The organism is Aeromonas sp. DNRA1 (assembly GCF_963888745.1).
GTDB classification, from domain to species: domain Bacteria; phylum Pseudomonadota; class Gammaproteobacteria; order Enterobacterales; family Aeromonadaceae; genus Aeromonas; species Aeromonas hydrophila.
The window spans coordinates 514328-627414 of the sequence record NZ_CAWPKQ010000001.1; the positions used below are offsets into that span (position 1 = coordinate 514328).

Genomic DNA, 113087 nt, shown 5'->3' on the forward strand with positions numbered 1-113087 from the left:
GCCGGTGCCCGGCCAGAACATTCGCCGCCGCGGCGAAGACATCCGCGAGGGCGCCAGCGTGCTCGCTGCCGGTACTCGCCTCACCGCCCGGGAGATGCCGCTGCTGGCCTCCCTCGGCATTGCCAGCGTGTCGGTACGTCGGCCGCTAAAAGTGGCCATCTTCAGTACCGGTGACGAGCTCAAGCCGGTCGGCACTCCCCTCGCCCACGGCGACATCTACGATTCCAACCGCTACGGCGTGCGGGCCATGCTGGATCGCATGGGCTGCGACTGCCTCGACCTTGGCATCATCCCGGACGATCCGGCCCAACTGCGCGCCGCCTTTCTGAAGGCCGATCGCGAAGCCGACGCCCTCATCACCACCGGCGGCGTCTCGGTGGGGGAAGCGGACTTCACCAAACAGCTGCTGGAGGAGCTCGGCGAAATCGGCTTCTGGAAGCTGGCCATCAAGCCGGGCAAGCCGTTTGCCTTCGGTCGTCTGCCCCATGCCTGGTTCTTCGGCCTGCCGGGCAACCCGGTCTCCGCCATGGTCACCTTCGATCAGCTGGTGCAACCGGCGCTGGCCAAGCTGGCCGGCCAACGTTTCGAACGCCCGCTTCAACTGCAAGCCATTGCCACAGAGCCGCTCAAGAAGGCGCCGGGCCGGCTCGACTTCCAGCGCGGCATCCTGGCTCAGGGGCAAAACGGCCTGGAGGTGCGCAGCACCGGCTCGCAGGACTCCGCCGTGTTCAGCTCCCTGTCGCGGGCCAACTGCTACATCGTCCTTGAGCGCGAGCGGGGCCGCGTTGCGGCAGGCGAGACGGTCACCGTCGAACCATTCGGGGGATTGCTGCTGTGAGGGAGATCCTGAGCGATGCCGAGCTCTTGCGCTACAACCGCCAGATCATCCTCAAGTCCTTCGACTTCGAGGGGCAGGAGGCGCTCAAGCAGGCTCATGTGCTGGTGATCGGCGCCGGCGGCCTCGGCTGCGCCGCCAGCCAGTATCTGGCGGTGGCCGGGGTCGGCCAGCTCACCCTGGTCGATTTCGATCGGGTGGAGCTCTCCAACCTGCAGCGCCAGGTGCTGCACACCGATGAGCGCATCGGCCACTACAAGGTGGAATCCGCTGCCCAGTCCCTGCGTGCCCTCAACCCCTGGCTCAACGTGGAGACCCACGACGCCGTGGCCGACGAGGCGCTGCTCGATACCCTGTTGCCCCGCCACCAGCTGGTATTGGATTGCACCGACAACCTGGCCATTCGCAACCTGCTCAACCAAAAGGCCCGCCAGCATGGCGTGCCGCTGGTCAGCGGCGCCGCCATCCGGCTGGAGGGACAAGTCTGCAGCTTCACCTGGCAGGAGGGGGAACCCTGCTACGCCTGCCTCAGCGCCCTGTTTGGCGAGCAGGCGCTCACCTGCGTCGAGGCGGGGGTGCTGGCACCTGTGGTGGGACTGGTGGGCAGCCTGCAGGCGCTCGAAGCCATCAAACTCTTGGTAGGGATGGGCCGCAGTTACAGCGGCCGCCTGCTGATGATCGACGGCCTTGGCGGCACCTTTCGCGAAATGAAGCTGCCCAAGCGCCCCGACTGCCCGGTCTGCTCGCACGGGTGAACCACCCCAGCGAGCCTTTACGCCAACAAAAAGCCGACCCTTGGGTCGGCTTTTTTATCTACCTCTGCTGCCTGCTCCCCTCAATGGGTTGAGAGGATCCGCTGCAACAGATGATTGAAGCCGGAGGGATCTTCCGCCGGCCAGGCGTGGTGGCCGTTGGGGGTGTGGATGGTGGCATTGGGCAGGGAGGCGAACTGCTCTACCCGCTTGGCGAGCGGCAGATAGTCGTGGCTGGTGGAGATGATGGCCACCGGCTGCCAGATGTTGCCGAGCCGGGCGCGCACCGACCAACCGGGCAGCGCCTCCAGCAGCGCCTTGTAGGTTTTCTTCTTGTTGCGCACGAAACGCAGCCGGAAGGTATGACGCACCTGGGCAAGGTCGGGGCCGGGAAAGAGCTCGCGGCCGAGCCACCAGGCGAGCGGCCGCAGGCCGAACCAGCGCAGCCACTTGAGGCGCTGGGCAAAGCGCTCCTGCTCTTTTGGCGTCTCCAGCAAAAATTCGCTAAAGCCGTTGACCAGCACCAGCCCTTGTACCTTGTGCGGCAGTTGCAGCGCCAGCTCCAGCGCCACCATGGCCCCGAGCGACAACCCTACCACCCAGGCGGGCTCAGGCTGTTCATCTAGCCAGTTCACCACGTCTGCCGCCAGGGTCGCCACGTCGAACGGCCCCTCCTGCATGCTCTGGCCGTGACCGCGCAGATCCAGCGCCACCACCCGGTAGTGCTCGGAAAAGCGTTCGATCTGCGCCTGCCAGTCGAGGCTGGAGGAACCCAGCCCGTGCAGCAGCAACAACAAGGGGCCCTCCCCCGCGCTGCGCAGGGCAAGACCGTTGGATTTCATCACCTGATTGCGGCGCATCAGTTCATTGCCTCTCGACTCATCCGCTGAACCATCCTGATTTTCTGCCTCTTCTACAATCCGCTCAACCTTCGCTGACCAGGCTCACCGCCTTGATGTAGGCGTAGATCTGCTGGTTCGGGGCAAGCGCCAGCCGTCTGGCGGAGCGGCTGGTGATCCGGGCCAGCAGTATCTGCTGACCCAGCGCCAACTGCAACAGGGTCTGGCCGGGGCGCACTTCGCGTTCGGCCAGCAGTCGGGTGGTGAGGCAGTTGGAGAGGCTGGAGTGTTCGATGGGGGCGGTGGCAATCACCACGTCTCGCCCGGCCACCTTGATCTGCAAGGGGCCACCATCGTCCGGCACCTGGGTCATGGTGACCCGCAACAGCTGCTCGCCGAGCAGCAGGGTTGCCATCTGCTCCTCTTCATCGTAGTGAGAGAGGGTCGCCGTCAGCATCACCCCGGCGTCGTCGCGACTGGCAAGCGAAAGGTCGGTACGGGCGAAGATCTCGCTCGGCCGATCTTGCGCCTCCACCCGGCCATCCGCCAGCAGCACCAGCTGATCGCAGAGCAGGCTCACCTCCTCCATGGCGTGGCTGACGAAGATCATCGGGATGCCGCTCTCCTGCTGCAAGCCCTTGAGCACGTGGGCCTGATGGATTCGGCTCCGTCTGTCCAGCGCGGAAAAAGGTTCATCCAGCAGCAGCAAATCCGGTTCGGCCAACAGAGCCCGGGCCAGTGCCACCCGCTGGCGCTGGCCGCCGGAGAGGCCGTGAGCCGGCTGGGGCAGCAGTTCGGCAAAGCCGAGCCGCGTTGCCAGCGTCTCGGGCTGCCAACGCCCTCGCCCCTTGCGGGCCGCCAGTTGCAGGTTGCCAAGAACGCTCAGATGGGGGAAGAGGCGCGAATCCTGAAACACCAACCCGATGCGGCGCGCCTCGGGCAGCAGATCGCTCAGCGCCCTGCCCTGCCAGTTCAGCTTGTCGCCCGGCGCCCTGTCCAGCCCGGCGATGATGCGCAGCAGGCTGCTCTTGCCGCAACCGGAGGGGCCGAACAGACCGAGGATGCCCCCAAGCTCCAGTGCCAGTTCACAGTCGAGGGTAAAGGCGCCAAACGCCCGCCTCGCCTTGAGTTGCAACGGTTGCGCCTTGCGGGTGTCGCTCATCCGAACAGCCTCCGTTGCCGGCGCTGCAGCACGCCATACACCAGCACCAGCATCACCAGCGAGAAGCCCATCAGGCCGCCCGCCAGAATATGGGCATTCTGGTAATCCATCGCCTCCACATGATCAAACAGGGCGATGGAGAGTACCTGGGTCTCGCCGGGGATGTTGCCGCCAATCATCAACACCACCCCGAACTCCCCCAGGGTGTGGGCAAAGCCGAGCGCCGCCGCCATCACGAAGCTGGGCAGGGTCATCGGCAAGATGATGTGAAAGAAGCGCTCAACCGGGCCGAAGCCCAGAGTGGCGGCGGCCTCCAGCTCCTTGTTGCCCATGTTGACGAAGGCGGAGGTGAGCGGCTGCACCACGAAGGGAAGCGAGTAGAGGATGGAGGCGAGCAGCAGACCGGTAAAACTGAAGGCGAGCGGCGCCCCGAAGGTGTCGCGCCACCAGGCCCCCAGCCCATAGGAGGGGGAGAAGGCCAGCAACAGATAGAAACCGAGCACCGTTGGCGGCAGCACCAGTGGCAGGGCCACCAGGGCCTCCACCACGGGTCTGAGCCGGTGCTGGCTGCGCGACAACCACCAGGCCAGCGGCGGCGAGAGCAGCAACAGGATGATGGTGGTGCTGGCTGCCAGCTTCAGGGTAAGCCAGACCGCCAGCAGATCCCCTTCACTCATCGCCTTCCTCCCGGGTAGATGCCGACAACCATAGAAAGCGTTCCTTCATCGCACTGGCGGGCCGACCCGAAGGCCAGCCAACCGTTAGCAGATCGGCCATGCCATCACTGCGGCAGTGCATAGCCCGCAGCCTTGATCTGTGCCTGACCGGGCCCCTTGAGCCAGGCAACCAGCGCCTCGACCACGGCCCCTTTCTTCAATACCAGCCCCTGCTGTTCGATGGGGGGGTAGAGGTCAGCCGGTACGGCCCAGGCTTCGCCGGTCTTGCCCGCTTCCACCAGGTTTGCCCAAGCGACGAAGCCCAGCTCGGCGTTGCCGGTGTCGACGAACTGCCAGGTCTGGCCGATATTGGTGCCGGTCAGCAGACGGTACTGCTTGGGATCGATCTTGAGATGGTCGAGGGTCGCCATGGCGGCGGTGCCGTAGGGTGCGGTTTTCGGGTTGGCGATGGCAAGGTTGCCCTTCCAGCTGCGCAGGGTTGCCTCGTCAGGCGCCGGCCCCCCCTTCTGCCATAGGCCCAGCTGGCCGATGGCGTAGGTGAAACGCTCGCTCCCCTTGCCTTCCTGCTCCAGCTTCTGCGGGGTTTTCACGTCGGCGGAGAGGAAGAGATCGAACGGGGCGCCGTGGCTGATCTGGGTGTAGAGCACCCCGGTCGCGGCGGAGGAGATGGCCAGGGTGTGGCCGGTCTTGGCGGTGAACTCCTTGCCGATGCGCTCTATGGTGCCCTTGAAGTTGGCGGCCACGGCCACCTTGACCTCGTCGGCCTGTACGGCACCTGCCTGCAGCGCACTAGCGCAGACCCCTGCAATGACAACGGATAACAGCGGTTTCATTCCTTTACCTCCTGAATGGGGACGCTTTTATCGGTCCCCGTAGGAGGAGGCGGCCCCGAAAACAGGGGCCGCGGCTCCCGATGAGCCAGCCCCTTGAACAGATCAAGCTTGCCAGCGGGCGGCGGCAGTGTTGTCGCTCTCCTTGGCCTCGACCCAGCGTTCTACCCCTTCGGCGGTCAGCTCTTTTTTCCAGAATGGCGCCCGGGTTTTCAAGAAATCCATGATGAAGTGGCAAGCCTCGAAGGCCGCCTCGCGGTGGGCACTGCTCACCACCACCAGCACAATCTGATCGCCGAGCAGCAGCTCGCCGATGCGGTGGATCAGGGTGCACTCCTGCAGGGGCCAGCGGCTGCGGGCCTCGGCCACTATGTCCGTCAGCGCCTTCTCGGTCATGCCGGGGTAGTGCTCGAGGGCCAGCCCCTTCACATGCTCCCCCTGATTGAAGTCGCGCACCTTGCCGACAAAGCTGACCACGGCGCCGGTGTCCTGCCGGGCGGCGAGGCGGGCATATTCGTCGGCCAGCGAGAAGTCATCCCGCTGCACCAGAATGCGATCGGTCATGGTTGCGTTGCTCATCCTTAACCTCCGGTCACCGGAGGGAAGAAGGCGACCTCATCGCCATCATGGAGAGGCGTATCCAGCGGCACCAGGGTCTGGTTGACCGCAACCAAGAGCTTGCCTGCTTCCAGCGCCAGCGCCCACTTGTCGCCGCGCTCGCTTAAGGTGCTCCGCAGCTGCTCGGCAGTGGCGTACTCACAAGGCAGGCTCAGCTCGTCGCAGGCCACCAGCTCTCTTACTTGCGCAAAAAAGAGTACCTTGATCATGCTTGTTCTCCTTCAGTCACACCCAGCTGAAAATGGCCGGACTTGCCGCCCTTTTTCTCCACCAGCCGCACCTGTTCGATCACCATGTCCTTTTGCACCGCCTTGCACATGTCGTAGATGGTCAGCGCTGCCACCGAGGCGGCGGTCAATGCCTCCATCTCGACCCCGGTCTTGCCAGCCAGCTTGCAGAGGGTGCGAATGTGGACCCTATTTTGCTCCGCCTGGGGTTCTATCTCTACCTCCACCCGGGTAAGGGCCAGTGGATGGCAGAGGGGAATGAGATCCGAGGTCTTCTTGGCCGCCATGATGCCGGCGATGCGGGCGGTGGCGAACACGTCCCCCTTGTGGTGCTGACCGCTCAGGATCAGGGCCAGGGTCGCGGGGGCCATGGTGACAAACGCCTCGGCGCGAGCCTCGCGCTCGGTCACCTGCTTGTCGGTCACATCCACCATGTGGGCTTCGCCGCTCTGGTTGAGATGGGTCAGGTGGGGCTGAGTCTGCTTGGGTTCAGTCGGGTTCATCAAAGGCCCTCAAAGATGGGAGACAAAGTTGCACGGCTTGGTGCGGGCATCGAGCTGGTCTTGAACAAGCTTCTCCCAACCCAGCTGGCAGGCACCGGGGGAGCCCGGCAGACAGCAGATCAGGGTGCGATTGGCCAGCCCGGCCAGCGCGCGGCTCTGCATGGCGGAGCCCTTGATTTCGGCAAAGGAGAGCTGGCGGAACAGTTCACCAAAGCCCTGCACGGTGCGCTCGAACAGCACGCCGACCGCCTCGGGCACCCGGTTTTGTTCGTTGAAGCCGGTGCCGCCGTTGATGAGCACCACCTGTACCCCCTCATCGGCAATCCAGTCGCTCACCTGAGCGCGAATGCGAAACAGATTGTCGGGGCAGAGCGCCCGGTCGGCCAGCACGTGGCCGGCATCGGTAAGGGCAGAAACCAGATAGTCGCCCGCGCTGTCATCGGCGGCGGTACGGCTGTCGGAGACCGTCAGCACGGCGATCTTGAGGGGAATGAATGCGTTGTTTTTCTGTCCCATGGGCAGCTCCTGATGGCAAAGGACCGTGAGCAAAGAGAAGAAAAGTGGCCAGGATCCCGGCTGGCAGCGCTCGATTGCGAGGAGAGGCTCATGTCCGTCAGGACCAAACCTTGACCAGTCGGTCACGCGCTGCGACTCACGGCGGGCCGATTCTACCAAAACTCGCGCCAGAGGGGGGATTAAAAGGGCGCACGGCGGCGCTTTTGCCCTGACCGGGCGGAATATGAACAGGCCGGGCGAACCCGGCCTGCATCAGGTGGGCTTAGAAGCCCTTCACGCCCGTCATGTCGGGCAGCTGGTGAGCAATACCCTTGTGACAGTCGATACAGGTGCTCTCGCCGCTGGCAAGACTGGTGGAGTGCATCTGGGCACCCCGTTTGCCTTGCAGGGAGAAGTCCATGTACTCGAAGTTATGGCAGTTGCGACACTCCCTCGAATCCGTGTCCTTCATCCGCTTCCACTCCCGCTCTGCCATCTCGCGCCGGTGCGACTCGAACTTCTCGCGGGTGTCCACCTTGCCGGTCAGCATGCCCCACAGCTCCTTGGAGGCCTGCACTTTGCGGATGATCTTGTAGGTCCACTCGTGCGGCACGTGGCAGTCCGGGCAGCTGGCGCGCACGCCGGAACGGTTGGCGTAGTGGATGGTGTCGCGGTACTCCACGAACACGTTGTCCTTCATCTCGTGGCAACCGGTACAGAACTTCTCGGTGTTGGAGGCTTCCATGGCGGTGTTGAAACCGCCCCAGAAGATGACCCCGCCGAAGAATCCCATCAACAGCAGCACCCAGAGGGCAGCCTTCGAGGGAGACTTGAAGGTGGTCCACAGACGCTGCACAAAACCGGGTAATTTCATCTATGGGCTCCTCAGTTCAGCGCTTCAACTGGTTTAAACGTATTCTCCACCAGCGGCTTGGCATCCGCTTGCGGCACGTGGCACTGCAGGCAGAAGTAGCGACGCGGCGAGACCTCGCCCAGGGTCATGCCGTCACGGGTCTCGAAGTGAGTCGGGCTGATCTTGGGGGCCTTCATGGCGCTGGCGTTCTTGAAGCTGTGACAGGCCAGGCACTTGTTGACCTTGTTGTCCACTTCATAGTTGCGGGTGTCGTGGGGGATCAGCGGGGGCTGATGCATGTACTGGCGATCGTAGAGGTCACCATCCTTGCGAAAGTTCTTCATGGGAGCCGCATCAGCATCCGTCACCAGATCCGTGCTCCCCCGCTCCGATTTGATGCCCCCCGTGCTGTTGGTGATCTCGGGGACTGCCGCCATCAAGGAACCTGCCATCAGACAGGCCAGCATTGCTCCAATCAGCTTCTTCATTATGTGTTCTCCGACGTTTTCTCTGCCTTGACGGCAAAACCTACAGTGATTTCAAAAACTTGCTCCGCGCAGACATCGATGCAACGGCCGCAGTTGGTACACTCCTGAGCCACAATCAAGGGCCCGTGACCACGCTTGGCACCGTGAACGGGGCCGCGCAGGATGGGACGTTCCGGGCAGACCGCATAACAATCCATGCAGTTGCTGCACCGCTCGCGCCCCTTGGCAGAAATCTTGATGAACCCGACCCGGTTGACCAGGGCATAGAAGGCCCCCACCGGACAGAGATGGCCGCACCAGCCCCGCTCCACCACAAAGAGGTCGAACAGGAACAGCACCGCCAGCAAGGCCCAGCCCGCCCCCATGCCAAACAGCAGGCCGCGCAGGGTGAGCGACACCGGATTGACCAGCTCCCACACCAGTACACCAGCGATGGCCGGTGCCACCAGCACCATGACCAGCAGCCAGTAGCGGGTGGTGCGGCTGAACTGACCGTTGCCCTTGAGGCCCAGTCGCCCCCTGAGCCAGGCCGCGGCATCGGTGACCAGGTTGACCGGACAGACCCAGGAGCAGAACACCCGTCCCCCGACCAGCCAGTAACCCAGCAGCACGATGACGGCCCCCAGCCAGAGGATGGGGATGGGCCAATGGCCCGCCGCCAACGACTGCAGCAGGGTCAGCGGATCCGTGAGCGGCACCGTCTCCAGCAACAGCGAGCTGGAGAGATTGCCCTTGAGGATCCAGATGCCCGCCAGCGGCCCCAGCAGGAACAGCGTCAGCACACCGAACTGGCAGAGCCGGCGCAGCAGCAAGAAGCGGTGTGACCGCCACCAGCCCAGCCTGGCCGTGGCCTCGGCTCCCGGATAACGACTCATAGCCCCTCCGGTTTGCGGGTCGGCAGAGTGAGCCTGTCGCCGATGAGCGATTTGCCCGCCTTCGCCTTCTCTTCCCAGCCGAGCCGGTAGTGGTGGCCAATCTCTCCCTTGGCGAGCTGGCGAGGCACCACCTTGATGGCCGCCTCCTCCAGCACGCAGGCATGCTCGCACTTGCCACAACCGGTGCAGACATCGCTGTGCACCGTGGGCAGGAACATGGCGTGCTTGCCGGTGCGCTGGTTGTGCTGCAGCTCCAGGGTGATCGCCTTGTCGATGAGCGGGCAGACCCGGTAGCAGACGTCGCAGCGCAGCCCCAGGTAGTTGAGGCAGGTCTCGTGATCGATGAGCACCGCCACCCCCATCCGCGCCTGATCGATGTCGGTCATGGCCTGATCCAGCGCCCCGCTAGGGCAGGCCACCACGCAGGGGATGTCGTCACACATCTCGCACGGGACGGCGCGCGCCTTGAAGTAGGGGGTGCCGGTGGTCACGGGTTCAAACAGCCGGGCGAGCTTGAGAGTGTCGTAGGGGCATGCCTCGACGCAAAGCCCGCAGCGCACGCAGGCGCCGAGAAACTCGGCCTCGTCGAGGGCAGCCGGCGGGCGCAGCGCCTGGGCAGGCACGGCTTGTGCCTGCTGGCGGGCCACGCCACCGAGCCCCACGCCAAGCAGGCCCACACCGCAGGCCCCCTTGGCCATGTCGGCCAGAAACTGGCGCCGACTACGACTCATCTCGCGCTCCCCCGCCTTATGCCTTGACGACCTTGACGGCGCACTTCTTGTAATCCGTCTCTTTGGAGAGCGGATCGGTGGCGTCCAGGGTCAGCTTGTTGACCAACTGGCTCGCATCGAAGAAGGGCATGAACACCAGTCCCTTGGGCGGACGGTTGCGGCCGCGGGTCTCGACCCGGGTCTTCACCTCGCCTCGGCGGGAGGAGACGATCACCTCTTCACCACGGCGCACACCACGGGCCTTGGCATCTTCCGGATGCATGAACAGCACCGCATCCGGGAAGGCGCGATAGAGCTCGGGGACCCGGCGGGTCATGGTGCCGGTGTGCCAGTGCTCCAGCACGCGACCGGTGGAGAGCCACATGTCGTACTCTTTGTCCGGTGCCTCGGCGGCCGGCTCATAGGGCAGCGCGAAGATCACCGCCTTGCCATCCGGCTTGCCGTAGAAACGCACCCCTTCGCCCGCTTTCACATAAGGGTCGAACCCTTCGCGGTAACGCCACAGGGTCTCCTTGCCGTCCACCACCGGCCAGCGCAGGCCGCGGGCTTCGTGATACTGATCAAACGGCGCCAGATCGTGGCCATGGCCGCGACCGAAGGTGGCGTACTCTTCGAACAGACCCTTCTGGACATAGAAACCAAAGTGCTCGGCCTCGTCGTTCAGGGCCCCCTTGCTCTGCTCTTTCGGGAACTGGTTGACCTGGCCGTTGGCATAGAGCACGTCGAACAGGGTCTTGCCCTTCACTTCCGGCATCTTGGCGATCAGTTCCGCCGGCCACACCTCTTCCACCTTGAAGCGCTTGGAGAACTCCATCAGCTGCCACAGGTCGGACTTGGCCCCTTCCGGCGGCTTGACCTGCTGGTGCCAGAACTGGGTACGGCGCTCGGCGTTGCCGTAGGCCCCCTCTTTCTCCACCCACATGGCGGTCGGCAGGATGAGGTCGGCCGCCTGGGCGGTCACGGTCGGATAAGGGTCGGACACCACGATGAAGTTGGCCGGGTTGCGATAACCGGGCAGCCCCTCTTCGTTCATGTTCGGGCCGGCTTGCATGTTGTTGTTGCACATCACCCAGTAGGCGTTGAGCTTGCCGTCTTTGAGCATGCGGTTTTGCAGCACGGCGTGGTAGCCCACCTGCTCCGGGATGGTGCCTTCCGGCAGCTTCCAGATCTTCTCGGCGATGGCGCGGTGCTTGGGTTCGGTTACCACCATGTCGGCCGGCAAACGGTGAGCGAAGGTACCCACTTCACGGGCGGTACCGCAGGCGGAGGGCTGACCGGTCAGGGAGAACGGACCCGAGCCCGGGGTGGAGATCTTGCCGGTCAACAGGTGGATGTTGTAGCAGAGGTTGTTGGCCCAGACACCGCGGGTATGCTGGTTGAAGCCCATGGTCCAGTAAGAGACCACCTTCTTGCTCGGATCGGCATAGAGCTGGGCCAGCTTCTCGAGCTTGTCCTTCGGCACGCCGGAGAGCTTGGAGACGGACTCCAGATCGTAATCCGCCACGAACTTGGCGAAGTCGTCGAAGCTCATCGGGGTGGAGTCGCCGCTGTCCGGGTTCTTGGCCTTCTGCTGCAGCGGGTTGGTGGGACGCAGGCCGTAGCCGATGTCGGTCACCCCTTTGCGGAACTGGGTGTGCTTGTTGACGAACTCCCAGTTCACCTTGTCGTTCTGGATGATGTAGTTGGCGATGTAGTTGAGGATCGCCAAATCGGTCTGCGGGGTGAACACCATGCCGTTGTCCGCCAGCTCGAAGCTGCGGTGCTCGAAGGTAGAGAGCACGTGCACCTGCACATCCTGGTGAGACAGACGGCGATCGGAGATGCGCGACCAGAGGATGGGGTGCATCTCGGCCATGTTGGAGCCCCACAGCACGAAGGCGTCGGCCTGCTCGATGTCGTCGTAGCAGCCCATGGGTTCATCCATGCCGAAGGTACGCATGAAGCCCACGACCGCGGAAGCCATGCAGTGACGGGCATTGGGATCCAGGTTGTTGGTACGCAGACCCGCCTTCATCAGCTTGGCGGCGGCATAGCCTTCCCATACGGTCCACTGGCCGGAGCCGAACATGCCGACGGCGGTCGGTCCCTTCTCTTTGAGAGTGGCCTTGAACTTCTCGGCCATGATGTCGAAGGCCTGATCCCAGCTGATGGGTGCGAAGTTGCCGTTCTTGTCGAACTTGCCGTCCGTCATGCGCAGCATGGGCTGGGTCAGCCTGTCCTGGCCGTACATGATCTTGGACAGGAAGTAACCCTTGATGCAGTTAAGACCGCGGTTGACCGGTGCATCGGGATCGCCTTGGGTCGCCACGACGCGCCCATTCTGGGAACCCACCAGCACGGAACAGCCGGTACCGCAGAAACGGCACGGTGCCTTGTCCCAGGTGATGGCGGTCTTATCGGTACTGGTGATCAGATTGGCCGCCAGCGTGGGGGCACTGACACCAGCAACGGCAGCGGCTGCCGCCACCGCGTTGGCCTTCATAAAGTCGCGTCGACTCAGCTTCATGGCATATCCTCACATTGCTTATCGCGTAAGTTGTCGAGTGTATCGAACTGGTTTTGGCTCAGGGCGGCGAACTCGTACCCCGGCATCGCTTTATCTTTGCATCCATGGCGGCCATTACGATGAGTCACGCAGGCTCGGCCTCATGGCGCTACTCCTTGCACTGGGCCTCGAGCTCATCAAACTGGTGGTAAATCAGGGCGGCGGACAATACACCCGGCATCGCATTGATGGCGTCGATGGCCGCCATGATGGGACGCTGGCTCGGACCTTCCAGAGTCACCACCAACTTGCCCTCATCACTGACGGCATGGATCTCGGCCCCCTCGAGGGTCGCGATCTCGTCTGCGAGCTGGTGACGCAAGGAAGGCTGGGTCAGCACCACCAGGCTCGATACATGGAACTCTTGTTTCATTGTGACTCCTGCTTCACACAGATCCTGCTTCATCTGGACTCCTCGCCAGCGGGTGCCCCCACCCGGATGCTGCCCACCGGGCAATCCATCACGCAGGCACCGCAACCGGTGCAGGCTGCCGCATCAATGCTGGGGGTCGGCACCCGGCCCAGCACGGGGGAGAAACGAATCGCCCTGGGTTCGCAGCTGTCCTGGCAGCGCTGGCAGAATACCTGGCCATGGGCCAGACAGTTGGCTTCAATATGGGCGATGTATTGCCAGGGGGCCTCCGTGGTCGGGCGAAATATCGGCACTTTGCAAGCGGCGACACATTCCCCGCAAAAAGTGCACTCGCCGCGCAGAAAATCCACGCTCGGAAAACCACCATCACCCTTGATCAGGATCTGCTCCGGGCAAGCCGTGAGGCAGTCACCACAGCGGGTGCAATCGGCGGCAAAATCGGGCCAGGCGACGGACCAGGGCAGTTGCACCCGAGGCTCATTCGATGTCAGACGACCCCGAAACAGACTGCGACGCGACAGGTTGACCCCATCCGGCATAACGGCTCCTTGCTGCTGGTAGTGGCGCACGAGTGAGTCCCATGACAGGTATTTTCAATACCTATTATAAGAGTGGGTGTATATTGCGGCCCTGACAAGTTCAGGGATATACCACCAGGGAGATAATCAGGGGGGATTCTTGCGCTGGATCAAACCCTTGGCGCAATAAAGAACAATGGGGGCAAGGCAAAATACCCCCATTTGAGGATTGCTTATTAATCGATGGCTATTTTTGTCGGCTGCCGTGGATCAGCCGCCGATGGAGGCCAGATGCGGGGTCATGCCGGCATTGCCTTCGTGCAGTCGATGGGTCGCCGCCTTGCCGGCAAGGGCGCTGCGGATCCGCTGCTGCAATTCATCCTGCTGGCCATCGGCCGTCAACAGATCCCGCAGCTCCACTCCATGGTCGCCGAACAGACAGAGGTGCAGCTTGCCGAGGGAAGAGACCCGCAGCCGGTTGCAACCGGCACAGAAATCCTTGCTGTAGGGCATGATGAGCCCTACCCCGCCCATCGACTCCGGGTGCATGAACACCTGGGCGGGGCCATCGTCGGCACCGCGCAGCTGCTGCAGCCAACCGGCATCGAGCAGACGCTGCTTGATGAGCGCCCCGCTGGCGTGATGATCCCGAAACAGGGTGTCCATCTCGCCGGTCTGCATCAGCTCGATGAAGCGCAGTTCGATGGGCTTGTGCCGGATCCAGGCCAAAAACGCATCCAGCTGATGATCGTTGAGTCCCTTGAGCAGCACGGCATTGATCTTGACCGACTTGAAGCCGGCGGCCAGCGCCGCTTCGATGCCATCCATCACCTCCGCCAGCTTGTTCTCACCGGTGATCTGATGAAACTGGCGCGGATCTAGGCTGTCGACGCTGACATTGAGGGCAGTCAAACCCGCATCGAACCACTCCCTGGCCCGCTCTTTCAAACGATAACCATTGGTGGTCATGGCCACCTTCTCGATGCCGGGGGTATTGGCCACCGTCTCTATGATGGCGGTGAAGTCCCGGCGCAGGGAGGGCTCCCCGCCGGTCAGGCGCACCTTGCGGGTGCCCATGGCGGCAAACCCGGAGACGACGCGGCCGATCTCTTCCAGAGAGAGAAAGGGCTGACGCCCCGCCTTGTCACCGGCCGGTGGCCGATAGCCATCCGGCAAACAGTAGGTACAGCGAAAATTGCACACATCGGTGATCGACAGGCGCAAATAGTAGAAACGACGGGAAAAACCATCTTGCAGTGGGGACATAAACACCTTTCCAAATACGGGAGGCCAGGGCATTTCTTTCCTGACCCTTACAGCTCGAACATCGGCTGACGGCGGTTTCCCCCTATCATGAGGACTTAGGCAAAACCGCTCGGAGTTCATCTAGTTTTTCGATGCTAGCACAAGTTGGAGTACACTCCCATGCTACTTTGTGGGGTTATTGTCTGAAGTGAAGGAAGAGAGCCGGCATGGGAAAGTGGTTCAAGGTACATTCTGTCAGCAGCGCCATCGGGCGCTCCATGGTGCTCATCCTGTTCATGGCAAGCCTGATCGCCGTGGTGGCCATGGTGACCCTGTTTTATTCGGTGCCCGATGCCAAGGCAATCAACCTCTCCGGTTCCCTGCGGATGCAGGCCTACCGGATGGCCTACGAGATTGAACAGGGCCAGCAGGTGCTGAGCCGGCTCGATCAGTTCGAGCATACCCTGCATGCCGCCGAGCTGCAGGAGACCCAGCGCTGGATCACCCCCGCCTCCCTGCGCCGCACCTATGGCGAGGTGCTGCAACAGTGGCAGGTGATGCGCGAGCACATCGAGAACGCCACCCCGCAGCGCTACACCGACAACACCGAGCAGTTCGTCGCGGCCATCGACGACTTCGTCAACCAGATGCAGTACCACGTGGAATTCAAGGTGCGCATGCTGGCCCTGGCCGAAGGGCTAGGGCTGCTCTCCATCATCACCATTGCCTGGTTCACGGTGCGCTTTACCCGCCAGCAGGTGGTGGCTCCGCTCAACCAGCTGGTCTATTGCGCCCGCCAGATCCAGCGCCAGGAGTTCGACCTGACCCTGCCCCCCCACTGCGAAAACGAGCTGGGGGAGCTGTCGGGGGCTTTCGTCACCATGGCCGACGAACTCGGCAAGCTCTACCGGGAGCTAGAGAGCAAGGTCGAAGAGAAGACCGCCAAGCTGCAGCAGGCCAACGACACCCTCTCTTTCCTCTACAGTACCGCCCAGAAGCTGCACGCGGCGCCGCTGAGCCGGCGTACCCTGCTCAAGCTGCTGGAGCGGGCGGCAGCCCACCAGCACATCGACTACATCCGGCTGACCCGCTTCGAGCACAATGCCATGCCGGACTACATCACCGGCCGCAAGGGCTGGCCCGGCGATCTGGATGCCGTGGTCAGCTTCTATCTGCAGATGGACGAGCAGGAGTATGGCCGGCTCGACGTCATCAGCAGCCACCCCATCGACGAGCGGCTGATGAAGAACTTCTCCATGCTGCTGGCCCAGGTGCTGCACAAGGATCAGACCCTGCTGCAACAGCAGCGCCTGCTGCTGATGGAAGAGCGGGCCGTCATCGCCCGCGAGCTGCACGACTCGCTGGCCCAGGCCCTCTCCTATCTCAAAATCCAGTCCACCCTGCTCAAGCGCTCCTTCGCCAAGGGGGATACGGTCAAAGCCGAAGCCGCCATGCAGCAGATCGACGAGGGGCTTGGCAGCGCCTATACCCAGTTGCGCGAGCTGCTCGGCACCTTCCGTCTCAGCATTGGCGACGCCAATCTCGGTGAAGCCATCAAGGTGATGCTGGAGCAGCTCAAGCCGCAAACCCAGGCCGACATCAGGCTCCATTACGGTCTGGCCGATACCGATCTCGAAGCCGGTCAGCACATCCACATCTTGCAGCTGATCCGTGAGGCAGTGCTCAATGCCATCAAACATGCCAGTGCGCAAGTGATTGATGTTAGCTGTGAGACCCTCGCCGATGGTAACATCCAGGTTCAGATTTCAGATGATGGTGTCGGAATAGGGATCGCAAGCTCGGCGGTCAACCACTATGGCCTGAGCATCATGAACGAGCGAGCCAGCAAGCTGCATGGTCTGCTGACCATCAGCGAAAGGCCGCCCAGAGGCACCTGCGTACATCTGACCTTTCCCACCAGCCTAACAAGAGATGCCTGATGGACGAGATGAAATATAGTGTTCTGGTCGTGGATGACCATCCCCTGATGCGCAAAGGGATTGTGCAGCTGCTGGCCCTGGAGGAGAACATCGAAGTCGTCGGTGAAGCTTCCAACGGTACCGATGCCGTCGCCATGGCCAAGGAGTCCGAACCGGATCTGATCCTGCTCGACCTCAACATGAAAGGCCTCTCCGGTCTGGACACCCTCAAGGCACTGCGCACCGAGGAAGTGACCTCCCGGGTGGTGATCCTGACCGTTTCCGACGCCCGTCAGGACGTGGTGGCGCTGCTCAAGGCCGGCGCCGACGGCTACCTGCTCAAGGATACCGAGCCAGACATGCTGCTGGCCCAGCTGGCGGACGTGATGACCGGCAAACAGATCCTGAGCGAGCCGCTGCGTCCCTACCTCGAGAACATCTACGAACTGGATCACCTGCAGCAGAAGCTGGAGAGCTTAACGCGTCGCGAAATGCAAATCCTGCGCGAAATTGCAAAGGGTCTCTCCAACAAACAGGTCGCCTCCGTGCTCCATATTTCCGAAGGCACGGTCAAGGTACACGTCAAGAGCCTGCTCAAGAAGCTCGAGGCGCAAAGCCGCGTGGAAGCTGCTGTCATGTACCTGGAGCAGCGCAACTAAACGCCCTCCCATCCAGCAAAAAGCCACCTTCCGGTGGCTTTTTTCATTCTCTGGCACAGTCGCTGCATTGTCCTATTCAGCAACTACTCAATGGAGGATGGAACATGAAACTTCAACCCTTGGCACTGTTCCCCTTGCCTTCCCACATACTGCCTGGTGGCAAGCTTCCTCTGCGTTTGTTTGAACCGCGCCACCTGCAGATGCTCAAGGAGTCATTCATCAATGACCAGGGCTTCGGCATCGTGATGGAAGAGGCGACAACGACTGGCAAGTCCGGGCGGATCCTGCCGGTCGGCACCCGGGTCAAAGTCACCGACTTTTACACCCTGAATGACGGCCTGCTCGGCGTCACCGTACTCGGCATGGAACGTTTCTGTATCCACGAGATGGAAACGGACGAGCTGGGTCTGCGCCGTGCCAGAGTCGAAGCCCTGCCCAACTGGCCGAGCACCCATTCAGACTTCAGCGACAAACCGCTGGTGACCCGGCTGCGGGAAGTATTTGAACAGTATCCGGAACTGGATGAACTTTATCCGGACAAGCAGTTTGACGATGCGGCCTGGCTCTGCCAACGCTGGCTCGAAATCCTGCCGATGCCGATCTATGAAAAGCAGATGTTGATTGCGAAACAAAATAGCGAAGCGGCCCGTCAATTCTTGCGCCGACTGATCGCACAGTGAGTCAGAAGTGTATTGCAAAATGCGAATATTCCGATAATGAAAACAAGGTTTTCGCATTTTGCAAATAAAGCGCCCAATAAAAATCAATAACCGCGCTGCAAGCCGCATAAACTGGTTCTGAAAAGTTGGCACGACTTTTTCATATAGAATCGTACAACCCGATTTATCCCGTGCTCTCTTCAGTATTTGCTGAAGAATTGGTCAACCACCCAGGTTGACCATTTTTTTTAGCTGCGATCCGGCGCTGCGGGCCGAAAATGGCGTTGCAGGCACTCCCGCAGCCGCATCAGACTTATCGGTTTGGCCAGAAAGTCATCCATCCCCTGGGCCAGGCAACGAGCCCTGTCTTCGGCCATGGCGTTGGCCGTCAGCGCCACGATAGGCACGCTACAACCCAGTTCTCGCAGACGCCGGGTCGCCTCCAGTCCATCCATCTGCGGCATCCGCATGTCCATCAGGATGAGATCCGGCCGTTGCTCCGCCACCTGGGCCAGCGCCTCCAGCCCGTTGGCCGCGACTCTGACCCGGCTCACCAGCTTTTGCAGCATGAGCGATACCACCAGCTGATTGACCGGACTGTCTTCCACCACCAGCACATCCAGATCCTGAATGGGCTGCTGATCCGGCTCGGGCCGGCTGCTGCATTCGCATGGCAGCGCCATGCCCGGTAAATCGAACCAGAAGCAGCTCCCCTCACCGGGGGCACTGCGCAGCTGAATGCTGCCGCCCATCAACTCCACCAGCCGCTTGCTGATGGCCAGCCCCAGCCCGGTGCCCGAGAAGCGGCGGGTGGCCGAACTGTCGACCTGAGAGAAGGGTTCGAACAGCAGCGCCTGATCCTCGGCCGAGATACCGATCCCGCTGTCGGTCACCGAGACCCTCAACTGCTGCTCATGCCAGCTCAGTTGCAGCAATACGCTGCCACGACTGGTGAACTTCACCGCATTGCCGAGCAGGTTGCTGATCACCTGGGAGAGGCGCACCGGGTCCCCCTGCAGCTGGGCGGGTACGGCGTCATCCACCCGCCAACGCAGCTCGATACCCTTGCTGCCCGCCTGCGCCAGCAGCGGCTCGATGAGAGACTGACAAAGCTGGGCCGGCTGCAACGTTTCGCAGTGAAACTCCAGGGTATGGGATTCAATCTTCGAGAAATCGAGCACGTCGTCGATGATGGTCTGCAAGAGACGCGCGGCATGGGTGGCATGGCCCAGCAGCGTCTGTTGCTGGGGTTCGAGCTGGGCGTGTTGCAGCAGATCCAGCATGCCCAGCACCGCGTTCATGGGAGAGCGGATCTCGTGGGTCATCATGGCCAGAAACTGCGACTTGGCACGGTTGGCCGCTTCCGCTTCGTCCCGCGCCCTGGCCAGCTCCTGCTCACGGCGGATCTGGTTGCCCACATCCCGTGCCGTACCGCGATAACCGATGAAGACGCCGGCCGAATCGAAACAGGGCTCGGCGTTGATCTCCATCCAGCGCGGCCCATTGGCCAGGCTGACCTGTGCCCGCACCGCCCGCACCGGCAGGTGCAGACCGATGAGCCGGCGATACTTGCCCCATTCGGGGTCGCGCCTGTCATGAGCGTAATCGTAGAGGCTCTGGCCGGGTTGATGCACCAGCATATCCCCCTGCTGGCCGGGGGCCGATACATAGCTCAGCCGGTGCTCGGTATCCGTCTCCCAGAACCAGTCGGACGCCATGCCGGCAAAGCTGCGAAAACGCTGTTCGCCCGCTTGCAGGGCCAGCGTTTTCAGCTCGACCTGTTCTTGCAGACGGGCTCGATAGGCGATGTTGACCAGCGCCTGGGAGATAAGCGGACGGCAGCGCTGCATGGCCGCCTTGCTCTTGAGATCGAAGGTCCCCATCACGGCGTGACGGCAGATGAGCACGCCGGAAAAACCGGGAGCGCGCAAGCCCGTCATCATGACGCTGGCCCAGCCCGCCACATCGGCCAGCGGCGCCAGTTCCGGCAACTGGGTCGGATCATAGATGACCAGGGTCTCCCCCTCGATGGCACGAGAGAAGAGCGGGGTCAGCTGCCAGCTGCGCCCCACTTCGCCATCCTGGGTGCTGAGGTGGGTGATGCCGCCCTCTCCCTCCCAGGCCACCACATCCGCGTGTTCGAAGCCGATGAAGGGCTTGAGCACCTGAATGAGGCTGTCCAGCACCTGCTCCAGCGTCTGGGCATCGGCCAGCGTCGCGACCCCGCACAACAGGGTTTGCGACTCCTGGCGGTATTTGGCCTCGCGTTCCCGGCAACGCACCAGCTCCACTAGGGTGGTCTGCAGTTTGTCGCCGAGGGCTTCCAGTTCCGTGTTACCTATCATCTTGTTTCCAGCGCAATGTCAGCTGTCGAGGAAGATCACGCTCGAGACCATCAGGTTGCCGTGCGCCAGCTCACCATGGGGCAGGCGGCCCTGCTCGCCGAAGGTGAACGGGGTGATGAAGGGGATGTCCCCCAGCCGGGTATGAAATTGATCGACAAATTGGCATAAGCTATCACCAAGAGCCAAGCGACAACCAGCACAAAAAATCACAAGGGCGCCAAACGGCTGCATCTCGGTAGCCATGCCGTACTCGGGTTCGATGCGGGTTGCATTCAGACTGCGTTGCAGCAAGCCTTCCTGACTGCTGTACATCAGCAGCAACCGCTCCCCGACCTGAGTATCGGTAAAGAGGCGCAATCCGCCACCTTCTGTCACGGCCTCCGGGTGGGAGAGCTTGTAATAGGGCATGTCATCCAGGGTGCCAACCTGTCTGGCCAGCGGCGACAGGGTGGTCTCCCGCAGGATGGGACCCACCGGCCAGGGGGTTGTCCGTCCGCTCCAGCGAGCATAGACCTCAGCTGCCGGCTCATGATCGATGGTGAGGATCTCCCGTCCCGACAGGGCCGTGATGGTGCCGCGATATTCGGTGGGGACATAGCCGGAGTGAAACTGGAACGCCAGCTGGCAATCGGGATAGAGCACGGCCAGCGCGACGCCTTCGCGGGTACTGCCCTCATCCCAGCACAGCTGCCAGTCACCGCTGACGCTGTTGTCGGCAGCGGAGCCCCCGACGACCGGGACCGTCGTGCCCAGCTCGGCTTCGATGCTCTCCAGCATCGCCTCCTCCTGGCCCGGGCTTGCATGCAGCAAGATGAGTTGGGGCAGCTCGCCGGGGCGCCCCCCATCGGCGATGGCACTGCGCAGCAGCTGGCGCACATCCACTGCATCCCCCGCCTGGCCCGCCACGCCGTAGGCCCCCTTCTCGTCGTAAATGGCCGCCACTGCCAGACCGATCCCCTGGCGGGCATGATGGCCGGTCTGGGTCATGACCCCGCCACAGGAGCTGCAACCGATCATCCGAGACGACGGGAACTGCTGTTTGAAGTGATGGCGCAGTTCCTCGGCATCGTGAGCCTGAGTAAAATAGACCAGTAACAGCGAAGGGGAATGAGGTGATTGAGCGAGCAGCCGCTCACAGACCTGCCGGGCAGCCAGCAGGGAGGTCTCTTCAAGAGAGTGAGCCGTCAGGAAGTTCAACACCATCTCCTAGTTGTTCATGATGCTGGGGGTAAGCAAAAATCATACCTTAATCAAACAATTATCCCGTCTTATCGATTAGAATCACGCTCAATTGAACCCAACCACAGGAAAACGGCATGTGGCAGAAGAACATCAATGATTTTGACCGGGTCGTCGCCATCGGTGGCGGCCACGGCATGGGCCGCGTGCTCTCTTCACTCTCGTTTCTGGGATCGCGCCTGACCGGCATCGTCACCACCACCGATGATGGCGGCTCTACCGGACGGTTGCGCAAAAGCCAGGAGTGTATCGCCTGGGGGGATCTGCGCAACTGCCTTAATCAACTGGTGACCGATCCCAGTATCGGCAGCCTGTTGTTCGAATATCGGTTCGCCGGTCGCGGCGAGCTGGCGGGCCACAACCTCGGCAATCTGATGCTGCTGGCGCTCGACAACCTCTGCGTGCGCCCTCTTGATGCTATCAAGCTCATCAGCGACATGCTGAAAATAGAGTCACAATTGTTACCCATGTCTGAATTTCCCACCGACCTGTGCGCCCACACGGCCTGTGGCAACCAGATCCTGGGGGAAGTCTCCATCGATCAGCTCGACACCCCGCCGCTCTCCCTCAGCCTGAGCCCGGAGGTACCGGCCACCCGCGAGGCGGTGCAGGCATTGGCGCAAGCCGACATGATCATCCTCGGCCCCGGCAGCTTTCTTACCTCCATCATGCCGCCCCTGCTGCTGGCTGAGGTGGCCCAGGCCATCAACGAGAGCGATGCCATGCTGGTGTTCATCTGCAATCTGGTCGCCGAAAACGGCCCTGCCAGCCAGCTCAGCCTGCACAACCAATGGCGCTGGCTGGAATCACGGGTCGGAGCGGGTCGGGTTGATGCCATTCTGGCCCCCGCGGGGGAATATCCGGCAGAGCTGGCTGGCCGATTGATCCTGGCCGAGCTGGGTGAGGCCGCCCTCCCCCATCGGCACGATCGCCTGAAATTGAAGCTTGCACTGGACAGGGTTATCCAGCAACTGGTCAATCAACGCTAAAGGGCGGGTAGAGGATGGCAAGTCCGGCGCCGATGCGCCGGCTGCAGGGACTCAGTGATAGTTGGCGAGGTGGGAGAGCACCTGGGGCAGGGATTGCTCCAGCTCGGTCAGCAGACGGGCGACTTGCTCGCCATCTTCATGTTTGCAGGCTTGTTCCAGCGCCATCACCTGCTGGTAGCTGAGCTGGGCACCATAGCTGCCACAGGAGGACTTCATGCTGTGAGCAAGCCGGGCCAATGCGGGCCAGTCCTGCTGTTCATAGAGCGGGCGCAGCTGGGCAAGCTGTTCCCCCACCTCTTCGATGAAGACCGAGATCACCACCGGCATCATCTCCTGGCCAATATCTTCCGCCAGCTGTCGCAACACCTTCTGATCCAGCCACTCCATTCCGTCATCCTCCTGATGGTATTCAAACAGACCATACTATAGATGCCCGGCACGGCTCAGTCACGCTTCATCGCCGTCAGAAGATCGCTCTCAAACGGGACGTGAATGAGAAAAGCGTGATCAGGATCGCCTAACCAGACAATAGATGGTTGAATTGCAACATAAATGTTGCCATTAAATTAACAATTGAATAACAATGGCAGCCGTGAGAATGATGCGACTCAGCAACACCTCTCTCATCCCTTTTGCCTGTATGGCTGCTGCGAAGAACCAGGGTAGGATTCTACCCTGGTATTTTTTTATCTCTGGATCAGCCGAGGATCACAGCTGATTGGCACCAACCCGCTCGCCCAGTCGAAACAGACTGAACTCGCCCGGCGCCATTTTTACCCAGCTTTCATTACCAGTCAGCGGTCGGGTCGCAATCAGGGTCACCACATCGTCCGGTGTCGTCTCGCTCTGAAAGTCGATGGCGACATCTTCATCCAGCAGACGGGCCTCCCCGAACGGAGCTCGCCGGGTCAACCAGTAGAGGTTGTTGCTGCAGTAGGCCATCACGAATTCCCCATCCGACAGCAACATGTTGAATACCCCCAGGCCGCACAGCTCGTCGCACAGGGTCGCCAGGTAGCGAAACATGGCGGGGAAGTTGGCAGGGCGTCGGGGATATTTCTGTTCCAGCCGATCGAGCAGCCAGCAGAAGGCATGTTCGCTGTCGGTGTCGCCCACCGGTCGATGGCGGCCAGTGGCCAACCCTTTGTAACCCGTCAACTGGCCATTGTGGGCAAAGGTCCAGTAACGACCCCACAGCTCGCGGGTAAAGGGGTGGGTATTCTCCAGCGAGACGCAGCCGCGGTTGGCCTGCCGAATATGGCTGACCACGGCGCGGCTCTTGATGGGCAGCGCCTGCACCAGCCTGGCAATCGGCGACTGGGCGCTGGGCTCGGGATCCTTGAAGGTACGAAAGCCTTTCCCTTCGTAAAAAGTGATGCCCCAGCCATCCTTGTGAGGCCCGGTCTTGCCGCCGCGCAGCATCAGGCCGGTGAAGCTGAAGCAGATATCGGTCGGCACATTGGCACTCATGCCGAGCAGTTCGCACATAGGCTGCGGGCTCCTTGCTTACTTGACCATCTCATTGCCAATCGGCCGGCTCAGCCTGCGCTGACACCGGCCGCTTGCGCAAGATCCCGCCGGGATACGGCCAGACAAGGCACGACTATCCCGGCTCGAGACCCCTGCCTTACTTGGCCATCTCTTTTTCAACCAGCTGGATCAGGATGTGGATCACCTTGATGTGCACTTCCTGAATACGGTCGGCGTAACCAAAGTGCGGCACCCGGATCTCGACATCGGCCAGGCCGGCCATCTTGCCGCCGTCCTTGCCGGTCAGCGCAATCACCTTCATGCCTTTGGCATGGGCAGCCTCGATGGCTTTCAGGATATTGCCGGAGTTGCCGCTGGTGGAGATGCCGAGCAGCACGTCACCGCGACGGCCGACTGCCTCTACGTAGCGAGAGAAGACATAGTCATAGCCAAAGTCGTTGGACACACAGGAGAGGTGGCTGGGATCGGAGATGGCGATACCGGCATAACCGGGGCGGTTCTCGCGATAACGGCCGGTCAGCTCTTCGGCAAAGTGCATGGCGTCGCAGTGGGAGCCACCGTTGCCACAGGAGAGTACCTTGCCTTCCTGCTTGAAGGAGTCAGCGAGCAGCTTGGCGGCCGCTTCGATGTCCTTGAGATTTTGCTCATCTGCCAGGAACGCCTGGAGCACGCTGGCAGCTTCGGTCAATTCATTGCGGATCAGTTCTTGGTACATGATGTCTCTTCCAAAATATGGGCCGCGCCATTGTCGCACAAGCCAATCCCGGAGTCGCCCCCTGCCCGTCAAGAGCCCTCTGCAGGACGTTATGCCGATCACAGAGCCAAGGTAACAAGCTTGTAAACAGCTTGATAAGTTTGTGCGTATCAATTACAACAGGGACCATATCCAACAGGTCAGACCTCTGGATCAGTTCAACCATATTCACCCAACTTCGGCAACTCATGCAAGGAGCGAAAAATGACGACGACCCTCACTCTACTCGGAGTGATCCTGGTGATCGGCGCCATGGCTTATCGCCGGGCGTCTCTGTTCACCTCCACGCTTGCCACGGCGGCAGCCCTGATTGTCGGCACCCTCTATGGCCACGTTCCCCTGCTGGTCTGGGCGCTGTTTGCCGTGATCGCCATCCCCCTGAACCTGGTGGATTTTCGTCGCAACCAGCTGACCAAACCGCTGTTCAAACTCTACAAATCCATCATGCCGGAGATGTCCCGCACCGAAAAAGAGGCCATTGAAGCGGGCACCACCTGGTGGGAAGCAGACCTGTTTGCCGGCAACCCGAACTGGAAGAAGCTGCACGCCATTCCGGTCAGTACGCTGTCTGCCGAAGAGCAGGCGTTTATGGACGGTCCGGTTGAAGAAGTGTGCCGCATGGTCAACGACTGGGAAGTGACCCACGAGCGAGCCGACCTCTCTCCCGAAGTGTGGCAATACCTGAAGGACCACAAGTTCTTCGCCATGATCATCAAGAAGAAATATGGCGGGCTGGAATTCTCCGCCTATGCCCAATCCTGCGTGCTGCAAAAGTTGTGCGGCGCCAGCGCCGTCCTGGCCTCCACCGTCGGCGTACCCAACTCGCTGGGCCCGGGTGAGCTGCTGCAACACTATGGCACCGACGAGCAGAAGGATTACTACCTGCCCCGTCTGGCGGTAGGCAAGGAGATCCCCTGCTTCGCCCTCACCAGTCCGGAAGCGGGTTCCGACGCCGGCTCCATCCCCGACTTCGGCATCATCGCCAAGGGGGAATGGGAAGGGGAAGAGGTGCTCGGCATGCGCCTCACCTGGAACAAGCGCTACATCACCCTGGCCCCTATCGCAACCGTGCTGGGTCTGGCCTTCAAACTGCGCGACCCGGATCACCTGCTGGGTGACGAAGAAGAGCTCGGCATCACCTGCGCCCTCATTCCGACCCACATCAAGGGAGTCGAGATCGGTCGCCGCCACTTCCCGCTCAACGTACCGTTCCAGAACGGCCCGACCCGCGGCAAGGACGTGTTCGTCCCGCTCGACTTCATCATCGGCGGCCCGGCCATGGCCGGTCAGGGCTGGCGCATGCTGGTGGAGTGCCTCTCGGTCGGGCGCGGCATCACCCTGCCCTCCAACAGCACCGGCGGTGTCAAGATGCTGGCCTTGGCGACCGGCGCCTACAGCCGGATCCGTCGCCAGTTCAAGCTGCCCATCGGCAAGATGGAAGGGATTGAAGAGCCGCTGGCCCGTCTCGGTGGCAACGCCTACATCATGGGGGCCGCCGCCAACCTGACCGTGACCGGCATCGACCTGGGCGAGAAACCCTCGGTCATCTCCGCCATCGTCAAATACCACCTCACCGACCGCGCCCAGAAGTGCATCATCGATGCCATGGACATCCACGGCGGCAAGGCGATCTGCATGGGCCCCAACAACTATCTGGCCCGCGGCTATCAGGGTGCCCCCATCGCCGTCACGGTGGAAGGGGCCAACATCCTGACCCGCAGCATGATCATCTACGGTCAGGGCGCCATCCGCTGCCACCCATACGTGCTGCCGGAGATGCTGGCCGCCAGCCATCCGGATCAGGAACAGGCCCTCAAGGACTTCGACAAGGCGATGTTCAGCCACGTCGGCTTTGCCATCAGCAATCTGGTGCGCAGCTTCTGGTTAGGGTTAACCGGTGCTCGCTTTGCCACCGCGCCGTTCAAGGATCAGACCAAGGGCTACTACCAGCAGCTCTCCCGCCTCTCTGCCAACCTGGCCTTCCTGTCAGACATGGCGATGGGCACCCTGGGTGGCGAGCTCAAGCGCAAGGAGCGGGTCTCCGCCCGTCTTGGCGACGTGCTGAGCCAGCTCTATCTGGCCTCCAGCGCCCTCAAGCGCTATCAGGATGAGGGGCGTCAGCACGCCGACCTGCCGCTGCTGCACTGGGCGCTGCAAGATGCCCTGTTCAAGGCGCAGGAAGCCATCGACGAGTTGCTGCGCAACTTCCCGAATCGCTGGATTGGCTTGGCCCTGCGCGTCATCGTGCTGCCGCTGGGTCGCGACCTGAAACGCCCGAGCGACAAGCTGGACAGCCAGGTCGCCCGCCTGTTGCAGACCCCGAGCGAAACCCGCAGCCGTCTGGCCCAGGGGCAGTATCTCACCCGCGAAGAGGGCAACCCCTTCGGCCTACTGGAGCAGGCGCTGGACGACGTACTCTCTGCCGAACCGCTGTTTGAGAAAGTATGCAAGGCTGACGGCATCAAGCGTCCGTTTATGCAACTGGACAAGGTGGCAGAGATCGGCCTGGCGCAGGGAGTACTCAACCAGACCGAAGCGGACCTGCTGCGCCGCGCCGAAGAGAGTCGCCTGCGCACCATCAACGTCGATGATTTTGATCCCATCGACCTGGTTGCCAACAAGGCGCTGTTCGAGCCATCGGCCTATCACAGAGCCGCCTGACAGACACGCTAATAGTCAAACGCCTCCCATGTGGAGGCGTTTTTTATGGGGCTGGAGCAGGATGACGACAAAGAGATTTCACAGATCAAATTTTATTTCTCAATAAGTTTCCTATCCTTAGTGAAGCAGTTAATGTAAGCACAGGATCCCAAACAGGATTGCATGATGGATGACCAAATCCTGATTATTGACGATGACGATCTGCCCCTTCTCGATGACCAGCAGGCTGGATGGAAGGTGATGATTGTGGACGATGAACCCGAGGTTCATCGCATCACCAAGATCACCCTGAGCAAATTTGAATTCGATAACAGACCCATTGAATTTTTGCATGCTTATTCAGCCGCACAGGCCAGAGAGTTGCTCGCCAAGACCCCGGACGTAGCACTGCTGCTGCTGGACGTAGTCATGGAGGTCGATCACGCCGGCCTCGATGTGGTCAAATTCGTGCGCGAGGATCTGCAAAACAAGATGGTGCGCATCGTGCTGCGCACCGGCCAACCCGGTCAGGCCCCGGAAGATGACGTGGTCACCAACTACGACATCAATGACTACAAGGACAAGACCGAGCTCACCTCCCAGAAGCTGCGCACCCTGCTGCGGGCCAGCCTGCGTTCATACCGCGACATCCGTACGCTGGAGAGCAATCGCCAGGGGCTGGAGAAAGTCATCGAGGCCTCCAAGGGGATCTTCGAGAAACGGGCGCTGCGCCAGTTTGTCGAAGGCGCTCAGGAACAGCTCGGGGCCCTGCTCAGTCTGGAAGAGTCGCAAATCTACGACGTGAAGCAGTTCGCCTACGAAGTGCGGGATCAAATTCTGGAGCCCCTGCTGCCGGGCCACCCGTCACTGCGACTGGCGGACGCTCCCTCCATTCTGCGCCAGGCCATGGCCAATCGTGCCAACGTCTATGATGGCAACCAGATGGTGCTCTACTGCCAGAACCCCCGTCATCACCTGCTGTTTCATATCGAAACCACTCGCCAGCTCAGCCAGATGGACATGGGGCTGCTCAGCCTGTTTACCGAAAACATCATAGTGGCGCTGGAAAACATCAGGCTCAACGAGGTCATCGCCGACAACCAGCGCGAGATCATCTATCGGATCGGCGAACTGGTGGAGACCCGCTCCAAGGAGTCCGGCCTGCACGTGAAACGGGTCGCCCTCTACACCGAGCTGTTCTGCCAGCTGCTCGGCATGAGCGAGGAGCAGAGCGAACTCATCAAGCGCGCCTCCCCGCTGCACGACATCGGCAAGGTGGGCATCCCGGATGCCATCCTCCACAAACCGGGCAAGTTGACCCCCGAGGAGTGGGAGATCATGAAAACCCACGCCCAGCTGGGGCAAGACATGCTCTCCGGCAGCGATTTGGCGCTGTTCCAGATTGGCGCGACCATCGCAGGTAACCACCATGAAAAGTGGAATGGCAGCGGCTATCCCCGTGGCCTCAAGGGTGATGCCATTCCGTTGGAAGGGCGGGTGGTGGCGCTGGCCGACGTGTTTGATGCGCTCGGCTCGGATCGCTGCTACAAGAAAGCCTGGCCGCTGGACAAGGTACTGGCACTGATCCAAGAGGAGAAAGGTCAGCACTTCGATCCCCAGTTAGTAGAACTAATGCTGGCCAACCTCGACAAGTTCCTCGAGATCCGCGATCAACACAAGGACATCTACGTCGGGGAACATTGATGCTGAAGGGTTACTGCTAGCCCGCTTCCCCATAAATAACAAAGCCGCCTCGATGGGCGGCTTTTTAATGCGGTTACCCGGTTATTGTTCGGGCAGATTCAGATCCAGTTTGGCTTCCGGCTTGGCGCTTTCGTTCTCGGCCTTCTGCGCCGCCATCGCTTTTTTCAGTGCTCGCCGCTTTTGCAGCAAGATGAAACCGACACCGCCCAGCAAGACCAGCAGGATGCCGACCCCACCCAGCAACCAGATCAGCCAGCCGCTGCTCTGTTCTTCCTCGAATTTTACCTGATTGGGCACTGCAGCCGAGGTTTCAGAAGCAGCAGAGGCCGCCGATGGCTCAACCGCCAGCACCGGGAAGATATTGAACGATTTCACCGGCAGCGTGACTTGGATCTCGCGGCCCAGCCGGGTGGTGCCAAACAGGGTGGCAGTCACCTCATACTGGCCAACCTCCTTGATGGCGGAGAGATCCACTTCCACCCGGGGTTCGGTCGCCACCGCATTGAACGCCATGCTGGCTCCCACCGTGTTGGTCGCCTTGCCCTCAATGACCACGGAGGCCGGATCCAGCTCATCGGCATCGATCAGGAAGGAGAGTTTGGCGCCAAACTCCTGCGAGGGAAGCGCCAAGGTATAGCTGACCGGCAACGGGTAGATCAGCACATCCTGGTAGCGAGCGCGGGAGAACACCTGATTGCCCGTGCTGTACATGGCCCGGTATTTTCCCGCAGCCACATCCAGCACCGCCTCGGCGGTCATGATGCCGTCACCCGGCACCTCGTCGAGCCCCTTGCCATCGTCACGATAGTGGCCGAGCACTTCGTCAACGATGGGCTCACCCTCCTGCTTGGCGTCGTTGAAACGCTGCAATCGCACCGTCATGCCAAGGTCGGTCAGGTAATAACCCGCCTTGGGTGGTGCATCGTCGATCAGCAGCCAAGACTTGAGCTTGACCCTTTCCCCCTGATAGAGCTGGGTCGGCAGTTGATCGGTTTCCAGCCTGATGTTCGACAGCAGGCGCACCCGGTTATCCGGGTCCACCTCGCCGATGGCCTGCCAGGGGCCCGGCATAGGATCACGGATGGTGATGAGATCCTGATCCTTGAGCGCCAGCCAGCCCACATCGGGGGGCGTCACCTTGCCCACATAGAGCTTGCTGCCGTCCGGACGCACCAAGATCACCGACGGGGTGCCCGGCTTGCGCGTCACGATGAAGGTGATCTCTTTCACGCCGTAATCGATGCGAAAGCGATTGTCGAGCAGGGGAATGTCGGAGGGGGCAAACACCTCGTTGGCCGAGGCCGTCAGCGAGGCCAATAACAGCAGGCCACTCCATAGCTTGCTCATTGCCGCCACAGGCAGGCTCCTCCCTTTTTCTGCACCAGATCCAGCCGCGCCTCGTGCACCGCCTCAATCTCGGCGCTGGCACGGATCACCTTGAGCGGTGGGCGATTGCTCTCCAGCCGGCGGATGCTGGTGTCCTGGTTACTCTCATTCTCACTGCTCTCGGTAGCCAGATTCAACTTGGTCTGGCCACCCGTCATCAGCAGGTAGACGTCCGCCAGGATCTCCGCATCGAGCAAAGCCCCGTGCAGGGTACGGTGCGAGTTGTCGATGCCGTAGCGATCGCACAGCACATCGAGGTTGTTGCGCTTGCCCGGGAACAGGTCCCGCGCCATCGCCAAGGTATCCGTGATGCCGCAGATGTCGGCAGTCTTGAAATTGAGGCCGAGCTTGCCGAACTCATAGTCCATGAAGCTCACGTCAAACGGCGCGTTGTGGGCAATCAGCTCGGCACCGCGGATGAACTCGATGAACTCGTCGGCGATCTGGCTGAACGACGGCTTGTCACGCAGGAACTCGTCGGTGATGCCGTGCACCTGGATGGCCTCGGGGTCCACCAGCCGATCCGGCTTGATGTAGACGTGGAAGTGGTTACCGGTCAGCTTGCGGTTGATCACCTCCACACAGCCGATCTCGATGATGCGGTGTCCCAGATAGACGGGGCCACCGGCGGTGTTCATACCTGTGGTTTCAGTATCCAGAATGATCTGGCGATTCAGTTGGGGTGTGTTCATGATCCAATCTATGTCAAACTTCGGCTTTACCCGCTAGTTTACCCCAAGACTCATGCTAAAAAAGATCGATTTGTATACGGATGGTTCCTGTCTCGGCAACCCGGGCCCTGGCGGCTATGGTGCCGTCATGGTCTATGGCAAGCACCGCAAGGAGCTCGCCGCCGGTTTTCGCCTCACCACCAACAACCGGATGGAGCTGATGGCCGCCATCATGGGGCTGCGCACCCTGAACGAGCCCTGTCAGGTCAGACTCACCACCGACAGCCAGTATGTGCGCCAGGGGATCACCCAGTGGATCATCGGCTGGAAGAAGAAAGGATGGGTGACTGCCAGCCGTCAACCGGTCAAGAACGTCGATCTCTGGCAGGCGCTTGATGCGGAAGTGGCGCGCCATCAAATCGAATGGCTCTGGGTCAAGGGGCACTCCGGTCACCCGGAAAACGAACGCTGTGACGAGCTGGCCCGCGAGGCCGCCAGCGGCAAGCAGCTGGCTGAGGATACCGGCTACCAGCCCTGATCCAAGGCTGCCTCACCCGTCAGGGCCGCTCGCCAGCCAAGACGCCCGAGACTGGCTACCAACCCTGACGCGCCATGCCCGGCGTCGCTATCGACTCGGGCAAGCGCCAGCGGCGGCGCACCGGCGTCAGCGGAAAGCGCCGCTTGCGCGCCGCTATCACGTAGACGGACGCAAACGGCCTGCAATAATCTCGCCCCACACTCTCCCGCCACCAGCCTATTCGGCTTTGCTTGCCCATGAACGAGTAACCAAAGCGCTCGTCAAACATCACTTCACACCCGAGCAGCTGCAGCCAGTCGGTGACCCGCGCCGGAGTGAACATGCGGGCCGACCAGGGCAGATGTTGACGCAGGAAAGGCAGGCAGTGGCCGATGCCGACCAGGCTGAGCGGATTGTAGCCGCTGACGATGAGCCAGCCATCGTCGGTCAGTACTCGCTCCGCCTCGCGCAGCACCTGGTGGGGGTCTGGCGAAAAGTCGAGACAGTGGGCCAGCAGGCAGGCATCCACGCTGCCGGTGCGCACCGGCAGGGCCAGTGGATCGCCCTTGAGATCCAGCAATCTGCCACTGGGGGCAACCCCTATCTGGTGGCGAATGGAAGAGCAGCCGCAGGAGAGTTCGGCGCTCAGCGCCCCGACTTTAAGCAGGTGATAACCAAACAGATGTGGACACCAGCTGTCGAGCCGTTCCTGGATCTCGGCCGCTACCCAGTCCCCCATGGGCAGTGCCGACCAGCAGGTCGGGATCTCGATTTGTTGTTCGGTACGTGCCACCTGCATAATAGGGCTCAACTTGGGGTTCGAACGCCATCCAGTTATATAAGATACCCTCCATAAAGAGAAGCAGACTCATGTATCCAGTGATCACAGTTCCTGCCTTTAACGACAACTACATCTGGTTGATCCGACACGAAAATCACTGCCTGGTCGTCGACCCGGGCGATGCCGAACCCGTGCTGGAGCGACTGGCCGCACTGGAGCTGCAGCTCGACGCAATTCTGCTGACCCATCACCACCACGATCATGTGGGAGGCGTCACCGCCCTGCTCGGCCACTTCCCCCATGCCAGACTCTATGGTCCCAAACTTGACCCCATGCCCGCTCATCACGGCCAGTGGCTCGATGACGGGGATCAGATCAACTGGCACGGTCTGAGTCTCGAGGTGATCCATGTGCCCGGCCATACCCATGGCCACATCGCCTATTACGGCCACGGCATGCTGTTTTGTGGCGATACCCTCTTCAGTGCCGGTTGCGGCCGCCTGTTCGAAGGTACCCCGGCCCAGATGCACACCTCACTGCAACGACTCGCCGCCCTGCCCGACGACACCCTCATTTATTGTGCCCATGAGTACACCCTCTCCAACCTGCGCTTCGCCTACGCGGTCGAGCCGGACAACCAGGCGATCCAGCAGCGGATCGGGCTGATCAGCAAGCTGCGCCAGCAGGGTCTGCCGAGTCTGCCATCACGGCTGGGGGATGAGCGGGAGTTCAACGTTTTTCTGCGATGCGAACAGGATTCCGTGAAATTTTCTGCTGAGAAACACGCCTTAAAATGCTTGGAAAATCCAGAGGATACCTTCACCGTGCTGCGATCCTGGAAGGACGTTTTTTGAACAAACCTTGATCAGGGGGCCATTGCCCCTTATGATGCGAGCTGTTTTTCCTAAAGATGACCTGAGCGAGATGAAGGTACGAACGGCCTTATTGGCGGCGCTGTTTCTCAGCGGCTGCCAAAACCTGAGCCATCAGGATGACCGGGCGCTAACGGCAATCGAGCCGATCAAGTCCCCCCAAGTCAACAAAAAAGCGTATAAAAAACATTCGGCGCGCTTCCTGTTCGGAGACGAACAGATCGACGAACTGGATGACACCGATAACCTGTGGGTGCGTATCAGCGATGATATGCAGTTTGATCCGCAGGAGAACGACCGTGTCCGTCAGCAGCGTGATTGGTTGTTGCGCAATGATAAGCATCTGGCGACCATTGCCAGCCGGGCTGAGCCCTACCTGTATCTGATGGTAGAGGAAATCGAACGGCGTGAGCTGCCAATGGAGCTTATTACCATCCCCATGATCGAGAGCATGTTCGATCCCCACGCCCGTTCCCGCAGCAATGCGGTGGGTCTGTGGCAGTTCGTTCCTGCGACCGGCAAGAACTTCGGCCTGCGCCACGACAACTGGTACGACGGCCGCCGCGATGTACTGGCCTCCACCAACGCCGCGCTGGATTATCTGGAATACCTGAACCGTTTCTTCGACGGCGACTGGCTGCAGACGCTGGCGGCTTACAATGCCGGTGAAGGACGGGTGCGCAACGCCATCACCCGCAATCAGAAGGCAGGCCGACCGACCGACTACTGGTCACTCGATCTGCCCCGCGAAACCCGGATGTATGTGCCCAAAATCCTGGCCATGGCCGACATGATCCGCAATGCGGACAAGTACAATGTCACCTTGCCGGTACTGGCCAACAAGCCTCAGCTGCGGGTGGTCAACACCGGCGGCCAGATCGATCTGAACGTAGCAGCCCAGCTGGCAGGCCTGCGTCCGGCTCAGCTGAAAGAGGTCAATCCGGCCCTGACGCGCTGGTCGACCTCACCCAAGGGGCCCTATCGCCTGCTGGTACCGGTCGAGTATGCCGATACCCTGGAGCTGGCCCTGGCCGATCTGCCCCAGAGCGAGCGCATCCGCACCCGCTCCTATCAGGTCACCAGCGGCGACACCCTCTCTCGCATCGCCCAGAATCACGGGGTGAGCGTGCAGCAGCTCAAGCTGGCCAACAACCTGAGTGGCAACCACCTGCGCCGTGGCCAGACCCTGATGATCCCGACCGGCGGCAGCAAGCCGGTGGTCAGTCAGAGCGCCCAGAGCAAGCCACAGCAGCTCGCCAGCCGCAGTGCCGGCAAGATCCAGTACAAGGTACGTGCCGGTGACAATCTGTGGAGCATCAGCCAGGCACACGGGGTAACCCATGACGAGCTGGCCAAGTGGAACGGTCTCAACGCCAAGTCGGCCTTGAAGCCGGGCATGAAGCTGGTGGTCTGGCCCAAGCAGGGCAAGAGCAGCAACAAGTCCATGGTCTATCAGGTGCGCCGCGGCGATTCCCTTTCCTCCATCGCAGCCCGTTTTCAGGTTGCCGTGATGGATGTGATGCGCTGGAATCAGCTGGGCAAGAGCGATTACCTCAAGCCGGGTCAGGAGTTGACCCTGTTCGTGAAGAACAACAGCTGATCGTTCATCACTTCATAAAAAAATACCCCGCCAAAAGCGGGGTATTTTTTATCTGGAACAGGCCACCCTGGCGGCCAGTACGGATTCAGGGGGTGATGGCCTGAGCCGCGAAACGGGCCATGATGGGGTTGTGATCCGACGCATCGGTCGCCGGGCTGCTCACTTCCACCAGGTCCAGGTTGCGGTAGTAGAGGTGATCGAGCGGTCGGCCGAACGCGGTCCGGCGCAGATCCGGCACCGGGATCGCCTCCTGCAGCCCCAGTTCGCCCACCAGCTTGTTCAGCCAGAATTCGCGCTTGTCGCTCCAGGTGTTGAAATCCCCGGCCAGAATGACCGGGCCCTGATGGCGATGGATGAGGGCGGTCAGATCGTTGAGCTGCTCGCGAAAGGTCGCCATCCCCAGCTCGAAATTCACCGCATGCAGGTTCACCACCAGCACGCCGTCAGGATCCCCCTGCAAGGGGTAGAGGCTGACCAGACCGGATTTGGGGATGCGCAGCAGCGGTTCGGGTGAGCGCACGCCGCACACGAACGCCTGTGGCGTCTTGGCCACCGTCATCACGCCGAAGGAGACGCCGCCCTGGGTAAAGGCTTGCAATTGCTGCCACTGGAAATCACCGGCCTTCAGCCATTCCAGCATGTCGGGGCGGGTCGCCGACTCCTGCAGCAGTACCAGATCCTGGGATTTGGCATACTCGTCCAGCCCCTCGCGCCAGTTTTTACGCTGACCCTTGTAGAGATTCCAGACGGTAATGCCGAACTCGCGTGGCAAGGCGGTGGAGGCCAGCGCCACCAGCGGCGGCTTCTGGCAGTTGGCGCCGGGAATGATGCCCTGCGCCGTGACCAGGTGATCCTGATCCGGCACCTCGAAACAGCCGACCAGTCCCAACGTCAGCAGCGACGTACCCAGAATGCGATAACTATTTTTCATTGGCTAACAACCACCTGCCTCTGCATTGTGTCCTGACCATCACAAATGTCATCGCTGCCGACTAGGCTGATAGCTTGTGTCCGGCCCGGCTCATCCAGAAGGAATTCAACGATGGCGAGACAGCACCAGTACCGCGTGACATTTTATGATCAACAAGGAAATTGTCATCAAGTGGAGCTTTCCACCGTCTATCAGATCAGACGGGATCCCCAGTGCGATCTCTGCCTGTTCGACACCCAGCAGTGCGTCGGCTCGGAAGAGATGCTGGAACGCATGATACGGCAAAAAACCGGGTTTGAGCAGGAAATATCCATCATCAACGCCCGGCTTATCTGAGCCGGATCAGACTGGTACCGGACGGGATTTTCCCTGTTCGTCGATGGCGACATAGGTGAAGATCCCTTCGGTCACGCAGTAGCGCTGGGCCTCGTTTTCACGCAGCACCGGCTTGACCCACACCTCCAGCTTCAGCCGCATGGAGCTGCGACCTATCTTCAGGCAGCGCCCGTAGCAACACACCACGTCGCCCACCTTGACCGGGCTGTGAAAGGTCATGCCCTCGACGGATACGGTACAAATACGTCCTTTTGCCAGCTCCTTGGCCATGATGCCCCCACCTATATCCATCTGGGACATGATCCAGCCCCCGAAGATATCGCCATTGGGGTTGGTATCGGCTGGCATTGCCAGGGTTCTCAGCAACAGTTCCCCATCGGGGTGACGTTTTGTATCTACCATCTTTACCGCTCTCTCTATATGGATGGCGGCATGATAGGGGGCGAGCCCCCCCTTGGCAAACCTCAATTGCCCGCCGCGCCACACCATTGGAGCCGCCTGTGCCTCACCACCATGCATACGCATAACACTAGGCGGGATGCTCAGTGACCCCGAGCCGCCAGCTCGGCAAACCAGTGCGCCGGATCGGGCCAGCGATAGACAAAGCCGAGCTGCTCGCAGATGCGCAGCCCCTCGACGGGGGCAAAATGGCCCGCCGGCTCGATGAAGACCGGGGCCGGCAGGCCCAGCTGGCGCGCGGCAAAGGGGTAAAACTGCTCCCGACGCGGGTGCACCGGCGCACTCAGGTTGTAGGCATCCCCATCCTTTCCCTGCGCCAGCAGCAGCTGACAGGCGGCCACCGCGTCATCCAGATGCACCAGGTTCACCGCCTGGCCGCCCCCTTCCAGGGTCTTGCCCGCCAGGAAGCGGCCGGGATGACGCTGTGGCCCGTACAGCCCGGCCGGACGCAGCACCATGGCACAGGGAATGCCGGCCCCCATCGCCGCCTGCTCGGCGGCCAGCATCCGCATCCCGCGCTCGTGGGCAGGCATGGGGTGTTCATCCTCCCCCTGCCCCGGCGCCCAAACCGAGGTGGCACTCACGAACAGCAGCCGCTGCACGCCGGCAGCCTGCGCCAGCTCGGCCACCCGCCCGATGGCGGCCGGGTAATCCTCGACCTTGCTCGGCGGCACGCAGATCACCAGCTCGCGGCAGCGAAACGGCAGGGCGGTCAGCCCGGTGCCCAGTTGCAGTGGCCAGGCCTGCAGTCCCTCTGCCGTCAGCTGCGCGGCTTTTTCGACCGATCTGACCGTCACCGCCACCTCGCGGCCCTCGGCCTGAAGTGTCCGGGCCAACGGCAACCCCAGCCAGCCAGCGCCCACAATCCCCGTCTGGTATTCACTCTCTGTTGTCATGACAAAATCCTGGCAAAAAAAAACGGCCATCCATGATGACCGTCGAAAGTAACGAAGGAAATAGCTGGATTAACCAGTTACCTCCCACAGCGGGAAAATCGGGAGCGCAGGCTCCTAATTCGTGGGGCCTATGCTAGTGGCAGGCAGTCCAAAAAGCTTTGAAGCGGATCACAGTTGAAAAGGATTTCTGAAAACGCTTTCAATTTTTCCGCAAAACAGGAGAGCGACATTGACCCATTCAGGGCCAATGTCGCTCACTCAGGCGACGGATTCCCGTCTGACCAGCTCGGCCTCGAACTTGAGCTCCAGCCCCTCGGCCGGCTTGTGATCCAGCAGGCTCAGCGCCAGCTCGGCAGCCCGGCCGCCCATCTCCTCGATGGGGTAGCGCACCGTGGTGAGCTTGGGATAGATGTAGCGGGCATAGGGAATGTCATCGAAACCCACCACCGAGATCTGCTGCGGGATCTTGTATCCCCGCTCCAGCAGGCAAGAGATGGCACCCGCCACCATGGCGTCGTTGAAGCCGAGTACGGCGGTAAACTCAACCCCCCGATCCAGCAGTTCGCCCATCGCCACATAACCGCCGTTCTCGTCGGCAAAGGCACGGCCGATGAGGGCGGGATCGATCGCGATGCCGGCCCGCTGCAGGGCGTGATGATAGCCTGCCATCCGCTGCTGGCCATCGACGAACTCTTCATCGTCCGAAGTTACGAAGGCAATCTTGCGATGGCCCGCATCCAGCAGGTGCTGGCAGGCGGTGGTGATGCCGGCCTGGTTGTCCAGCCAGACGCAGCGATCTTCGGCGCCTGGCACCTGGCGGTTGATGAAGACCACCGGGGTGCTGCCCGCCACCAACTCGCTCAGCTCCTCGTCGGGCAGCGCCTTGCTGTGCAGGATCAGCGCATCACACTGGCGCTGCAGCAACGCCTGGATGGCGTGGCGCTCGCGCACCTCGTCGTGGTTGCCGGACATGACGATGGTGAACTTGTCTGCCTTGTCCACCACGCTCTCGATGCCGCGCATCATCTGGGCGAAGAAGGGGCCACCACACAGATCCCCCACCAGCACACCGATGCAGTTGGAGCGCTTGCTGACCAGCGCCTGGGCAAAGCTGTTGGGACGAAAATTGAGTTCCTTCATGGCCGCCATGACGGCCTCACGCTTTTCTGGTGCCACCTGCGCCGTGTTGTTGATGACTCGCGACACAGTTGAAATGGACACATTAGCCAACCGGGAAACGTCTTTAATCGTTGCCACTATCAATTCCTTTGTTGGGGGAGCCTGTCTGTGTTGAACGGGCGATTATAACGAACCTGCCAGACCAAGAGATGGCGCCCGATCACCTGGCAGGTTTCCTTTTGTAACAAAACCTTATGGGATAATAACCATTTTGGGGAGGGAATGGGAATCCGGCTGCCGCCAGGGCGGCAGCCGTCTCAATAAGCGTGACTCAGCTCGCGCTCGGACATGAAGCGCAGCGGCTGCTGCAGCTTGTGCTGATAGATGAGATCGAACGACAGCACGTTCTGCACATAGTTGCGTGTCTCCTTGTAGGGGATGCTCTCGACCCAGACATCCATCGGCTTGTCCGCACTCTGATCGCGCCAGCGTTTGACCCGGCCGGGGCCGGCATTGTAGGCCGCCGCTGCCAGGATCCGGTTGCCGTCGTACACATCCAGCAGCCGCTTGAGATAGGCGCTGCCAAGGCGGATGTTCATGGCGGGATCAAACAGCTGCTGCTCGTTGCGATAGGGCACCCCCAGCTTGCTGGCCGTCTCCTTGGCGGTGGTCGGCATCAGCTGCATCAGCCCCCTCGCCCCGACCGGCGATTGTGCCAGCGGGTAGAGCGCGCTCTCCTGACGGGAAATGGCGTAGAGCAGGCTGGTGTTCATGGTTCGCTCCTGCGCCATCTGGGAGAAGGTGTGCTTGAGCGGCAGCGGGAAGCGCAAATCGAGGGCATCCCAGGCCTCGGCCCGGATGCTGGCCAGAATGGCCAGTTCATGCCAGCCCTGGTTGAGGGCGATGTGGCCGAACTCGAGGCGCTGGGCCACCGGATTGCGATCCATGTTGTGGATCCACTCCGCCCGCGCCGCCGTTATCTCGTTCATGTCGAGCAACTCGCGCACCCGCAGCAGGAAGGGCCAGCGGCTGCTGGCGGTGCGCCAGTCCGGCACCTTCTTCGCCACGCTCTGATTCTTCATCCGATAGGGCACGCCACTGCGCTGCGCCGCCATGAAGCCGTAGAAGCCACGCAGATTGGCGGTTTCCAGATAGAGATCCCGCGCCGGTTTCTGCTGGCCCTGTACCTCCAGCGAGCGCGCCAGCCAGTAGCGCCAGCGATCCTCCTTCTGCAGACCCATGGGCATGCGCTTGACCCAGCCGGAGAGTCCTTTCCAGTCCTGCTCCCAGATAGCCAGCCGGGCCCGCAGCTCCAGCAGATCCGGGTCGGCCTGGCGCACCACAGTAGCATCCAGCCAGTTGCGCTGGGCGGTTGAGCGATCCAGCAGCAGCCGTCTGGCCACCGCCCGTTCCACCGGCTTGAGCTCGGCGGCGCTCAGCGCGAAACGCGAGCGCAGATAGCCGAGCTGCCCCAGCACCGCTTCCGGCTGCTGGTTGGCATAGCGGGCCAGCCCCAGCAGCAGCAATTTTTTGGAGGGCGCGGCGGTAGTGAAATAGGCCGTGTTCATCGCCTTGGCGGGCTGTTCGAACAGGGTAATCATCTGATCCCCGTACGCCTTCATGCCGCTGCCAAGCTGGGCACCGAGGTGGCGGATGAGGTTCGGGTTCTCCGCCTCAAAGGCCAAAGTCATGCGGGTCCAGATCTTCTCCTGGGTACGCAAGCCGGCCTGCTGCCAGAGCTGGAACAGGGGATCGCAGGCATCGGGGCGAGACAGGCCACTCAGCCAGAGCTTGCCCGCCTCCTGCAGTGCCTGGCTCTGCTGGCCGGTGTAGTAGCGCGCCTGATAGTGCATGCAGAGCAGATCAGTGGAGTTCGGCTTGGCCGGATAGAAGCGCAGGAACTGGGACCACTGCTGGCTTTGGGCCAGATAGGTGAGGTAGCTGCGCTCCAGCCGGTTGGATTGGGGGGTGTCGCCGTGCTCGCGGATGAAGCGGGTCACGTCGTCATACTCCGCCGCCCCGGGCCGAAAGGCCAACTGGTAGTAATCGAGATAGGGCAGCAGCGGATAATGGGTCAAACGGGCGCGAATTTGCTGAAAACGGGCCTGATCGTCGGCCCGCACCGCGTCATAAGCCTGGCGATAGAGAGATTGTTCCAGAGTCTGCGCCGCAACCTGCGTCAGCAGCCCCGGCACGCACAGCGCCGATAAAATGATTCCCTGCACGGCTTTCACGAGAGACGTCTCCATTGAGAGGCAATGCCACCGCCCGTTGGCGGTGGTGTCATATTCCCTCATTCTACCCGTTAACCCGAGGGGCTACAGCTCGCCGGCGAGACTATTTTTACCCCCGGCCAGCGGGCTTTCACTGCGGGCAAGGCGCTGCACGTAGCGCTCCAGATAGGGCACCGGTAGCGGCTTGGAAGCCAGGTAGCCCTGGTAGAAGTGGCAGCCCTGGGCCTGCAGAAACTCCAGCTGCTGACGCGACTCCACCCCTTCTGCCGTTACGTTGAAGCCCATGTGGCGCGCCATGGCGATCACCGCCTCGACGATGGCCATGTTGTCGCCATCGCGCGGGATGTCCTGGATGAAGGAGCGGTCGATCTTGAGCTCGTCCGCCGGCAACCGCTTGAGGTAGCTCAGGGAGGAGTAACCGGCGCCGAAGTCATCGATGGCAAAGCTGATGCCGAGCGCCTTGAGCTCGCTCATCTTGCTGATGGTGTCTTCCGCGTGCCCCAGCACCACGGACTCGGTGATCTCCAGATTCAGACTGGCGGGATCCATGCCGGTAGAGGCCAGCACGTCGTGGATCCGGTCGACGAAATCGGTGGCGTGAAACTGCTTGGCACTGACGTTCACCGACAGCTGCGGGATGTGAATGCCGTTCTCCTCCCAGCGCACGTACTGGGCACAGGCCTCGTACAACACCCAGTTGCCGATGTCGACGATAAGGTCCGTCTCCTCGGCGATGGGGATGAACTCGGCGGGCGACACCAGGGCCCGGCCGGGCGGCTGCCAGCGGATCAGCGCCTCGACGCCGATGATGTCCCCCCCCTCCACCATGTGCTGGGGCTGGTAGTAGAGGGTCAGCTCCTGCTGGTTAAGGGCGCTGCGCAACTCGTTGTGAATGAGCAGCCTGCGATCTGCCTGCAACTGCATCGAGGCATCGAAGAAGCGCCGGGTCTTGCGACCGGCCGACTTGGCCTGATACATGGCGGTGTCCGCCTGCTTGAGCAGATCGTCCACCCCTTGCTCCCGACCGGGGAAGAGGGTGATGCCGACGCTGGCGCCGATGTGCAGCACCTGGCCCGCATGGTTGTAGGGGGCCGCAATCTCGCTGATGAGCCGCTCGGCAATGAGGTCGGCCTGCATTTCAGCCTGGGGGGGGCTCGCCGAGAGCGAGGGCAGCAGCAGCACGAACTCGTCGCCGCCGAGCCGCGCCAGACAATCCCCCTGCCGTACCAGCCGCTTGAGCCGGCTGGCGACCTCCTTGAGCAGCCAGTCACCGGTAGCGTGGCCGAGGGAGTCGTTGATGGTCTTGAAGTGATCCAGATCGATGAACAGCAGGGCACCGATCAGATAGTCGCGGCTTGCCTCGTCAAAGGCGTGGGCCAGGGTTTCGTGCAGCTGGCGGCGATTGGGCAGGCCGGTCAGCTCGTCGTAATAGGCAAGATCCTGGATGCGGCGCTCGGCCTCCTTGCGCTCGGAGATATCCTCGAAGCAGATGACGAAGTGGCTGATCCCCCCCCTGTCATCCTGCACCGGGGTGACTATCTCCCACTGCGGATAGGGGTAGCCGTCCGCGTGCAGCCGTTGGGTCTCCCCCTGCCAGCGGCTCAGGGTGCCGAGCTCGTAGCCAAGCCCCCCCAACCCGCACCAGAGATCGTTGCCCAGATGCAGCCCGATCACCCGTTGACTGTCAAAGCCGGTGATCTGGCTGAAGGCGTGGTTGACCCGCAAAATCTTGAAATCGGGGTCGGTGATGATGATCCCTTCATGAGTTTCAAACGCCACAGCCGACAGGCGCAGCTGGGCATCGCTCTGCAACCGCTCCAGCTCCGCCACCATCCGCATGGAGAAGGTGGTCAGCACCGAACCCAGATTGGGGATCGCACTCTGATCGGAGAAAAGCAGCGCCAGGTGGCCCAGGATCTGGCCGTTGCGATCACACAGCGGCAGGCCGTAGTAACCCTGCCCCCCTTTGAAACCGGCACAGGAGGGCAGATCGTTCGCCAGGGGAATGACGCAGGTCTCCCCCGCCAGATAGACCTGCTGGCAAGGCATGCCGTCGAGTTCGTACTCCTTGAGGTCGATGCCGTGGCAGGCCAGCACCTTGAGCCGTCCGCTGCCGGTGCGCTCCGCCAGCCAGACCGCGTCCGCCACCAGGATGTGGGCGAGCTGATTGACCAGGGTATTGAAGAAATCGAGCCCGGTCCGGGCAGAGAGCGCCTGCGCCAGCTGAGTCAACAAGGGGTCTTGCAGCAGCGGCAGTTGCTGGGAGAGGTCGGCAGGCAGCTGGGTGCTGCGGGTGGTGTCGAGTGGCGCAATCCAGCCGCAGCACATCTGCTGGGCCGGCACGTACTGGCCGCTCCAGAGCACGTGGCGCACCTCGCCCCCCTCCTCGCAGAGGTGACCGATGAACTGGGCCGGTTGCTGTGAGTGGTAAAGTCTGGCGAGAAAGTCGGCAAAGCCGGCCTCGTCATCTGCCGCCAATTGCCCGAACCAGGGGTGAGGCCCCTCTCCTTGCCAGAGCTGGTAGGAGGCATGATCGGACAGACTCCACTGGGCGTGTTGCCGATCATAAAACCACATCATCTGAGTGGCCTGCTGTTTCATGTACTACTCCAACACCACAACAACCACGTTCAAGTCCCTGACGACTTGGCAGCGCCCACATTCACAGCGCGCACGTCGGCAAGGGCGGTGCGGGGAGAAAGTGCAAAAGATGCGAGACTAAGCGGTGAAAACCGGACATGAGGTCGACATGCGGCGCTGCCACGAAGGGACAGAAACGATCCAAGTTTCTCCATACTGCCTGCCAGTTTCGTGGAGCTCAAGCGCTTTTTGGTGCAGAACGGGAAAAGATCACAATTTATTCCTCCCCTCGGAAGCAAGGCCACACTTCGTGACGAAGATCACATTTTAATGTTCAGCCATGAGTAATCTGAAGGTGAAGACACAAGCAAGACGACCCGAAGGGGGCCAATATGAAAATCGAAATTACCAGCAAAATCATCGACATCACCCCGGCTATCCGCGAGCGCATTGAATCCCGTTTTGACAAGCTCGAGCGTCTTCAGGTGCCTCTTATCACACCCCATGTGATTGTCTCCAAAGAGCGTCTGATGTTCATCGTTGAAGCCACTGCTGGCATCCCCAACGGCAAGCTGTTTGCCCAGGCAGAACATGAGGACTTGTACGCCGCCATCACCGAACTGGGGCAAAAGCTGGAGCGCCAGATCAACCGCCATACCGAGAAACCCATCGCCCGTCGCGCCGCAGCGGTTGGCAAGGAAGTGCCGCAAGAGGATGAAGCCGACGCCTAAACTGCGCCACGGCACAGCCAACAACGACAAAGGCGGGATCTCCCCGCCTTTTTGCTGCCCGAATACCGGCGTTTGTCGCCTTCAGCAACCACTGAGCCAGTGCAGCCTGGCATCCACCCCCGCCTTGAGCGTATCGAGGATCGGCAGCATCAGCAGGGGATCGTCGCGTCTGGGCTGATCCGCCAGCTTGCCCTGCCAGCGCTCCCGTCCAAGCGGCGACAGGTTGTCATAAACGGCGGGCTCCAGCGCCGGCGGGGTGCCAAGCAGCGGCGGTGAGCGCAGCGCCAGCCAGAGCCGCACATCCACCATGGAGCCCCCCTGTTGCAGCCGCTCGTTGACCTGAGCGGCCTCTTCGTCATTTGCACTGCCCTGCAGGGGCGTGGCAGGCGGCAGCTCAAAGCGGCTGCGCCAGACCCGGCTCTCTGCCTTTGCTGGCTGCCTGGGATCGAACCAGGGCTGCTCTTCCACCGCATCGGTCAGCAGGGCCAGATGCAGGCGAAAGTCAGCCCTGTCTCCGTGCTGGAGATCCTGGTTGAGACGTTGCCCCAGCTGGGCCTCGTCCACCAGCCACTGCTCACGAATGGCGCTGGGTAGCATGAGATAACTCTTGGAAACGGTGGTTTCATCCTTTATCGGCCGCAAATACGATCCTTTAAGCAGGAAAAATCCCGCCAAGGGGTTCACAACCCCGGCAGATCTGTTAGTATGCGCCTCGCACTTGTGGAGGGGTTCCCGAGTGGCCAAAGGGATCAGACTGTAAATCTGACGGCTCTGCCTTCGAAGGTTCGAATCCTTCTCCCTCCACCATTTCAAGTGCAATCACGGCAGCTACCGTGGATAAAAATTGGCAATACCCCGTGGAGGGGTTCCCGAGCGGCCAAAGGGATCAGACTGTAAATCTGACGGCTCTGCCTTCGAAGGTTCGAATCCTTCTCCCTCCACCATCATTCAAGAAAACCCGGCCTCGCGCCGGGTTTTCGCTTTTCAGCCCCCCTATGTTCAGCAGCATAAATATCGCCAATAAAAACGGGAGGCTTGTGCCTCCCGTTTTTGTCTCTTCCCGCCCGCTACAGGGTGAAGCGATAGAAGATATCCACCGCCTGGGCCACCCCGCTCATGGCCTGCAGGTAGAGCCTGGGCATCAGCTCGTAGCGCAGCTTGAACTCCGCGATGGGGCTGAACACCCCGACCCCGTACTGGAACTGCAGCCCCGGCAGCAGGTAGGCCGACAGGGTCACCTGGGTGTTGTCGCCACTGCCGGCGGTGTCGAGGGCCACGTCGCTCATGCCGAGGGATTCTCCCAGACTGGAGACCACCCCGTTGGCCTGGCTGACCGCGCCCGCCACCAGCAGGCCGTTGAAGCCGCCATCCTCGCCACTGGTCTGCAGCCCCTTGCCGCGCAGCAGATAGGAGAGCTGCTCGGACTGGGCCAGCTGCGGCTCCGAGTAGACGGTGATCTTGGGCTTGCTGGCCGGCCCGGTCACCCGCACCCCCACCGTCACCTTGTCTTCGATGGTGTCGGGATCCCGATACGCCTCTATGTTGAGGAACGGCTGATCGAGGGGGCCGGAGAAGAGGATTCGGCCATCCTTGATGATGAGGTTCTGACCATAGGCCTTGAAGCGCCCGTCGTTGAGCACCAGCTGACCGTTGCCCGCCAGCGGTCGCGAGGGATCCTGGCGGATGTTGATGCCACCCCCCACCTTGGTCTTGAGCCCCATCGCCTCCAGCCGCACGTCGTCACCCAGCCGGATGGCCAGCTTGATCGCCATCGGCAGCGGCGCCGCCTTGGGCACCGGCGGCAGATCGTCGTAGACCACGGTCACGTCGTCCGACACAGCCACCGCGCTCTCCGGCAGGCTCTTGACCAGGATCCGCGCCCAGGGGATGTCCACCTGACCGGTGATCCGGGTCTCCTCCCCCAGCGAGATGGCGATGTCCGGGGAGACCCGCACCCGGCCCATGCCTGGATACTGGGCTTCCAGCTCCTTGCCCTGGATGGTGAGGCTGCCGGTGACCGGCAGCTGTGCCCAGCTCAGCCAGCCCCCCAGTGCCAACGGCCCTTTGCCCACCAGCATGGTGCCATCGAGCTCGGCCCGGTTGCCTTCAATCTTGAGGCGAGTCACCAACTTGGAGAGGGTCACCATGTCGGAGTGCGTTTGCACTTCCCCATCCAGCAGGTTGAGCTGGCCAAACAGCAGCGGCGAAGCCAGGGTTCCGTCGAAACGGGCATCGGCCGAGATGACCCCCTGCAGCGAGCGCACCTCGGGGATGAGCGGGGCGAAGGTGGTCAGCTTGAGGTCGTCAAACTTGAGCTGGCCGGAAAGATTGCCGCGACCGGACGGATCCCGGATATAGAGCTTGGTGTCGATGTTGCCGATCTGCTCTGAGGCAAAGTCGAGCCGGATCGCCGCCTGCTGGCGCTCGAAGTCCACCCCGAGCTCGAGGCGTTGGTAGTCGGTCTTGAGCTCGTCGGCCACGAAGGTACCCGGTGTGGTGCGCACGGTGGCATGCAGGGTCGGCTGATTGCCGCGCCAGCTGGCCCGTCCGTCGGCGGAGAGCACAGCCTGCCAGCGGAAGTTGTCCGGCAGCCAGGGCCGCAGGCGCTTGAGGTCAAACTGGTTGAGGGCAAACTCCAGGCTGCCCTGCTGGGCCGACACCTGGCTGCCCTTGACGCAGAGGCTGGCCCCCTGGGAGCCAAGGCAGAGATCCCCCATGGTCAGCCGCTGACGCGGCAGATCGAGGTCGAGGGCCCAAGGCGCGTTCAGCTCCCAGCGCCGCAGCGGCGTCTTCAACTTGAGCTCGCTGAGGGCGCCGCGCCAGCGATCCCCGCGCAGACCGCCGCTCAGCTTGAGGTTGGCTGCCACCGGATCGCCCTTCATGGTGAGCGACAGGGCGTGCTGGTTGAGATCGCCGCTCAGGTTGAGCGCCAGCTGGCTGAGGCTGGTCGCCCCCTGCACCAGGCTGGCCACCGTCAGTGCCACTTCCCCTGCCGGCTTGTCACCGACCAGGGCATTGCCCTTGATGGCGATCCCCTTCAGATCGGTGCCGGCATAATAGAGGCGGCTGGCCGCCAGCTCTGTGATGACACGCGGCGCTTGCTGATTGCCGGTCAGGCGCACCTGCCCCTTGATGTCCCCCTTGAGGCCGGGGTAGAGCCCGGCCAAGTTGGGGGCGTTGAGATCCGCATCCAGCTTCCACGCCTGCTGGCTCAGGCTGCCCCTGGCCTGCAGCTGGTTGGGGCCGCTTTGCAGCGCCAGCGCCGGGATGGTCCACTCCAGCTTGTCGTTGCCGCTCGCGCTGCCCTTGATGGCCAGCGGATACTGGTTGAGCTTGCCGTCCACTTTCAGCTCGGGCAGTTGCAGTTGCCAGTGGCCCGCCTCATCGAGCTCGAAACGGCTGGCAATCTTGCCCGCCAGCGCCCCCTTGAGCTCGGGCACCAGCTCGGCCGGGTTGATCCCCTTGAATTCCGTGGTGCCCTGCCAGCGCCCCCCCTTGTCCCAGGCGAGCTTGCCGTCCAGCTTGAGCTCCCCCTTGAGGACATTGAGCAGCAGGTTGATCTGGTTCAGCTGCGTCAGATCCCCCTTGCCCGTCAGCGCCAGCTTGAAGGGGGGCACATCCGTGCCCTTGCCGGCAGTATTCAAGGCAAACTGGTAGCCAGAGAGCTTGCCCTTGGCACTCAAACTGCCCTTATCCAGCCGGTAGCTGGGCTCATCTTTGGCAGGCTTGTGCAGCGGCCAACCCAGGCTCTTCCACTCCAGCCCCGCATCAAAGGGCAAGTCGGGGTCGAGGGCAGCCAGAGAGCCCTTGAGGTTGGCGGCCACCGGCCCCTTGGCCTGCAGCGCCAATGCCAGCTTGCCCACCGAACCGCCGAGGGTCAGGCTTGCCTGTTGCCCCTGCAGTTCGCCATCCAGCAGCCCCTTGCGGGCCTTGGCATCCAGGGTCAGGGCGAGCGGGTAATCGTCTTTGAGCTGGATCTTGCCCTTGAGCACCAGATCCGCCATGGCGTGGCGCAGGGAAAGCTCGCGCAGCGCGATGTCGCTGCCCTCGGCACTGGCCGACAGCAGCAGCTTGTCGAGCCCTTCAATCAATTCACCTTGCTGATAGCGAAACGCCGTGACCTGCAATCCTTCCAGCTGGATGGGGAACGGCAGCCGGATGGCGGGCAGCTCGATGGGGGCCGCCTTGGTTGCCTGCTGCGCCTTGCTCTCATCCGCCGGCTTCGCCTTGGCGGTGACAGGCGACTTGGCCACAGCCTTGTCTTGGGAGGTTGCCTTGGGGTTGGCCGGGTTGGCAGCCTCGGTGGCCTGCGTCTCGGCCAGGGTCACCTTGAGGCCATCCAGCACGGGCCCCTGCACGATCAGTCCCTTGCGGCTGAGGGTGGCGCCGATGTCGAGGGACTTGAGGCTCACCCCCACCCCGGGCACAGTCACATCGAGATCCGCGACCTGAAGGCTGTCGACCTGAATTTTCAGGGGCAATGGGTGCCAGACGAAGGGCTCTGACGGCTCTTCCGGGGTCGGCTCGGAGTCGGCCACCTTGACCACCGGGTGGGTGACGTTAAGGGATTTGATCCAGAGCTTGCCCTGCAGCAGCTTGCCCAGATCCCAGTCCAGCACGGCGCGATCCACCGTGACGTCCACCAGCTCGTCCTGCCAGCCGACCCCTTCCAGGGTCCAGCCATAGCCGAGCTGGCCTGCAACCAGCTCCCCCTTGAGGGAAGGCAGGGCAGCCCTGGCCTGCTGCCACAGCCACTTGTTGCCCTGATGGGTGAAGCCCAGCAGGCTGACGCCGATGAGCAGCAGGAAGATGAGCCCCATCAGCCAGAGAAAAATACGTTTTACCCAGATCACAGTGCAGACCCCCGCGAAAGATGCAGCCGCAGCGGCCGGTCAAGAAAACAGTAGAGAAGAGGTGTGGAGCGCGGCCGGATCATAGTTCAGGCCCCAGCGCGAAGTGGAGTCGCAGCGGCTTCTCCTCCTCGGAAATGCCCACCGCCAGATCGAGCCTGACCTGACCGATAGGGGTCACCCAGCGCACGCCGACCCCGGTGCCTATCTTCCAGGCCTCGCTGTAGTCGACCGTGGCGGTACCGCTGTCCACGAACAGGGCACCCAGCCACTTGTCGCTGAAGCGGTAGTTGTATTCGGCACTGGCGACGCTCACATAGCGGCCCCCCAGCAGCTTGCCGTCGCTGCCGCGCGGCGAGATGGTCTCGTAGCCGTAGCCGCGCACCGTCTGGTCACCACCGGTGAAGAAGCGCAGCGAAGGCGGCACCAGCGAGAAGCTGTCCCCTATGATGGCCCCCTGTTCGGCCCGCAGCAGGAAGCGGTGATCCTCCCCCAGGGTGCGCAGCCACTTGCTGCGCCCCCACACCCGCACGAAGCTGATGTCGGAGCCCCAGTAGGGGTCGGAAAACTCCAGGGTGAGCTGCTGGCGATCGCCCCAGTCGGGTACCAGACCGCCGCGCACCCGCAGCCGCGACCAGGAGACACCGGGGATCAGCAGCAAGCTGTTGCCCTCGTCGGCGCCCTGGGTATAGATCTCGTTCTCCAGCCGGATGAACACGTCCCGGTCCCAACTCTCCGGCCGCCGCTTCCAGCGGTGCACGCTGAGGGTGGTCAGGTCGGAGCGGGTATCGTTATTGTCCTTGTACTGATAACCGGCCTGCAGCGAGTAGTAATCCCGCAGCGGGTTGCCCACCGGGATCTGGTAGTCGAAGCTGAGCTCAGCCTCGGGCTGGGAGACCTTAGCGGTGGCGTTGAGCCGGTGGCCGTAGCGGTTGACCCAGGGCTTCTCCCAGGTGGCGCTCATGCGCGGCCCCACGTCGGTGGCATAGCCGATACCCGTTTCAATCTCGTGATCCACCCGGTTGGAAAGAGTCACCTGCACCGGCACCCGGTTGCCCTCGGCCTGGCTGATGAGCGGCTTGATGTCTACCTGCTTGAACAGCTTGGTAGAGGAGACATCCTGCGACATCTCTGCCAGCCGGATCGCCAGATAGGGGTCGCCGCTCTTGATGTTGATGAGCGGACGGATGAGGCGCAGTGCCTCCGGCGTGGCGTCATAGTGGATCTCGCCGAAGTGGTAGCGCGGGCCGGAGCGAAACAGGATGTAGATCTCGGCGGTGCCCTGATCCGGGAACACCTTGACCTGGCTCTTGCTGATCTTGGCGTCGAAGTAGCCGCGCGCCAGCCCCAGACTGCCTAGATCCGCCTTGATGGATTCGTATTTGCCGTGGTTGAGGGGATCCCCCTCTTTCAGGGGCAGCTTGTCCAACAGCTCGCTGTAGAGCTCGTCGCTGCTGGCATCCCCTTCCAGCAGGATGTCGAGACGGGAGATGATGACCGGCTTGCCCGGCTCCACCTCGATGATCACTTTGGCGGGCGCCTTCTTGTCACGGCTCAGGGTGATCTTGGGCTGGTAGTAGCCATAGACCTGCAGCGCCTTTTGCACGCTCTCGGTGATCTTGGCGCGGGCCGGACGGTACTGGCGCTCCTGATAGACCGGCAGGGCATTGAGGTAGGCCTCGACGTTGTCCTTGTTCTCCCCCTTCAGTCCCTTGATCTGATAGGTGAGTTTGGCCGCCATGGCAGGCGTGACGAACAGCAGCAGACAGAGGCTCAGTCCCAGCGCGCGAAGCCCACGACGAAAGGCCCGTGCGGGCGGTGAGATCCCTGCAGGCAGGGGCGGATTGCATCCTGTCAAACGTCAATTTCCCCGAAGAACATGATTAAAATAATGCGATATTCAGAACGAATATGAGGCTCACTCGATCGCAAACGCGCCTCATCCTAGCATATCCCCGGCCCAACATCAGAGCGGGGTAACACCGAATTTCGCCATATTATTGAAGCCTTTGCCCACACAGGCCGCGCATTTTTCACACTTTCCCCCGCTGACTTATGCCACTGCGGGCCAAAAAGGGCAATCCATGACCAGCACGACCATGCCAGATGGTCCCTGCCGGCCCATCCGGCCCGGTATCGCGCCACCCCTTGTTTGTCGATGGCCGCGACATCAACTGTCGGCAACTGCTCAAGATAACGGCAATCGCCCCTCTCGCCGGGCCCGCCAGCTGCATCCTGGCTGCCATTGGGCCGCCCGCCTTGCACCAAGCCAGCAGAGGTAGTGCATTTTATCTTGCAGGATCAAGCAGTTGCCATCACGCAATCAAAGCCTCGTTCAACCCAATCGATTTATCCCGCTGCCCCCCCTGCTCACTTCTCGTCCACACTGGGCTTATTGCACCAAGGCTCGCATCCCACCAGAGGAGACACCGTATGCACGCACGCAGCGAACAGATGGCGGACTACATCGCCGACCGACTCGAATTCATCACCTTTCTCGCCTGTTGCAGCGCCCTGCTGGCCCTGCTGACCGGCATGAACGGCCAGCAGGCGCTCGCCTTCACCGCGCTGAATCTGCCGTTCGGGCTCGCCATCCTGCTGGGCATGGCCATGCTGGCACCGCTGCCGACCCACTGGCGCCTGCCGGGCATCACCTTGTTGCTGGCGGGCAGCGCCCTGGCGACCCTGCAACTGGGGGGCAACTGGCTCAATCCGCTGGCCATCTGGAGCCTGCACGCCCTGCTCGGGCTGGAGATCCTCTGGCAGGCACGGCCCAAAACCCGGCTTGCTGCCCGTGTCCGCAGCTGAATTTGCCATGACGGCTGACGCGCGGCAGGAATTGGAGTACTCTTTGCGCCCCCGATTTGCCCACCGCCGAGGAGCGTCCCGATGAGAAAAGCCTGTGCCCAGCACATCCTGGTCAAGACCGAGAAAGAGTGTCTGGAGATCAAGGAGAAGATTGCCAAGGGAGCCGACTTCGGCCAGATGGCCAAGCGCTTCTCCACCTGCGCCTCCAGCAAGCGCTTCGGCGATCTGGGGGAGTTTTCGAAGGGCGACATGGTCAAGGCGTTTGACGATGCCGTGTTCAAGGGCGAGCTGCTGACCGTGCTCGGCCCGGTGCGCACCAAGTTTGGCTTCCACCTCATCAAGGTGCTCTACCGCAACTGAGTTCAGGGCCCGGTTCAGGGTTCTGGGTTCAACTCCACCGGCCAGCCGCCGCAGCGGCGGGCATAGAAGCCGAAACGCCAGGGGTGGCGCGCCGCCCAGTCCTCCATCTCCGGCGCCGGGGTGAACCGGCTCTGCGGCCAGAGCGCAACTCGGCTCGGCCGCCCGTGCAGCGCCTGCCAGCGCGTCAGGCTCACCTGGGCCAAGCGCCACTGATAGTCATCTTTAGGCAGCAGGGCCGGCGCAAATGCCAGCCCCCGGTTGCAATACTGGCCGTCGCCATCGCGTCCATCCACCAGTTGCCAGAACACGTTGAGCAGATCGCCGTACCCCACTTTGACCGGGTCATAGTCGATGCGCACCGCCTGGCGTCGCGGCGGCACTTCCCGCCAGCTCGACCCCGTCGCCGCCAGCTGGCTGACGTAGCCCGGCTCCACCCGGCTGACCCCGGGCAGGGTCTCGTAGACGGCCTCGGCGCGCCACATGTCCCCCGCCGCCAGCACGGCGCTGTCCGCCCACAACGGAACACTTGGGAAAAGCAGCAGGATTGAGATAAATTTACTAACGTTATCAGTCAATTAAGTTTATCCTTCTGGGCACTTCTTCATCATAACCAGGGGATCACCGTTATGCCCAGTTATTTGTGGTGGCCACTGCTGGCCTGGTTGCTGCCGCTCGCCGGCGCCCTCGGCAGCCGTGTTCACCTCTGGCCCTGGTGGCTGGGATTCGCCCTCTGCCTGCTCGGGGCCCTCGTCTCCCTCGTCTTGCTGGCTCGCCTGCCCTGGTGCCGCAACCGCTGCGCCAATGGCTGGGGCGCCGCGCCACTGCTGTTGCCCCTCGCCTTCGTGGTGCAGGCGCTGCGCACTCCGCTGGTCAACGATGTGAGCACGGATCCCAACAACCCGCCCCAGCTGCACTGGGCCAGCGAACTCAGAACGGCGCAGGATCTGCCGATTAATCCGGCCCCCTTGAAAGCAATTGACGGCAAGCCCGGTCCTCTCTTTACCAGCGCCTCCCCGGTCGAGGTGATCACCGAGGCCCACGCCCTGATGGAGCAGCTCGGCTGGCAGGTGCGGCCAAGCCCGGATGGCCTCGAGGCGGTGGTCACCACCGGCTGGTTCGGTTTTCAGGATGACGTGGCGCTGCGGGTCTTTGCCGGCCCCAAGGAGACCCGCATCGACATGCGCTCCGCCTCCCGTCAGGGACAAAGTGACTTGGGCATCAACCGGGCCCGCATAGAGGAGTTTCTGATCCGCCTCAACGAGCGGCTGGGTCAGGCCTACAAACCCAACTTGAAGCAATAAGAAGGTCATCCATGCGCGTCGAGGTCAAGCCCGATCGGGAATATGCCTGGTTCATCCGCCCCTTTTTCTGGCTGCAACAGCGCAACTACGGCCAGGTGCTAATTCCGGGCAAGTGCTGGGGCCGCTCGCCGCGCCTGTTTGCCGCCGTCGCCACCCTCTATGGCGTTATCAACCGCAAGCGCTCCCCCATCGACCCCGTGCTGCGCTCCCTGGTGACGGTGCGGGTCTCCCAGCTCAACTGGTGCCGCTTTTGCGTCGACATCAACGCCATGACCCTCATCAAGCGGGCGGGCTCCAGCGAGAAGGTGGAGGCACTCGCCAACTGGCGCGAAAGCCCCTTGTTCGATGAGAGGGAGAAAGCGGTGCTCGACTACACAGAAGCGATGACCGGGCTGGATGGGGTCAGCGATGAGCAGGCCGCCCGCCTCAAGCCCTGGTTCGACGACGACGCCATGGTGGAGCTCACCGGCCTCATCGCCTTCCAGAACATGTCGGCCAAGTTCAACGCCGCCCTCGATATCGCCCCGCAGGGCTTCTGCCAACTGCCGGTGCAGCCCGAACGGCCAGCCCAGCCAGATAGCAAGGACGCCTGATGAGAGGCTCCCGCCTGCTGCTGGTGCTGGTAATGGGCTGCCTCATCGGCGCCTTTTTCGCCTTCGACCTTGGCCACTACCTGAGCCTGCCCCAGCTGCAGGCCCGTCAGGCCGAGCTGGCCGCTCTGGTCGATCGCCATTTCGTCAGCGCCGCCCTGCTGTTCGTCGCCGTCTACGTGGTGAGCACAGCCCTCTCCCTGCCCGGTGCCAGCCTGCTCACCCTTGCCGGCAGCGCCGTGTTCGGCGTCGCCTGGGGGCTGCTGCTGGTCTCCTTTGCCAGCAGCATTGGCGCGACCCTGGCCTTTCTCAGTGCCCGCTTTCTGCTGCGCGACTGGGTCGAGCGGCGCTTTGGCGACAAACTGGCCAGCTTGCAGGCCGGCATGAAGAAGGAAGGGGCGCTTTATCTGCTGAGCCTGCGCCTCATCCCCATCTTCCCCTTCTTTCTGGTCAACCTGCTGATGGGGCTCACTCCCATCAGAGTCAGCACCTACTACTGGGTGAGCCAGCTTGGCATGCTGCCCGGCACCTTCGTCTACGTGCTGGCGGGCAGCGAGCTCGCCAACCTCACCAGCACCGGCAATATCCTCTCCCCCGGCCTGATGGTGGCGCTGACCCTGCTCGGGCTGATGCCGATGCTGCTCAAGGGCCTGCAGCGGCGCCTCGCCCTGCATCGGCTGCACGCCCCCTACCGCAAGCCAAAACACTATGACTACAACCTGCTGGTGATTGGCGCCGGGGCCGGCGGCCTCGTGACCAGCTATATCGCCGCGGCGGTGAAGGCCAAGGTGGCGCTCATCGAGAAGCACAAGATGGGGGGCGATTGCCTCAACAGCGGCTGCGTCCCCTCCAAGGCGCTGATCCGAAGCGCCCGCTTTGCCGCCGAGCAGCGCCGGGCCAGTGAACTGGGCTTTGCCCCAAGCCAGGCCAGCGCCGATTTCGCCGCCGTGATGGAGCGGGTCGTCCGCGTCATCAAAGAGGTCGAACCCCACGACTCGGTAGCACGCTATCAGGGGCTGGGGGTGGAGTGCATCCAAGGGGAGGCAAGGCTGGTCTCCCCCTGGGAGGTGGAGGTGAACGGTCAGCGCCTTGCCAGCCGCCATATCGTGCTCGCCACCGGCGCCCGGCCGCTGGTGCCCACGCTGCCGGGCCTTGAGCAGGTGCCTTGGCTCACCTCCGACACCCTCTGGCAACTGCGCACCGCGCCGCGCCAGCTGCTGGTGCTGGGCGGCGGCCCCATCGGCTGCGAGCTGGCCCAGAGTTTCGCCCTGCTCGGGGTGCCAGTTACCTTGGTGGAGCTCTCGGATCAACTGCTGCCCCGCGAAGAGCGAGAGGTGGCCGAGCTGCTGGCGGAACAGCTGGCCCGCGATGGCGTGCGGGTGCTCACCGGCTGGCGCGCCGAGCGAGCCGACTATCTGCCTGCGGCTGCGGGGGATCTCCCCATCCAGCTGCAACTGCGCCGGGGCGACGAGACGCAAATAGTTGAAGGCGATCAGCTGCTGCTGGCGCTGGGCCGGGTCGCCAACGTCAGCGGCTTCGGGCTCGAAGCGCTGGGAGTGGAGCTGACGCCACGCGGCACGGTGGCGGTCGATGGTTTCCTCGCCACCAACTTCCCCAGCATTCTGGCGGTGGGGGACGTCGCGGGCCCTTACCAGCTCACCCATGCCGCCGCCCATCAGGGCTGGTATGCCGCAATCAATGCCCTGTTCAGCCCGTTCAAGCGCTTTCGGGCCGACTATCGGGTCATGCCGGCGGCCATCTACACCACCCCCGAAATCGCCCGGGTCGGCCTCAATCAGAAAGAGGCCAGGGCGCAGGGCATCCCCTTCGAGCTGACCCGCTTCGAGCTGGCCGAGCTGGACAGAGCCATCGCCGACGGCGAGCGTCAGGGCTTTATCGAGGTGCTCACCGTACCCGGCAAGGATCAGATCCTGGGTGCCACCCTGGTGGGCACTCACGCCGGCGAGCGGATCGCCGAGTTCGTGCTCGCCATGCGCCACCGACTGGGGCTTGGCAAGATCCTCGCCACCATCCACTCCTACCCCACCCTGATGGAGGGGAACAAGTATCTGGCGGGCGAGTGGCGACGGGCCCGTCAGCCCGCCACCCTGCTGGCGCTGCTGACCCGTTATCACCGCTGGCGCCGCGGCGCCTGACCCAACTCCAGGTAACCCAGATGCGACACTCATTGCCCTTATTCAAACAGCTGTTGCGCGCCCTGCCCCTGCTGGCAGGCAGCCTCCTCTTCACCCAGGCCAACGCCGCCGACAGCCCGCAGTGGCAGCAGACCCTCGAGGAGGCCAAGGGGCAGACCGTCTACTTCAACGCCTGGGGCGGCAGCCCGGAGATCAACGCCTATCTGGTGTGGGCCGGCCAGGAGCTGGCGCGCGAATACCAGGTCAAACTGGTGCAGGTGAAGGTGGACGACATCGCCCAGAGCGTCAGCCAACTGCTGGCCAACAAGCAGGCGGGCAAGCGCAGTGGCGGCCCCATCGACCTGCTCTGGGTCAACGGCGAGAACTTCAAGGCGCTCAAGGAGCAGGGGCTGCTCGGCGCCCCCTTTACCCGGGAGCTGCCCAACATGGCGCTGGTCGATGGCAGCCTGCCGGTGAGTGAGGACTTCACCGTGCCGGTGGAGGGGCTGGAAGCCCCCTGGGGTATCGGCCAGCTCAACCTGATGGTCAACGGCGAAGAGGTCAAACAGCTGCCCACCTCGGCGGCGGCCCTGCTTGCCTGGACCAAAGCCCACCCCGGCCGCTTCACCTACCCCAAACCGCCCCAGTTTCACGGCTCCAGCTTCCTCAAGCAGATCTTGCTGGAGCTGACGCCGGACCCCGCCCCTCTCTATCGGGAGGCGACCGATGCGGAATTCATCCGGGTCACAGCCCCACTCTGGGCCTGGCTCGATGAGCTGCACCCGGCACTCTGGCGCAAGGGCAAGCTGTTTCCGGCCAGCGCCGCCGAAACCCGCCAGCTGCTCGATGATGGCGAGCTGGCGATGGCCATCAGCTTCAACCCGCAGGAGGCGCAGAGCGCCGCCCAGATTGGTGCCCTGCCCCCCAGCGTCGAGGCGGTCGCCATGGCAAAGGGGTCGCTCACCAACAGCCACTTCCTCGCCATCCCCTTCAACGCCAACGCCCGCGCGGGGGCCAAGGTAGTCGCCAACTTCCTGCTAAGCCCTGCCGCTCAGGCGCGCAAGGCCGACCCGGCGTACTGGGGTGATCCCAGCGTGCTGCGCAGCGATGCCCTGCCGGCCCCCGCCAAGGGACAACCGGCTCTGCGCTTCAAGGCCGTGGCAGAGCCCCACCCCAGCTGGCAGCTCAGGCTCGAAGCCGCCTGGGCCGAGCGCTACGGCCACTGATGAGCCGGTTTGGCTACGCTCCCCTCGGTTGGCGCCCCCTGTTCACCGCAGGGTGTGCTCTGGTTTTTGGCCTTCCATTGCTGGCGGGGGGGTGGCTGCTGCTGGCTGAGGGGCTGACCCGACCCCATCTGCAATTGCTGCTGGCCCAACCGGGCCTGTGGCACTCGGCGCTGCTGAGTCTGTGGATTGGCGCTGCCTCGACCCTGACCAGCCTGCTGCTGACCGCCCTGCTGCTGGCCCACAGTGACAGCCGGGCCTTCGGCTGGCTGCGTCGGTTGCTCTCGCCCTTGCTGGCGCTGCCCCATGTCGCATTTGCCATCGGCTTTGCCTTTCTGCTCGCCCCCTCCGGCTGGTTGCTGCGCCTGCTCTCGCCGACCCTCACCGGATTTGAACTGCCTCCCGACTGGCAGACCCTGCGCGATCCCGCCGGGCTTGGGCTCATTCTCGCCTTGACCCTCAAGGAGACCCCCTTCCTGCTGCTGATGGCACTCGGTGCGCAAGACCCCGCCAGGGTGGCACGCCAGCAGTGGCTGGGGGCGAGTCTGGGTTTCAGTGCCCCACAGATCTGGTGGCGCCTGCTGCTGCCTGCGCTCTGGCCTGCCTTGCGCCTGCCCCTCTACGCGGTGGCCGCCTACGGGGTAGCCGTAGTGGATCTGGCCCAGTTGCTCGGGCCCGATGCCCCCGCCCCGCTGGCCGTTCGCCTGTGGCTCTGGTATCAGGACCCGGATATTCTCTGGCGCGGTGCCACTGCCAGCGGCGCTCTGCTGCTGCTCGCCATCACGGCTCTGCTGCTGGCCCTGTTGCGGTTGCTGGAGCTGGCTCATCGAGCTCTTGGCAAACCCGGCTGGCTCGATGGCAGACGCTCAAAACCAAGCGCTCTTGGCCACACCCTTGCCACCGGCAGCGTGGCGGCCCTGATCGCCATCAATCTGGCGGTGCTGGGGGCGTTGCTGCTCTGGTCGCTGGCCCGGCGCTGGCCCTTTCCCGCCCTCTGGCCGAGCCAGTGGAGCGGCCGTTATTGGTTCGACCTGTTGCCGACCCTGTCGCCGCTGCTGGCCAGCAGCATACTGCTGGCGCTGGCAAGCGGGGCGATAGGGCTGGCGATGGCGGTGCTGAGTCTGGAGGCACAGGCGGGCCGTCGCCCCTGGCCGCTCTGGCTCATCTGCCTGCCGCTGCTGCTGCCGCAGGCCAGCCTACTGTTCGGCATCCGTCTCGGGGTGGACTGGTTCAGTCTCGGATGGGGGGGCGATGGCATTGGCTGGAGCTGGGTGCTCTGGAGCCAACTGCTGTTTGTCTCTCCCTATGTCTATCTCTGCCTGCACGGCCCCTATCGCCTGTTTGACCCGCGGATCACCCAAAGCGCCCTGCTGCTGGGGGCAACGCCGTGGCGAGCCTGGTGGCAGGTGAAAGCGCCGCTGCTGGCGCGCCCGCTGCTGTTTGCCTTTGCGGTGGGGGCTGCGGTAAGCCTCTCCCAATACCTGCCGACCCTGCTGTTTGGCGCAGGCCGGGTGGTCACCATCACCACCGAGGCGGTGGCCATCGGCAGCGGCCTCAATCGGCGGCTGGCGGGCCTCTACGGCCTGCTGCAACTGCTGCTGCCGCTCGTTATCTATCTGCTGGCGCTCAGGCTGCCAGCGCAACTCAATCCGGCGCTCAAGGGGGGCAGCTCACGATGAACTCTCATGATGGAAACAGCCATATGCTGAGCACCACGCCTCTTCGCCTCTATCTGGAGGAAAACCGGCTGCTTTCGCTGCCAACCCTGCAGGTGGCCCCCGGGGAGGTGTTGACCCTGATGGGGCCCAGCGGCTGTGGCAAGAGCTCGCTGTTGGCGGCGCTGGCGGGGGTACTGCCAGCAAGCGGCCCGATCCGGCTGGAGGGGGAAGTGACCCTTGGCGAGCGCCGTCTCACCCAGCTGCCGCCCCAGGCGCGGCGTATCGGCATGCTGTTTCAGGATGATCTGCTGTTCGATCACCTGACGGTGGCCGAGAACCTGATGTTCGGCATGCCGGCCAGCGTGAAGGGGCACCGGGCGCGGCGGGAAAAGGCGGTGGCTACGCTGGCGCAGGTGGATCTGACAAGTCAGGCAGACAAACTGCCGGGAGCGCTCTCCGGCGGCCAGAAGGCTCGCGTCAGCCTGTTGCGGGCCCTGTTGGCCGAACCCGAGGCATTGTTGTTGGACGAACCCTTCTCCCGCCTCGACAAGCCGCTGCGGGCCGCCTTTCGCGAACTGGTGTTCGCCCAGATCAAGGCGCTGGCCATCCCCGCCATTCTGGTGACCCACGACGAAGAGGACGCGCCGGGCACCATACTTCAGATCACCGAATCCCGTTTTTGACCGAGGAGTTCACCTTGTTTGACCGCCACCTGATCCCCGTTATCCGCAGCCCCCTCACCCGGCTCGCCAAACCGCTCTGCCGCGCCGGGGTCAGCGCCAACCAGATAAGCCTCACCGGCTTTGCCATCGGCATGCTGGCGCTGCCGCTGCTGGCCTTTGGCTGCTATCAGTGGGCGCTCGCGGCGATCCTATTCAACCGGCTGCTGGACGGGCTCGACGGCGCCGTGGCGCGGGAAACCGGCATCACCGACTGCGGCGGCTTTCTCGACATCACACTCGACTTCATCTTCTACGCCGCCGTGGTGCTGGGCTTTGCCCTCGCCGCCCCCGCCAATGCGCTGCCCGCCGCCACCCTGCTGTTTGCCTTCATGGGCACCGGCTCGAGCTTTCTGGCGTTTGCCATCATGGCGGGCAAGCGGGGCATCGACAATCCGGTCTACCACCACAAGTCTCTCTACTATCTGGGCGGTCTCACCGAGGGGAGCGAGACCATCGCCCTGTTCGTGCTGATGTGCCTGTGGCCCGCAGCCTTCGCCCCGCTCGCCTACGGCTTTGCCCTGCTCTGCGCCATCACCACCCTGACCCGGCTCTGGAGCGGTTACCACACCCTGCGTTGAGGCGGGACGGCGTAAGGGGCCCGCTACGGAACACTTGCGCATGGACGACAATGTTTTACCATGGCGACACTCTTTTTCAGGCTCATGAGAACCTTATGCGTCGCCTTGTCTCCGTGCTCACCCTCTCCCTGTTTCCCATGCTCTATGGCTGCAGCAGCACGCCGGCTGCCAAGCCCGTGGTCAAGCCCCAGCCCAACAGCGCCTTCATCAACCAGACGCCGCCGAGCAAACCCTTCTACGGGCAGGTGAGCCAGCCGGGTGTCAGCAAGGGAGACTTCGCCAATCGCGCCAACGTGGACAACTTCGTGCAGCGGATGGTGCAAAAGCACGGTTTCGACGGCGCCGAGCTGCACCGGGTGCTGGCCCAGGCCGAGCGCTATGACTGGATTATCCGCCTGATGGATGCCCAGGCCCCCACCACCACGCCGCCCACCGGCCCGACCGGCGCCTGGAATCGCTACCGCGCCAAGTTCATCACCCCGGACAACGTACAGAACGGCGTCAGCTTCTGGCGTGAGTACGAGAACGAGCTCAACCGTGCCCAGCAGGTGTATGGGGTGCCGCCGGAGATCATCGTCGGCATCATAGGTGTGGAGACCCGCTGGGGCCGGGTGATGGGCAAGACCCGCATCCTGGATGCGCTGGCGACCCTGGCGTTCGACTACCCGCGCCGGGCCGAGTTCTTCACCAGCGAGCTGGAATCCTTCCTGGTGATGACCCGCGACGAGGGGATGGATCCCACCGAACCCAAGGGCTCCTACGCCGGCGCCATGGGTTACGGCCAGTTCATGCCCTCCAGCTTCCAGCGCTACGCGGTGGACTTCAACGGCAACGGCCACACCAACCTGTGGGATCCGGTGGATGCCATCGGCAGCGTCGCCAACTACTTCAAGGCTCATGGCTGGGAGAAGGGGCAACCGGTGGCGGTGCGCGGTCAGGGCCAGCTGCCCGGCTATGAGCACGGCTTCCAGACCCGCTACCCGGTCGCTTCCCTGCGCCGCGCAGGGCTGACCCCCACCAGCACCCTTGGCAACCACAGCGAGGCGAGCCTGCTGCGCCTGGATGTGGGCACCGGCTATCAGTACTGGTACGGCCTGCCCAACTTCTACACCATCACCCGCTACAACCACAGCACCCACTACGCCATGGCGGTGTGGCAGCTGGGGCTAGCGGTCAAGGATGCCCGCGGCGGTTACTGATCCAAAACTTGGCAACACCAAAAACGGGCCCGCGGGCCCGTTTTTTATTCGTTTTCCAGCAGCCAGCGTTTGAGCAGGGCGGCCAGCTGCTCCTGCTCGGCCGGGGTCAATGGGGCCAGCAGGCGCCGCTCGTTGGCCACGTGCCGCTCCACCGCCCGGTCAACCATTTCGCGGCCCGCGTCGGTCAGACAGACCAGCAGGCTACGTCGATCGCTCGGGGCCGCCTGGCGTTCGACCAAGCCCCGCTCTGCCAGTTTGTCGAGGCGGGCGGTCATGGCCCCCGAGCTCAACATGGCGGATTGATAGAGCACGGTCGGGGTGAGCGGTTCGCCGGCCCGGCGCAGGGTCGCCAGAATGTCGAAGTCGCTGCCGAGCAGGCCGCACTCCTTGAGCTCCTCGCTCACCTCCCGTCCGGCGATCGCCGCCATCCGCGCCACCCGCCCCAGCACGCCCATGGGAGAGCAGTCGAGATCCGGTCGCTGCCGGGCCCATTGGGCCAGCAGCAGGTCTACATGATCTGATTCCATCTTCGGCCACTTATCTTTTTATCGAGATACTTGATGGTAAACCAATTTGAGGCTAATTTATCTTCACTTAAAGATACTTTATAAAGAGACAAATTGATGCCCATGCTGATCGCCCTGCTGGCCCCCCTGCTCTGGGGCAGCACCTATGCCGTCGTCAGCCTCTATCTGACCGACTACTCCCCCTACTGGGTGGCGGTGTGGCGGGCATTGCCGGCCGGATTGCTCCTGTTGCTGGTACGCCCGCGTCTGCCGCCCCTGCCTTGGGGCAAGCAGTGCCTGCTGGCGTTTTGCAACATCGCTGCGTTTTTTGCTCTGCTGTTCGTGGCCGCCTTCCGGCTGCCCGGGGCCGTGGCGGGCACCCTGGGTGCCACCCTGCCGCTGGTCCTGATGTTGCTGGCCTGGTTGCAAGATGGCGTCAGGCCGTCCCTGAAATGGCTGCTGCTGGGCCTGATGGGGCTGGGCGGAGTCTTGTTGCTGCTCAACCCTTCCGCCAATCTGGACCCTGTCGGCGTCACCTGCGCCCTGCTAGCCACCCTGCTCATCGGCCAGTCCAGCCGCTGGATGCAGCGCTGGCCGGTCAGCGATCTGCTGGCGCTGACCGCCTGGCAACTGCTGCTAGGCGGCCTGATGCTGATCCCGCTCGCCTGGTGGCTGGCCGGTCCCATGCCGTTGCCTCAGCCGGCAAGCGTTCCCGGCCTGCTCTGGCTGATCCTGCTCAACACGGCGCTGGCCTACTGGGCCTGGCTGTGGGGGCTCAAGCGCCACGGCCCGGAGGTGATGGGCATGCTGGCCCTCACCAACCCCATGGTGGCGGTCTCCTGCGGCGTGCTGATGGTGGGGGAAACGCTGGATGCTCGCCAATGGCTCGGCATCGGGGTGATCCTGCTCTCTCTGTTCCTGATGAAGCTGCCGGCCCGCCCCTTCTTCAAGCGCTGGCAGGCCCGCCGGGCAAGCACCGACCAATGCAGCAAGCCGTGAGCACAAACCATCCAGCTCAAGCGAAATAAAAAAGAGGAGCCATCAAGGCTCCTCTTTCACATTCCGCGGGTGCTTGAGTCGAACTCAGACCCCGGCTTTGGCCAGGGCGGCGGAGACGATCTGCTGGGCTTCCTGCTGAATGAGGTCCAGGTGCGCCTCGCCCTTGAAGCTCTCCATGTAGATCTTGTAGATGGACTCGGTGCCGGAGGGGCGCGCCGCGAACCAGCCGTTCTCGGTCACCACCTTGAGGCCGCCGATGGCGGCATCGTTGCCCGGTGCCTTGGTCAGCTTGGCGACGATGGGCTCGCCGGCCAGGGTAGAGGCTTCCACCAGCGCCGGATCCAGCTTGGAGAGCACCGCTTTCTGGGCGCTGTTGGCCGGGGCATCGATGCGACGATAGCTGGAACGACCAAACTTGGCTTCCAGTGCATCGTAGTGGGCCTGCGGATCCTTGCCGGTCACCGCCAGAATTTCCGCTGCCAGCAGCGCCAGGATGAAGCCATCCTTGTCGGTGGTCCAGACGGTGCCGTCTTTGCGCAGGAAGGAGGCGCCCGCGCTCTCCTCGCCGCCAAAGCCGAACTCGCCGCTGTAGAGGCCATCCACAAACCACTTGAAGCCGACCGGCACCTCTTTGAGGGTGCGGCCAATCTCGCCGGCAACCCGGTCGATCATGGAAGAGGAGACCAACGTCTTGCCGACCGCAGCCTCTTTGGACCAGCCGGTACGATGGGTAAACAGATACTGGATCGCCACCGCCAGATAGTGGTTCGGGTTCATCAGGCCCGACTTGGTGACGATGCCGTGACGGTCGTAGTCAGGGTCGTTGCCAAGGGCGATGTCGAACTTGTCCTTGAGGGCAATCAGGCTGGCCATGGCAAACGGGCTGGAGCAGTCCATCCGGATCTTGCCGTCTTTATCCAGGGTCATGAAGGAGAAGGTCGGGTCGACCTTGTAGTTCACCACCTCGATGTTCAGACCATAGGTCTTGGCGATGACGTCCCAGTAGGCAACGCCGGAGCCGCCCAGCGGATCGACACCGATCTTGATGCCGGCCTGCTTGATGGCCTCCATGTCCAGCACGTTCTTCAGGTCATCCACATAGGGAGTGACATAATCGTGCAGGGCCACGAACGGGCTCTTGAGGGCCTCGGCGAACGGCATCCGCTTCACGCCGGCAAGGTTCGCCTCAAGGATGGCGTTGGCACGATCTTCCACCCACTTGGTAATCTCCCCTTCGGCGGGACCGCCGTGGGGCGGGTTGTATTTGAAGCCACCGTCTTCCGGCGGGTTGTGGGACGGGGTGATCACCACGCCGTCCGCCAGGGCCGCCGGTTTGCCCGCGTTGTGGCGCAGGATGGCGTGGGAGATGACCGGGGTCGGGGTGAAGCCAAGACCGGCCTGAATGCGGGTCTCGACGCCGTTGGCCGCCAGCACTTCCACCGCGCTGGCAAAGGCGGATTCAGACAGGGCGTGGGTATCCATGCCGACAAACAGCGGGCCCGTGATGCCGGCCTGCTGGCGATACTCCACCAGCGCCTGGGTCACCGCCAGGATGTGGGATTCGGTGAAGGCGTTGTGCAGGGCGCTGCCGCGGTGACCGGAGGTGCCGAAGGCAACCCGCTGCTCGGGGCGGCTCATGTCGGGCTTGTTGAGGTAGTAGGCGCTGACCAGACGGGGGATGTTGGTCAGGTCGCTCAAACGGGCCGGCTGACCGGCGTGGGAATGCTGTGCCATGGCGTTGTCCTTGCTTGATGGCGGCCTTGCCCGGCAAGGCCTGAGTCTGATGAAGCGTTAAATTGCGCCGCACACCCGGGCGATCACCTCATCGCCATACCCCATGCTGGTCATCAGCTGGGCCACCATGTTCTGCTTGCGGCTGGTGTTGGTATTGGTGATCACCCAGAACGGGGTTTGTGGCACCGGCTTGGGCTTGGTGGTGCTGCCGCTGGCGCGCAGAGCATCGGGATCCCGCGAGAAATAGACGCGCTTGCGCCCCTTGATTTCGGTGGCCTGGGTAAACCCGACCGGGTCATCCCGGTAGAGGGTACTGAGCACCTGCATGAAGCGGTTGATGGACTTCTCTTCTTTTTGCAGCTCGCCGGAGTCGAGCAGCGCCTCCAGCCCCATGGCATCGGCCACGGCGTGCGGCTGGGCCGTCGTCACCGGCTCGGCAACCGGCGCAGCCTGGTTGGCGGGCTGTTCCAGCAGGCGGCGCAGGATATCGGAGGCACTCTCGCCGATGTGCCGGGTCTGGCTGGCGATATAGAAGTAGAGATCGTCATCAAGCTCGATGGTTTTCATAGGGATGCGCTGGACTCGTCGAAATTCGGATGCGGCGATTATACATAGGCAAACCCGGCAGCCCAAGCAAGGGGCGGACAGATGTGCATGAATCTCATCGAGAATACGGCATAATAGCGGGCCAAGTGTGTGATCCGTCGCACTGATAGCCGATCTGGCAGACTTTTTTTAGAAAAAAAACCACACTTTTTTGCTCCGCAATGAGTGAAATCCTTTTCTTTCCAGTGTGTTAAATAACAACGAGCAACACACTCACGACCGACAAGGTGTCATTTTGCAACAAAACCCATTATTGAACTTCAAGGAGCAGGGCCAGGGCCAGCCCGTCGTGCTGATCCACGGGCTGTTTGGCAGCCTCGACAACCTCGGCCTGCTGGCGCGCCCGCTGAGCGAACAATACCGGGTCATCAGCGTCGATCTGCGCAACCACGGCGCCTCCTTTCACTCCGATGAAATGAGCTACCCGGCCCAGGCCGCCGATCTGCTCGCTCTGCTGGATCGACTCGAGCTTGAGCAGGTGGCCATCGTGGGTCACTCCATGGGGGGAAAGGTGGGCATGCAGCTGGCGAAGCTCGCGCCAACACGCGTTGCCAAGCTGGTGGTAGCCGATATCGCGCCGGTCGCCTACCCCCACGCCCGCCACCAGAATGTGTTCGCCGGCCTCAACGCCACCCTCAAACTCGCTCCGCAAAGCCGCAGCGAGGCGGAAGCCATCCTGGCGCAGCACATCGAGATCGCCGGCGTGCGCCAGTTCCTGCTCAAGTCGTTTGCCAAAACCGGGCACGGCTGGGGCTGGCGTTTCAACGTCCCGGCCCTTGAGCACAACTACGCCAACATCATGGGCTGGCCCGATGCACAGAGCCGTTTCGAGGGGCCTGCACTGTTCATCAAGGGGGGGGATTCCGACTACATGCAGCCCGAGCATACCGAGACGGTGATGGCGCAATTTCCCGCCGCCAAGGCCCGGGTCATCGCCGGCACCGGTCACTGGCTGCACGCGGAAAAGCCGGTTTTGTTCAACAAACTGGTTGTGGATTTCCTGTCGACAGGCGGTTAACAGTTTCAAATCCTTTGTGATATAGTGCGCCCGTCATAAGGAGTGTGCGCAATCCATGCTAAGTGAACATATCGACCTGATTGAGAGTCTGGGCCTGAAGTTATTCTTTGTGGCCATTTTCGTATTGATTGGCCTGGCCATTCAGGACGTGCTCAAACGCGGCAACGTGCCCCGTTTCGGCCGACTCATCGTCTGGTTGGTACTCTTCCTGGGTTGTGCAGGTTTTGTCGCCAAGGGGCTGATCGAACTGGGCTGGGAAGGCTCAGGCATCGGCTAACTTATTTTCATCTGTGATGTATGGCCAAACAGCAAACTGATCGAACAACACTGGATCTGTTCGCAAATGAGAAGCGCCCCGGCAGGCCAAAGACCAACCCACTCCCCCGCGAGACCCAGCTCAAGATCAACAAGCGCAACCAGCTCAAGCGCGATCGGGAGAACGGTTTGAAGCGGGTAGAGTTAAAGGTGGAGGCCGAGTTGCTGGAACGCCTGAACCAACTTGCGTTACAACAGAACGTCAGCCGAGCCGAGCTGATCCAATCTATCCTGAAGCAACAGATTGAGTCTGCACATGCTGCAGGCATCACAATCTGACCGTTAAGCATTAACACCAGATACGGGTAACTAAACACTATGGCTAGTGTAGGTCTGTTTTTCGGCAGCGATACCGGTAATACCGAAGCTGTCGCCAAGATGATCCAGAAAGAACTGGGCAAACAACTGATTGAAGTCCGTGACATTGCCAAGAGCAGCAAGGCCGACATCGACAGCTTCGATCTGCTGATGTTCGGTATCCCGACTTGGTACTATGGCGAAGCCCAGGCCGACTGGGACGACTTCTTCCCCGAGCTGGAAGAGATCGACTTCACCAACAAGCTGGTCGCTATCTTCGGATGCGGCGATCAGGAAGACTATGCCGAGTACTTCCTCGATGCCATGGGCACCCTGCGTGACATCGTCGAAGCCAAAGGCGCCATCGTCATCGGCAACTGGCCAACCGCCGGCTACGAATTCGAAGCCTCCAAGGCACTGGTGGACGACAAGCACTTCGTGGGTCTGGGCATCGACGAAGATCGCCAGCCGGAGCTGACCGCCGAGCGCGTCAAGGGCTGGTGCAAGCAGCTGCACGAAGAGATGTGCCTGGCCGAGCTGGAGTGATCCAGGCTCGCCAGCCTCTCTGACAACAAGGGCCCCGCGGGGCCCTTGTTGTTTTCTGGCTCATGCTCTCTCGCCACTCCTGTGCTCCGGTTTGGCCCGCACATAGAGGGTGCGCTTGACCTGGGCCACCAGCTCGCCGCTCTGATCCTGCACCGTCACCTCGAACTCGGGGAAGTGCTTGTCTCCCCCGTCGGTCGCCGCCACGATGGCAGCCAGCTTGCCGTCGGTCAGGTTGAATTCGGCCACCAGCTTGCCCTTGCCTGGCTTGATGTAGTTGATGCTGCCGGCCTTGTCCCAGACGTAATAACGGTTCTTGAAATAGCCCATCAGCATCAGCGGATAGATGGGATCGGTCATCGCAAACATGCTGCCGCCAAACTGGGTACGGTTGGCGTTCTTGTTCCACCAGCGGGACTTGAGGGTGACCCGGCAGAAGCGGAAATCATCGCTCAATGTCTCTATCTTGATGCCGGCGCCCCAGAAGGGGGGCCAGGCGTTGAGGGCACGGCGCACCCAGGCCGCATTGTCAAAAAGCCAATCCATGGATCTCATCCGACCAGACAGTGAAGAAGGTTACATTTTATCAACATTCACCAAACGAGCAAGCCGTCACGAGAATCTGGCCAATTCCACCGGATGGCGCCATCTGCGCTAAAGCCCTTGAATTACTGGGTTTATTTTTAGGTGAGCTACGACCTATAATGACAGGCCAAGCGAGTTCGTGGTTGCCATTCCAGCGGCAGTCAATCAGAATAACCACACCTTCGAGAATGCGAATAAATAGAATATGGCAGACAACAACCAAGCGTTAAAAAAGGCCGGGCTCAAGATCACCTTGCCCCGTGTCAAAATCCTGGAAATCCTGCAACAGCCGGACTGCCAGCACACCAGTGCGGAAGATCTGTACAAACGACTGATCGACCAGGGTGAAGAGATTGGTCTCGCTACCGTTTATCGCGTTCTCAACCAGTTTGATGATGCCGGTATAGTTACCCGTCACCACTTCGAAGGGGGCAAATCGGTGTTCGAACTGGCCACCCAGGAACACCACGACCACCTGGTCTGCCTCGACTGCGGCAAGGTGATCGAGTTCTCCGACGAGGTGATCGAGCAGCGCCAGCGCGATATCGCCCAGCAGCACAACATCCGGCTGACCAATCACAGCCTCTATCTGTACGGCCACTGCGCCGCCGGCGAGTGCAAGCACGAAGATTGACCCGCCAGACAGAGACAATAAAAAGCCAGCATCACGCTGGCTTTTTTGTGTCCGTCGTTTAGAAGCCGTTTACGCTCTTGCTCCGAGGTCGTGATCAAGGTTCATCTGCTGCTCGGACCCCTCACGTCTCTCTATACGCGCCGGTTCCTGTGCGGCTTCACCTTGCTGGCATCTCGCCACAGATCGTAAGCAAGCTCCCAGATCAAGAAAGGGCAGGGTCTCCCCTGCCCTCTTCTGTTATCAGGCCTCGGCCTTGCCCCACACGTCGCGCAGGGCCACGGTGCGGTTGAACACCAGATGCTCCGGACTGGAGAGCTTGTTGTCGGCGCAGAAGTAACCTTCACGCTCGAACTGGTAAGCCTGCTCCGGCTTGGCGTTCTTGAGCGAAGCCTCGACACGGGCACCCTCGATGATCACCAGGGAGTCCGGATTCAGGGCCGCTTCGAAGTCCTCTTCGGCGCCCGGGTTCGGCACCTTGAACAGACGGTCGTAGAGGCGCACTTCGGCTGGCAGGGAGTGAGTGGCGCTGACCCAGTGGATCACCCCTTTCACCTTGCGACCATCGGCCGGATCCTTGCCCAGGGTCTCGGGATCGTAAGAGCAGTAGATGCAGGTGACCTTGCCATCGGCATCCTTCTCGACCCGCTCGGCCTTGATGACGTAGGCATTGCGCAGGCGCACTTCCTTGCCCAGCACCAGTCGCTTGAACTGCTTGTTGGCTTCTTCTTTGAAATCCGCTTCATCGATGAAGATCTCGCGGGTGAAGGGAAGCGTACGGGTGCCCATCTCAGCGTTGTTCGGGTGGGCCGGGGCAGTCAGCACTTCGTCGGCGGCCAGATTCTCGATGACCACCTTGACCGGGTGCAGCACGGCCATGGCACGCGGCGCATTCTCGTTGAGATCTTCGCGGATACAGGCTTCCAGCATGCTCATCTCGACGATGTTGTCCTGCTTGGTCACGCCGATGCGCTTGCAGAACTCGCGGATGGAGGCCGGGGTGTAGCCACGTCGACGCAGACCGGAGACGGTCAGCATGCGCGGATCGTCCCAACCGTCCACGTGCTTCTCGGTCACCAGCAGGTTCAGCTTGCGCTTGGACATGACGGTGTATTCGAGGTTAAGCCGGGAGAACTCGTACTGACGGGGATGGCAATCGATGGTGATGTTGTCCAGCACCCAGTCGTACAGACGACGGTTGTCCTGGAACTCCAGCGTACAGATGGAGTGGGTGATCCCTTCCAGGGCGTCCGAGATGCAGTGAGTGAAGTCATACATCGGGTAGATGCACCACTTGTCACCGGTCTGGTGGTGGTGGGCAAACTTGATGCGATAGATGACGGGATCGCGCATCACCATGAAGGGGGATGCCATGTCGATCTTGGCGCGCAGGCAGGCGGAGCCTTCGGCAAACTCGCCGTTCTTCATCTTCTCGAACAGGGCCAGGTTCTCGGCCACCGAACGATCGCGGAACGGGCTGTTCTTGCCCGGCGCGGTCAGGGTGCCACGGTATTCGCGCATCTGCTCGGCAGAGAGCTCGTCCACGTAGGCCAAGCCCTTCTCGATGAGCTCGATGGCATAGCCGTGCAGCTTGTCGAAATAGTCGGAGGAGTAGCAGATCTCGCCGTTCCACTGGAAGCCGAGCCACTGTACGTCCTGCTTGATGGACTCAACGTACTCGATATCTTCCTTCACCGGGTTGGTGTCGTCGAAGCGCAGGTTGCACTGGCCCTGGTAGTCGCGGGCGATGCCGAAGTTCAGGCAGATGGACTTGGCGTGACCGATATGGAGATAACCGTTCGGCTCGGGCGGAAAACGGGTATGCACGCTGCTGTGCTTACCGCTGGCCAGATCTTCATCAATGATCTGACGAATAAAGTTAGTTGGGCTGTTCGCCTGACTCATGGCTCACCTCAAAAATGCGTCACTGGCGGAAGTTGTGCCGGCTGGCACCCTCATACCCCCGCCGTCAAGCCGGATATGATCCCTCATTACGCGCCCTGTCTCAACCTGAATTTGCCCGTTTCGGGGTACTGGCGCCGCAAAACGCCCTGCACTGGTGGCCGGTTTGACTGACTGGCGAAAAAAAAGACCCCGCGCGAGGCGGGGTTCAAGGTGATGAAAAACAAAAACAGACAATACACACACAACAAAGGCTCACACGCACAGTCAACCTTTCCCAAGCCCGATGGTCATCGCCCTTGGGAAAGGCGGGTCTTGCGACCCACCTTGCGTTATGGATTGAGAGCTATCAGTTCAGCTCGGTGACGCGGCTGGTACGCTTGCCATCGAAGCTGGTGGTACGCAGGTAGACCTTGCCATCCACGGTCGGCTTGGCGGCAGCGTCGTAGGCGCTCCAGCTCTTGCCATCCAGGCTGTACTGGATGGGCAGACCCGGCAGGTCCACGTTCGCTTCCAGCACACCGTTCACTACCTTGGCGCCCGGTACGGAGAGGCGGTATTCCACCCCGGCCTGGTCCAGTTTCGGCAGCACGCGCTGACCCAGCACGTTGGCGAACTGGTTCCACTCCTTGTTCAGGGTGGCCTTGTTGACATACTTGGTCTCGCCGGAGAACTCGCGACCTTTCACATAGTTCAGCTCGAAGCCGCCCTTGTGCCAGGCACGCTCAGCCATGGAGAAGATACGCGGGTAAACCATGTACTCGTACTGAGCGTCGGTACGCACGGTTTCACTCCACTGCTGACCGGAGATCCCTTTGAACTTGACCGGATCCTGGTCACCCTTGGCCACGAAGGCGTTGCCGTCGCGGTCAACCGAGGTCTCGGCGTTCTGCGGCAGGTTTTCCGGGGCGAAAGCGAACACCTTGCGGGTGTCATTGAAACGGGTTGCCCAGTAGTAGCCACGCTCAGCCGGGTGTACCTCGTTCGGGAAATCGAAGTAGAGGTAATCCGGGTTGGAGAGCACCACTTCATAACCCTTGTGCGCCCACTTCATCGCTTCATTGAAGCCACCCCAGTAGAGGGTTTCCCAGAAGTTGACACGGGTGTTGTCGGTGGCGAAGTCCTTGGCACTGTTGGCGTATTTCAGACCATCTTCCCAGGCCTGCAGGGTGGAGAAGCCGTGGCCCTTGACCATCTCGCCCACTTCCTTGGCGAAGTAAACCGGCAGCTCGGCTACGTCCTTGATCTTGCCATCGTCGATCATCTTCTGGCACATCGGGGACTTGCCGAACGGCTTGTCCTGCTTGCTGGAATCGACGTTGCCTTTCCATGCCACCAGCTCTTCTTTCTTGGTGACAGCCGGATCCTGATAACCACCGCCCTGCATGATGTTCTTCGCCTCGTCACCACCGTAGTGCCATGCGGTCAGCGGCTGGCCGGCGGCCTGGTGCATCTGGGCAACTTCATCCATCACCTTGGCCACGAAGGTGGCAGCGCCCGGCTGGCAAGGGTTGATGAAGGACATCTTGTCGTAGAACTGCACCGAGGTGACGTTGGAGGTATCGGCCGGGTCGGTCAGACGGAACTGGTTGGCTTCGGTCTCTTTACCTTCAGCCATCAGACGCTTGTAACGCGCTTCCATGGAGACCACGGCAGCACGGGCGTGGGCCGGCATGTTGATCTCCGGGATCACGGTCACACCGCGGGCCTTGGCATAGCGTACCAGGTCGATGTAGTCGGCCTTGCTGTAGAAACCGGAACCCTGGTTGTCGCTGGTCGGGCCGGAGCCCAGCTGCGGCATCAGGCACTTGGTTTCGGACTCGTCGTGGCAACGCTGGCTGCCGACGTCGGTCAGCTCTGGCAGGCCCGGGATCTCCAGACGCCAGCCTTCATCGTTGGTCAGCCCCAGATGCAGCACGTTGAGCTTCATGGCGGACATCTGGTCAACCAGCTTCTTCAGAGTCTCGGGGCTTCTGAAGTGACGGGCCACGTCGGTCTGCATGCCACGGTATTCAAAGCGCGGCGCATCCTCGACGTGCATCTGGCTGACCAGCTTGTCGTTGACCCCCAAGAGGGAAATCAGGGACTGGGCCCCCCAGAACGCGCCTTCGATGTCATGACCCTGAACTACTGTGCCTTTCTGGCCGATGGTCATGTCGTAGCCTTCGGCCTGCTTGAGCTTGCTGCCGAGCTTGATGGTCACTGGGTAGCCGGTGTCGGAGAGGGTAACACCCAGCTTGGTCAGTTGAGCCTTCAGGGCCTCGGCGCGATCGCTCGGCAGATCCAGGGCATTGAGCTTGATGGTGGAGAAGTCGACCTGCGGGCCGGCCTTGACCACCTGCTTCATCGGGGTCGGCAGGATCTGGTTGTCGACCTTGCCAGCCGGCAGCAGGGTGCTGGTCTGGTTGGCCGCGAAACGGGTTTCGCTATTCATCAGGATGTTCTTGTCATCCTTGGTACGCTTCCAGCCATCGGCCGGCATCGGCTTCTCGTAGGTGCTGGCATCGTCGATGTTGCTCATGCTGGCCAGTACTTTCGGCTCGGCACCTTCGCTGGCGACATACCAGTTCGGCATGATATCAGATTCGAACAGTACCCAGTACTCCACCACCAGCGGCACTTCGACCGTGGCATCCTTGGCAAAGCCCTGGAACTTCTCGGTTGGCGTCAAACGATAAAGGTCACCGGTCAGGTGGGTGATGGTGAACTGGTCGTTGTCCACCCGCTGGATACGACGGATGGAGGAGACATAGATGCTCCAGTCTTTGGAGGTGACGTCAGCACCGGTATTGGTCAGGTGCAGCTTGGCAACGCCGCAGCTCGCCCACTCGGAGCCCAGCGCCTGGCAGTCGAGGCCGGCACCGGCACCGTCGTTGGTGACGACTTCGTACTTGACGACGAGGTTGCTGGCGAGGGAATCGACCACGGCTTGCTTGGCGGCATCGGCTGCCTGTACCTGGCTGACGAAAACGGTAGACATGGCAATGGCTAACAGAGAATGTTTCAAGTTCATAACTGCTGCTCTCATTTGAAGTAAAGGTTGGATTTTCTTGGCTTTTTTTATATGGGGCCCCGAGGCGGGGCCCTTAGTTATGTCAACAATGGACTTAGACTTGAGGCGAGCTTGGCGCCCGATTAACGCAGGGCCTTCATCTCACCGGCGATGATTTCGGCCAATGGGCCCAGAATCACCTGCAGGTTCTGCTCACCGAGCTTGACCACACCGGCCGCGCCCAGGGCTTTGAGCTTGCGCTCGTCAACGATGCTGCGGTCTTTCAGGGTCAGACGCAGACGGGTGATGCAGGCATCGATGGTCACCAGGTTCTCCTGACCGCCCAGCACTTCCAGATACTGGCGTGCCAGTTCGGTACGGTCGGTGGTCTGAGCCTGTGCCGGTACCGCTTCGTCATCTTCACGACCCGGGGTTTTCAGGTTGAACTTGACGATGACAGCGCGGAACACAACATAGTAGAGACCGAAGAACACCAGGCCTTGTACCAGCAGCATGTACCAGTGGGTCGCCAGCGGGTTGCGGCTGGAGAGCACCATATCCACCAGACCGGCACTGAAGCCGAAGCCGGCAATCCACTGCATGGAGGCAGCGATGAACACGGACAGACCGGTCAGCAGGGCGTGGATGACGTACAGCACCGGCGCCACGAACATGAAGGAGAACTCGAGCGGCTCGGTCACCCCGGTGAAGAAGGCGGCAAAGGCGGCTGCGATCATGATGGACGCAACTTTCTCTTTGTTCTCTTTCTTGGCGGAGTGGTAGATGGCCAGCGCGGCACCCGGCAGACCGAACATCATGATCGGGAAGAAGCCAGCCTGATACATGCCGGTCACACCCACGATGCCCTTGCCGGCGTCGATGGAGGATTGGCCGCCCAGGAAGTTCGGGATGTCGTTGATGCCGGCCACGTCAAACCAGAACACGGAGTTCAGGGCGTGGTGCAGACCGACAGGGATCAGCAGGCGGTTGAAGAAGGCGTAGATACCGGCGCCGGTGGAGCCCAGGCTGACAATGGATTCACCAAAGCTCACCAGACCGCCGTAAATGACCGGCCAGACGGCCATCAGGATGAAGGAGACGACGATCATCACCACGGAGGTTACGATCGGCACCAGACGGCGGCCAGAGAAGAAGGCCAGCGCCTTGTGCAGTTCCACGCTGCTGAAGCGGTTGTAGAGCTCAGCGGCGATGACACCACACAGGATACCGACGAATTGGTTGCTGATCTTGGCAAAGGCAGCCGGAACCTGATCGGCCGGGATACCCTTGATCTGGGCAACGGCGCCCGGGCTCAGCAGCGTGGTCACCACCAGGAAACCGACCAGACCGGCCAGTGCGGCAGAACCGTCTTTGTCTTTGGACATACCATAGGCAACACCGACAGCGAACAGCACGGGCATGCTGTCGATGATGGCTGCGCCGGCCTTGATCAGGAACGCGGCGACAGGACTGCCACCACCCCAACCATTCGGGTCAATCCAGTAGCCAATCCCCATCAGGATCGCGGCGGCAGGCAATACCGCTACCGGCACCATCAGGGCACGGCCGATCTTTTGCAAATAACCGAGAATGTTCACGGTTCCTCTCCTTAGTTAATGTTTTTCTAGAAATTAAGTGCTTATCACGTTTGACGCATAAGCCATCAAGGCTTGATTGGCAGTCTAGGGCTTTTATTTCGCTGCGCAAATTAATAAACCTGTAATCGTGATCATTATCACCCAAACGAGATAAAGGTGGCGGATAGATGTGGCTTAGTTCGCAATCTTTATTTACGCTATAAAACAACTTGAATCCGTCCCAGTCTATTTGCCGCCGACATCCCGGCAGCAACCCGTACAGAGGTATCTATAATGCGCCTGATCCCGTTGAAATCTGCCAGCCAAGTGGGCCTGTGGTCTGCCCGTTACATCGTTGACCGTATCAATGGGTTCAAACCCACTGCCGAGCGCCCCTTCGTACTGGGCCTGCCCACTGGCGGCACCCCGCTCAACACTTACAAGCGCCTGATTGAACTGCATAAAGCCGGTGAAGTGAGCTTCCAGAACGTGGTCACCTTCAACATGGACGAGTACGTCGGCCTGCCGGAAGACCACCCGGAGAGCTACCACAGCTTCATGCACAACAACTTCTTCAGCCATATCGACATTCGCCCCGAGAACATCAACATCCTCAACGGCAACGCGCCGGATCTGGTGGCCGAGTGCAAGCGCTACGAAGACAAAATCAAGTCCTACGGCAAGATCCACCTGTTCATGGGCGGTGTCGGCAACGACGGCCACATCGCGTTCAACGAACCGGCTTCATCCCTCTCCTCCCGCACCCGGGTCAAGACCCTGACCGAAGACACCCGCATCGCCAACTCCCGCTTCTTTGGTGGCGACATGGAGCAGGTGCCCAAGCTGGCGCTGACCGTGGGGGTCGGCACCTTGATGGATGCCGAGGAGATCATGATCCTGGTGACCGGTCACGGCAAGGCCCAGGCCCTGCAAGCCGCGGTGGAAGGCAGCGTCAACCACATGTGGACCATCTCCACCCTGCAACTGCATCCGAAGGGAATGATGGTGTGTGACGAGCCCTCCACCATGGAGCTCAAGGTCAAGACCGTGCGTTACTTCCAGCAGCTCGAAGCCGCCAACATCGGCCGTCTGTAAGGAGTCACCATGTACGCATTGACCAACTGCACCCTCTACACCGGCAGCTGCGTGCTGACCGGTTACGGGGTGGTCATCGAGGGCGACAAGATTGTCGCCATCTCCCGCCTGGCCGAACTGCCGGCCGGTATCGAACGCATTGATCTCAAGGGTGCCAACCTGAGCGCCGGTTTTATCGACGTGCAGCTCAACGGCTGTGGCGGCGTCATGTTCAACGGCCACATCACCACCGAGACCCTGGCGACCATGCAGGCCGCCAACCTCAAATCCGGTACCACCAGCTTCCTGCCGACCCTGATCACCAGTCCGGATGCAGACATGAAGCAGGCCGTCGCCGTCACCCGCGACTACATGGCGGCGCACCCCAACGAGGTACTGGGCGTCCATCTGGAAGGCCCCTACACCAACCTCAAGCGCAAGGGGATCCACCCGGCCGAGCAGATCCGCCAGCCCGCCGACGAGATGATCGACTTCTTCTGCGCCAACGCGGATGCCATCGCCAAGATCACCCTGGCGCCGGAGCGCAACAAGCCGGAGCACATCCGCCGGCTGGTGGAGGCCGGCATTCTGGTCTCCGCGGGCCATACCGCCGCCAACTATGACCAGGCGATGGCCGGGTTCGACAACGGCATCCGCTTTGCCACCCATCTCTACAACGCCATGACTCCGACCGTAAACGGTCGCGAGCCGGGCGTGGTCGGTGCCATCTACGATCGCAAGGATGTCTACGCCGGCGTCATCGTCGACGGTCATCACGTGCACTGGGCCAACGTGCGCCTTGCACACAAGATGCTGGGAGAGCGACTGGTGCTGGTCACCGACGCGACCGCTCCGGCAGGGGCACCGGAAGGCTTTGAGAAGTTTGATTTTTGTGGCGCAACCGTCTATTTCCGCGATGGTCAGTGCGTCGACGAGAATGGTACACTCGGCGGCTCTGCCCTCACCATGATTGAGGGGGTGGAGAATCTGGTCAAACAGGTCGGATTACCGCTCGATGAAGCACTGAGAATGGCCACCCTTTACCCTGCTCGCGCCATTGGATGGGACTCACGTCTCGGTAGTATCCAGGTCGGAAAAATAGCCAACCTGACTGTCTTTGATCAGGCCTTCACGGTCTGCGGGACCGTGGTTAACGGACACTACACAACACAGTGACACTATGACTGGCGGACAAATAGCAAACGTAGATCTTATCAAGCAGGTCAACAGTGCAGCCGTGTATCGGCTCATCGACCTGCAGGGGCCCATCTCGCGGGTCAAAATTGCCGAGTTGAGTCAGCTGGCCCCGGCCAGCGTGACCAAGATAACCCGGCAACTGATCGAGCATGGCCTGATCAAGGAGACCTCGCCGCAAGCCTCCACCGGCGGACGGCGCGCCATCTCCCTGACCACCATCAAGCATCGCTTTCAGTTTGTGTCCGCCAAGCTCGGCCGCGGCTACCTGCAGCTCGCCCTGTATGACCTCGACGGCAAGGAGCTCGATCAGCACATCACCCAGGTGACCGAGATCGAGCAACAACCGGTGGTCGACATGCTGCTGCGGGAGATCGGTGCCTTCATCGACTCCCAGCAGGATCGCAGCCGCAACCTCATCAGCATCGCGCTGACCATGCCGGGCCTGGTCAATCCAGAATCGGGCATGGTCATCTACACCCCCAAGTACCAGATCCGCAATCTGGCGCTGGCCAAGCTGTTGGAAAACCACTTCAACCTGCCCTGCTACGTGGGCAACGATACCCGCTCGCTGGCACTGGCCGAACACTTCTTCGGCGAGTCCCGCGACTGCATGGACTCCATCCTGGTGAGCGTGCACCAGGGGGCAGGCTCGGGCATCATCACCAAGGGCAAGGTGTTCCTCGGCCAGAACCGCAATGTCGGCGAGATCGGCCACATCCAGGTCGAACCGCTCGGCAAGCGCTGCCACTGCGGCAACTTCGGCTGCCTGGAGACCATCGCCTCCAACGAGGCCATCGTCGACAAGGTGAAGGAGCTCATCAGCCGCGGCCACCTGAGCTCGCTGCAGGAGAAGCACATCACCATCCAGGAGGTGTGCAAGGCGGCCATGGCCGGTGACGAGCTGGCCCGCAGCGTGATTGAGAACGTGGGTGAGCATCTGGGACGGGCGGTGGCCATCACGGTCAACCTGTTCAACCCGCAGAAGGTGCTGATCGCGGGCGAAATCACCGCTGCCGAAGAGATCCTGTTCCCGGCCATCCGCCGCTGCGTGGAGCACCAATCGCTGCCAAGCTTCCATCGCGGCCTGCCCATCGTGAAGGCGCGCTTCCAGAATCAGCCCACCGTCGGTGGTTTCGCGCTGGTGAAGCGGGCCCTGCTGGAAGGGGATCTGCTCCAGATCATCATGGAGCAGAAGTAAGGCCGAGGCCTTGCGAAATGAGAAACGGCAGCCACTGGCTGCCGTTTTTTATTGATAGATTCTTCGAGCGTAGGTTCGATTAGCCGCGTAGCGGCGTAATCGGACGCGGTGACTCACCCCGCCCGGCACGGTTTGAACAGATCCAGCGCCCCGTCATACACCCGGGTCTGCACATCCATGATGCCGAGCATGGAGTGGAACAAGTTGTCGTGGGAGAAACGCTTGCTGACCGCCTCCTGCTGCAGACAGGTCATATCCAGCTGGCGATCGGCCTGCAACTGGGGAGAGAACCAGGTCATCAGCGGCACCCGGGTCTGATCGTCCGGGGCGAACTTGTAGGGGGTGCCGTGCAGGTAGAGCCCCATGGCACCCAGAGATTCGCCGTGATCCGACAGATAGACCAGCCCCACGTTGTAATCCTGCTCCAGCGTCTTGAGCTTGTCGATGAGACGGGCCACCACCTTGTCGGTGTAACGGATGGTGTTGTCATAGGTGTTGACCAGCTCTTCATTGGTGCAGTTTTCGATGTCGCTGCGCGGGCAATCCGGCATGAAAGTCCGTTCACTGGCGGGATAACGGCGATAGTAGGTCGGGCCGTGGCTGCCCATCAGGTGGAAGGCCACCAGCTTGTTGCCCTTCATCTGCGCGATCTGCCGATCCAGCCCCTCCAGCATCACCTCGTCGTAGCAGGAACCCTTCTGGCAGTACTGGGGAAAATCCTTGGCCTCGATCTCGATGGTGGGCACGTTCTTGCACACCCCCTTGCAGCCGCCGTCGTTCTCCTTCCAGAGCACGGAGACGCCGGCATGCTGCAACACATCCAGCATGCCGTCGCGGGACTGGGCCAGGGTGTCGTCATAGCCGCGCCGCGTCAGGTTGGAGAACATGCAGGGCACCGAGACCGCGGTGGCGGTGCCACAGGAGCGCACGTTGCGAAACGAGACCATGCCAGATTCCCGCGCGGTGAAGCTGTTGGTGGTCTTGCCGTAACCATTGAGGGAGTAGTTCTGGCTGCGCGCCGTCTCCCCCACCACCAGAAACATCAGAGTCGGCTTGCCGCCCTGCCCCACCACCCTGGCATCGGTGCCCAGCTGCTGATACGGGATCGGGGTGGCAAACAGGATGTCGGTGGCGTAGCGATAGAGGCCGTGCACATAGTTGGCGGGCACTATCTCCTTGCCGAGGGACTTGTTGTTGCGCCCGACCGAGGCGTAATCCTGGTAATAGAGCGCCGCCACCCCCACCAGAAACAGCAGCGACAGGGCGATGGAGCCGAGCCGCAGGCCCAGCCCCTTATACCAGGGACGGGGATACTCTATCTTCACCCACAGCAGGGCCAGCGCCGGCAGCAGGCCAGTCAGCACGAACCAGAACAGGATGGAGGCATTGAAGTAGGAGGTCGCCTCCCCGCTGTTGGTCTCGACGATGTTCTGCACCATGCTCACGTCGAAGATGACGCCGTATTTCAGCATGGCGTAACTGACCACGGATCCCATCAGGATCAGCAGCACGAAGAAGGGCTTGAGCAGATAGCGAAAGGTAAAAGGCAGGAACACCGCATTGAGCGCGGCCAGCAGCACGAAGGGGATCGAGAGGGCAAAGCCCGTCTTGACGTGTTCCAGCTTGGTGAGAATGGTGTAAAAGTGCAGGAAAATGGGCCAGTTGAATACCAGTGCAAACAACAGCACCAGCAACAGATTCACCTTCATCACACCCAGGGTGATGCGCATAACGATACTCCGACAAACCAGGCAGGACAGGGGCCACACAGGGCACCTCTTGTTGCAGTCTCGCTTGCCGATCCCTCCTCCCGAGGTGATGGCGGCAAGGGGCAGCGAGGCCCGGACACGGCAGGCAGCTTAAAAAGCCAAACTTAAGGGAAAATTAAGGCGGGCAATGCCATGGCCGGCACGGCCTTCAGGCGTCAGGCCATCACAAGAAAAACGGCAGCCGAGGCTGCCGTTTTAGCGGGGGCGAACAGAGCATCGCCACCTGGGTGTTCACGAACCGAGTTACAGGGTCGCGGCAACTTCGTCGGAGATGGAGCCGTTGTGGTACACCTCCTGCACGTCGTCCAGATCTTCCAGCATGTCGATGAGGCGCATCAGCTTGGGCGCGGTCTCGGCATCCAGCTCGGCTTCGGTGGACGGGATCATGGTCACTTCGGCGCTCTGGGGCTTGAAGCCGGCGGCTTCCAGACCATCGAGCACGGTGCCGAAATCGTTCGGGGTGGTATACACCTCGATGGAGCCATCCTCTTCGGTCACCACGTCGTCGGCACCGGCTTCCAGGGCGGCATCCATCAGGGCATCTTCATCCACGCCAACGAAAGTCAGCAGACCTTTCTTGCTGAACAGATAGGCAACAGAGCCATCGGTGCCCAGGTTGCCGCCGCATTTGCTGAAGGCGTGACGCACTTCGGCTACGGTACGGTTGCGGTTGTCGGTCAGGCACTCCACCATGACGGCAGAGCCGGCCGGGCCGTAACCTTCGTACACGATGGTCTCGAGCTGCTCGCCATCGCCACCGCCGGCGCCACGCTGGATGGCACGGTTGATGGTGTCGCGGGTCATGTTGTTGGTCAGGGCGGCCGTTACCGCAGCACGCAGACGCGGGTTGTTGGCAGGATCAGCATCACCCAGACGCGCGGAGGTAGTGATTTCGCGGATCAGCTTGGTGAAGATCTTGCCGCGCTTGGCGTCTTGCGCCGCCTTGCGGTGTTTGATGTTGGCCCATTTACTGTGACCTGCCATAGGGACTCTCCGTTATTTTTGAATTTCAGTAACACTGGTCATGACTAATGCAAGGGAAAGGCCGCATTGCTGCGGCCTTTACTGCCGGTAACGGCTTATTCATCACCCTTGACGGTGGTCGCAATCGCCAGCTCGCCCAGTTGGGCGGCGTTGGCAAAGCTGGGGGCGTCCGTCATCAGACAGGCGGCCGCCGTGGTTTTCGGGAAGGCAATCACGTCCCGGATGTTTTCAGTACCGGTCAGCAGCATGCTCAGACGGTCCAGGCCGAAGGCCAGGCCGGCGTGCGGCGGGGTACCGTACTTCAGGGCATCCAGCAGGAAGCCAAACTTCAGGCGCTGTTCGGCCGGGGTAATACCCAGGATGTCGAACACGGTGGCCTGCATCTCGCTGTTGTGGATACGGACAGAACCGCCACCCACTTCGTAGCCGTTGATCACCATGTCGTAGGCGTTGGCGTAAGCGCCTACCGGGTTGGCTTTCAGCTGCTCCGGGGTCAGGCCGCTCGGCGCGGTGAACGGGTGGTGCATGGCAGCCAGACCACCTTCGCCATCCTCTTCGAACATCGGGAAGTCGATGACCCACAGCGGCTTCCAGCTGTTCTCCAGCAGACCCAGATCGCGGCCCACTTTCAGGCGCAGGGCGCCCATGGCATCGCACACCACCTTCTTGGAGTCGGCACCGAAGAAGATGATGTCGCCGTCAGCTGCACCGGTGCGGGCCAGGATCTCGCGCACGATGGCGTCGGAGAGGAACTTGGCCACCGGGGACTGTACCCCTTCGATGCCGTTGGCGGCTTCGTTGACCTTCATCCAGGCCAGGCCCTTGGCACCGTAGATGCCGACAAACTTGGTGTACTCGTCGATCTGCTTGCGAGAGAGCTCGGCGCCGCCCGGTACTTTCAGGGCTGCCACGCGGCCTTTCGGATCGTTGGCGGGGCCGGCGAACACGGCGAACTCGACCGCGGTCAAGAGGTCTGCCACATCGACCAGCTCCATCGGCAGACGCAGGTCCGGCTTGTCGGAGCCGTAGCGACGCATGGCTTCGTCGAAGGTCATGATCGGGAAGTCGCCCAGATCCACGTTCAGGATGTGCAGCCACAGTTTGCGGATCATCTCTTCCATGATTTCACGCACCTGGGGTGCGGTCATGAAGGAGGTCTCCACGTCGATCTGGGTGAATTCCGGCTGGCGATCGGCACGCAGGTCTTCGTCGCGGAAGCACTTGACGATCTGGTAGTAGCGATCGAACCCGGACATCATCAGCAGTTGCTTGAACAGCTGCGGGGATTGCGGCAGGGCGTAGAACTTGCCCTTGTGCACGCGGCTCGGCACCAGATAGTCACGGGCCCCTTCCGGGGTGGCCTTGGTCAGCATCGGGGTCTCGATGTCGAGGAAGCCGTGCTCGTCCATGAAGCGGCGTACGAAGGCACTGGCCTTGGCGCGGGTCTTCAGGTACTTGGCCATCTCGGGGCGACGCAGGTCCAGATAGCGATACTTGAGGCTCACCTCTTCGCTGTTGACCTGGTTGAAGTCCAGCGGCAGCGGCTCGGCACGGTTGATGATGGTCAGCTCGTGGGCAAACACCTCGATGGCACCGGTGGCCATGTCGCTGTTGCGCTGGGACTCTGGACGGGTGCGCACCACGCCGGAGACCTGAATGCAGAATTCGCCGCGTAGTTCGGAGGCCAGGGCAAAGGCGTCCGGTTTGTCCGGATCGAAGAACACCTGCACGATCCCTTCCCGGTCGCGCATGTCGATAAAGATGAGGCCGCCCAGATCGCGACGACGATGGACCCAACCGCACAATGTAATGGTCTGCCCTGCATGGGCCTCATTGACCTGTCCGCAATAGATAGAGCGCATGGACTTCTTCCTTCGAATTTGTAGAGAGACGGTTAACCTGGGTCGCCGGGCACGACTGGCAAGCACCGTCTGTCTCACAGCTGGCCAGATCCTGTTCTTGCCCGGTTTGAAATCTGTCTCGTACCGTCCGACCGCCGGGATCGGACACCTGCCGCCGATATCGGCTCGACCAGAGGCGGCTGGCAAGCGGCCGGGGTGTCGGGCGGAGGGCATCGGCAAGCGATTGTTGTTTGGCCGCATCATGGCCGCTGCCGTCGTCACAATATGCGTACAGCGGCGTGAGTCACAACAAATTGGCAAACAAAAGGGCTGGCATTATAGAGGAAAACCCCCATTTGGGTAAAATGGCCAGCAGCCTCCTTTGCCCTGTTTTTTACATCCCGGGGCAAAAAAGGGGGGTAAAACGAGATAAACCCGCAGACAGGATCCCTCATGAGCCTCTTTTTGGGCCTGCCACAATGGTCGCACCCGGCCTGGCCAGGTCACTTGCTGGGCGTGGGCGCCAAGCCCGCCGAGCACCTCGCCCACTATGCCCGGGTATTCAACACGGTGGAAGGCAATACCACCTTCTACGCCTCGCCGACCCCCGACACGGTCCGGCGCTGGGCCGATGCGGTGCCCGCCCACTTTCGTTTCAGCTTCAAGTTTCCGCAAACCATCAGCCACCAGAGCGATCTGGTGAGCGCCGACAAGCAAGTGAGCGACTTCATCCGCCTGCTGGAGCCCTTGCATGACAAGCTGGGGCTGCTCAAGCTGCAGCTGCCCGCCCGCTTTGGCCCACAGGGGCTGCCCCGGCTGGCGGCCTTTTTCGAACGGCTGCCGCCGGCGTTTCGCTATGCCCTCGAGGTGCGCCACCCCGATTTCTTCGCCAAGGGCGAGGCGGAGCGGCAGTTGAACCGACTGCTGATGGAGAGAGGCATCAACCGCATCATGCTCGACAGCCGGCCGCTGTTCTCGGTGCCAGCCACCACGGCAGCCATGATCGATGCTCAGGGCAAGAAGCCGAGGCTGCCGGTGCACCTGCTGGCCACAGCCAATGCTCCCGTGGTACGGCTCATCGGCCTGCCGGATCCGGCCGCCAACCACCCCTTCCTGCCAGGCTGGCTCCCCCACTGGCGCCAGTGGCTGGCGGAGGGAAAAGATCTCTACCTCTTTATACATACCGCCGACAACGCCCAGTCCCCCGAGCTGGCCCGTCAGGTTGCCCGCCTGCTGGGGAAAGAGATGGCCCCCTGGCCGGGGGAAAACGATCGCGCGCAGCAGGGCGTGCTGCCCTTTTAGTCAGCCGCTTCACCCCGTCTTCCCCGCCGCGAAAAAAAGCCGTTTTTTTGTGGCTGGACGGGGCTTGGCGTCAAGACAAACGCCAACCTTTCCTCTACACTAGCGCCCCAAGTAAGGACCCGGACCGTCAGCCCAGCACAATCCGATGCAGGCAGGCATCCGGCGCCATAAACAGGGCCCAGACGCCAGTGCGCTGCAACTCGTTGCCGCAGATGGTACCGCCCTCAGAAAGGACCAGGATGATGGTCCATTGCGAACGGAACCGGCCCGATGGATCTCAAGGCCCGCCACCCCGTTCGTGAACCGGTGACGACCCGGCCTGGACCGGTGTCACCCAACGATTCAATTGAACAAAACAGTCGGTTCGCGCACCGGCTGTCAGGTTGCGCCAGCATGCATACCAAAGATCAGATTTTTGCCGCCCCTATCGCTCGATTGGGGGATTTTTGCTTTGACGAACAGGTCGTCGATGTCTTCCCCGACATGATCCAGCGCTCGGTGCCGGGTTACAGCAACATCATCTCCGCCATCGGCATGATGGCCGCCCGTTACGCCCAGCCACAGAGCCGGCTCTACGACCTCGGCTGTTCGCTCGGCGCCGCCACCCAGGCGATGCGTCGCCACGTCACTCAGCCCGGCTGCCACATCACGGCGGTGGATCTCTCCCACCCCATGATCGAGCGTGCCCGCGCCCACCTCTCTGGCTTCAAGTCCGAGGTGCCGGTGGAGCTGGTGGAGGCGGACATCTGCGACATCGCCATCGAGAACGCCTCCGTGGTGGTGCTCAACTTCACCCTGCAGTTCGTCGAGCCCGAGAAGCGGGCCGCCCTGATCCAGCGCATCTTTGATGGGCTGCGTCCGGGCGGGATCCTGATCCTGAGCGAAAAATTCCGCTTCGAAGATGCACCGGTCAACGAGCTGCTCATCGACCTGCACCTCGACTTCAAGCGCGCCAACGGTTATAGCGAGCTGGAGATCAGCCAGAAGCGCACCGCCCTTGAGAACGTGATGCGCACCGACAGCCTGCCGGTGCATCAGGCCCGCCTGCGAGACGCCGGCTTCGCCCATCAGGATCTCTGGTTCCAGTGCTTCAACTTCGGCTCCATGATTGCCATCAAATCCAGCGACGCCCAGCCATGATCGACTTTGCCAACTTCTATCAGCTGATCGCCAAGAATCGGCTGAGCCACTGGCTGCATACTCTGCCCGCCCAGCTGCATACCTGGCAGCACGACAACCAGCACGGTGATCTGCCGCGCTGGAACCGCGCTCTCAACAAGCTGCCGCAGGTGGACCCCGGCCACATCGAGCTGCACAGCCGGGTCGAAATCGGCTCGGCCGAGAGCCTTGGTGAAGGGGAGCGCAAGAAGGTCGAGAGCCTGCTGCGCCACTTCATGCCCTGGCGCAAGGGACCGTTCACGGTGCACGGCATCCACATCGATACCGAATGGCGCTCTGACTGGAAGTGGGATCGGGTGCTGCCCCACATCAGCCCGCTTGCCGGTCGCTACGTGCTGGACGTGGGCTGCGGTAGCGGTTACCACCTCTGGCGCATGGTGGGTGAAGGAGCCAAGCTGGCGGTCGGCATCGACCCGAGCCCGCTGTTCCTCTGCCAGTTCGAGGCCATCCGCCACTTCGCCGGCAACGACCAGCGCGCCCACCTGCTGCCGCTCGGCATTCAGGAGCTGCCGGAGCTGCGGGCGTTCGACACCGTCTTCTCCATGGGGGTGCTCTATCACCGCAAGTCTCCCATCGAGCACATCGAACAGCTGCGCAACCAGTTGAAAGACGACGGCGAGCTGGTGCTGGAGACCTTGGTGATCGACGGCGGCGTCAACGACGTGCTGGTGCCCACCGATCGCTACGGCAAGATGCGCAACGTCTGGTTCATCCCCTCCAGCGCGGCCCTCAAGCTGTGGGTCGAGCGCTGCGGATTTACCGATGTGCGGATTGTCGACGAGAATATGACCAGCACCGACGAACAGCGTCGTACCGACTGGATGATTAATGAATCCCTGAGTGATTATCTGGATCCAACCAATCCCGCACTCACGGTAGAAGGACACCCGGCACCCAAACGTGCCGTACTGATTGCCAGAAAGGCCAAAGACTAGCCGATGGCGGCTGTGGAAGTTACACTGACCCAATTCCAGGAAGCACAGTTAAATGAATGACATGAAAAGCAAATTAAAAGGAATGACCCTGCTCTCCCTGCTCAGTCTCGGCGGGTGTGTCAGTATGGAGAAAGCGCCCCCGGTACCTACCTTGACGCTGGCCGAGCTTCGCAACGAGATCAATCTGAGCGAGCAGCGCCTGCAAACATCCATGGAACAGCAACAGAAGCAGTATGTGCAGCAACAGCACCTGCTGGTTCAGCTCAACACTGATGTCAACAACATGAAAGAGTCCGTGAACAAAGTCGGCAGCAAGCTCGAATCCCTGCCGCCCGAGCCGCCCAAGCCCATGGCGATCCCGACCGAGAAGTGCCAGGCCCCAAGCCAGGGTCACACCGTCGACGGCAAGCTGCTGGTCGGCGAGGCGGAGTGGATCTGGGTTGACGCGGCCAACGACGCCTTCCAGGCGCGGGTCGATACCGGTGCCACCACCTCCTCCATCAGCGCCCAGGACATCACCATCTTCGAGCGCAACGGCAAGAACTGGGTGCGCTTCTTCCTGAGCCATCAGGAGATGGATGACAAGATCCAGATTGAAGCGCCGCTGGTGCGCCATGTACGGGTGCGTCAGGCCTCCGCCGACGACCTCGACCGCCGTCCGGTGGTGCGCCTCGCGGTACGCATCGGCGACATGACCGAGAAGGCCGAATTTACCCTGAAGGACCGCAGCGACATGGCCTTCCCCGTGCTGCTCGGCCGTGAGTTTTTGAAAGACATCGCCGTGGTTGATGTGGCCCGCGAATATATCCAACCCAAACCCAAGCTCAAGGATGTGAAATAATCCATGGTTTCCCGTAAGCCGTTCTATTTGCTGGTAGCCCTGCTGTACATTGTCGGCCTGGGGATGACGTTCTATCACCACATCGCGCTGGACGTACCACTCACGCCGGGTGAAAAACGCCAGATCTGGTCCATCGAAGCCAAGCTGGAGTTCGAGGCCACCGGTGAGCCGGTGATCGCCTCCCTGGCCATTCCGGGCACCCAGCCCGGTTTCACCCTGATGAACGAGAACGCCGCCAGCCCGGGCTACGGTCTCTCCTTCGTCGAGAAGGATGGCGATGCCCGCGCCGAGTGGTCCATTCGCAGCGCTTCCGGCCGTCAGGAGCTCTACTACCGCGTCGACATGATGGCTGATGCCCATGCCAAACCGGCCGCCAACCCGCTGCCGCCGGCCATCGAGAAGCAGATCGAGAGCGAGCCCTACGCCACCGCCATGAAGCAGATCCTGGAACGTGCCCAGGAGCGCTCCGCCGACGGCTACACCCTGACCCGCGAGATCATCAAGGAGATCGAGAAGCAGGAGCAGAATGCCGAGCTGCTGAAGAAGCACAAGAGCCGCGCCAACCTGATCGCCGAGCTGCTCAACAACGCCGACGTGCCGACCCGTGTCGTGCACGCGCTGAGCCTGGAAGATGGCCGCCGTCGTCAGGAGCTGGTGGATTACCTGCAGGTGTTCAACAGCCCGACCGACTACAAGCTGTTCAACCCGCAGACCGGTGAACAGGGCCGCCCTGCCAACCTGCTGCTGTGGGAATACAACTCCGGCGCCCTGCTGGACGTGACCGGTGGTCACAACTCCCGCGTCAGCTTCTCGATGATCGAGCAGGAACAGCCGGTCAGCGTGGCGCTGGCCCAGAAGTTTGAAAAATCGGAGATGATGAACTTCTCCATCCACAGCCTGCCGCTGGAAGAGCAGACCCTGTTCAAGGGCTTGCTGCTGATCCCGATCGGCGTGCTGATGGTGGTGTTCCTGCGGGTACTGGTGGGGATCAAGACCTCGGGCACCTTCATGCCGGTGCTGATCGCGGTCGCCTTCATCCAGACCTCCTTGGTCACCGGTCTCATCGGTTTCCTGCTGATCGTCGGCACCGGTCTGGTGATCCGCTCCTACCTGTCGCGGCTCAACCTGCTGCTGGTCGCCCGAATATCGGCCATCATCATCATGGTGATCTCGATGATCGGCATCTTCTCCGCGTTTGCCTTCAAGCTGGGGCTGACCGACGGCATGAAGATCACCTTCTTCCCGATGATCATCCTCTCCTGGACCATCGAGCGGATGTCCATCCTGTGGGAAGAAGAGGGTCCGAAAGAGGTGTTCCGCCAGGGTGGCGGCTCCCTGCTGGTGGCCGTCATCGCCTATCTGGCCATGGATAACGAACTGATCCGTCACCTCACCTTCAACTTCCTCGGCCTGCAGCTGGTGCTGATGGCGACCGTGCTGTTGATGGGTAACTACACCGGCTACAAGCTGAGCGAACTCAAGCGCTTCAAGCCGCTGGTGGACGAGATCAAATCGGGTGCCACTCCGGGTAAGGACAAGTAACAGATGTGGTTCTGGGAAAAGTACACCACCCCGTGGAGCCTGTCCCAATCAGGCATCCTCGGCATGAACAAGCGCAACCACTCCTACATCAGCCGCTACAATCCGCGCAGCCTCTATCCGCTGGTGGATGACAAGCTGCAGACCAAGCGCATCGCGCTGGATGCCGGCGTCACGGTACCGGAACTGATCGGTACCATCCGTGCCCAGCACGACGTGAGCCGCATCACCGAGCTGGTGAAGGATTGGCCGGGCTTCTGCATCAAGCCGGCGCGCGGCTCCGGCGGCAAGGGGATCCTGGTGATCCTGCGCCAGGAAGAGGGCCTGTTCTACAAGCCCAATGGCAGCGCCTCCAACGGGCAGGATCTGGAGCGCCATGTCTCCAACATCCTGGCCGGGCTCTATTCACTGGGCGGCAAGCCCGACGTGGCGCTGGTGGAAGGCCTCATCAACTTCGATGACGTGTTCGACGGCTACTCGTTCGAAGGGGTCCCCGATGCTCGGGTGATCATCTTCAAGGGCTTCCCGGTGATGGCCATGATGCGCCTCTCCACCGCCGCGTCCGACGGCAAGGCGAACCTGCACCAGGGCGCCGTGGGGGTGGGTCTGTGCCTGCGTACCGGCCGTGCGCTGCGGGCGGTGCAGTTTGGCAATCCGCTGCGCCACCACCCGGACACCGGCCTCGATCTCTATGAGCTCAAGGTGCCCCACTGGGACACCCTGCTGACCCTGGCGGCCTCCTGTTATGAGATGTCGGGCCTGGGCTATATCGGGACCGACATGGTGCTGGACAAGTTCCGCGGCCCCATGCTGCTGGAACTGAACGCCCGTCCGGGCCTTGCCATCCAGATCGCCAACGGCCGTGGTCTGGTGCCCAACCTCAAGACCATAGAGAAGCTGGGCCAGGTGAAGATGAACGTGGAGCAGCGGGTCAACTTCGCCAAGGATCACTTCGGTATCTTTGACGAGTAGTCCGGATATCCATGACAAAAGCGCGCCAAAGGGCGCGCTTTTTTATGCCTGCCGTTTGTCGGCACGTAGCCGGCAACGGCAATCCTGCTGGACAACGTTGCGAAACGAGAGTGCCGAATAACGGCCATAAAAAAACCGATGCCTGGGCATCGGTTTTCACTATCCAGTTTGCTGACCCGATTACAGGGAAGCAGCGTTCTCGGACAGGTACTTGGCAACGCCATCCGGAGAGGCGGTCATGCCTTTTTTGCCTTTTTCCCACTGAGCCGGGCAAACTTCGCCGTGCTCTTCGTGGAACTGCAGGGCATCGACCATGCGCAGCATCTCGTCAATGTTGCGGCCCAGCGGCAGATCGTTGACAACCTGGTGACGAACGACACCGTTCTTGTCGATCAGGAAGGAGCCACGGAATGCAACGCCGGCTTCCGGGTGCTCGACGTCATAGGCTTTGCAGATCTCGTGCTTGATGTCGGCAACCAGCGGGTACTTGACCGGGCCGATGCCGCCGTCTTCGATCTTGGTGTTGCGCCAGGCGTTGTGGGAGAACTCGGAGTCGATGGAAACACCGATCACTTCCACGCCACGCTTGTTGAACTCTTCCAGACGGTGATCGAAGGCAATCAGCTCGGACGGGCAGACGAAGGTGAAATCGAGCGGATAGAAGAACAGGACGGCTGCCTTGCCCTTGATGTGGGATGCCAGGTTGAAGGAGTCAACGATCTGGCCATTGCCCAGAACGGCAGCAGCGGTGAAATCGGGTGCGGGACGGCCTACCAATACCATATTCAATTCCTCTTTATGTGAAGTGAACAATCCTGTCAGGATCAGGCTACCTAGAGCCAAGTCCGTCTAATTAAAGCGACAAACTATAGCCCCGATGGTAGATTAGTTAAATCAAATTAAATAGATAGCATTAATCGGGTTTTCCTATGCAACGTTGGCCCAGCCTGAAACAGCTGCAATATCTGGTTGCTCTCGACGAGCACAAGAACTTCAACCGCGCCGCCAAGGCCTGTCATGTCAGCCAGTCGACCCTGAGTACCGGGATCCAGACGCTGGAGGACATGATGAACCTGCAACTGGTGGAACGGGACCACAAGAGCTTCATTATGACCCCGGTCGGTATGGAAATCGTCGAGCGAGGTCGCAATTTGCTCTCCGATGCGCGGGATCTGATGGAACTCGGTCAGCATCAAGGGGGGGTCATGCACGGCACGGTACGCCTCGGCTGCATTCCCACCATCGCCCCCTTCCTGCTCAGCAAGCTGCTGCAGGTGTGCGGCAAGACCTATCCTGAGCTGGAATTGTTGCTGCGTGAAGACACCACCACCAACCTGCTCAAGCAGCTGGAGCAGGGTCAGCTCGACCTGCTGATCCTGGCGCTGCCGGTGGAGATCGGCGGCTTTCACTGCAAAACGGTCGGCCAGGATCCCTTCCACATGGTGATGCCCGCCAGCATGGCGGCCAGCCTGCACACCCCGTTCGACTACAAGGAGCTGCCCAACCAGAGCATCTTCCTGCTGGAGCGGGAGCACTGCCTCACCGAACACGCGGTGAGCGCCTGCCGGCTGCGGGACAAGAGCAAGATCAACCCGTTTGCCGCCACCAGCCTGCACACTCTGGTGCAGATGGTCGGCGCCGGGCTCGGCACCACCTTCCTGCCGCAGATGGCCATCGATGCCGGTATCCTCGACAACACGGATCTGGTGGCCATCCCGCTGCCGGGAGAACACCCCTACCGCGAGATAGGGCTGGTGTGGCGCCCCAGCACCACCCGGGTGCAGACCTTCTACAAGCTGGCGGAGCTGCTCGCCCCGCTCATCGAGAACAAGGCCTGATCCACCATCCATAAAAAACGCCGGCACTTGCCGGCGTTGTTGTCTTGAGCGCAAGGCCCTACTCTGTCAGTGGCTGGCCGGTGGCCCGAAGATGCGGGTGTAGGAGGTCAGGGTCCGTACGCTCACATTCTGCGGATTGCCGTTCTCGTCGTAGAGCCCCAGCGCCCCGCTCTGCTTGTCATGACCCAGCAGTTGGTGAGCACTCAGGTTGCTGAGCGCATCGCTGTCCGCTTTCCACTCCCAGCGCTGACCCAGGCTCAGGCTGCAGCTCTGCAGCTGGCCGAGATTGTTGCCGTCCAGGCAGCGGCGGGTATCCTGCGCGCTGACATAGCGGCCGTACTGGTCATAGATGAAGGACTGGGCGGCCGAGGTCTCGTCACAGGTCACCGCGCTCAGACCATGGTTGGCATCCGCGCTCAGGCAGCGGTTGTCAAAGCCCCCCAGCTGCAGGTTGACCGGGCGGCCACCGGTAAACACCGGGTGGTTCCAGTCCACCTTGAAGCTGGTGGACGCCGTCACCCGTCTACGCTTGTCGGTATCTTCAAAGCCCTGGAAGGAGACATGGGCCCCCACCACGTAATAGTGCTTGTAGATGCCGGTGTAGATGGGGCGGATGTTGACCGAGGAGTCGATCTTGAACTCGGTGCTGCCCGTCTCGTCCGGTGCCGCCTTGTAGATGACGTCCAGGTTTGGCACGAACCCCTTGTAGCTGAGCGGCTGGATACGGTTGTGATCCACGTCGTAGCCCATGCCCCAGACGGTGGCAGTCTTGGAGGAGAGCAGGGACTCCGCGGTCGCGTATTGATCGCGCACCCAGCTGAAACTCACCTTCTGGGCACTCGGCGCCGAGCGTTCGACCCGGTAATCCTGGGTGTTGTAGGCAAGCTGGCGCTGCTGGCTGAACTTGGCCGACGCCTCCAGCTTGGCCTTGGGCCCATCCTTGTTCACCTCGACCCCGCCGGTGACCCCCACCTCGAAACCCGAAATCTCGCGATGCTCGTACTTGCTGTTGAGGTTGGTCGGCAGGCTCTTGAGCACCGCCGCCTTGGTGTTGGACGCCTCGATGCTGAAGCGGTAATCCTGGGCGATGGCATCGGTGGCATAGTCGCGGGCCCAGCCGTCCAGCAGCAGATAGTCCGCAATGTTCTCGCTCCAGCTCAGATCCTCGTTGAGCTGGATACCGGCACCGGCCGACTCTTCATCCAGCGAGATCCGCACTATCTTGGCATCCGGCGTGGCGGAGCCGGTGTTGCCAAATTGCAGGGAGCGCTCCAGGTTGACCCGGTAAACCAGCGAGATGTTCGGCGAATCGCAGAACAGCCGGTCGCCCCGGCTCCAGGTACGCGAGCGCGGGAAGGTACACTCGGCATCGCTGATCTTGCGGTTGACGTTGAGGTAGAAGGCCACGTGGGGCAGACCGGCCTCTGCGGCGGGCGGCTGGGTCAGCGAGCGCTTGTGGCGCTTGCCCTGCCCATCCAGGCTCTCGACCCGCTCCATCACCTGATAGAAGGCCGGGTCATCGACGCCCCCCAGCGGGGTGAACAGCAGCTCCCCCTTGTAGCCTGACACCAGCACCCAGTCTGCATCAAAAGAGATGCCGGCCAGCTGCTCCATGGCTTTTCTGGCTTGCTGCCGCTCATTCTTGTCGGTGACGGCGCTGAAATCGATGAACAGACGCTCGCCCCGTTCCAGCACCCGCTCGCGCAGCTGATCCCGGGTCATGAGCGGCGTCGCCCCCTGCCCCTTCAGCCAGACGTCGGCATTGAGGTAAATCAGACCCTGTTCGGATTGCAGGCTGGCCAGCATGGCGGTGCCCTGGTCGGTACGTTCGCCAATATCTTCGGCATGCACGCTGCCTGCCAACAAGGCCAGTGCGAGCAGACTGAGAGTGGGGGCTTGCGTGATGAATTTGCGTGGTTTTTTGTTTTTCATTGTTATCTCCTTGTCGAATCACGCCAAGCTATTTAAACAATGAACGAATACGGCATAACCATATTATTCACGGTTATATTCCGGGGCGTTATTCTACTTGCCTGTCATGACATTCATTATTCTCGCCGTGAATTAACAGCGTTGCGGTGAATGCATTTATTGCTGACAGAACAAGGATCGCGATGCGATCTAAGGTGGATGATTCGGCATGCGCCGAGGCTATTACACGGGAGTCGCGCGCTGATGGCAATCGTCCCTCAAGGTCGCCTGAGCGCGCCTTGCATCTCGCACCGTGCCCGTTGGCTTGGCGGTAGCGCCCATCGGCCTGAACGATGGTGCGATAGCCTGATGCCGCAGGCCTCCTGGTGCGAGGAAACACTCACTGCTATGGACCGGATATCATGGGATGGCCCTCCTCTGTCTGGTGATATTGTCAGCCGACGCCAGTCATTGGCCGAATATTATTATGTGAACCAGTTGCGGGAATATACCCAGAGATATCTTGTGGTGCTGCCATCATATTGGCGGTGAAAATGACGGGATCCCTTGCCACTTATTTGATGGTGTCATCATAACGAATTAACCCTGAGACAGAACGTGACACAGATCACGAGGCGGCGTCAACAAGGTTAATTATTATTTCATGCCAAGGTTGATTGGAATAACTACTTTAATATTGAAATGCTCATTCAAGATAATCGGCAAATATTATTCAAATGAATACAAATAATATTATCACCCTCTGCATTTGCGCCTCTTTTGAGGTAGCCAGAGGCTGTTTCTTGCAAGCAAGGCTATGTTCGAGCCCCGAACCCCGTTTATGATGGAGACGTTGTCGTCTCGAAGGAGCCCCCATGGATTGCAAATGGCTGCTACCCCTGCTGACCCTGTTGCTGGCCGCCTGTTCCAGCACACCCGAGCCTGCCCCGCCGCGGCAGCAGAGCAGCGCCTTTGAAGGCTTCTATCAGCAGTGGCGCGGCGTACCCTATCGCATGGGCGGTTCGGATCGGGCCGGCCTCGACTGCTCCGCCTTTACCCAGCTTGCCTACCAGCAGGTGATGGGCTTCAACCTGCCCAGAACCACCGAATCCCAGGCCAACCTGGGCAGGCCGGTCGATCGCTACCGGCTGCAGCACGGCGATCTGGTCTTCTTCAAGACCGGCTGGCAGCAATACCACGTCGGTGTCTATACCGGCGGCGGGGAGTTCATCCACGCCTCCACCAGCAAGGGGGTGATCCGCTCACGCCTCGACAACGTCTACTGGAACAGTCGCTACTGGCAGGCGCGCCGCCTCACCCAGTGACCGCCATAAAACAACAGGGCCCGCGACGGGCCCTGTTGTTGATTCAACGGATGGCTCAGTGTTTGCGATGCCAGCGCGGCGAGGTGGCCCGCTCACCCCAGGGGGTCACGCAGGGCAACAGCGCCCCCTCGATCACCTTGTCGCTGCCGGCCAAGGCCTCGGCAATCTTCTCATGCAGCACCCGCAGCAGGCGCCCCTCCTGTTCGGCCAGGGAGTGACCCGCGGCAAAAAACTCGCGCTGATGCTGCAGCGCCAGCTTCTGGGCAAATTCATAGGTGTTGAAGCAATCCGGCATCCGCTCGACCACATCTTCCAGGCGGGCCAACAAGCTGTTCAGTTCCCTGGTCATAACTCTCTCTCCTTGTCGGTTGATAGCCAAAAACTACCCCTTATTGGATAATTCACCAACCCCGAATCCACGAAAGTGTGGAGGCCAGCACAGTCGCCGGGTGAGTCATCCGCGCCCCATCCTAAGCCAACGGGCAAAACTTTACAGCCAGTTAACAAGACGCTAGATTTAGACCGACCGACCAATCAGTCGGTCCCTAACCAGCGGGGTATGCCATGGAAGCGATGCAGTTGCAGGAGGCCACCGACAAGTTGTCGCTCCCGGCCAGACTGGCCAGACTCAGAGACGCCTGTCAGCAACATCCCATGCCGAGTTTGAGCGAGCGCAGAGCCCACCTCAGCCAGCTCAAGAGCGCCCTGATCGCCCACAAGCAGCCGCTGTGCGATGCCCTGGCCAAAGACTATGGCCAGCGCAGCGACTACGACAGCATGATTGCCGACATCCTCCCCTGCGTCATGCAGATCAACTACACCCAGAAACGGATCAAGCGCTGGATGCGCCCGCACCGCCGCCACACCGGCCTGCTGCTGGCACCGGCCCGGGTAGAGGTGTTCTATCAGCCGCTCGGGGTGGTCGGCATCATAGTGCCTTGGAACTTCCCGGTGATGCTGAGCCTCGGCCCCCTCATCAGCGCCATCGCCGCCGGCAACCGCGCCATGCTGAAGCTCTCCGAATTCACCCCGCACACCAACCGGGTGCTGCGTGAGCTGCTGGACGGCGTCTTCGACGAGCGCGAGGTGATGGTGATTGAAGGTGACGCCCAGGTGGCGGCCGCCTTCAGCGCCCTGCCCTTCGATCACCTGCTGTTTACCGGCTCCACCGCCGTGGGCCGGCTGGTGATGGCAGCGGCGGCCCCCCAGCTCACCCCGCTCACCCTGGAGCTCGGCGGCAAGAGCCCCTGCCTCATCGCCCCCGACATGCCGCTGGCACTGGCGGTGGAGCGGATGATCTTCGGCAAGAGCCTCAACGCCGGCCAGATCTGTGTCGCCCCCGACTATGTGCTGCTGCCACGCGGTCAGGAGCAAGCCTTTGTCGAGGCCTATCGCGATCACTTCGCCCGCCTCTATCCCCAGGGGCTGGGGAGCCAGGATTACGGCTCCATCATCAATGGCCGCCAGTATGAACGGCTCACCAGCTGGCTGGCCGAAGCCGAGCGGGCAGGCGCCCAGATCCACCCCTGTGGCAGCCCGGCCCGGGACGATGGCGCCCACCGCCTGCTGCCCCATCTGCTGACCGAAGTGCCCAGTCACTGCCAGCTGATGCAGCAGGAGATTTTCGGCCCGCTGCTGCCGATCGTGCCCTATGACTCGCTGGACGAGGCGCTCGCCTACATAGCCGCGCGGCCCCGCCCACTCGCCTTCTACCTGATGAGCCTGGACCCCGCCCTGCAGCAAAAGGTGATCCGGGAGACCCACTCCGGCGGCATGGCCATCAACGACAGCCTGTTCCAGGTGGCGGCCGACGACGTGCCCTTTGGCGGCATCGGCGCCTCCGGCATGGGTCACTACCACGGCCACGAGGGGTTTCTCACCTTCTCCAAGGCCAAGACCGTGCTGAGCCGGGGGCGCTTCAGCACTGGCACCATGGTGCACCCTCCCTATCGGCGCTGGCACCAGCGGCTGATGATGGCCCTGTTTTTGCGCTGACGAGACCAGCATGAACACACCCGTGACCGACAAGCGCCGCCAGATCCTGGATGCCGCCCTTGCCCTCTGTGCCGAAGATGGCTTGCAGGGCGCCGCCACCGCACGCATCGCCAAGGCAGCCGGGGTGGCCAACGGCACCCTGTTTCACCACTTTCCCAGCAAGGAGGTGCTGATCCAGAGCCTCTACCAGGACATCAAGCTACGCCTTGGCGCCGCCATCACCGAGGCCGACGCCGCCCTGCCCCTCAAGGAGCAGGCACGCCACTACTGGAGCCAGGCGATGGCCTGGATGCAGGCCCACCCCCACGAGCTCAAGTTCGTGCTGGGCTTCTTTCACTCCCCCTTGCTGGCTCGTCCGCTGCGCAGCCAGATCCTGAGCGACACCTTGCGTTTTCTACCCCGCCTGCTGGCCCAGGGCCAGGCCAGCGGCGAATTGATGCAAGCTCCACCGGCCCTGATGCTGGAGGTGTGCCAGGGCCAGTTCCTGGCCTGCGCCTCGCTGTTTGTCGACCAACCTGAACTGGGACGGGACGGCCACTGGCAAGCCAGTGCCTTCGCCCTGTTCTGGTCAGCCATCTCGGGAGTTCACGCCTATGCACAATAGACACCTTGATACCCTGGCGGCGCTGGGTCGTCGCCTGTGGATCAGCTGCCTGCTCTGGATCATCGGCCGCACCCTGTGCCGCGCCGCCCGCATCGACGAGGCGGTGCGCCAGGAGCTCGCCCCCCTGCCGGACGGGCTCACCATCCGGCTGGAGGTGAGCGGCATGACCCACGGCCTGACCATTCACAAGGCGGCCGGCCGCTGGCAGAGCGGCCCCGCGCCCGACACCGGCGGGCTGCATCCGCTGCGGGTGCGCTTCAAGCATTCCGCCATCGCCTTTCGCGCCCTCAGCTTTCGGCTCGGGGTCAATCAGGCGTTCAGCGAGAACCGTCTGCTGGTGGAGGGGGATCTCACCGTCGCCATGCACCTGGTGCGGGCCCTGGAGCAGCTGCAGGCGCTGATCCTGCCGGCCTTCATCGCCCGCCCCTTGCTGCGCCACTATCCGAGCCCACACCACAAGCTGAGCCGGGCCTGCCACATCTACCTGGGTCTGTTGACCGGCTGAACGAGAGGATGAGCACCATGAGTCGCTATTACGATTTTTTCTGTCCGGTCAAACTGATGGCGGGCGAGCAGGCGCTGGAGCAACTGGCCGGCGAACTGGCGGGATTGGGGGCGCGCAGGCCGCTGCTGCTCACCGACAAGGGGGTCAGCGGCACTGGCCTGGCCACCCTGCTGGCCGGGGTGCTGGCCGAAGGGGAGCTGCCGGTGGCCGCCATCTGGGACGAGATCCCGGCCGACTCCTCCACCGCCGTGGTGGAGCGGATTGCGGCCCGTCACCGAGAGCTTGGCTGTGACAGCCTGGTGGCGCTGGGCGGCGGCTCCGTCATCGACACCGCCAAGGCGGTCAACATTCTCGCCTCCATGGGGGGGACGCGGCTGCTGGATTACGCCGGCGCCGGCTGCCTGACCCGGCCGCTGCAACCGCTGGCGGTGGTGCCCACCACGGCGGGCACCGGCTCGGAAGTGACCCTGGTGGCGGTGATCAAGGACGAGGCGAGCGGGCGCAAGGTGCCCTTTACCTCCCCCTTCCTGCTGCCCCAGCTGGCGGTGCTGGATCCGCGCCTCACCCAGGGGCTGCCGCTCAACATCACCGCCGCCACCGCCATGGATGCCATGACCCACGCCATCGAGGCCTTCATCGGCAACGCCAAGAACCCGGTCAGCGACGCCCTGGCCCTGATGGCGGTAGAGAAGATCGCCAGCGCCCTGCCCCAGGTACTGAACAACCCGCAGGACAAGCGGCTGCGGCTGCAGCTGGCGGAAGGCTCCACCCTGGCGGGCATGGCCTTCTCCAACTCCATGGTAGGGCTGGTACACGCCCTCGGCCACAGCCTGGGGGCCCGCTGCCACCTGCCCCACGGCCTGTGCATGAACCTCTTCCTGCCCACCGTGCTCGACTACAACCGGCCGGGCATCGATCCTGAACTGGCCCGCCTGCTGTTGCCGCTGGTGGGGGCCGAGCGCTTTGCCGCCATCCCGGCCGCCGCGCGGGCCCAGGCCGCCATCGAGGCGTTGCAGGCGCTGCGCGATACCCTGTGGCAGGCGGTCAAACTGCCGCGCACCTTGCGCGAGGCTGGCGTCACCGACAAGGCGCTGCTGCCCGAGATCCGCGATCTCGCCATCAACGACGGCGCCCTGCTCTACAACCGCAAAGATGCCGACCGCACCCAGCTGCTCGGCCTGCTCGAGCTGGCCTGGGAGTAATCAGACAGAGGCCCCGCATCGCGGGGCCTCCTGTTACCAGCTGATGGTGGCGCCGGCGCCGTAGTTGTCGCGCGCTTCGGGCGTTTTTTCGCGCCAGATGGACTCCTTGTTGCGGCGCACGGCCTCTTCCCGCTCCTGCTTGCGCTCCCAGACGGGTTTTACCTCGTCCAGCGGCCGCTCGTGTTTCTGCCCCTGGTGATCAATCACCGAGCACTGCTTGTCGCCGCACTGATAGGCGTAGGGTTCGACGGTACAACCCGCCGTGGCCAGACAGAGGCCAAACAGAGAAAAACGAAGAGAGGAAGGCAAGATCATGGGACGCTCCTGTTTGCATCGGTCAACCAAGGGCGCCGAGTGTCAAACAGGAGGCAAATGGAATCAACCCTGCCAGCAGGGTTGATTGTTACAAGGGGTACACAGTGCAATGTATCAGCAAGCTGTTGATACATATCACGTTAATCATCGCGCTGACGCAGTGCTCTTACACCTGCTCGTCGCTGAACACCCCGGTGGAGAGGTAGCGATCCCCCCGATCGCAGATGATGGCCACCACCACCCCCTGTTTGATCTCTGCCGCCACCCGCAGCGCGCCGGCCACGGCGCCCCCCGAGCTGACCCCGCAGCAGATCCCCTCCTCCCGCGCCAGCCGGCGCATCATGGCGAGCGCCTCCTGCTGGGTCACGTCCAGCACCCGATCGACCCGGGCAGGCTCGAAAATGGCCGGCAGGTAGGCTGCAGGCCAGCGCCGGATCCCGGGGATCTGGCTCCCCTCGGCCGGTTGCAGGCCGATCACCTGCACCGCCGGGTTCTGCTCCTTGAGGTAGCGGGAGACCCCCATGATGGTGCCCGTGGTGCCCATGGCCGAGACGAAGTGAGTGACCGCCCCCTCGCTCTGACGCCAGATCTCGGGGCCGGTGGAGAGGTAATGGGCATCCGGGTTGGCCGGATTGTTGAACTGATCGAGCACCAGCCCCTCGCCCCGTGCCTGCATCGCCAGGGCGAGATCGCGCGCGGCCTCCATGCCGCCCTCCACCAACACCAGCTCGGCGCCGTAGGCCTGCATGGCATCGCGCCGCTCCTGGCTCATGGTATTTGGCATGATGAGTCGCATCCGGTAGCCTCGCGCCGCCGCCACCATGGCCAGCGCGATGCCGGTGTTGCCGGAGGTGGCCTCGATGAGGCGGGCCCCAGGCGCTAAGTGACCGCTCGCCTCCGCGCACTTGATGAGGTTCAGCGCCGGCCTGTCCTTGACCGAGCCGGCCGGGTTGTTGCCCTCCAGCTTGACCAGCAGGGTGACACCGGGGTGGGGATTGATGCGACGCAGCGCCAGCAGGGGGGTATTGCCGATCAACTCTTCCAGCGTGGCAAAAGCCATAATGGGATCCATCCTTCGTGAACTGTTCTATACCTTGGCTAGCGGGTATGTACCCGGCCGGGCTCGCAGTGTAAGCGACCCCGAACAGTTGGCAAAGGGGCGCCAACATGGTCAGATAACCCCATCCCCCGTACCGAGGAGCAAGCATGAGCGAGATCATTCATCAGGCCAACCAGCAGCAATTCATCTGTGTGGTGGATGGCAAGGAGTCCAGGCTGCGTTACCGGCGCCTCGACGCCAAGACCATCGACGCCTACAGCACCTTCGTCCCGCCCGAGCTCAGGGTACAGGGGATCGCCGATCAGCTGGCGCGCACCTTCTACAGCTGGACCCAGGCAGAAGGGCTCACCATAGTGCCGAGCTGCAGCTACATCGACGTCTGGTTGCGCCGCAATGCCGGCTGACACCCAGACGCATCACAGCACGCCAGCTTCGCATACTCGCCAGAGCGCCCAGGAAGCCAACCTGCAGGCACAGACCGAAGCCCTGCTGCGGGCAGATGATCAGCGCATGGATTGCCTGCGGGCAGCCCGTGAACTGGCACTGCCCGACTGGGCGCTGGGGGCCGGTTTTATCCGCAACCTCATCTGGGATCACCTGCACCGCAAATCGGTGCCGACCGCCCTCAACGACATCGACCTTATCTATCTGGATAGCGCCGACCCGGATGGGTTGGCGGAGGCCGAACACGAAGCCTGGCTCGCCACCAGAATGCCGGGCCAGCAGTGGGAGGTGCGCAACCAGGCCCGCATGCATGTGCGCCAGCTGGTGCCCCCCTTCACCAGCTCGCTCTCGGCCCTCAGCCACTGGGTGGAGGTGCCCACCTGCATCGGAGTCCGGCTGCTGGCTGACGATTCATTCGAGTGGCTGGCCCCCTACGGCTTTGCCCCCAACTGGTCCCTGCAGGTGGATCCCAACCCGTGCTGCCGCCAGGAGCGCCGGGTCTTTACCGAGCGGGTCAAGGCCAAGGAGTGGCAACGGCTGTGGCCTGACCTGGTGGTGAACTGGCCATAACCTGATTGCAATGTTTCGATAACCTTGGGCACACTAAGGAAAAGCTGTTTGTAACTCAATGGGTTAAATAATGCGCGACTTCTTCTCACTCGAACGCTGGCTACCGGGCCTCGCCGCCCTGCTGCAATACCAGCGGGCCTGGCTGATGCCGGATATGCGCGCTGGATTGTCGGTGGCCGCCGTGGCTCTGCCCGTGGCCATCGCCTATGCGGAGCTGGCCGGCGTGGGGCCGCTGGTCGGCCTCTACTCCTGTATCCTGCCCATGCTGGTGTACGCCCTGTTCGGTACCTCCCGCCAGCTCATCGTCGGCCCGGACGCCGCCACCTGCGCGGTGATCGCCGCCGTGGTGACACCCCTCGCCGCCGGGGATGCCACCCGCCACTGGCAGCTGGTGATGACCATGACCGCCATGACCGGCTTCTGGTGCCTCATCGCCAGCCGCTTCAAGCTGGGGGTGCTGGCGGACTTTCTCTCTCGCCCGATCCTGATGGGGCTGCTCAACGGGGTGGCTATCACCATCATGGTGGGCCAGCTCTCCAAGATCTTCGGCTTCACCTTCAGCGAGCGCTACCTCATCGAGCGGATCGCCGGCGGTGCCAGCTACATCACCCAGACCCATCTACCCACCCTGGCCATGAGCCTGACCGCTCTGCTCACTCTGCTGCTGGCCAAGCGCTTCAAGCCGGCCTGGCCCTCCTCCATGGTGGCCATGGTGGTGACGGCGGGGCTGGTGTGGGCGCTCGATCTCGGCCAGTTTGGCATCGCTACCCTGGGCGCCATCGGCTCCGGCCTGCCCGCCTTCCAGATGCCGGAGTTTCCCCCCGGTCTGATGCGGGAACTGGTGCTGCCGGCGCTCAACCTGGCCATGGTGAGCTTCGTCTCCATGATGCTGACCGCCCGCAGCTTTGCCGCCAAGAACGGCTACGAAATCGATGCGGACAAGGAGTTTCGGGCCCTCGGCATGGCCAACCTGGCGGCGGCAGCCTCTCAGGGCTTTGCCATCAGCGGTGCGGATTCGCGCACCGCGGTCAACGACGCCAACGGCGGCAAGAGCCAGCTGGTCTCCATCATCGCCGCCGCCGTCATCGCCCTGGTCACCTTCTACCTGACGGCGCCGCTGCAATACATCCCCACCGCCGCCCTTGGTGTGGTGCTGGTGATGGCATCTTTGTCCCTCACCGACTTTCGCGGCCTGTGGGCCCTGCGCCACTCAGACAGCGCCGCCTTCTGGCTGGCGCTCATCACCTTCATCAGCGTGCTGGCCATGGGGGTCATTCCGGGCATCACCCTCGCGGTGCTGCTGGGGCTGTTCCAGTTCCTGCGCAACGTGATGCGCCCCACCGACCAACTGCTCGGCATGGACGACGAAGGGGTCGTGCGCACCCTGGGAGACAACGAGCAGGCCAAGGCCATTCCCGGCATCCTGGTCTATCGCTTCAACTCGCCGCTCACCTACTTCAACGCCCCCTACTTCAAGCGGCGGGTGCTGGCGCTGCTGGTGCAGGATCCCCACAGCCCCAAATGCCTGGTGGTGGATGCGGTGGCCTGCTTCACCCATCAGGACATCAGCGTGATGAGCATGCTGGGGGAGCTGCACAAGGATCTGAAACGGCGCGGTATCCACATGGTGATGGCCGGCCGCCACGGCCAGATGAGCCTGTGGCTCAAGCAGGCCGGGATCCGGGTCGGCGACGAGGGGATCATCCTCTGCCCCGACATGTACCAGGCGCTGCGGATGACCCGCTGCTACCGCGAGCCGGTGTTCAAGGATGACGAGGTGGTGGAGAGCACCACTGAAGCCATCCTCTCGCGCTGGCCCCAGGATGATGCCCTGCCCGATTCGGCGCGCCTCACCCTGCCAAGCGAACAGGAAGCGGGCGCCACCCCGGCCTGATCCAGTGCTGGCCCTGCCCATGGTGGCAGGGCCAGCGCTCTCTTCCCCTGCTTGGTCACCGCCGCGATTGCGCCTCGCACCCGCTTGGTGTTAAATGCCCGTCCAGATGGCGCTGACGAGGGCCATCCCCAGTATTTGGACACCCCATGCAGACTCAATCCCATGCAGGTCCGGGCACCCTCTTCTCCCTGACCTGGCCACTGTTTATCGATCTCGCCCTGCACTTTCTGACCGGGGCTCTCAACACCTTCATGGTGGGTCACGTCTCCTATCAGGGGGTCGCGGCGCTCGCGGTCGGCAACCAGGTGTTCGATCTCGCCATCACCTTGTTCAGCTTCGTCAGCATCGGCACCAGCGTGGTGATCACCCAGTATCTGGGGGCCGGCGACAAGGAGAAAGCGCGCGTCGTCATCCACACCGCCATCGGTTTCAATCTGCTGGTGGGGCTGGTGGCCGCCGTCGGCGTCATCGCCGGGGCCAGTACCATGCTGGCGCTGATGAACCTGCCCGCCAACCTGATGAGCGATGCCACCCTCTACCTGCAGATCATCGGCCTGTGCCTGCTGCCGGAAGCGGCGGCGCTCTGCCTAGCCGCCACCCTGCGCGCTCACGGCCACACCCGTCAGGCCATGTACGTGACCCTCATCGTCAACCTCATCACCTTCGTCGGCAACCTGCTGCTCCTCTACGGCTGGTTCGGCCTGCCCCAGCTCGGGGTGGCCGGGGTCGCCATCAGCACGGTGGCGGGTCGCATCGTCGGGGTGGTACTGCTGATATGGCTGGTGGCGCGCAAGACCGGCATCCGGTTGCGCCTGCCGGAGATCGTCAAACCCAGCCGGCTGATGCTGGGCAAGGTACTGCACATCGGCCTGCCGGCTGCCGGCGAGAACCTCTCCTGGATGCTGCAGTTCATGGTGGTGACCGCCTTCGTCGGCCTGCTCGGCGACAAGGCGCTGGCAACCCAGTCCTACTTCTTCCAGATCTGCCTGTTCATCCTGCTGTTCGGCCTCTCCATCGGACTTGGCAACGAGATCATCATCGGCCACCTGGCAGGGGCTCGCCGCTTCGAGCAGGCCTACCGCCAGTTGCTCAACAGCCTGAAGCTGGGGCTCGTCGTCACCGCCTTCATCGCCTTGCTGGCGGCTCTCAACGGCCGCACCATCATCAGCCTGTTCACCGATGACGCCGACATCATCACCCAGGTGGCGCAGCTGTTCTTGATAAGCCTCATTCTGGAACCCGGCCGAACCTTCAATCTGGTGGTGATCAACGCCCTGCGCGCCACCGGGGACGCCCGTTTCCCGCTCTACATGGCGCTCGTCTCCATGTGGGGGATTGCCGTTCCACTGGCCTATTTCCTTGGTATCATGCAGGGTTATGGACTGGTCGGTATCTGGTTGGCGCTCGCCTGCGACGAGTGGGTGCGCGGTCTGGCCATGTTCTGGCGCTGGCGCAGTCGTCGCTGGCAAAACAAAATTCTTGTTGAAACATAAGCGGAATCACAATGAAGAAGATAGGACTCTTGTTGGCGGCCATCCTGCTCAGCCCGCTCGCCATGGCGCAAACCGCCCCCGCCGCCCCCAAGGCACAGGCGGCCCAGACCTGGTACGTGGCCCCCATCGCCATCGATGAAACCAGTGAAGCGCAAAAAGCGCTGACCAAGGACTTCATGGCCCAGATGATCAAGACCATCAAGATCAACGAGTACCAGACCGGCAAGGCGGTGGGCAAGACCAAATCGCCCAAGTGGCTGATCCGCACCAAGCTGATGCCCGCAAGCCAAGAGCCGCTGGTCGGCAAGAAGCACCCGCAGGGCCTCACCTACGGCAAGGGCATCCCCACCCAGGAGATCGTCGGCGAACTCATCATGAACGGCACCCTGGTGGCCCATGTGGGTCAAGGCTGGCGCGAGCCCATCGTCCCGGGTACCCCGGTGGCCGAGAAGATCACCATCGCCAACTATCAGTACGCCATCGGCAATGAAGCCAAGGCCGCGGATCTGGAAGAACTGGCGGCGCAGATCGGCTTCGAGGTGGGCAAGGTGATCGCCCGCGATGGCAAGCCGCTGCCCGAGAAGAAAAAGAAAAAAGAGTAAACGCCACACCTGTTACCAAGAAGGGGCCCTGCGCCCCTTTTTGCTGCCAGCCTGGCAGCCACAAGCTGTCATCCGGCCGTCACAATTGTGATCCATCCGGCACTTTTCAGACTCTCTGCTTACCGACAAAAGTCTTATCAGCTTGTGATTCAAACAGTTAAAAATCGCCCGTCGAATACAGCAAATCATTGGTCCCGAATTGGAGCCAGATCACATTTATCTCGCGGGGGACGCGGTAGTTTGGTCTTGCAGGCACAATCAAACGAAACCAAGGAGGCCGCATTACATGTTCCCAGAGTACAGAGAGCTCATCTCGCAACTGAAGAGCAGTGATGTCCATTTCCAAAAGAAGTTTGACTTGCACAACGACCTGGATGTGGAGATTAGAAAGTTGGAAAAGCATCACGCCAGCGACTACAGCTCCGAGGTGAAGGATCTGAAAAAACAGAAACTTAAACTGAAAGAGGAGATCTACGACATCCTCAAACAACATCCACAATAGACGCCTCGACGAATACCTGGATAAGCAACTTATCCTGCCAGCCCGGCCCGACGCCGGGCTTTTTGTTGCCTCTCATGACTGTGCGGGGCAGACCATATCAGGCCGCCTTCTTGGCGCAGCTGACCGTGACCGCCACTGACTTGCCTGCCGCCAGCAGAGTCCGCACAGCGGCAACCCCAGCCACCCCGCCTCCAGAATGCCGATCGTCCCGACGAAATGTTGTTCTGTCATCGTCCCTTCTCCTGCTTGACGCTATTTGCCCCGCAGCTTACCTGCCTTGGTAAGAAAAGGAAGCCTTGGCCAACTCTCCTACAGCCTACAGATAGACAAATGCCGCCGAGGTGGCGACATTTCGAGGGTCACTCAGATACAAACTCGCTTAAAGCCAAATTGGGGCGCTAGCAGCATCATAGAATTCAATATTAATTCTCCTTGAGTCAAGAAAACGTCTGGCATTTGCTATCGTCTCTCTATTCTGATCGGAGTGCTCATCGCCAAAAATACTAATGTACACGTTATCTATATTGCTGTTATTAATTTGATTAAAAATATGCTGATCATTCTCAGCCATAGAATGACCATGAATAAATAAAGTACCACTTAGGTTTTTCAATGCTTTGAAGCATGCGTTAAGGTAGGGGTTGTGCTCAATACGGGAACGTTTTTTATCACATGTGGGCTCTGAAACAAACAATGGAAATCTACCTTGATTCAAGTTATTTCTTACTTGCTCCACTATGCTAATGTCAGCATCCCCTCTAAAAGCATGTTTTTTAATACGAGAACCATCATCATAGATATGGAGACCTCCATGTAGGAAGTAGACATTTTGACTATTCATGTTTTCCCAAGTGGTATAACGAAAACCATCATCCGTATTTCGGCCTATCGGTTCAATATTAAATTTATTAACAATCCAATACAGTAGTAAGTCATAATTCAGAGTGAAGATATTTTTAAACTGCATAATGAAAGGCTTTGCACATTCATATTGTTGAGTTGTTACATTACTAGATCTTAACGGATGGGTTTGAGAAATAACTTGAATTAGCGCATTTTTTAGGCTTTCCTGATCAGCTTGAATTTCATTAATTTTTGCTCGCTCAACGCCATAACTCTCACAAACAATTTCCGCAGCTTCAAGAGCTCTCATTACTTTTTCAAAGTCATAGGTGTTAAATCTAGTAAAGATCTCTCTAATAATTTCATCGCGATCGCCAAAGTTTGCACTGTGAAGCAAGTTTTGATAGTTAAAAATATTATAATCCCAAGCTTGGGAAAAACCATTCGCTAACAATATTGATGGTTTATCATCTGCTTCAAGATTATCCATTTTTTCTGCAAAGCTTCCCAATGGCATAGTTACCCCCCCCCTCGAATTAACACGTTAAAATTGAGATGATAGCCACTAATTATCAGCTTATCAATATAAGTTTCCTTAGCATACCCTTCTTAATTTCGTTTGGTAAACATACAAAGTAGATGGTCGTTTTATTTCCTAAAAATGAATCAAACCTTACTTTTACTGTCGAGTAGGTAGCTACTTTATTTATAGAAAAGTTGTTTTTTACCAATATAAAAAAGCGGGCCAGTGGCCCGCTTCGTTTTATGCAGAGTTAACCCAACCATCACACCGGCGGATGGAAATGGCTGGCCTCGCGGGTGGCCATCTCCTCGTAGGTGGCCCACTTCTGCCACGCCACTTTTTGTGCCACTTGCATCAGCCGTTCGGCCTCCTCCGGATGGCTCTGGGCCAGCACCCGATAACGGGTCTCCTCCTGCCGGTATTCAGCGAGGGGGATGGAGGGGCGCAGGCTGTCGAGGCTGAAGGGGTTCTGCCCCGCACTGCGCAGTACCGGGTTGTAGCGCATCAGCGGCCAGTGACCGGAGGCCACGGCGCGTTTCTGCTGGGTCAGGCCAAACTCCATATCTATGCCGTGGGCGATGCAGTGGCTGTAGGCGATGATCAGCGACGGGCCCGGATAGGCCTCCGCCTCACGCAAGGCTTGCAGCGCCTGCTGCGGGTTGGCACCAAAGGCGATGCGGGCAACATAGACGTTGCCGTAGGAGATGGCTTGCAACGCCACATCCTTCTTGGCCAGCGTCTTGCCCCCCGCCGCGAACTTGGCGACGGCACCGAGCGGGGTCGATTTCGACATCTGGCCGCCGGTGTTGGAGTAGACCTCGGTATCCATCACCAGCACGTTCACATCGCGGCCGGAGGCGAGCACATGATCGAGCCCAGCCGAGCCGATGTCATAGGCCCAGCCATCGCCGCCGATGATCCAGACCGAACGCCGCACCAGCTGATCAATCAAGGAGAGCAGCTCGCGGGCCTTGCCGGATTTCACCTCTTCCAGCCGCTCGCGCACTTGCGCCACCCGGGTACGCTGGGCACGGATCTCCGACTCCAGCCGCTGCGGGGCGCTGACAAGTGTCTCCACCAGCTCGACCCCGATCTCCCCCTTCATCGCCTGCAAGGCCGCCACCGCCTGACCGTGATGCTGATCGGCAGTGAGACGGAAGCCAAAGCCAAACTCGGCGTTGTCTTCAAACAGGGAGTTCGACCAGGCCGGTCCCTTCCCTTCACCGTTCTTGGCCCACGGCGTAGTCGGCAGGTTGCCGCCGTAGATGGAGGAGCAACCGGTGGCGTTGGCCACCAGCATGCGGTCGCCAAACAGCTGGGTCAGCAGCTTGAGATAGGGGGTCTCGCCACAGCCGGCGCAGGCGCCAGAGAACTCGAACAGGGGTTCGAGGAACTGGGTGCCGCGCACCGTGGAGAAATCCACCCGCTCGCGAGCAGGCCACGGCAGGCTCTCGAACCAGCGCAGCGCCTGCTTCTGGCCTGCCAGATGGGGGGCCTTGTCCATCATGGCGATGGCTCGCTCGCCTTCATGGCTTTCTCCTTCTGCACTCTCGCCTTGATGACGGGCATCCGCTCCGACCCGCACCGGACAAGCCTGCACGCACTGGCCACAACCGGTGCAATCTTCCGGATAGAGCTGCAAGGTGTAGCGGCTGTCGGGGAAACCCTTGGCGGTGACGGGCACCGACTGCGCTGCCTCGGGGGCGGTTGCCAGCCAGTCCTGATGGTAGAACTTGGCCCGCAGCGCCGCGTGGGGGCAGACAAAGACGCAGTTGCCGCACTGGATACAGATATCGGAGTGCCAAATCGGGATCTCGCGGGCGATATCCCGCTTCTCGAAGCGGCTGGTGGCGGTGGGGTAAGTGCCATCCACCGGCAGCATGGAGACGGGGATCAGATCGCCGCGCCCCGCCAGCATCTCGCCGGTGACGCGCTGGACAAACTCGCTGCCGCCCGGTGCCAGCGGCAGCGGATAGTCGCTGATCTGCTCCTCACCGGCCGGGATGGCCACCCGGTGCAGATGAGCCAGGGTGTCATCCACCGCAGCGAAGTTGCGCTCGACCACTTCGGGCCCCTTGCGGGCATAACTCTTCTCGATGCTCTCCTTGATCAGCGCAATGGCTTCGTCCCTCGGCAACACCCCAGCCAACGCGAAGAAGCAGGTCTGCATAATGGTGTTGATGCGGTTGCCCATGCCGTTTTGCTCGGCCACCCGATCGCCATCGATGCAGTAGAGCTGGATATCGAGGGCGCGGATGCGGGCACGCAGCCGCTCGGGCAGCTCGGCCCAGACCCGGTCAGGCTCATGGGGGGCATTGAGCAGCAGGGTCGCCCCTTCGGCGGCGTGCTCCAGCAGATCGACCGATTCGACAAAACCCCACTGGTGGCAACCGATAAAGCTCGCCTGCTCGATAAGCCAGGGGGCATCGATGGGCTCGGGGCCAAAGCGCAGGTGGGAGACGGTACGCGAGCCCGACTTCTTGGAGTCGTAGACGAAGTAGCCCTGGGCGTGGAAGCCCTCCAGCTCGCCGATGATCTTGATGCTGTTCTTGTTGGCGCCGACTGTGCCGTCGGCGCCGAGGCCAAAAAACAGCGCCCGCACCCGGCTGGCGGGCTCCAGATCACCGATGGGATGCCAGGCCAAACTGAGGCCCGACACATCATCCACTATGCCTACGGTAAAGCGCGGGCGCGGCGCATCGGATGCCAGCTCCTCGAACACCGCCGCGCACATGGCAGGGGTGAACTCTTTGGAAGAGAGGCCATAGCGGCCACCACTGAGCCACGGCAGCCGCTTGATAAGGCCGCGCTGCAAGCCGTCGATGAGGGCGCTCTGCACATCCAGCAGCAGCGGCTCGCCGCCCGCCCCCGGCTCCTTGGTGCGATCCAGCACCGCCATGCGGCGCACGCTGGCGGGCAGGGCATCGAGCAGCGCCTGTACCGGGAAGGGGCGATAGAGGCGAATGACCAGTACCCCGGTCTTGCGATCCTGCTGGTTGAGCCAATCCACCGTCGTGCGGGCGGTGGCCGCCCCCGAGCCCATCAGCACGATGACGTCGGTGGCATCCGGGGCGCCGTGATACTCCACCAGCCGGTAGTGGCGGCCGGTCAGCTCACCGAGGCTCTCCATGCACTGCTGCACCCGCGCCGGCACCGCCTCGTAGAAGGGATTGACGCTCTCGCGGGACTGGAAATAGGTGTCGGGGTTCTGGGCAGTGCCGCGCATCACCGGATGATCCGGGTTGAGGGCCCGCGCACGGTGGGCACGCACCCAGTCGTTGTCGATAAGCGCGCGAATTTCATCTTTATGCAGCGCAGTGATCTTGTTCACCTCGTGGGAGGTGCGAAATCCGTCGAAGAAGTGGATGAAGGGCACCCGGCACTGCAGGGTGACGCTGTGGGCGACCAAGGCCAGGTCCTGCGCCTCCTGCACCGAGCCGGAGGCGAGCATGGCAAAGCCGGTGCTACGAGCCGCCATCACGTCCTGATGGTCGCCAAAAATCGACAGCCCCTGCGCCGCCAAGGATCGGGCCGCCACATGGAACACCGCCGAGGTGAGCTCGCCGGCGATCTTGTACATGTTAGGCAGCATCAGCATCAGCCCCTGGCTGGCGGTGAAGGTGGTGGCGAGCGCCCCCGCCTGCAGGGCGCCGTGCACCGTGCCGGCCGCCCCCCCTTCACTCTGCATCTCCACCACCGTGGGGATGTTGCCCCACAGGTTGGTCTGCCCCTCCGCCGCCCAGGCGTCGGCCAGTTCGGCCATGGTCGAGCTCGGGGTGATGGGGTAGATGGCACACACTTCGCTCAGCTGGTACGCCACCCGGGCCGCGGCTTCGTTGCCGTCAACCATGATCAGTTCATGTTTCATTGGGACTCCTCCGGTTGGCGCAGCTCGATGGCGTGACAAGGGCATTGGTCATGGCAGGCACCGCAGCCGGTGCAGCGCTCGGCATCCACCAGATACCCCAGACCCGGCCCCAGCTTGGCGATGGCCTGCTCGGGGCAGCTGCCATAGCAGCCGTCGCACTCGAAGCAGTTGCCGCAGGAGTAGCAGCGCGCCGCCTCGTAACGGGCGGCCACCTCATCCAGTCCGCCGATGATCTCGCCAAAGTCGTCCCGCGCCGAGGGCGGCTTGACCGGCTGGCTGCTGGCCGGGGCATGGGTCTGGAACCAGAGTTGCAACTGCTCGGGCCTTACCAGCGGCTTCCCTGCCTGCAAATGGGAGAGCGGCTTGTGGTAGAGGCGACCACGCAGCCAGGCATCCATATGGCGCGCCGCCTTCTTGCCGTGGCCGGTGGCGATGGTGACGGTGCGCTCGGAGGGCACCATGTCGCCGCCAGCAAACAGACCCGGCACGTCCGTCATCAGGTTCTCGCCAACCTGCACCACTCCCTCCTTGTTGACCCGCACGCCAGGGATGCTCTCCAGCACGCTCAAGTCCACCTCTTGACCCAGCGCCAGAATAAGGGAGTCCGCTTCGAGGGTTTCAAACTTGCCGGTGGGCACCGGCTTGCCCTCGGCATCCAGCGCCATCACCTCCACTTCGATATTGGTGCTGTCGAGCTGGCGGATGGTGCGCAGCCAGTTAATCTTGATCCCCTCCTCCTCTGCCTCGTCGGCTTCGAAGGCGTGGGCCGGCATATGATCGCGGTCGCGGCGGTAGATGATCATCGCCTCCTCAACCCCGAGGCGGCGGGCAGTGCGGGCCGCGTCCATGGCGGTGTTGCCACCGCCGTAGATGGCTACTCGTCGTCCCAGTTTTGGCGGCGGCAAGCCTTTCTCCTCCGCCAGACTCGCCTGTTCGAGGAAGCTCACCGCATCGAGGATCTTGCCCGCCTCGCGGGCCGGAATGTCGACCCGCTTGGCCAGATGGGCACCGATGGCCATGAAGACGGCGTCAAAGCCCCCCTCGTCGCGCGCCTTGAGCACGTCTTCCACCTTGTGGTTGAGGGTCAGCGTCACCCCGGCAGCGACGATGCGGGCCACCTCCCTGTCCAGCATCTCGCGGGGCAGGCGGTAAGCGGGAATACCGAAGCGCAGCATGCCGCCGGCGAGCGGGCCCGCTTCGCGGATCTCCACCTGATGGCCGAGCCGGTTGAGGTGCCAGGCGCAGGAGAGGCCGGAGGGACCGGCGCCAATGACCAGCACCTTCTTGCCGCTGGCGGGTGCGGGGGGCGCAGGCAGCCAACCTTTGGCCAGCGCTTCGTCGCCGAGGAAGCGCTCGATGGCGTGGATGGAGACGGCATCATCCACCTGGGCACGGTTGCAAGCCGTTTCGCAGGGGTGATAACAGACCCGCCCGTGGACTGCTGGCAGGGGATTTTCTTCGATCAGTCGCTGCCAGGCCGCTTCAAAGCGGCCTGCTTCGGCCAGTGCAAGCCAGGCCTGGATGTTCTCGCCAGCCGGGCAGGCATGGTTGCAAG

At 61.9% G+C, this 113087-nt stretch carries 102 protein-coding genes, 2 tRNA genes and 1 riboswitch (2 of these 105 running past the window's edge); of the genes, 52 read left to right on the forward strand and 52 right to left on the reverse strand.

The features are described from left to right. Both moeA and moeB read left to right on the forward strand, forming a co-directional pair. Positions 1-838: the 3' portion of a molybdopterin molybdotransferase MoeA gene (moeA, locus tag AACQ43_RS02310; RefSeq protein ID WP_168965705.1), read on the forward strand. It extends 389 nt beyond the left edge of the window; the window shows 838 of its 1227 coding nt (coding positions 390-1227); its start codon lies beyond the left edge, outside the window; its stop codon occupies positions 836-838. Beyond that, complete coding sequence (gene moeB, locus AACQ43_RS02315) at positions 835-1590, forward strand: molybdopterin-synthase adenylyltransferase MoeB (RefSeq protein ID WP_168965707.1); 756 nt, start codon at positions 835-837, stop codon at positions 1588-1590. The genes moeA and moeB overlap by 4 nt, the downstream gene beginning before the upstream one ends. Before the next feature lie 80 nt (positions 1591-1670). Here moeB and AACQ43_RS02320 read toward each other — a convergent pair whose 3' ends face one another. The 16 genes from AACQ43_RS02320 to moaA form a co-directional block, all read right to left on the reverse strand. Beyond that, positions 1671-2447 (reverse strand): alpha/beta fold hydrolase, encoded by a 777-nt coding sequence (locus tag AACQ43_RS02320; protein ID WP_016350261.1) that lies wholly within the window; start codon positions 2445-2447, stop codon positions 1671-1673. Positions 2448-2511: 64 nt separating this feature from the next. Further along, a complete protein-coding gene (modC, locus tag AACQ43_RS02325) occupies positions 2512-3588 on the reverse strand; it encodes a molybdenum ABC transporter ATP-binding protein (protein WP_168965709.1) in 1077 nt (358 codons plus the stop codon). Beyond that, positions 3585-4265: a molybdate ABC transporter permease subunit gene (gene modB / locus AACQ43_RS02330; RefSeq protein WP_128816355.1), complete on the reverse strand. Its 681-nt coding sequence runs from the start codon at positions 4263-4265 to the stop codon at positions 3585-3587. The genes modC and modB overlap by 4 nt, the downstream gene beginning before the upstream one ends. Positions 4266-4369: 104 nt before the next feature. After that, positions 4370-5098 carry a molybdate ABC transporter substrate-binding protein gene (modA, locus tag AACQ43_RS02335; RefSeq protein ID WP_168965711.1) on the reverse strand — a complete coding sequence of 243 codons (729 nt, stop codon included), beginning with the start codon at positions 5096-5098 and terminating at the stop codon, positions 4370-4372. 102 nt (positions 5099-5200) lie between these two features. After that, positions 5201-5674: a molybdopterin synthase catalytic subunit MoaE gene (gene moaE / locus AACQ43_RS02340; RefSeq protein WP_168965713.1), complete on the reverse strand. Its 474-nt coding sequence runs from the start codon at positions 5672-5674 to the stop codon at positions 5201-5203. 2 nt (positions 5675-5676) lie between these two features. Further along, on the reverse strand, positions 5677-5922 hold the full coding sequence (moaD, locus tag AACQ43_RS02345) for a molybdopterin synthase sulfur carrier subunit (protein ID WP_168965715.1): 246 nt from the start codon (positions 5920-5922) through the stop codon (positions 5677-5679). Further along, entirely contained in the window at positions 5919-6443 is a 525-nt protein-coding gene (moaC, locus tag AACQ43_RS02350) for a cyclic pyranopterin monophosphate synthase MoaC (protein ID WP_168965717.1), read from the reverse strand. The genes moaD and moaC overlap by 4 nt, the downstream gene beginning before the upstream one ends. 9 nt (positions 6444-6452) lie before the next feature. Beyond that, positions 6453-6959: a molybdenum cofactor biosynthesis protein B gene (gene moaB / locus AACQ43_RS02355; RefSeq protein ID WP_011705486.1), complete on the reverse strand. Its 507-nt coding sequence runs from the start codon at positions 6957-6959 to the stop codon at positions 6453-6455. A 262-nt stretch (positions 6960-7221) separates the two neighbouring features. Further along, positions 7222-7812, reverse strand: a complete 591-nt coding sequence (locus AACQ43_RS02360) for a cytochrome c3 family protein (RefSeq protein ID WP_011705485.1) — start codon at positions 7810-7812, stop codon at positions 7222-7224. A gap of 11 nt (positions 7813-7823) precedes the next feature. Further along, positions 7824-8279 carry a nitrate reductase cytochrome c-type subunit gene (locus tag AACQ43_RS02365; RefSeq protein ID WP_005299342.1) on the reverse strand — a complete coding sequence of 152 codons (456 nt, stop codon included), beginning with the start codon at positions 8277-8279 and terminating at the stop codon, positions 7824-7826. Beyond that, positions 8279-9154, reverse strand: a complete 876-nt coding sequence (gene napH / locus AACQ43_RS02370; RefSeq protein WP_168965719.1) for a quinol dehydrogenase ferredoxin subunit NapH — start codon at positions 9152-9154, stop codon at positions 8279-8281. The genes AACQ43_RS02365 and napH overlap by 1 nt, the downstream gene beginning before the upstream one ends. Continuing rightward, on the reverse strand, positions 9151-9885 hold the full coding sequence (gene napG, locus AACQ43_RS02375) for a ferredoxin-type protein NapG (RefSeq protein WP_168965721.1): 735 nt from the start codon (positions 9883-9885) through the stop codon (positions 9151-9153). The genes napH and napG overlap by 4 nt, the downstream gene beginning before the upstream one ends. 16 nt (positions 9886-9901) lie before the next feature. Then, positions 9902-12391 carry a nitrate reductase catalytic subunit NapA gene (napA, locus tag AACQ43_RS02380; protein WP_076359931.1) on the reverse strand — a complete coding sequence of 830 codons (2490 nt, stop codon included), beginning with the start codon at positions 12389-12391 and terminating at the stop codon, positions 9902-9904. Between the two features lie 148 nt (positions 12392-12539). Continuing rightward, positions 12540-12803 carry a chaperone NapD gene (locus AACQ43_RS02385; protein WP_024943776.1) on the reverse strand — a complete coding sequence of 88 codons (264 nt, stop codon included), beginning with the start codon at positions 12801-12803 and terminating at the stop codon, positions 12540-12542. A 29-nt stretch (positions 12804-12832) separates the two neighbouring features. Further along, positions 12833-13342: a ferredoxin-type protein NapF gene (gene napF, locus AACQ43_RS02390; RefSeq protein WP_146061389.1), complete on the reverse strand. Its 510-nt coding sequence runs from the start codon at positions 13340-13342 to the stop codon at positions 12833-12835. Positions 13343-13591: 249 nt separating this feature from the next. Further along, the gene (gene moaA / locus AACQ43_RS02395) at positions 13592-14587 is read right to left on the reverse strand and encodes a GTP 3',8-cyclase MoaA (protein ID WP_168965723.1); all 996 of its coding nucleotides are present in this window, start codon (positions 14585-14587) and stop codon (positions 13592-13594) included. Beyond that, a riboswitch (molybdenum cofactor riboswitch) is annotated at positions 14575-14714 on the reverse strand. It overlaps the preceding gene by 13 nt. Before the next feature lie 79 nt (positions 14715-14793). On the opposite strand from moaA, the gene narQ reads away from it, so the two are divergent. The 3 genes from narQ to AACQ43_RS02410 all read left to right on the forward strand — a co-directional run bounded on the left by narQ (position 14794) and on the right by AACQ43_RS02410 (position 17824). Further along, positions 14794-16506, forward strand: coding sequence for a nitrate/nitrite two-component system sensor histidine kinase NarQ (narQ, locus tag AACQ43_RS02400; RefSeq protein ID WP_168965725.1), 1713 nt, complete (start codon positions 14794-14796; stop codon positions 16504-16506). Next, entirely contained in the window at positions 16506-17144 is a 639-nt protein-coding gene (gene narL, locus AACQ43_RS02405) for a two-component system response regulator NarL (protein ID WP_017410431.1), read from the forward strand. The genes narQ and narL overlap by 1 nt, the downstream gene beginning before the upstream one ends. Before the next feature lie 104 nt (positions 17145-17248). Then, positions 17249-17824, forward strand: coding sequence for an LON peptidase substrate-binding domain-containing protein (locus tag AACQ43_RS02410; protein WP_017410430.1), 576 nt, complete (start codon positions 17249-17251; stop codon positions 17822-17824). Between the two features lie 227 nt (positions 17825-18051). Here AACQ43_RS02410 and AACQ43_RS02415 read toward each other — a convergent pair whose 3' ends face one another. Together AACQ43_RS02415 and AACQ43_RS02420 are read right to left on the reverse strand one after the other, a co-directional pair. Then, entirely contained in the window at positions 18052-20148 is a 2097-nt protein-coding gene (locus AACQ43_RS02415; RefSeq protein WP_168965727.1) for an ATP-binding protein, read from the reverse strand. Positions 20149-20166: 18 nt separating this feature from the next. After that, a complete protein-coding gene (locus tag AACQ43_RS02420) occupies positions 20167-21351 on the reverse strand; it encodes an FIST signal transduction protein (RefSeq protein WP_168965729.1) in 1185 nt (394 codons plus the stop codon). Between the two features lie 113 nt (positions 21352-21464). On the opposite strand from AACQ43_RS02420, the gene AACQ43_RS02425 reads away from it, so the two are divergent. Continuing rightward, on the forward strand, positions 21465-22376 hold the full coding sequence (locus tag AACQ43_RS02425) for a gluconeogenesis factor YvcK family protein (RefSeq protein WP_039213739.1): 912 nt from the start codon (positions 21465-21467) through the stop codon (positions 22374-22376). A gap of 51 nt (positions 22377-22427) precedes the next feature. Here AACQ43_RS02425 and AACQ43_RS02430 read toward each other — a convergent pair whose 3' ends face one another. The 3 genes from AACQ43_RS02430 to lpcA form a co-directional block, all read right to left on the reverse strand. Next, positions 22428-22763: an Hpt domain-containing protein gene (locus AACQ43_RS02430; protein ID WP_168965731.1), complete on the reverse strand. Its 336-nt coding sequence runs from the start codon at positions 22761-22763 to the stop codon at positions 22428-22430. Positions 22764-23084: 321 nt separating this feature from the next. Further along, complete coding sequence (locus tag AACQ43_RS02435; RefSeq protein WP_168965733.1) at positions 23085-23864, reverse strand: class II glutamine amidotransferase; 780 nt, start codon at positions 23862-23864, stop codon at positions 23085-23087. Positions 23865-24003: 139 nt separating this feature from the next. Next, positions 24004-24582, reverse strand: coding sequence for a D-sedoheptulose 7-phosphate isomerase (gene lpcA / locus AACQ43_RS02440; protein WP_011705469.1), 579 nt, complete (start codon positions 24580-24582; stop codon positions 24004-24006). 243 nt (positions 24583-24825) lie between these two features. Between lpcA and fadE the strand changes: the two genes are divergently transcribed. Further along, positions 24826-27282 (forward strand): acyl-CoA dehydrogenase FadE, encoded by a 2457-nt coding sequence (gene fadE, locus AACQ43_RS02445; RefSeq protein ID WP_168965735.1) that lies wholly within the window; start codon positions 24826-24828, stop codon positions 27280-27282. Between the two features lie 165 nt (positions 27283-27447). Continuing rightward, the gene (locus AACQ43_RS02450; RefSeq protein WP_011705467.1) at positions 27448-28965 is read left to right on the forward strand and encodes an HD domain-containing phosphohydrolase; all 1518 of its coding nucleotides are present in this window, start codon (positions 27448-27450) and stop codon (positions 28963-28965) included. Positions 28966-29046: 81 nt separating this feature from the next. Here AACQ43_RS02450 and AACQ43_RS02455 read toward each other — a convergent pair whose 3' ends face one another. Both AACQ43_RS02455 and dnaQ read right to left on the reverse strand, forming a co-directional pair. Continuing rightward, positions 29047-30312 (reverse strand): TIGR03503 family protein, encoded by a 1266-nt coding sequence (locus AACQ43_RS02455; protein WP_168965737.1) that lies wholly within the window; start codon positions 30310-30312, stop codon positions 29047-29049. Then, positions 30309-31043 (reverse strand): DNA polymerase III subunit epsilon, encoded by a 735-nt coding sequence (gene dnaQ / locus AACQ43_RS02460; protein WP_011705465.1) that lies wholly within the window; start codon positions 31041-31043, stop codon positions 30309-30311. The genes AACQ43_RS02455 and dnaQ overlap by 4 nt, the downstream gene beginning before the upstream one ends. 52 nt (positions 31044-31095) lie before the next feature. On the opposite strand from dnaQ, the gene rnhA reads away from it, so the two are divergent. Further along, entirely contained in the window at positions 31096-31560 is a 465-nt protein-coding gene (gene rnhA, locus AACQ43_RS02465) for a ribonuclease HI (protein WP_017409841.1), read from the forward strand. Between the two features lie 55 nt (positions 31561-31615). On the opposite strand, the gene AACQ43_RS02470 is transcribed toward rnhA, so the two are convergent. Next, positions 31616-32338 carry a class I SAM-dependent methyltransferase gene (locus AACQ43_RS02470; protein WP_168966474.1) on the reverse strand — a complete coding sequence of 241 codons (723 nt, stop codon included), beginning with the start codon at positions 32336-32338 and terminating at the stop codon, positions 31616-31618. A 71-nt stretch (positions 32339-32409) separates the two neighbouring features. Between AACQ43_RS02470 and gloB the strand changes: the two genes are divergently transcribed. Together gloB and AACQ43_RS02480 are read left to right on the forward strand one after the other, a co-directional pair. Then, a complete protein-coding gene (gene gloB, locus AACQ43_RS02475) occupies positions 32410-33174 on the forward strand; it encodes a hydroxyacylglutathione hydrolase (RefSeq protein WP_168965739.1) in 765 nt (254 codons plus the stop codon). A gap of 70 nt (positions 33175-33244) precedes the next feature. Then, positions 33245-34792: a LysM peptidoglycan-binding domain-containing protein gene (locus AACQ43_RS02480; RefSeq protein ID WP_168965741.1), complete on the forward strand. Its 1548-nt coding sequence runs from the start codon at positions 33245-33247 to the stop codon at positions 34790-34792. 85 nt (positions 34793-34877) lie between these two features. On the opposite strand, the gene AACQ43_RS02485 is transcribed toward AACQ43_RS02480, so the two are convergent. Next, positions 34878-35723 (reverse strand): endonuclease/exonuclease/phosphatase family protein, encoded by an 846-nt coding sequence (locus AACQ43_RS02485; protein WP_016350239.1) that lies wholly within the window; start codon positions 35721-35723, stop codon positions 34878-34880. Between the two features lie 111 nt (positions 35724-35834). On the opposite strand from AACQ43_RS02485, the gene AACQ43_RS02490 reads away from it, so the two are divergent. Beyond that, positions 35835-36059: a hypothetical protein gene (locus tag AACQ43_RS02490; RefSeq protein ID WP_005299261.1), complete on the forward strand. Its 225-nt coding sequence runs from the start codon at positions 35835-35837 to the stop codon at positions 36057-36059. A 6-nt stretch (positions 36060-36065) separates the two neighbouring features. On the opposite strand, the gene yciA is transcribed toward AACQ43_RS02490, so the two are convergent. From yciA to AACQ43_RS02515, 5 genes are all read right to left on the reverse strand, one after another. Continuing rightward, on the reverse strand, positions 36066-36461 hold the full coding sequence (yciA, locus tag AACQ43_RS02495; protein WP_168965743.1) for an acyl-CoA thioester hydrolase YciA: 396 nt from the start codon (positions 36459-36461) through the stop codon (positions 36066-36068). A 140-nt stretch (positions 36462-36601) separates the two neighbouring features. Next, positions 36602-37414, reverse strand: a complete 813-nt coding sequence (locus tag AACQ43_RS02500) for an NAD-dependent epimerase/dehydratase family protein (RefSeq protein ID WP_168965745.1) — start codon at positions 37412-37414, stop codon at positions 36602-36604. A gap of 258 nt (positions 37415-37672) precedes the next feature. Then, entirely contained in the window at positions 37673-38671 is a 999-nt protein-coding gene (locus tag AACQ43_RS02505; RefSeq protein ID WP_041218298.1) for a LacI family DNA-binding transcriptional regulator, read from the reverse strand. 179 nt (positions 38672-38850) lie between these two features. Continuing rightward, the gene (locus AACQ43_RS02510; RefSeq protein ID WP_168965748.1) at positions 38851-40767 is read right to left on the reverse strand and encodes a transglycosylase SLT domain-containing protein; all 1917 of its coding nucleotides are present in this window, start codon (positions 40765-40767) and stop codon (positions 38851-38853) included. A gap of 84 nt (positions 40768-40851) precedes the next feature. Further along, the gene (locus AACQ43_RS02515; RefSeq protein ID WP_168965750.1) at positions 40852-43368 is read right to left on the reverse strand and encodes a putative bifunctional diguanylate cyclase/phosphodiesterase; all 2517 of its coding nucleotides are present in this window, start codon (positions 43366-43368) and stop codon (positions 40852-40854) included. 371 nt (positions 43369-43739) lie between these two features. On the opposite strand from AACQ43_RS02515, the gene hpf reads away from it, so the two are divergent. Then, on the forward strand, positions 43740-44078 hold the full coding sequence (gene hpf, locus AACQ43_RS02520; RefSeq protein WP_060388964.1) for a ribosome hibernation-promoting factor, HPF/YfiA family: 339 nt from the start codon (positions 43740-43742) through the stop codon (positions 44076-44078). Between the two features lie 81 nt (positions 44079-44159). Here hpf and AACQ43_RS02525 read toward each other — a convergent pair whose 3' ends face one another. Further along, complete coding sequence (locus AACQ43_RS02525) at positions 44160-44675, reverse strand: VC2046/SO_2500 family protein (protein ID WP_102989926.1); 516 nt, start codon at positions 44673-44675, stop codon at positions 44160-44162. Between the two features lie 125 nt (positions 44676-44800). Between AACQ43_RS02525 and AACQ43_RS02530 the strand changes: the two genes are divergently transcribed. Continuing rightward, positions 44801-44885 (forward strand) — tRNA-Tyr (locus tag AACQ43_RS02530). A 52-nt stretch (positions 44886-44937) separates the two neighbouring features. Then, positions 44938-45022 (forward strand) — tRNA-Tyr (locus AACQ43_RS02535). 123 nt (positions 45023-45145) lie between these two features. Here the strand turns inward: AACQ43_RS02535 and tamB are convergent. Together tamB and tamA are read right to left on the reverse strand one after the other, a co-directional pair. Next, on the reverse strand, positions 45146-48931 hold the full coding sequence (gene tamB, locus AACQ43_RS02540) for an autotransporter assembly complex protein TamB (protein ID WP_168965752.1): 3786 nt from the start codon (positions 48929-48931) through the stop codon (positions 45146-45148). 79 nt (positions 48932-49010) lie between these two features. Further along, positions 49011-50786, reverse strand: coding sequence for an autotransporter assembly complex protein TamA (gene tamA / locus AACQ43_RS02545; RefSeq protein ID WP_024943793.1), 1776 nt, complete (start codon positions 50784-50786; stop codon positions 49011-49013). A gap of 575 nt (positions 50787-51361) precedes the next feature. On the opposite strand from tamA, the gene AACQ43_RS02550 reads away from it, so the two are divergent. Together AACQ43_RS02550 and AACQ43_RS02555 are read left to right on the forward strand one after the other, a co-directional pair. Then, positions 51362-51736 carry a hypothetical protein gene (locus AACQ43_RS02550; protein ID WP_016350230.1) on the forward strand — a complete coding sequence of 125 codons (375 nt, stop codon included), beginning with the start codon at positions 51362-51364 and terminating at the stop codon, positions 51734-51736. Positions 51737-51817: 81 nt separating this feature from the next. Continuing rightward, positions 51818-52096, forward strand: coding sequence for a peptidylprolyl isomerase (locus tag AACQ43_RS02555; protein WP_011705448.1), 279 nt, complete (start codon positions 51818-51820; stop codon positions 52094-52096). 14 nt (positions 52097-52110) lie between these two features. On the opposite strand, the gene AACQ43_RS02560 is transcribed toward AACQ43_RS02555, so the two are convergent. Beyond that, a complete protein-coding gene (locus tag AACQ43_RS02560; RefSeq protein ID WP_029303450.1) occupies positions 52111-52671 on the reverse strand; it encodes a peptide-methionine (S)-S-oxide reductase in 561 nt (186 codons plus the stop codon). A gap of 51 nt (positions 52672-52722) precedes the next feature. Here AACQ43_RS02560 and AACQ43_RS02565 point away from each other — a divergent pair, with 51 nt between their 5' ends. The 8 genes from AACQ43_RS02565 to mltB all read left to right on the forward strand — a co-directional run bounded on the left by AACQ43_RS02565 (position 52723) and on the right by mltB (position 61502). Further along, the gene (locus AACQ43_RS02565; protein WP_168965754.1) at positions 52723-53397 is read left to right on the forward strand and encodes a DUF1499 domain-containing protein; all 675 of its coding nucleotides are present in this window, start codon (positions 52723-52725) and stop codon (positions 53395-53397) included. A gap of 11 nt (positions 53398-53408) precedes the next feature. Further along, on the forward strand, positions 53409-53990 hold the full coding sequence (locus tag AACQ43_RS02570; RefSeq protein WP_168965756.1) for a carboxymuconolactone decarboxylase family protein: 582 nt from the start codon (positions 53409-53411) through the stop codon (positions 53988-53990). Continuing rightward, the gene (locus tag AACQ43_RS02575; RefSeq protein ID WP_168965758.1) at positions 53990-56143 is read left to right on the forward strand and encodes an FAD-dependent oxidoreductase; all 2154 of its coding nucleotides are present in this window, start codon (positions 53990-53992) and stop codon (positions 56141-56143) included. Before AACQ43_RS02570 ends, AACQ43_RS02575 begins: the two co-directional genes overlap by 1 nt. A gap of 20 nt (positions 56144-56163) precedes the next feature. Beyond that, positions 56164-57348, forward strand: a complete 1185-nt coding sequence (locus tag AACQ43_RS02580; protein WP_168965761.1) for an ABC transporter substrate-binding protein — start codon at positions 56164-56166, stop codon at positions 57346-57348. After that, complete coding sequence (locus AACQ43_RS02585) at positions 57348-59024, forward strand: ABC transporter permease (RefSeq protein WP_168965763.1); 1677 nt, start codon at positions 57348-57350, stop codon at positions 59022-59024. The genes AACQ43_RS02580 and AACQ43_RS02585 overlap by 1 nt, the downstream gene beginning before the upstream one ends. A 23-nt stretch (positions 59025-59047) precedes the next feature. Further along, positions 59048-59686: an ATP-binding cassette domain-containing protein gene (locus AACQ43_RS02590; protein WP_168965767.1), complete on the forward strand. Its 639-nt coding sequence runs from the start codon at positions 59048-59050 to the stop codon at positions 59684-59686. A 14-nt stretch (positions 59687-59700) separates the two neighbouring features. Further along, complete coding sequence (locus AACQ43_RS02595; protein WP_168965769.1) at positions 59701-60303, forward strand: CDP-alcohol phosphatidyltransferase family protein; 603 nt, start codon at positions 59701-59703, stop codon at positions 60301-60303. 95 nt (positions 60304-60398) lie between these two features. After that, positions 60399-61502, forward strand: coding sequence for a lytic murein transglycosylase B (gene mltB / locus AACQ43_RS02600; protein ID WP_011705439.1), 1104 nt, complete (start codon positions 60399-60401; stop codon positions 61500-61502). A 44-nt stretch (positions 61503-61546) separates the two neighbouring features. Here mltB and AACQ43_RS02605 read toward each other — a convergent pair whose 3' ends face one another. Further along, positions 61547-62029: a MarR family winged helix-turn-helix transcriptional regulator gene (locus AACQ43_RS02605; RefSeq protein ID WP_042066627.1), complete on the reverse strand. Its 483-nt coding sequence runs from the start codon at positions 62027-62029 to the stop codon at positions 61547-61549. Between the two features lie 96 nt (positions 62030-62125). On the opposite strand from AACQ43_RS02605, the gene AACQ43_RS02610 reads away from it, so the two are divergent. Beyond that, complete coding sequence (locus AACQ43_RS02610) at positions 62126-63007, forward strand: DMT family transporter (protein WP_168965771.1); 882 nt, start codon at positions 62126-62128, stop codon at positions 63005-63007. Positions 63008-63091: 84 nt separating this feature from the next. Here AACQ43_RS02610 and pgm read toward each other — a convergent pair whose 3' ends face one another. Beyond that, the gene (gene pgm, locus AACQ43_RS02615) at positions 63092-64741 is read right to left on the reverse strand and encodes a phosphoglucomutase (alpha-D-glucose-1,6-bisphosphate-dependent) (RefSeq protein ID WP_168965773.1); all 1650 of its coding nucleotides are present in this window, start codon (positions 64739-64741) and stop codon (positions 63092-63094) included. A 57-nt stretch (positions 64742-64798) separates the two neighbouring features. After that, positions 64799-65308: a replication initiation negative regulator SeqA gene (gene seqA, locus AACQ43_RS02620; protein WP_077095586.1), complete on the reverse strand. Its 510-nt coding sequence runs from the start codon at positions 65306-65308 to the stop codon at positions 64799-64801. Between the two features lie 292 nt (positions 65309-65600). On the opposite strand from seqA, the gene AACQ43_RS02625 reads away from it, so the two are divergent. Genes AACQ43_RS02625 through fldA form a run of 4 tightly spaced genes read left to right on the forward strand, consistent with a single transcriptional unit; the run spans position 65601 to position 67523 of the window. Continuing rightward, positions 65601-66365 (forward strand): alpha/beta fold hydrolase, encoded by a 765-nt coding sequence (locus AACQ43_RS02625; protein ID WP_168966476.1) that lies wholly within the window; start codon positions 65601-65603, stop codon positions 66363-66365. A 55-nt stretch (positions 66366-66420) separates the two neighbouring features. After that, complete coding sequence (locus tag AACQ43_RS02630; protein WP_011705431.1) at positions 66421-66642, forward strand: DUF2788 domain-containing protein; 222 nt, start codon at positions 66421-66423, stop codon at positions 66640-66642. A gap of 20 nt (positions 66643-66662) precedes the next feature. Beyond that, the gene (gene ybfE / locus AACQ43_RS02635) at positions 66663-66959 is read left to right on the forward strand and encodes a LexA regulated protein (protein WP_011705430.1); all 297 of its coding nucleotides are present in this window, start codon (positions 66663-66665) and stop codon (positions 66957-66959) included. A gap of 39 nt (positions 66960-66998) precedes the next feature. Then, a complete protein-coding gene (gene fldA / locus AACQ43_RS02640; protein WP_011705429.1) occupies positions 66999-67523 on the forward strand; it encodes a flavodoxin FldA in 525 nt (174 codons plus the stop codon). 60 nt (positions 67524-67583) lie between these two features. Here fldA and AACQ43_RS02645 read toward each other — a convergent pair whose 3' ends face one another. Further along, entirely contained in the window at positions 67584-68066 is a 483-nt protein-coding gene (locus tag AACQ43_RS02645; RefSeq protein WP_016350215.1) for a DUF4442 domain-containing protein, read from the reverse strand. A 244-nt stretch (positions 68067-68310) separates the two neighbouring features. Here AACQ43_RS02645 and fur point away from each other — a divergent pair, with 244 nt between their 5' ends. Further along, positions 68311-68739, forward strand: a complete 429-nt coding sequence (gene fur, locus AACQ43_RS02650) for a ferric iron uptake transcriptional regulator (RefSeq protein WP_011705427.1) — start codon at positions 68311-68313, stop codon at positions 68737-68739. A gap of 240 nt (positions 68740-68979) precedes the next feature. Here fur and glnS read toward each other — a convergent pair whose 3' ends face one another. The 3 genes from glnS to nagE all read right to left on the reverse strand — a co-directional run bounded on the left by glnS (position 68980) and on the right by nagE (position 75228). After that, complete coding sequence (gene glnS, locus AACQ43_RS02655) at positions 68980-70641, reverse strand: glutamine--tRNA ligase (RefSeq protein WP_168965775.1); 1662 nt, start codon at positions 70639-70641, stop codon at positions 68980-68982. Between the two features lie 346 nt (positions 70642-70987). After that, positions 70988-73651: a beta-N-acetylhexosaminidase gene (locus AACQ43_RS02660; RefSeq protein WP_168965777.1), complete on the reverse strand. Its 2664-nt coding sequence runs from the start codon at positions 73649-73651 to the stop codon at positions 70988-70990. A 122-nt stretch (positions 73652-73773) separates the two neighbouring features. After that, positions 73774-75228 (reverse strand): N-acetylglucosamine-specific PTS transporter subunit IIBC, encoded by a 1455-nt coding sequence (nagE, locus tag AACQ43_RS02665; protein ID WP_011705424.1) that lies wholly within the window; start codon positions 75226-75228, stop codon positions 73774-73776. Between the two features lie 273 nt (positions 75229-75501). Between nagE and nagB the strand changes: the two genes are divergently transcribed. Genes nagB through nagC form a run of 3 tightly spaced genes read left to right on the forward strand, consistent with a single transcriptional unit; the run spans position 75502 to position 78676 of the window. After that, complete coding sequence (gene nagB / locus AACQ43_RS02670; RefSeq protein ID WP_011705423.1) at positions 75502-76302, forward strand: glucosamine-6-phosphate deaminase; 801 nt, start codon at positions 75502-75504, stop codon at positions 76300-76302. A 9-nt stretch (positions 76303-76311) separates the two neighbouring features. Beyond that, positions 76312-77457: an N-acetylglucosamine-6-phosphate deacetylase gene (gene nagA, locus AACQ43_RS02675; protein WP_168965779.1), complete on the forward strand. Its 1146-nt coding sequence runs from the start codon at positions 76312-76314 to the stop codon at positions 77455-77457. Positions 77458-77461: 4 nt separating this feature from the next. Beyond that, positions 77462-78676: a DNA-binding transcriptional regulator NagC gene (nagC, locus tag AACQ43_RS02680; RefSeq protein ID WP_016350209.1), complete on the forward strand. Its 1215-nt coding sequence runs from the start codon at positions 77462-77464 to the stop codon at positions 78674-78676. Between the two features lie 113 nt (positions 78677-78789). Here the strand turns inward: nagC and AACQ43_RS02685 are convergent, their stop codons facing one another. The 3 genes from AACQ43_RS02685 to aspS form a co-directional block, all read right to left on the reverse strand. Continuing rightward, on the reverse strand, positions 78790-80406 hold the full coding sequence (locus AACQ43_RS02685) for a phosphoethanolamine transferase (RefSeq protein ID WP_168965781.1): 1617 nt from the start codon (positions 80404-80406) through the stop codon (positions 78790-78792). A gap of 282 nt (positions 80407-80688) precedes the next feature. Then, positions 80689-81429: a YebC/PmpR family DNA-binding transcriptional regulator gene (locus tag AACQ43_RS02690; protein ID WP_076361304.1), complete on the reverse strand. Its 741-nt coding sequence runs from the start codon at positions 81427-81429 to the stop codon at positions 80689-80691. Positions 81430-81524: 95 nt separating this feature from the next. Then, positions 81525-83291 (reverse strand): aspartate--tRNA ligase, encoded by a 1767-nt coding sequence (gene aspS / locus AACQ43_RS02695; RefSeq protein WP_168965783.1) that lies wholly within the window; start codon positions 83289-83291, stop codon positions 81525-81527. 432 nt (positions 83292-83723) lie between these two features. On the opposite strand from aspS, the gene AACQ43_RS02700 reads away from it, so the two are divergent. The 6 genes from AACQ43_RS02700 to AACQ43_RS02725 all read left to right on the forward strand — a co-directional run bounded on the left by AACQ43_RS02700 (position 83724) and on the right by AACQ43_RS02725 (position 90038). Next, positions 83724-84572 carry a DUF72 domain-containing protein gene (locus tag AACQ43_RS02700; RefSeq protein ID WP_168965785.1) on the forward strand — a complete coding sequence of 283 codons (849 nt, stop codon included), beginning with the start codon at positions 83724-83726 and terminating at the stop codon, positions 84570-84572. A gap of 393 nt (positions 84573-84965) precedes the next feature. Then, a complete protein-coding gene (gene cmoA / locus AACQ43_RS02705; protein ID WP_029303470.1) occupies positions 84966-85712 on the forward strand; it encodes a carboxy-S-adenosyl-L-methionine synthase CmoA in 747 nt (248 codons plus the stop codon). Beyond that, entirely contained in the window at positions 85709-86686 is a 978-nt protein-coding gene (gene cmoB, locus AACQ43_RS02710; protein ID WP_168965787.1) for a tRNA 5-methoxyuridine(34)/uridine 5-oxyacetic acid(34) synthase CmoB, read from the forward strand. Before cmoA ends, cmoB begins: the two co-directional genes overlap by 4 nt. A 52-nt stretch (positions 86687-86738) precedes the next feature. Beyond that, positions 86739-87527 carry an ATP-dependent zinc protease family protein gene (locus tag AACQ43_RS02715; protein WP_039213166.1) on the forward strand — a complete coding sequence of 263 codons (789 nt, stop codon included), beginning with the start codon at positions 86739-86741 and terminating at the stop codon, positions 87525-87527. A gap of 3 nt (positions 87528-87530) precedes the next feature. After that, positions 87531-89069: an inactive transglutaminase family protein gene (locus AACQ43_RS02720; protein WP_011705413.1), complete on the forward strand. Its 1539-nt coding sequence runs from the start codon at positions 87531-87533 to the stop codon at positions 89067-89069. A 3-nt stretch (positions 89070-89072) separates the two neighbouring features. Further along, entirely contained in the window at positions 89073-90038 is a 966-nt protein-coding gene (locus AACQ43_RS02725; RefSeq protein ID WP_011705412.1) for an alpha-L-glutamate ligase-like protein, read from the forward strand. 180 nt (positions 90039-90218) lie between these two features. Here the strand turns inward: AACQ43_RS02725 and AACQ43_RS02730 are convergent, their stop codons facing one another. Beyond that, positions 90219-90821 (reverse strand): peroxiredoxin C, encoded by a 603-nt coding sequence (locus AACQ43_RS02730; RefSeq protein WP_005299113.1) that lies wholly within the window; start codon positions 90819-90821, stop codon positions 90219-90221. A gap of 146 nt (positions 90822-90967) precedes the next feature. Here AACQ43_RS02730 and AACQ43_RS02735 point away from each other — a divergent pair, with 146 nt between their 5' ends. Continuing rightward, positions 90968-91876, forward strand: a complete 909-nt coding sequence (locus AACQ43_RS02735; RefSeq protein ID WP_168965789.1) for a hydrogen peroxide-inducible genes activator — start codon at positions 90968-90970, stop codon at positions 91874-91876. A gap of 66 nt (positions 91877-91942) precedes the next feature. Here AACQ43_RS02735 and ahh1 read toward each other — a convergent pair whose 3' ends face one another. After that, the gene (ahh1, locus tag AACQ43_RS02740; RefSeq protein WP_168965791.1) at positions 91943-93808 is read right to left on the reverse strand and encodes a hemolysin Ahh1; all 1866 of its coding nucleotides are present in this window, start codon (positions 93806-93808) and stop codon (positions 91943-91945) included. Positions 93809-94662: 854 nt separating this feature from the next. Here ahh1 and AACQ43_RS02745 point away from each other — a divergent pair. Then, on the forward strand, positions 94663-95112 hold the full coding sequence (locus AACQ43_RS02745; protein WP_168965793.1) for a C40 family peptidase: 450 nt from the start codon (positions 94663-94665) through the stop codon (positions 95110-95112). Between the two features lie 55 nt (positions 95113-95167). Here the strand turns inward: AACQ43_RS02745 and AACQ43_RS02750 are convergent, their stop codons facing one another. Next, on the reverse strand, positions 95168-95461 hold the full coding sequence (locus AACQ43_RS02750) for a hypothetical protein (protein ID WP_005299095.1): 294 nt from the start codon (positions 95459-95461) through the stop codon (positions 95168-95170). A 215-nt stretch (positions 95462-95676) separates the two neighbouring features. On the opposite strand from AACQ43_RS02750, the gene AACQ43_RS02755 reads away from it, so the two are divergent. Genes AACQ43_RS02755 through AACQ43_RS02770 form a run of 4 tightly spaced genes read left to right on the forward strand, consistent with a single transcriptional unit; the run spans position 95677 to position 99418 of the window. Continuing rightward, positions 95677-97107 carry a coniferyl aldehyde dehydrogenase gene (locus tag AACQ43_RS02755; RefSeq protein WP_168965795.1) on the forward strand — a complete coding sequence of 477 codons (1431 nt, stop codon included), beginning with the start codon at positions 95677-95679 and terminating at the stop codon, positions 97105-97107. A gap of 10 nt (positions 97108-97117) precedes the next feature. Continuing rightward, on the forward strand, positions 97118-97711 hold the full coding sequence (locus tag AACQ43_RS02760) for a TetR/AcrR family transcriptional regulator (protein ID WP_168965797.1): 594 nt from the start codon (positions 97118-97120) through the stop codon (positions 97709-97711). Then, a complete protein-coding gene (locus AACQ43_RS02765) occupies positions 97701-98216 on the forward strand; it encodes an SCP2 sterol-binding domain-containing protein (RefSeq protein ID WP_168965799.1) in 516 nt (171 codons plus the stop codon). The genes AACQ43_RS02760 and AACQ43_RS02765 overlap by 11 nt, the downstream gene beginning before the upstream one ends. Positions 98217-98233: 17 nt before the next feature. Further along, complete coding sequence (locus AACQ43_RS02770) at positions 98234-99418, forward strand: iron-containing alcohol dehydrogenase (protein ID WP_168965801.1); 1185 nt, start codon at positions 98234-98236, stop codon at positions 99416-99418. Positions 99419-99451: 33 nt separating this feature from the next. On the opposite strand, the gene AACQ43_RS02775 is transcribed toward AACQ43_RS02770, so the two are convergent. Then, on the reverse strand, positions 99452-99733 hold the full coding sequence (locus AACQ43_RS02775; protein WP_168965803.1) for a hypothetical protein: 282 nt from the start codon (positions 99731-99733) through the stop codon (positions 99452-99454). 166 nt (positions 99734-99899) lie between these two features. Next, positions 99900-100805 carry a cysteine synthase CysM gene (cysM, locus tag AACQ43_RS02780; protein WP_045529675.1) on the reverse strand — a complete coding sequence of 302 codons (906 nt, stop codon included), beginning with the start codon at positions 100803-100805 and terminating at the stop codon, positions 99900-99902. Between the two features lie 134 nt (positions 100806-100939). On the opposite strand from cysM, the gene AACQ43_RS02785 reads away from it, so the two are divergent. The 6 genes from AACQ43_RS02785 (at position 100940) to AACQ43_RS02810 (ending at position 106298) form a co-directional block, all read left to right on the forward strand. Then, positions 100940-101197, forward strand: a complete 258-nt coding sequence (locus AACQ43_RS02785) for a GNAT family N-acetyltransferase (RefSeq protein WP_011705401.1) — start codon at positions 100940-100942, stop codon at positions 101195-101197. After that, complete coding sequence (locus tag AACQ43_RS02790) at positions 101187-101807, forward strand: nucleotidyltransferase family protein (RefSeq protein WP_168965805.1); 621 nt, start codon at positions 101187-101189, stop codon at positions 101805-101807. The genes AACQ43_RS02785 and AACQ43_RS02790 overlap by 11 nt, the downstream gene beginning before the upstream one ends. A gap of 70 nt (positions 101808-101877) precedes the next feature. Then, positions 101878-103701, forward strand: coding sequence for a SulP family inorganic anion transporter (locus tag AACQ43_RS02795; RefSeq protein WP_146062354.1), 1824 nt, complete (start codon positions 101878-101880; stop codon positions 103699-103701). Between the two features lie 146 nt (positions 103702-103847). Next, on the forward strand, positions 103848-105194 hold the full coding sequence (locus AACQ43_RS02800; RefSeq protein WP_168965807.1) for an MATE family efflux transporter: 1347 nt from the start codon (positions 103848-103850) through the stop codon (positions 105192-105194). A gap of 11 nt (positions 105195-105205) precedes the next feature. Further along, positions 105206-105796: a hypothetical protein gene (locus AACQ43_RS02805; protein ID WP_029303482.1), complete on the forward strand. Its 591-nt coding sequence runs from the start codon at positions 105206-105208 to the stop codon at positions 105794-105796. A gap of 286 nt (positions 105797-106082) precedes the next feature. After that, the gene (locus tag AACQ43_RS02810) at positions 106083-106298 is read left to right on the forward strand and encodes a YdcH family protein (RefSeq protein ID WP_011705396.1); all 216 of its coding nucleotides are present in this window, start codon (positions 106083-106085) and stop codon (positions 106296-106298) included. 379 nt (positions 106299-106677) lie between these two features. Here the strand turns inward: AACQ43_RS02810 and AACQ43_RS02815 are convergent, their stop codons facing one another. The 3 genes from AACQ43_RS02815 to AACQ43_RS02825 all read right to left on the reverse strand — a co-directional run. Next, a complete protein-coding gene (locus tag AACQ43_RS02815) occupies positions 106678-107658 on the reverse strand; it encodes a DUF4917 family protein (protein ID WP_168965809.1) in 981 nt (326 codons plus the stop codon). 268 nt (positions 107659-107926) lie between these two features. Beyond that, entirely contained in the window at positions 107927-111532 is a 3606-nt protein-coding gene (gene nifJ, locus AACQ43_RS02820; protein WP_168965812.1) for a pyruvate:ferredoxin (flavodoxin) oxidoreductase, read from the reverse strand. Further along, positions 111529-113087, reverse strand: partial view of an NAD(P)-binding protein gene (locus tag AACQ43_RS02825; protein ID WP_168965814.1) — the 3' portion only. The gene runs 103 nt beyond the window's last position; 1559 of the gene's 1662 nt are visible here — the last part of the coding sequence; its start codon lies beyond the right edge, outside the window — the gene reads right to left on this strand; the stop codon is at positions 111529-111531. Before AACQ43_RS02825 ends, nifJ begins: the two co-directional genes overlap by 4 nt.

Bases quoted from the DNA above. Each gene is read 5' to 3' on its own strand.
- moaB (WP_011705486.1), bottom strand. From the start codon at position 6,959: ATGGGACAGAAAAACAACGCATTCATTCCCCTCAAGATCGCCGTGCTG.
- AACQ43_RS02385 (WP_024943776.1), bottom strand. From the start codon at position 12,803: ATGAAACAAGAGTTCCATGTATCGAGCCTGGTGGTGCTGACCCAGCCT.
- AACQ43_RS02660 (WP_168965777.1), bottom strand. From the start codon at position 73,651: ATGAACTTGAAACATTCTCTGTTAGCCATTGCCATGTCTACCGTTTTC.
- nagC (WP_016350209.1), top strand. From the start codon at position 77,462: ATGACTGGCGGACAAATAGCAAACGTAGATCTTATCAAGCAGGTCAAC.
- moaC (WP_168965717.1), bottom strand. From the start codon at position 6,443: ATGAACCCGACTGAACCCAAGCAGACTCAGCCCCACCTGACCCATCTC.
- cysM (WP_045529675.1), bottom strand. From the start codon at position 100,805: ATGGATCCCATTATGGCTTTTGCCACGCTGGAAGAGTTGATCGGCAAT.
- AACQ43_RS02525 (WP_102989926.1), bottom strand. From the start codon at position 44,675: ATGCTACCCAGCGCCATTCGTGAGCAGTGGCTGGTGGACGAGGCCCAG.
- napG (WP_168965721.1), bottom strand. From the start codon at position 9,885: ATGAGTCGTAGTCGGCGCCAGTTTCTGGCCGACATGGCCAAGGGGGCC.
- dnaQ (WP_011705465.1), bottom strand. From the start codon at position 31,043: ATGAACACACCCCAACTGAATCGCCAGATCATTCTGGATACTGAAACC.
- nagB (WP_011705423.1), top strand. From the start codon at position 75,502: ATGCGCCTGATCCCGTTGAAATCTGCCAGCCAAGTGGGCCTGTGGTCT.
- AACQ43_RS02630 (WP_011705431.1), top strand. From the start codon at position 66,421: ATGCTAAGTGAACATATCGACCTGATTGAGAGTCTGGGCCTGAAGTTA.
- AACQ43_RS02485 (WP_016350239.1), bottom strand. From the start codon at position 35,723: ATGAAAAATAGTTATCGCATTCTGGGTACGTCGCTGCTGACGTTGGGA.
- AACQ43_RS02410 (WP_017410430.1), top strand. From the start codon at position 17,249: ATGAAACTTCAACCCTTGGCACTGTTCCCCTTGCCTTCCCACATACTG.
- aspS (WP_168965783.1), bottom strand. From the start codon at position 83,291: ATGCGCTCTATCTATTGCGGACAGGTCAATGAGGCCCATGCAGGGCAG.
- AACQ43_RS02590 (WP_168965767.1), top strand. From the start codon at position 59,048: ATGCTGAGCACCACGCCTCTTCGCCTCTATCTGGAGGAAAACCGGCTG.
- napA (WP_076359931.1), bottom strand. From the start codon at position 12,391: ATGAAGCTGAGTCGACGCGACTTTATGAAGGCCAACGCGGTGGCGGCA.
- AACQ43_RS02815 (WP_168965809.1), bottom strand. From the start codon at position 107,658: ATGCCATTGGGAAGCTTTGCAGAAAAAATGGATAATCTTGAAGCAGAT.
- AACQ43_RS02550 (WP_016350230.1), top strand. From the start codon at position 51,362: ATGCACGCACGCAGCGAACAGATGGCGGACTACATCGCCGACCGACTC.
- lpcA (WP_011705469.1), bottom strand. From the start codon at position 24,582: ATGTACCAAGAACTGATCCGCAATGAATTGACCGAAGCTGCCAGCGTG.
- AACQ43_RS02435 (WP_168965733.1), bottom strand. From the start codon at position 23,864: ATGTGCGAACTGCTCGGCATGAGTGCCAATGTGCCGACCGATATCTGC.
- AACQ43_RS02735 (WP_168965789.1), top strand. From the start codon at position 90,968: ATGCAACGTTGGCCCAGCCTGAAACAGCTGCAATATCTGGTTGCTCTC.
- AACQ43_RS02690 (WP_076361304.1), bottom strand. From the start codon at position 81,429: ATGGCAGGTCACAGTAAATGGGCCAACATCAAACACCGCAAGGCGGCG.
- cmoA (WP_029303470.1), top strand. From the start codon at position 84,966: ATGCATACCAAAGATCAGATTTTTGCCGCCCCTATCGCTCGATTGGGG.
- fldA (WP_011705429.1), top strand. From the start codon at position 66,999: ATGGCTAGTGTAGGTCTGTTTTTCGGCAGCGATACCGGTAATACCGAA.
- AACQ43_RS02775 (WP_168965803.1), bottom strand. From the start codon at position 99,733: ATGATCTTGCCTTCCTCTCTTCGTTTTTCTCTGTTTGGCCTCTGTCTG.
- AACQ43_RS02745 (WP_168965793.1), top strand. From the start codon at position 94,663: ATGGATTGCAAATGGCTGCTACCCCTGCTGACCCTGTTGCTGGCCGCC.
- AACQ43_RS02645 (WP_016350215.1), bottom strand. From the start codon at position 68,066: ATGGATTGGCTTTTTGACAATGCGGCCTGGGTGCGCCGTGCCCTCAAC.
- hpf (WP_060388964.1), top strand. From the start codon at position 43,740: ATGAAAATCGAAATTACCAGCAAAATCATCGACATCACCCCGGCTATC.
- AACQ43_RS02725 (WP_011705412.1), top strand. From the start codon at position 89,073: ATGTGGTTCTGGGAAAAGTACACCACCCCGTGGAGCCTGTCCCAATCA.
- AACQ43_RS02730 (WP_005299113.1), bottom strand. From the start codon at position 90,821: ATGGTATTGGTAGGCCGTCCCGCACCCGATTTCACCGCTGCTGCCGTT.
- AACQ43_RS02490 (WP_005299261.1), top strand. From the start codon at position 35,835: ATGGCGAGACAGCACCAGTACCGCGTGACATTTTATGATCAACAAGGA.
- seqA (WP_077095586.1), bottom strand. From the start codon at position 65,308: ATGAAAACCATCGAGCTTGATGACGATCTCTACTTCTATATCGCCAGC.
- AACQ43_RS02760 (WP_168965797.1), top strand. From the start codon at position 97,118: ATGAACACACCCGTGACCGACAAGCGCCGCCAGATCCTGGATGCCGCC.
- AACQ43_RS02755 (WP_168965795.1), top strand. From the start codon at position 95,677: ATGGAAGCGATGCAGTTGCAGGAGGCCACCGACAAGTTGTCGCTCCCG.
- AACQ43_RS02605 (WP_042066627.1), bottom strand. From the start codon at position 62,029: ATGGAATCAGATCATGTAGACCTGCTGCTGGCCCAATGGGCCCGGCAG.
- AACQ43_RS02365 (WP_005299342.1), bottom strand. From the start codon at position 8,279: ATGAAGAAGCTGATTGGAGCAATGCTGGCCTGTCTGATGGCAGGTTCC.
- AACQ43_RS02320 (WP_016350261.1), bottom strand. From the start codon at position 2,447: ATGCGCCGCAATCAGGTGATGAAATCCAACGGTCTTGCCCTGCGCAGC.
- AACQ43_RS02470 (WP_168966474.1), bottom strand. From the start codon at position 32,338: ATGCAGGTGGCACGTACCGAACAACAAATCGAGATCCCGACCTGCTGG.
- modA (WP_168965711.1), bottom strand. From the start codon at position 5,098: ATGAAACCGCTGTTATCCGTTGTCATTGCAGGGGTCTGCGCTAGTGCG.
- modB (WP_128816355.1), bottom strand. From the start codon at position 4,265: ATGAGTGAAGGGGATCTGCTGGCGGTCTGGCTTACCCTGAAGCTGGCA.
- narL (WP_017410431.1), top strand. From the start codon at position 16,506: ATGGACGAGATGAAATATAGTGTTCTGGTCGTGGATGACCATCCCCTG.
- AACQ43_RS02800 (WP_168965807.1), top strand. From the start codon at position 103,848: ATGCAGACTCAATCCCATGCAGGTCCGGGCACCCTCTTCTCCCTGACC.
- narQ (WP_168965725.1), top strand. From the start codon at position 14,794: ATGGGAAAGTGGTTCAAGGTACATTCTGTCAGCAGCGCCATCGGGCGC.
- AACQ43_RS02580 (WP_168965761.1), top strand. From the start codon at position 56,164: ATGCGACACTCATTGCCCTTATTCAAACAGCTGTTGCGCGCCCTGCCC.
- napF (WP_146061389.1), bottom strand. From the start codon at position 13,342: ATGCCGGATGGGGTCAACCTGTCGCGTCGCAGTCTGTTTCGGGGTCGT.
- AACQ43_RS02700 (WP_168965785.1), top strand. From the start codon at position 83,724: ATGAGCCTCTTTTTGGGCCTGCCACAATGGTCGCACCCGGCCTGGCCA.
- AACQ43_RS02480 (WP_168965741.1), top strand. From the start codon at position 33,245: ATGAAGGTACGAACGGCCTTATTGGCGGCGCTGTTTCTCAGCGGCTGC.
- rnhA (WP_017409841.1), top strand. From the start codon at position 31,096: ATGCTAAAAAAGATCGATTTGTATACGGATGGTTCCTGTCTCGGCAAC.
- nifJ (WP_168965812.1), bottom strand. From the start codon at position 111,532: ATGAAACATGAACTGATCATGGTTGACGGCAACGAAGCCGCGGCCCGG.
- AACQ43_RS02425 (WP_039213739.1), top strand. From the start codon at position 21,465: ATGTGGCAGAAGAACATCAATGATTTTGACCGGGTCGTCGCCATCGGT.
- fur (WP_011705427.1), top strand. From the start codon at position 68,311: ATGGCAGACAACAACCAAGCGTTAAAAAAGGCCGGGCTCAAGATCACC.
- moaE (WP_168965713.1), bottom strand. From the start codon at position 5,674: ATGAGCAACGCAACCATGACCGATCGCATTCTGGTGCAGCGGGATGAC.
- AACQ43_RS02765 (WP_168965799.1), top strand. From the start codon at position 97,701: ATGCACAATAGACACCTTGATACCCTGGCGGCGCTGGGTCGTCGCCTG.
- ybfE (WP_011705430.1), top strand. From the start codon at position 66,663: ATGGCCAAACAGCAAACTGATCGAACAACACTGGATCTGTTCGCAAAT.
- moaD (WP_168965715.1), bottom strand. From the start codon at position 5,922: ATGATCAAGGTACTCTTTTTTGCGCAAGTAAGAGAGCTGGTGGCCTGC.
- fadE (WP_168965735.1), top strand. From the start codon at position 24,826: ATGACGACGACCCTCACTCTACTCGGAGTGATCCTGGTGATCGGCGCC.
- AACQ43_RS02610 (WP_168965771.1), top strand. From the start codon at position 62,126: ATGCCCATGCTGATCGCCCTGCTGGCCCCCCTGCTCTGGGGCAGCACC.
- AACQ43_RS02685 (WP_168965781.1), bottom strand. From the start codon at position 80,406: ATGCGCATCACCCTGGGTGTGATGAAGGTGAATCTGTTGCTGGTGCTG.
- AACQ43_RS02770 (WP_168965801.1), top strand. From the start codon at position 98,234: ATGAGTCGCTATTACGATTTTTTCTGTCCGGTCAAACTGATGGCGGGC.
- AACQ43_RS02455 (WP_168965737.1), bottom strand. From the start codon at position 30,312: ATGAGCAAGCTATGGAGTGGCCTGCTGTTATTGGCCTCGCTGACGGCC.
- nagA (WP_168965779.1), top strand. From the start codon at position 76,312: ATGTACGCATTGACCAACTGCACCCTCTACACCGGCAGCTGCGTGCTG.
- AACQ43_RS02750 (WP_005299095.1), bottom strand. From the start codon at position 95,461: ATGACCAGGGAACTGAACAGCTTGTTGGCCCGCCTGGAAGATGTGGTC.
- AACQ43_RS02430 (WP_168965731.1), bottom strand. From the start codon at position 22,763: ATGGAGTGGCTGGATCAGAAGGTGTTGCGACAGCTGGCGGAAGATATT.
- AACQ43_RS02450 (WP_011705467.1), top strand. From the start codon at position 27,448: ATGGATGACCAAATCCTGATTATTGACGATGACGATCTGCCCCTTCTC.
- AACQ43_RS02415 (WP_168965727.1), bottom strand. From the start codon at position 20,148: ATGATAGGTAACACGGAACTGGAAGCCCTCGGCGACAAACTGCAGACC.
- cmoB (WP_168965787.1), top strand. From the start codon at position 85,709: ATGATCGACTTTGCCAACTTCTATCAGCTGATCGCCAAGAATCGGCTG.
- AACQ43_RS02805 (WP_029303482.1), top strand. From the start codon at position 105,206: ATGAAGAAGATAGGACTCTTGTTGGCGGCCATCCTGCTCAGCCCGCTC.
- yciA (WP_168965743.1), bottom strand. From the start codon at position 36,461: ATGGTAGATACAAAACGTCACCCCGATGGGGAACTGTTGCTGAGAACC.
- AACQ43_RS02790 (WP_168965805.1), top strand. From the start codon at position 101,187: ATGCCGGCTGACACCCAGACGCATCACAGCACGCCAGCTTCGCATACT.
- napH (WP_168965719.1), bottom strand. From the start codon at position 9,154: ATGAGTCGTTATCCGGGAGCCGAGGCCACGGCCAGGCTGGGCTGGTGG.
- AACQ43_RS02795 (WP_146062354.1), top strand. From the start codon at position 101,878: ATGCGCGACTTCTTCTCACTCGAACGCTGGCTACCGGGCCTCGCCGCC.
- moaA (WP_168965723.1), bottom strand. From the start codon at position 14,587: ATGTCCCCACTGCAAGATGGTTTTTCCCGTCGTTTCTACTATTTGCGC.
- AACQ43_RS02720 (WP_011705413.1), top strand. From the start codon at position 87,531: ATGGTTTCCCGTAAGCCGTTCTATTTGCTGGTAGCCCTGCTGTACATT.
- AACQ43_RS02565 (WP_168965754.1), top strand. From the start codon at position 52,723: ATGCCCAGTTATTTGTGGTGGCCACTGCTGGCCTGGTTGCTGCCGCTC.
- AACQ43_RS02570 (WP_168965756.1), top strand. From the start codon at position 53,409: ATGCGCGTCGAGGTCAAGCCCGATCGGGAATATGCCTGGTTCATCCGC.
- mltB (WP_011705439.1), top strand. From the start codon at position 60,399: ATGCGTCGCCTTGTCTCCGTGCTCACCCTCTCCCTGTTTCCCATGCTC.
- pgm (WP_168965773.1), bottom strand. From the start codon at position 64,741: ATGGCACAGCATTCCCACGCCGGTCAGCCGGCCCGTTTGAGCGACCTG.
- AACQ43_RS02360 (WP_011705485.1), bottom strand. From the start codon at position 7,812: ATGAAATTACCCGGTTTTGTGCAGCGTCTGTGGACCACCTTCAAGTCT.
- AACQ43_RS02555 (WP_011705448.1), top strand. From the start codon at position 51,818: ATGAGAAAAGCCTGTGCCCAGCACATCCTGGTCAAGACCGAGAAAGAG.
- AACQ43_RS02500 (WP_168965745.1), bottom strand. From the start codon at position 37,414: ATGACAACAGAGAGTGAATACCAGACGGGGATTGTGGGCGCTGGCTGG.
- AACQ43_RS02715 (WP_039213166.1), top strand. From the start codon at position 86,739: ATGAATGACATGAAAAGCAAATTAAAAGGAATGACCCTGCTCTCCCTG.
- glnS (WP_168965775.1), bottom strand. From the start codon at position 70,641: ATGAGTCAGGCGAACAGCCCAACTAACTTTATTCGTCAGATCATTGAT.
- AACQ43_RS02810 (WP_011705396.1), top strand. From the start codon at position 106,083: ATGTTCCCAGAGTACAGAGAGCTCATCTCGCAACTGAAGAGCAGTGAT.
- ahh1 (WP_168965791.1), bottom strand. From the start codon at position 93,808: ATGAAAAACAAAAAACCACGCAAATTCATCACGCAAGCCCCCACTCTC.
- modC (WP_168965709.1), bottom strand. From the start codon at position 3,588: ATGAGCGACACCCGCAAGGCGCAACCGTTGCAACTCAAGGCGAGGCGG.
- gloB (WP_168965739.1), top strand. From the start codon at position 32,410: ATGTATCCAGTGATCACAGTTCCTGCCTTTAACGACAACTACATCTGG.
- AACQ43_RS02785 (WP_011705401.1), top strand. From the start codon at position 100,940: ATGAGCGAGATCATTCATCAGGCCAACCAGCAGCAATTCATCTGTGTG.
- AACQ43_RS02575 (WP_168965758.1), top strand. From the start codon at position 53,990: ATGAGAGGCTCCCGCCTGCTGCTGGTGCTGGTAATGGGCTGCCTCATC.
- AACQ43_RS02515 (WP_168965750.1), bottom strand. From the start codon at position 43,368: ATGAAACAGCAGGCCACTCAGATGATGTGGTTTTATGATCGGCAACAC.
- AACQ43_RS02420 (WP_168965729.1), bottom strand. From the start codon at position 21,351: ATGGTGTTGAACTTCCTGACGGCTCACTCTCTTGAAGAGACCTCCCTG.
- AACQ43_RS02585 (WP_168965763.1), top strand. From the start codon at position 57,348: ATGAGCCGGTTTGGCTACGCTCCCCTCGGTTGGCGCCCCCTGTTCACC.